Annotated in this window: 104 protein-coding genes, 2 tRNA genes and 1 pseudogene (1 of these 107 running past the window's edge); 41 read left to right on the top strand and 66 right to left on the bottom strand. The window is 64.9% G+C overall.

Translation table 11 applies throughout. The features are described from left to right. Positions 1–1,268: the 5' portion of a DUF1266 domain-containing protein gene (locus BLP96_RS00520; protein WP_089682013.1), read on the bottom strand. 1,192 nt of this gene lie to the left of the window's left edge; the window shows 1,268 of its 2,460 coding nt (coding positions 1–1,268); it begins with the start codon at positions 1,266–1,268; its stop codon lies beyond the left edge, outside the window. 194 nt (positions 1,269–1,462) lie between these two features. On the opposite strand from BLP96_RS00520, the gene BLP96_RS00515 reads away from it, so the two are divergent. Then, positions 1,463–2,908 (top strand): NAD-dependent succinate-semialdehyde dehydrogenase, encoded by a 1,446-nt coding sequence (locus tag BLP96_RS00515; RefSeq protein ID WP_089682010.1) that lies wholly within the window; start codon positions 1,463–1,465, stop codon positions 2,906–2,908. A 31-nt stretch (positions 2,909–2,939) separates the two neighbouring features. Further along, positions 2,940–4,238, top strand: a complete 1,299-nt coding sequence (gene gabT, locus BLP96_RS00510; protein WP_089682008.1) for a 4-aminobutyrate--2-oxoglutarate transaminase — start codon at positions 2,940–2,942, stop codon at positions 4,236–4,238. Between the two features lie 85 nt (positions 4,239–4,323). Here gabT and BLP96_RS00505 read toward each other — a convergent pair whose 3' ends face one another. Together BLP96_RS00505 and BLP96_RS00500 are read right to left on the bottom strand one after the other, a co-directional pair. Next, on the bottom strand, positions 4,324–4,566 hold the full coding sequence (locus tag BLP96_RS00505) for a GlsB/YeaQ/YmgE family stress response membrane protein (protein ID WP_089682006.1): 243 nt from the start codon (positions 4,564–4,566) through the stop codon (positions 4,324–4,326). An 84-nt stretch (positions 4,567–4,650) separates the two neighbouring features. Then, positions 4,651–5,205, bottom strand: a complete 555-nt coding sequence (locus tag BLP96_RS00500) for a DUF924 family protein (RefSeq protein WP_089682004.1) — start codon at positions 5,203–5,205, stop codon at positions 4,651–4,653. A gap of 95 nt (positions 5,206–5,300) precedes the next feature. Here BLP96_RS00500 and BLP96_RS00495 point away from each other — a divergent pair, with 95 nt between their 5' ends. The 6 genes from BLP96_RS00495 (at position 5,301) to BLP96_RS00470 (ending at position 10,801) form a co-directional block, all read left to right on the top strand. Beyond that, positions 5,301–5,489: a hypothetical protein gene (locus BLP96_RS00495; RefSeq protein WP_089682002.1), complete on the top strand. Its 189-nt coding sequence runs from the start codon at positions 5,301–5,303 to the stop codon at positions 5,487–5,489. 120 nt (positions 5,490–5,609) lie between these two features. Continuing rightward, the gene (locus BLP96_RS00490) at positions 5,610–6,674 is read left to right on the top strand and encodes a GlxA family transcriptional regulator (protein WP_089682000.1); all 1,065 of its coding nucleotides are present in this window, start codon (positions 5,610–5,612) and stop codon (positions 6,672–6,674) included. Beyond that, positions 6,629–7,807, top strand: a complete 1,179-nt coding sequence (locus BLP96_RS00485; RefSeq protein ID WP_089681998.1) for an MFS transporter — start codon at positions 6,629–6,631, stop codon at positions 7,805–7,807. The genes BLP96_RS00490 and BLP96_RS00485 overlap by 46 nt, the downstream gene beginning before the upstream one ends. Positions 7,808–7,833: 26 nt before the next feature. Then, on the top strand, positions 7,834–9,222 hold the full coding sequence (locus tag BLP96_RS00480; protein ID WP_089681996.1) for a YcjX family GTP-binding protein: 1,389 nt from the start codon (positions 7,834–7,836) through the stop codon (positions 9,220–9,222). Continuing rightward, positions 9,219–10,280: a TIGR01620 family protein gene (locus tag BLP96_RS00475; RefSeq protein ID WP_089681993.1), complete on the top strand. Its 1,062-nt coding sequence runs from the start codon at positions 9,219–9,221 to the stop codon at positions 10,278–10,280. Before BLP96_RS00480 ends, BLP96_RS00475 begins: the two co-directional genes overlap by 4 nt. Positions 10,281–10,360: 80 nt before the next feature. Further along, complete coding sequence (locus tag BLP96_RS00470) at positions 10,361–10,801, top strand: universal stress protein (protein ID WP_089681991.1); 441 nt, start codon at positions 10,361–10,363, stop codon at positions 10,799–10,801. A gap of 22 nt (positions 10,802–10,823) precedes the next feature. Here BLP96_RS00470 and BLP96_RS00465 read toward each other — a convergent pair whose 3' ends face one another. The 7 genes from BLP96_RS00465 to BLP96_RS00435 form a co-directional block, all read right to left on the bottom strand. After that, positions 10,824–11,945 (bottom strand): ABC transporter ATP-binding protein, encoded by a 1,122-nt coding sequence (locus tag BLP96_RS00465; protein WP_089681989.1) that lies wholly within the window; start codon positions 11,943–11,945, stop codon positions 10,824–10,826. A 27-nt stretch (positions 11,946–11,972) separates the two neighbouring features. Next, positions 11,973–12,851 (bottom strand): carbohydrate ABC transporter permease, encoded by an 879-nt coding sequence (locus BLP96_RS00460; protein WP_089681987.1) that lies wholly within the window; start codon positions 12,849–12,851, stop codon positions 11,973–11,975. Beyond that, entirely contained in the window at positions 12,844–13,758 is a 915-nt protein-coding gene (locus BLP96_RS00455; protein ID WP_089681985.1) for a carbohydrate ABC transporter permease, read from the bottom strand. The genes BLP96_RS00460 and BLP96_RS00455 overlap by 8 nt, the downstream gene beginning before the upstream one ends. A gap of 97 nt (positions 13,759–13,855) precedes the next feature. Next, positions 13,856–15,115, bottom strand: a complete 1,260-nt coding sequence (locus BLP96_RS00450; RefSeq protein WP_089681983.1) for an ABC transporter substrate-binding protein — start codon at positions 15,113–15,115, stop codon at positions 13,856–13,858. Positions 15,116–15,227: 112 nt separating this feature from the next. Then, positions 15,228–16,712, bottom strand: coding sequence for an ATP-binding protein (locus tag BLP96_RS00445; protein WP_089681981.1), 1,485 nt, complete (start codon positions 16,710–16,712; stop codon positions 15,228–15,230). Further along, a complete protein-coding gene (locus BLP96_RS00440) occupies positions 16,712–17,434 on the bottom strand; it encodes a response regulator (protein WP_089682552.1) in 723 nt (240 codons plus the stop codon). The genes BLP96_RS00445 and BLP96_RS00440 overlap by 1 nt, the downstream gene beginning before the upstream one ends. A 130-nt stretch (positions 17,435–17,564) precedes the next feature. Next, the gene (locus BLP96_RS00435; RefSeq protein ID WP_089681978.1) at positions 17,565–18,362 is read right to left on the bottom strand and encodes a Cof-type HAD-IIB family hydrolase; all 798 of its coding nucleotides are present in this window, start codon (positions 18,360–18,362) and stop codon (positions 17,565–17,567) included. Between the two features lie 185 nt (positions 18,363–18,547). On the opposite strand from BLP96_RS00435, the gene BLP96_RS00430 reads away from it, so the two are divergent. The 4 genes from BLP96_RS00430 to BLP96_RS00415 all read left to right on the top strand — a co-directional run bounded on the left by BLP96_RS00430 (position 18,548) and on the right by BLP96_RS00415 (position 25,281). Then, positions 18,548–20,488 (top strand): exoribonuclease II, encoded by a 1,941-nt coding sequence (locus tag BLP96_RS00430; RefSeq protein WP_089681976.1) that lies wholly within the window; start codon positions 18,548–18,550, stop codon positions 20,486–20,488. Positions 20,489–20,618: 130 nt separating this feature from the next. Next, positions 20,619–21,740, top strand: a complete 1,122-nt coding sequence (locus BLP96_RS00425; RefSeq protein WP_089681974.1) for an N-acetylglucosaminyl phosphatidylglycerol synthase — start codon at positions 20,619–20,621, stop codon at positions 21,738–21,740. Positions 21,741–21,757: 17 nt separating this feature from the next. After that, complete coding sequence (locus tag BLP96_RS00420; protein WP_089681973.1) at positions 21,758–22,756, top strand: glucosaminyl phosphatidylglycerol flippase; 999 nt, start codon at positions 21,758–21,760, stop codon at positions 22,754–22,756. A gap of 335 nt (positions 22,757–23,091) precedes the next feature. Further along, positions 23,092–25,281 carry an EAL domain-containing protein gene (locus tag BLP96_RS00415; protein ID WP_176761415.1) on the top strand — a complete coding sequence of 730 codons (2,190 nt, stop codon included), beginning with the start codon at positions 23,092–23,094 and terminating at the stop codon, positions 25,279–25,281. A 106-nt stretch (positions 25,282–25,387) separates the two neighbouring features. Here BLP96_RS00415 and sucD read toward each other — a convergent pair whose 3' ends face one another. From sucD to sdhC, 9 genes are all read right to left on the bottom strand, one after another. Further along, entirely contained in the window at positions 25,388–26,260 is an 873-nt protein-coding gene (gene sucD, locus BLP96_RS00410) for a succinate--CoA ligase subunit alpha (RefSeq protein WP_089681969.1), read from the bottom strand. Continuing rightward, entirely contained in the window at positions 26,260–27,426 is a 1,167-nt protein-coding gene (gene sucC / locus BLP96_RS00405) for an ADP-forming succinate--CoA ligase subunit beta (protein ID WP_089681967.1), read from the bottom strand. The genes sucD and sucC overlap by 1 nt, the downstream gene beginning before the upstream one ends. A gap of 138 nt (positions 27,427–27,564) precedes the next feature. Beyond that, positions 27,565–29,004 carry a dihydrolipoyl dehydrogenase gene (lpdA, locus tag BLP96_RS00400; RefSeq protein WP_089681965.1) on the bottom strand — a complete coding sequence of 480 codons (1,440 nt, stop codon included), beginning with the start codon at positions 29,002–29,004 and terminating at the stop codon, positions 27,565–27,567. A gap of 49 nt (positions 29,005–29,053) precedes the next feature. Further along, positions 29,054–30,628, bottom strand: a complete 1,575-nt coding sequence (odhB, locus tag BLP96_RS00395) for a 2-oxoglutarate dehydrogenase complex dihydrolipoyllysine-residue succinyltransferase (protein WP_089681963.1) — start codon at positions 30,626–30,628, stop codon at positions 29,054–29,056. Between the two features lie 42 nt (positions 30,629–30,670). Next, positions 30,671–33,502, bottom strand: a complete 2,832-nt coding sequence (locus BLP96_RS00390) for a 2-oxoglutarate dehydrogenase E1 component (protein ID WP_089681961.1) — start codon at positions 33,500–33,502, stop codon at positions 30,671–30,673. Between the two features lie 254 nt (positions 33,503–33,756). Then, positions 33,757–34,467, bottom strand: coding sequence for a succinate dehydrogenase iron-sulfur subunit (locus BLP96_RS00385; protein ID WP_089681959.1), 711 nt, complete (start codon positions 34,465–34,467; stop codon positions 33,757–33,759). Positions 34,468–34,478: 11 nt separating this feature from the next. Next, positions 34,479–36,251 (bottom strand): succinate dehydrogenase flavoprotein subunit, encoded by a 1,773-nt coding sequence (gene sdhA / locus BLP96_RS00380; protein WP_089681957.1) that lies wholly within the window; start codon positions 36,249–36,251, stop codon positions 34,479–34,481. A 3-nt stretch (positions 36,252–36,254) separates the two neighbouring features. Next, the gene (sdhD, locus tag BLP96_RS00375; RefSeq protein WP_089681956.1) at positions 36,255–36,602 is read right to left on the bottom strand and encodes a succinate dehydrogenase, hydrophobic membrane anchor protein; all 348 of its coding nucleotides are present in this window, start codon (positions 36,600–36,602) and stop codon (positions 36,255–36,257) included. Next, positions 36,596–36,973: a succinate dehydrogenase, cytochrome b556 subunit gene (sdhC, locus tag BLP96_RS00370; protein ID WP_218118559.1), complete on the bottom strand. Its 378-nt coding sequence runs from the start codon at positions 36,971–36,973 to the stop codon at positions 36,596–36,598. The genes sdhD and sdhC overlap by 7 nt, the downstream gene beginning before the upstream one ends. A 490-nt stretch (positions 36,974–37,463) precedes the next feature. On the opposite strand from sdhC, the gene gltA reads away from it, so the two are divergent. Continuing rightward, complete coding sequence (gene gltA / locus BLP96_RS00365; RefSeq protein WP_089681952.1) at positions 37,464–38,747, top strand: citrate synthase; 1,284 nt, start codon at positions 37,464–37,466, stop codon at positions 38,745–38,747. A 108-nt stretch (positions 38,748–38,855) separates the two neighbouring features. Beyond that, on the top strand, positions 38,856–39,746 hold the full coding sequence (locus BLP96_RS00360) for an NAD(P)-dependent oxidoreductase (protein ID WP_176761414.1): 891 nt from the start codon (positions 38,856–38,858) through the stop codon (positions 39,744–39,746). A 484-nt stretch (positions 39,747–40,230) separates the two neighbouring features. Here BLP96_RS00360 and BLP96_RS00355 read toward each other — a convergent pair. From BLP96_RS00355 to gltX, 3 genes are all read right to left on the bottom strand, one after another. Further along, positions 40,231–40,306, bottom strand: a tRNA-Glu gene (locus BLP96_RS00355). A gap of 18 nt (positions 40,307–40,324) precedes the next feature. Then, positions 40,325–40,400, bottom strand: a tRNA-Ala gene (locus BLP96_RS00350). Between the two features lie 248 nt (positions 40,401–40,648). Continuing rightward, positions 40,649–42,127, bottom strand: a complete 1,479-nt coding sequence (gene gltX / locus BLP96_RS00345; protein ID WP_089681950.1) for a glutamate--tRNA ligase — start codon at positions 42,125–42,127, stop codon at positions 40,649–40,651. 324 nt (positions 42,128–42,451) lie between these two features. On the opposite strand from gltX, the gene BLP96_RS20285 reads away from it, so the two are divergent. After that, complete coding sequence (locus BLP96_RS20285) at positions 42,452–43,048, top strand: helix-turn-helix domain-containing protein (protein ID WP_245682109.1); 597 nt, start codon at positions 42,452–42,454, stop codon at positions 43,046–43,048. A 7-nt stretch (positions 43,049–43,055) separates the two neighbouring features. On the opposite strand, the gene BLP96_RS00335 is transcribed toward BLP96_RS20285, so the two are convergent. Next, on the bottom strand, positions 43,056–43,640 hold the full coding sequence (locus BLP96_RS00335; RefSeq protein ID WP_245682108.1) for a hypothetical protein: 585 nt from the start codon (positions 43,638–43,640) through the stop codon (positions 43,056–43,058). Between the two features lie 36 nt (positions 43,641–43,676). Here BLP96_RS00335 and BLP96_RS20520 point away from each other — a divergent pair. From BLP96_RS20520 to BLP96_RS20550, 3 genes and pseudogenes are all read left to right on the top strand, one after another. After that, positions 43,677–43,943, top strand: a pseudogene (locus tag BLP96_RS20520) (hypothetical protein); the annotation flags it as partial. A gap of 374 nt (positions 43,944–44,317) precedes the next feature. After that, positions 44,318–44,542: a hypothetical protein gene (locus tag BLP96_RS00330; RefSeq protein WP_089681946.1), complete on the top strand. Its 225-nt coding sequence runs from the start codon at positions 44,318–44,320 to the stop codon at positions 44,540–44,542. After that, entirely contained in the window at positions 44,543–44,683 is a 141-nt protein-coding gene (locus BLP96_RS20550) for a DUF4113 domain-containing protein (RefSeq protein WP_089681943.1), read from the top strand. A gap of 21 nt (positions 44,684–44,704) precedes the next feature. Here BLP96_RS20550 and BLP96_RS20035 read toward each other — a convergent pair whose 3' ends face one another. From BLP96_RS20035 to BLP96_RS00300, 6 genes are all read right to left on the bottom strand, one after another. Next, complete coding sequence (locus BLP96_RS20035; RefSeq protein ID WP_176761413.1) at positions 44,705–44,875, bottom strand: hypothetical protein; 171 nt, start codon at positions 44,873–44,875, stop codon at positions 44,705–44,707. A 193-nt stretch (positions 44,876–45,068) separates the two neighbouring features. Then, complete coding sequence (locus BLP96_RS00320) at positions 45,069–46,550, bottom strand: hypothetical protein (RefSeq protein WP_089681941.1); 1,482 nt, start codon at positions 46,548–46,550, stop codon at positions 45,069–45,071. 5 nt (positions 46,551–46,555) lie between these two features. Next, positions 46,556–47,626: a nucleoid-associated protein gene (locus tag BLP96_RS00315; RefSeq protein ID WP_089681939.1), complete on the bottom strand. Its 1,071-nt coding sequence runs from the start codon at positions 47,624–47,626 to the stop codon at positions 46,556–46,558. Between the two features lie 125 nt (positions 47,627–47,751). Beyond that, positions 47,752–48,018: a DUF6953 family protein gene (locus tag BLP96_RS20545; protein WP_089681937.1), complete on the bottom strand. Its 267-nt coding sequence runs from the start codon at positions 48,016–48,018 to the stop codon at positions 47,752–47,754. Further along, the gene (locus BLP96_RS00305) at positions 48,015–48,197 is read right to left on the bottom strand and encodes a YodC family protein (protein ID WP_089681935.1); all 183 of its coding nucleotides are present in this window, start codon (positions 48,195–48,197) and stop codon (positions 48,015–48,017) included. The genes BLP96_RS20545 and BLP96_RS00305 overlap by 4 nt, the downstream gene beginning before the upstream one ends. After that, on the bottom strand, positions 48,194–49,054 hold the full coding sequence (locus BLP96_RS00300; RefSeq protein ID WP_143005053.1) for a S24 family peptidase: 861 nt from the start codon (positions 49,052–49,054) through the stop codon (positions 48,194–48,196). The genes BLP96_RS00305 and BLP96_RS00300 overlap by 4 nt, the downstream gene beginning before the upstream one ends. A 274-nt stretch (positions 49,055–49,328) precedes the next feature. Here BLP96_RS00300 and dusA point away from each other — a divergent pair, with 274 nt between their 5' ends. Continuing rightward, the gene (gene dusA / locus BLP96_RS00295) at positions 49,329–50,336 is read left to right on the top strand and encodes a tRNA dihydrouridine(20/20a) synthase DusA (RefSeq protein ID WP_089681931.1); all 1,008 of its coding nucleotides are present in this window, start codon (positions 49,329–49,331) and stop codon (positions 50,334–50,336) included. Positions 50,337–50,352: 16 nt separating this feature from the next. On the opposite strand, the gene BLP96_RS00290 is transcribed toward dusA, so the two are convergent. Beyond that, a complete protein-coding gene (locus BLP96_RS00290) occupies positions 50,353–51,555 on the bottom strand; it encodes an aminotransferase-like domain-containing protein (RefSeq protein ID WP_089681929.1) in 1,203 nt (400 codons plus the stop codon). An 84-nt stretch (positions 51,556–51,639) separates the two neighbouring features. Continuing rightward, a complete protein-coding gene (locus tag BLP96_RS00285) occupies positions 51,640–52,671 on the bottom strand; it encodes a succinylglutamate desuccinylase/aspartoacylase family protein (RefSeq protein WP_089681927.1) in 1,032 nt (343 codons plus the stop codon). 164 nt (positions 52,672–52,835) lie between these two features. On the opposite strand from BLP96_RS00285, the gene BLP96_RS00280 reads away from it, so the two are divergent. Beyond that, entirely contained in the window at positions 52,836–53,477 is a 642-nt protein-coding gene (locus BLP96_RS00280; protein ID WP_089681925.1) for a TetR family transcriptional regulator, read from the top strand. A gap of 33 nt (positions 53,478–53,510) precedes the next feature. Here BLP96_RS00280 and BLP96_RS00275 read toward each other — a convergent pair whose 3' ends face one another. From BLP96_RS00275 to BLP96_RS00260, 4 genes are all read right to left on the bottom strand, one after another. Continuing rightward, positions 53,511–54,164 (bottom strand): hypothetical protein, encoded by a 654-nt coding sequence (locus BLP96_RS00275; RefSeq protein ID WP_089681923.1) that lies wholly within the window; start codon positions 54,162–54,164, stop codon positions 53,511–53,513. 128 nt (positions 54,165–54,292) lie between these two features. Further along, positions 54,293–57,472 carry an efflux RND transporter permease subunit gene (locus BLP96_RS00270; protein ID WP_089681921.1) on the bottom strand — a complete coding sequence of 1,060 codons (3,180 nt, stop codon included), beginning with the start codon at positions 57,470–57,472 and terminating at the stop codon, positions 54,293–54,295. Then, positions 57,469–58,749 (bottom strand): efflux RND transporter periplasmic adaptor subunit, encoded by a 1,281-nt coding sequence (locus tag BLP96_RS00265; RefSeq protein ID WP_089681919.1) that lies wholly within the window; start codon positions 58,747–58,749, stop codon positions 57,469–57,471. Before BLP96_RS00265 ends, BLP96_RS00270 begins: the two co-directional genes overlap by 4 nt. A gap of 109 nt (positions 58,750–58,858) precedes the next feature. After that, a complete protein-coding gene (locus BLP96_RS00260; RefSeq protein ID WP_089681917.1) occupies positions 58,859–60,337 on the bottom strand; it encodes a TolC family outer membrane protein in 1,479 nt (492 codons plus the stop codon). Positions 60,338–60,498: 161 nt separating this feature from the next. Between BLP96_RS00260 and BLP96_RS00255 the strand changes: the two genes are divergently transcribed. From BLP96_RS00255 to BLP96_RS00220, 8 genes are all read left to right on the top strand, one after another. Further along, complete coding sequence (locus tag BLP96_RS00255; protein WP_089681915.1) at positions 60,499–61,422, top strand: alpha/beta fold hydrolase; 924 nt, start codon at positions 60,499–60,501, stop codon at positions 61,420–61,422. Positions 61,423–61,661: 239 nt separating this feature from the next. Continuing rightward, positions 61,662–62,798, top strand: coding sequence for an MlaE family ABC transporter permease (locus tag BLP96_RS00250; RefSeq protein ID WP_089681913.1), 1,137 nt, complete (start codon positions 61,662–61,664; stop codon positions 62,796–62,798). A 17-nt stretch (positions 62,799–62,815) separates the two neighbouring features. Then, positions 62,816–63,601, top strand: coding sequence for an ABC transporter ATP-binding protein (locus BLP96_RS00245; RefSeq protein WP_089681911.1), 786 nt, complete (start codon positions 62,816–62,818; stop codon positions 63,599–63,601). A 2-nt stretch (positions 63,602–63,603) separates the two neighbouring features. Further along, positions 63,604–64,542, top strand: coding sequence for an MlaD family protein (locus tag BLP96_RS00240; protein ID WP_089681909.1), 939 nt, complete (start codon positions 63,604–63,606; stop codon positions 64,540–64,542). Beyond that, the gene (locus BLP96_RS00235; RefSeq protein ID WP_089681907.1) at positions 64,539–65,162 is read left to right on the top strand and encodes an ABC-type transport auxiliary lipoprotein family protein; all 624 of its coding nucleotides are present in this window, start codon (positions 64,539–64,541) and stop codon (positions 65,160–65,162) included. The genes BLP96_RS00240 and BLP96_RS00235 overlap by 4 nt, the downstream gene beginning before the upstream one ends. A 74-nt stretch (positions 65,163–65,236) precedes the next feature. Continuing rightward, entirely contained in the window at positions 65,237–66,313 is a 1,077-nt protein-coding gene (locus BLP96_RS00230; protein ID WP_089681905.1) for an HlyD family secretion protein, read from the top strand. Continuing rightward, positions 66,310–69,075 carry a ribosome-associated ATPase/putative transporter RbbA gene (rbbA, locus tag BLP96_RS00225; RefSeq protein WP_089681903.1) on the top strand — a complete coding sequence of 922 codons (2,766 nt, stop codon included), beginning with the start codon at positions 66,310–66,312 and terminating at the stop codon, positions 69,073–69,075. The genes BLP96_RS00230 and rbbA overlap by 4 nt, the downstream gene beginning before the upstream one ends. A 1-nt stretch (position 69,076) precedes the next feature. Further along, positions 69,077–70,201, top strand: coding sequence for an ABC transporter permease (locus BLP96_RS00220; RefSeq protein WP_089681901.1), 1,125 nt, complete (start codon positions 69,077–69,079; stop codon positions 70,199–70,201). An 81-nt stretch (positions 70,202–70,282) separates the two neighbouring features. Here the strand turns inward: BLP96_RS00220 and BLP96_RS00215 are convergent, their stop codons facing one another. The 3 genes from BLP96_RS00215 to BLP96_RS00205 form a co-directional block, all read right to left on the bottom strand. After that, complete coding sequence (locus BLP96_RS00215) at positions 70,283–71,251, bottom strand: lipid A deacylase LpxR family protein (RefSeq protein WP_245682107.1); 969 nt, start codon at positions 71,249–71,251, stop codon at positions 70,283–70,285. A 134-nt stretch (positions 71,252–71,385) separates the two neighbouring features. Continuing rightward, positions 71,386–72,225, bottom strand: coding sequence for a fructosamine kinase family protein (locus BLP96_RS00210; protein WP_089681897.1), 840 nt, complete (start codon positions 72,223–72,225; stop codon positions 71,386–71,388). Between the two features lie 105 nt (positions 72,226–72,330). Next, on the bottom strand, positions 72,331–72,834 hold the full coding sequence (locus BLP96_RS00205; protein ID WP_089681895.1) for a fasciclin domain-containing protein: 504 nt from the start codon (positions 72,832–72,834) through the stop codon (positions 72,331–72,333). 182 nt (positions 72,835–73,016) lie between these two features. Between BLP96_RS00205 and BLP96_RS00200 the strand changes: the two genes are divergently transcribed. Beyond that, positions 73,017–73,331, top strand: a complete 315-nt coding sequence (locus tag BLP96_RS00200; protein WP_089681893.1) for a YqfO family protein — start codon at positions 73,017–73,019, stop codon at positions 73,329–73,331. Between the two features lie 23 nt (positions 73,332–73,354). On the opposite strand, the gene BLP96_RS00195 is transcribed toward BLP96_RS00200, so the two are convergent. After that, on the bottom strand, positions 73,355–73,912 hold the full coding sequence (locus tag BLP96_RS00195; RefSeq protein ID WP_089681891.1) for an NUDIX hydrolase: 558 nt from the start codon (positions 73,910–73,912) through the stop codon (positions 73,355–73,357). 103 nt (positions 73,913–74,015) lie between these two features. Here BLP96_RS00195 and BLP96_RS00190 point away from each other — a divergent pair, with 103 nt between their 5' ends. Genes BLP96_RS00190 through BLP96_RS00180 form a run of 3 tightly spaced genes read left to right on the top strand, consistent with a single transcriptional unit; the run spans position 74,016 to position 76,913 of the window. Continuing rightward, the gene (locus tag BLP96_RS00190; protein WP_089681889.1) at positions 74,016–74,663 is read left to right on the top strand and encodes a CoA pyrophosphatase; all 648 of its coding nucleotides are present in this window, start codon (positions 74,016–74,018) and stop codon (positions 74,661–74,663) included. After that, positions 74,663–76,237, top strand: coding sequence for a PAS domain S-box protein (locus BLP96_RS00185; protein ID WP_089681887.1), 1,575 nt, complete (start codon positions 74,663–74,665; stop codon positions 76,235–76,237). The genes BLP96_RS00190 and BLP96_RS00185 overlap by 1 nt, the downstream gene beginning before the upstream one ends. A 28-nt stretch (positions 76,238–76,265) precedes the next feature. Next, positions 76,266–76,913, top strand: coding sequence for a response regulator transcription factor (locus BLP96_RS00180; RefSeq protein ID WP_089681885.1), 648 nt, complete (start codon positions 76,266–76,268; stop codon positions 76,911–76,913). A 20-nt stretch (positions 76,914–76,933) separates the two neighbouring features. Here the strand turns inward: BLP96_RS00180 and BLP96_RS00175 are convergent, their stop codons facing one another. Then, the gene (locus tag BLP96_RS00175) at positions 76,934–77,986 is read right to left on the bottom strand and encodes a L,D-transpeptidase family protein (RefSeq protein WP_089682548.1); all 1,053 of its coding nucleotides are present in this window, start codon (positions 77,984–77,986) and stop codon (positions 76,934–76,936) included. A 358-nt stretch (positions 77,987–78,344) separates the two neighbouring features. Between BLP96_RS00175 and BLP96_RS00170 the strand changes: the two genes are divergently transcribed. The 4 genes from BLP96_RS00170 to BLP96_RS00160 all read left to right on the top strand — a co-directional run bounded on the left by BLP96_RS00170 (position 78,345) and on the right by BLP96_RS00160 (position 80,317). Then, a complete protein-coding gene (locus BLP96_RS00170; RefSeq protein WP_089681884.1) occupies positions 78,345–79,037 on the top strand; it encodes a Spy/CpxP family protein refolding chaperone in 693 nt (230 codons plus the stop codon). Between the two features lie 282 nt (positions 79,038–79,319). Continuing rightward, positions 79,320–79,673, top strand: a complete 354-nt coding sequence (locus BLP96_RS00165) for a hypothetical protein (protein ID WP_089681883.1) — start codon at positions 79,320–79,322, stop codon at positions 79,671–79,673. 63 nt (positions 79,674–79,736) lie between these two features. Continuing rightward, positions 79,737–79,874, top strand: coding sequence for a hypothetical protein (locus BLP96_RS20030; protein WP_176761412.1), 138 nt, complete (start codon positions 79,737–79,739; stop codon positions 79,872–79,874). Next, a complete protein-coding gene (locus BLP96_RS00160; RefSeq protein ID WP_089681881.1) occupies positions 79,871–80,317 on the top strand; it encodes a DUF411 domain-containing protein in 447 nt (148 codons plus the stop codon). The genes BLP96_RS20030 and BLP96_RS00160 overlap by 4 nt, the downstream gene beginning before the upstream one ends. Before the next feature lie 48 nt (positions 80,318–80,365). Here BLP96_RS00160 and BLP96_RS00155 read toward each other — a convergent pair whose 3' ends face one another. The 11 genes from BLP96_RS00155 to BLP96_RS00105 form a co-directional block, all read right to left on the bottom strand. Then, positions 80,366–81,838, bottom strand: a complete 1,473-nt coding sequence (locus BLP96_RS00155; protein WP_089681879.1) for an esterase/lipase family protein — start codon at positions 81,836–81,838, stop codon at positions 80,366–80,368. Between the two features lie 166 nt (positions 81,839–82,004). After that, entirely contained in the window at positions 82,005–82,712 is a 708-nt protein-coding gene (locus BLP96_RS00150) for a response regulator (protein WP_089681877.1), read from the bottom strand. Continuing rightward, positions 82,702–84,720 (bottom strand): DUF4118 domain-containing protein, encoded by a 2,019-nt coding sequence (locus tag BLP96_RS20275; protein ID WP_089681875.1) that lies wholly within the window; start codon positions 84,718–84,720, stop codon positions 82,702–82,704. Before BLP96_RS20275 ends, BLP96_RS00150 begins: the two co-directional genes overlap by 11 nt. A 31-nt stretch (positions 84,721–84,751) precedes the next feature. Further along, a complete protein-coding gene (trkI, locus tag BLP96_RS00140) occupies positions 84,752–86,230 on the bottom strand; it encodes a Trk system potassium transporter TrkI (protein WP_089682546.1) in 1,479 nt (492 codons plus the stop codon). Between the two features lie 110 nt (positions 86,231–86,340). Further along, positions 86,341–87,399: a calcium/sodium antiporter gene (locus BLP96_RS00135; RefSeq protein WP_218118558.1), complete on the bottom strand. Its 1,059-nt coding sequence runs from the start codon at positions 87,397–87,399 to the stop codon at positions 86,341–86,343. 134 nt (positions 87,400–87,533) lie between these two features. Then, positions 87,534–89,339: a PHA/PHB synthase family protein gene (locus BLP96_RS00130; RefSeq protein ID WP_089681871.1), complete on the bottom strand. Its 1,806-nt coding sequence runs from the start codon at positions 89,337–89,339 to the stop codon at positions 87,534–87,536. 88 nt (positions 89,340–89,427) lie between these two features. Further along, positions 89,428–90,393, bottom strand: a complete 966-nt coding sequence (locus BLP96_RS00125) for a bile acid:sodium symporter (protein ID WP_089681869.1) — start codon at positions 90,391–90,393, stop codon at positions 89,428–89,430. 3 nt (positions 90,394–90,396) lie between these two features. Beyond that, positions 90,397–91,239: an MOSC domain-containing protein gene (locus BLP96_RS00120; RefSeq protein ID WP_089681867.1), complete on the bottom strand. Its 843-nt coding sequence runs from the start codon at positions 91,237–91,239 to the stop codon at positions 90,397–90,399. Between the two features lie 42 nt (positions 91,240–91,281). Next, positions 91,282–91,977, bottom strand: coding sequence for an aspartate/glutamate racemase family protein (locus BLP96_RS00115; RefSeq protein ID WP_089681865.1), 696 nt, complete (start codon positions 91,975–91,977; stop codon positions 91,282–91,284). A 55-nt stretch (positions 91,978–92,032) separates the two neighbouring features. Then, positions 92,033–92,371 (bottom strand): hypothetical protein, encoded by a 339-nt coding sequence (locus tag BLP96_RS00110; RefSeq protein WP_089681863.1) that lies wholly within the window; start codon positions 92,369–92,371, stop codon positions 92,033–92,035. Between the two features lie 52 nt (positions 92,372–92,423). Then, positions 92,424–93,167 (bottom strand): aspartate racemase/maleate isomerase family protein, encoded by a 744-nt coding sequence (locus tag BLP96_RS00105; protein ID WP_089681861.1) that lies wholly within the window; start codon positions 93,165–93,167, stop codon positions 92,424–92,426. 181 nt (positions 93,168–93,348) lie between these two features. On the opposite strand from BLP96_RS00105, the gene BLP96_RS00100 reads away from it, so the two are divergent. Continuing rightward, entirely contained in the window at positions 93,349–94,329 is a 981-nt protein-coding gene (locus tag BLP96_RS00100; protein WP_089681859.1) for a cytochrome c oxidase assembly protein, read from the top strand. 109 nt (positions 94,330–94,438) lie between these two features. Beyond that, on the top strand, positions 94,439–95,017 hold the full coding sequence (locus BLP96_RS00095; protein WP_089681857.1) for an SCO family protein: 579 nt from the start codon (positions 94,439–94,441) through the stop codon (positions 95,015–95,017). 89 nt (positions 95,018–95,106) lie between these two features. Here the strand turns inward: BLP96_RS00095 and BLP96_RS00090 are convergent, their stop codons facing one another. After that, a complete protein-coding gene (locus BLP96_RS00090; protein ID WP_089681855.1) occupies positions 95,107–96,186 on the bottom strand; it encodes an NAD(P)-dependent alcohol dehydrogenase in 1,080 nt (359 codons plus the stop codon). 188 nt (positions 96,187–96,374) lie between these two features. Between BLP96_RS00090 and BLP96_RS00085 the strand changes: the two genes are divergently transcribed. After that, a complete protein-coding gene (locus tag BLP96_RS00085) occupies positions 96,375–97,265 on the top strand; it encodes a DMT family transporter (RefSeq protein WP_089681852.1) in 891 nt (296 codons plus the stop codon). Between the two features lie 151 nt (positions 97,266–97,416). Here the strand turns inward: BLP96_RS00085 and BLP96_RS00080 are convergent, their stop codons facing one another. The 11 genes from BLP96_RS00080 to prmB form a co-directional block, all read right to left on the bottom strand. Beyond that, positions 97,417–98,448 carry a LacI family DNA-binding transcriptional regulator gene (locus tag BLP96_RS00080; protein ID WP_089681850.1) on the bottom strand — a complete coding sequence of 344 codons (1,032 nt, stop codon included), beginning with the start codon at positions 98,446–98,448 and terminating at the stop codon, positions 97,417–97,419. Positions 98,449–98,461: 13 nt separating this feature from the next. Beyond that, the gene (gene rbsB, locus BLP96_RS00075) at positions 98,462–99,349 is read right to left on the bottom strand and encodes a ribose ABC transporter substrate-binding protein RbsB (protein WP_089681847.1); all 888 of its coding nucleotides are present in this window, start codon (positions 99,347–99,349) and stop codon (positions 98,462–98,464) included. A 49-nt stretch (positions 99,350–99,398) separates the two neighbouring features. Then, positions 99,399–100,364: a ribose ABC transporter permease gene (rbsC, locus tag BLP96_RS00070; protein WP_089681845.1), complete on the bottom strand. Its 966-nt coding sequence runs from the start codon at positions 100,362–100,364 to the stop codon at positions 99,399–99,401. A 3-nt stretch (positions 100,365–100,367) separates the two neighbouring features. Continuing rightward, positions 100,368–101,903 (bottom strand): sugar ABC transporter ATP-binding protein, encoded by a 1,536-nt coding sequence (locus BLP96_RS00065; RefSeq protein WP_245682105.1) that lies wholly within the window; start codon positions 101,901–101,903, stop codon positions 100,368–100,370. Beyond that, positions 101,900–102,319, bottom strand: coding sequence for a D-ribose pyranase (gene rbsD, locus BLP96_RS00060; protein WP_089681843.1), 420 nt, complete (start codon positions 102,317–102,319; stop codon positions 101,900–101,902). The genes BLP96_RS00065 and rbsD overlap by 4 nt, the downstream gene beginning before the upstream one ends. A gap of 144 nt (positions 102,320–102,463) precedes the next feature. Then, a complete protein-coding gene (locus tag BLP96_RS00055; protein ID WP_089681841.1) occupies positions 102,464–103,237 on the bottom strand; it encodes an enoyl-CoA hydratase-related protein in 774 nt (257 codons plus the stop codon). Positions 103,238–103,463: 226 nt separating this feature from the next. Continuing rightward, entirely contained in the window at positions 103,464–105,305 is a 1,842-nt protein-coding gene (phaC, locus tag BLP96_RS00050) for a class I poly(R)-hydroxyalkanoic acid synthase (protein ID WP_089681840.1), read from the bottom strand. 135 nt (positions 105,306–105,440) lie between these two features. Beyond that, positions 105,441–105,893, bottom strand: coding sequence for a phasin family protein (locus BLP96_RS00045; protein ID WP_089681838.1), 453 nt, complete (start codon positions 105,891–105,893; stop codon positions 105,441–105,443). A gap of 122 nt (positions 105,894–106,015) precedes the next feature. Beyond that, positions 106,016–106,417, bottom strand: a complete 402-nt coding sequence (locus BLP96_RS00040; RefSeq protein ID WP_089681836.1) for a DUF6489 family protein — start codon at positions 106,415–106,417, stop codon at positions 106,016–106,018. Between the two features lie 55 nt (positions 106,418–106,472). After that, the gene (gene aroC, locus BLP96_RS00035; RefSeq protein WP_089681834.1) at positions 106,473–107,558 is read right to left on the bottom strand and encodes a chorismate synthase; all 1,086 of its coding nucleotides are present in this window, start codon (positions 107,556–107,558) and stop codon (positions 106,473–106,475) included. Positions 107,559–107,588: 30 nt separating this feature from the next. Next, positions 107,589–108,542, bottom strand: a complete 954-nt coding sequence (gene prmB, locus BLP96_RS00030) for a 50S ribosomal protein L3 N(5)-glutamine methyltransferase (protein ID WP_089681832.1) — start codon at positions 108,540–108,542, stop codon at positions 107,589–107,591. 116 nt (positions 108,543–108,658) lie between these two features. Here prmB and BLP96_RS00025 point away from each other — a divergent pair, with 116 nt between their 5' ends. Then, positions 108,659–109,234 carry a Smr/MutS family protein gene (locus tag BLP96_RS00025; RefSeq protein ID WP_089681829.1) on the top strand — a complete coding sequence of 192 codons (576 nt, stop codon included), beginning with the start codon at positions 108,659–108,661 and terminating at the stop codon, positions 109,232–109,234. Between the two features lie 10 nt (positions 109,235–109,244). On the opposite strand, the gene BLP96_RS00020 is transcribed toward BLP96_RS00025, so the two are convergent. Genes BLP96_RS00020 through BLP96_RS00010 form a run of 3 tightly spaced genes read right to left on the bottom strand, consistent with a single transcriptional unit; the run spans position 109,245 to position 112,013 of the window. Beyond that, positions 109,245–110,309 (bottom strand): patatin-like phospholipase family protein, encoded by a 1,065-nt coding sequence (locus tag BLP96_RS00020; RefSeq protein WP_089681827.1) that lies wholly within the window; start codon positions 110,307–110,309, stop codon positions 109,245–109,247. Positions 110,310–110,332: 23 nt separating this feature from the next. Next, positions 110,333–111,202, bottom strand: coding sequence for an alpha/beta fold hydrolase (locus BLP96_RS00015; protein WP_089681824.1), 870 nt, complete (start codon positions 111,200–111,202; stop codon positions 110,333–110,335). Continuing rightward, positions 111,189–112,013 (bottom strand): alpha/beta hydrolase, encoded by an 825-nt coding sequence (locus BLP96_RS00010; RefSeq protein ID WP_089681823.1) that lies wholly within the window; start codon positions 112,011–112,013, stop codon positions 111,189–111,191. Before BLP96_RS00010 ends, BLP96_RS00015 begins: the two co-directional genes overlap by 14 nt. Before the next feature lie 238 nt (positions 112,014–112,251). Between BLP96_RS00010 and BLP96_RS00005 the strand changes: the two genes are divergently transcribed. Next, on the top strand, positions 112,252–113,199 hold the full coding sequence (locus BLP96_RS00005; RefSeq protein ID WP_089681821.1) for an AEC family transporter: 948 nt from the start codon (positions 112,252–112,254) through the stop codon (positions 113,197–113,199). Positions 113,200–113,384: the final 185 nt, after the last annotated feature.

Genomic DNA, 113,384 nt, shown 5'->3' with positions numbered 1-113,384 from the left:
AGGTCCAGGGTGTCACGAAGGTACTGCAATGCGTCATTGCGGCGTTCCGCGGCAACGGGAGCCGGCGGCCCCTGACGGGTAGCGAGCTCCGGTTCGCGTACGGAGGCCAGCGCCAGCACCCAGTGGCGCGGCGAACGACGCCATTCGGCCATGGCATGGCGGGCGGCCTCCCGCTCGGCGGGCTCGCCCAGTTCCTGCAACGCCGTGCGCCAGGGGCTGACCGGCGACTGCAACAGCTGATGCCAATCGCGCTCGAGCGTCTTCAAGCGATTGCGCCCCTCGAACAGGCTGCGACCGCGCTGATAGGCCCGCGCCAGTGCCGACCAGTCGCTGTAGCGATGCTGTACCAGCTCGAGGGCATGATTGGCAAAGTTGGTGGCCTCCGCCGCCTCGAGCCAGCCCAGGCAGGCGCCTGCCCACGCCAGATCGACCAGGCGCAGCCAGTCCCAGGCGGCCCACTCCAGCGGCTCGCCCTGTTCCAGGAAAGCCAGCATGACGCGGCCGTAGGCGGCATCCGGGGCAGGCAGCGCTTCGCGCCAAGCTCGGCGTGCGGCGGCATCGACCTGCAGGAGTCGAGTGGCATCGAGATCCCAGGCCTGGCGATGCCCCTGTCCGGCCAACCACAACAGGCAGCGGATCAAGTCGTCGCGTCCCTCGATCTGCCAGCCCTCGGCGAGCCAGGCGGCGGCTTCAGGCCAGTCCTGCCGCCCGGCAGGCAGCGCCACCACCGGCGCGTAGGCAGCACGCAGACGCCAGGCACGCTCTCCGGGAGCGTCGGGCCACAGCGACTGGCCATGGCGCTCGCGGGCCACCCAGTCGGCCACCAATCCCCAGGTGACGCCAGCCCCCTCGTGCTCGAGCTTGGACAGAGCCTCGCAGGCCTCCCAGAAACCGTCATCCCCACGCACCCAGCCCTCGGCGCTGCGTGCATGCAGCAACGCCTCCAGCCAGGCATCCAGGTCGGCATGGCGCGCCGTGATCTCATCGGCGAGGCGCAGTGCCCAGGCCCGCGCGCGCTCGACCGGAAGCCAGCCCGAGGCCCCGGCCAACGCCGTGACCTCCAAGGCTGCGAGCAGTCGTGCCGGATCGACGCGGGCGCCGTCGAAAGCCTCGAGCAGGCACCATCCGAGCTCACCGCGATCGTGGATGCCCAACGCATTCAACCGCGCCGTCGCCATGGGCGGCTCGACGTCCAGCGGATCGGGAGCAAAGGCCCAGTCACACAGCACCAGCTGCTGGGCCCACCAGGCGTTCAGGGGATCGACCAAGGCTCACCTCGACGTACCAAGCCACGGGAGCGAGCGTCACCGCTCGCGAAAATGGCGCCTAGTGTAACGGAAAGCGCGCCTCGCGCCGATGATCCAAGCATGGAAAAGCGACGGATAAAGCCCGGGAGCGTCTTGGCGATGCGTTCAAAATAATGCACACTCAAGCAGCAAGATAATCAACACATGGAGTCGCCATGACCCGCCCTTCCCTGCCGATCATCGACGCGGCCTACATTGCCGGCCAGTGGCGGCGTACCGAACGCCGCTTCACCGTGACCGACCCGGCCACGGGTGACACCCTCGCCGAAGTGCCGGACCTCACTGCCGACGATGCCCGCGAAGCCGTGGCCGCGGCCGAGTCCGCCTGGCCGGCCTGGCGCCGCCGAACCGCCAAGCAGCGTGCCGGCCTGCTGCGCGCCTGGTTCGATGCCATCATGACGCATCAGGAGCCGCTGGCCCGACTGATGACCCGCGAGCAAGGCAAGCCGCTGGCCGAATCCCGCGGCGAAGTCGCCTATGGCGCCTCCTTCGTGGAGTTCTACGCCGAGGAGGCCAAGCGCATGGCCGGCGAGACCCTGCCTGGCCATGGCGCCGACAAGCGCATTCTGGTGTTTCGCGAGCCCATCGGCGTGGTAGCGGCCATCACCCCGTGGAACTTCCCGCTGGCGATGATCACTCGCAAGTGCGCACCGGCGCTGGCCGCCGGCTGTCCGGTGGTGATCAAGCCCGCCGAAGCCACCCCGCTCACCGCCCTGGCCCTGGCCAAGCTCGCCGAGGACGTGGGCTTTCCCGCCGGGGTGATCAACGTCATCACCGCCGAGAATCCGGCAGCCGTGGGCGAAGTACTGACCACCGACCCTCGAGTGCGCAAGATCTCCTTCACCGGCTCGACCGCAGTGGGCAAGCGGCTGCTCGCCCAGTGCGCCGGCACGGTCAAGAAGGCCTCTATGGAACTGGGCGGCAACGCCCCCTTCATCGTCTTCGACGACGCCGATCTGGATGATGCCGTGGAAGGGGCCGTGGCCTCGAAGTACCGCAACTCCGGCCAGACCTGCGTGTGCACCAATCGCCTGCTGGTGCAGGCCGGCGTGTACGACGCCTTCGTGGAGAAACTGGCCGCCCGCGTCGCCGAGCTCAAGGTGGGCAACGGCCTCGACGAGGGAGTGGCCCAGGGGCCACTGATCAATGCGGCCGCGGTGGACAAGGTGCGTGAGCACATCGCCGATGCGCTGGAGAAAGGGGGGCGCCTGGTGTGCGGCGGCGAGTCGCACGACCTGGGGGGCACCTTCTTCCAGCCCACGGTGATCGCCGACGTCACGCCGGCGATGCGCGTGGCCCGCGAGGAGACCTTCGGCCCCTTGGCGCCAGTCTTTCGTTTCGACGACGACGCCGAGGCCATCGCCCTGGCCAACGCCACCGAGTTCGGCCTCGCTGCCTACTTTTATGCCCGTGACTACCGGCGTATCTGGCATGTCATGGAAGGGCTCGAATATGGCATGGTGGCCGTCAACGAAGGCATTTTGTCTACCGAGCTGGCGCCCTTCGGCGGCGTCAAGGAATCCGGACTGGGGCGCGAGGGCTCGCATCACGGCCTGGACGAGTTCACTGAACTAAAATACGTCTGTGTCGGCGGCCTTTGATCGCCATCCCTACGAACCCGAAGGAGATAGCATGAACAACGCACAGCTCAACGAACTCAAGCAGCGCTACGTCGCCAGCGGGGCGGCGAGCCCCGCCACTCAGTTTGCCGACCGCGCCGAGAACGCCCTGATCTGGGATGCCGACGGCAACCGCATCATCGACTTCGCCGGCGGCATCGGCGTGCTCAACATCGGCCACCGCCACCCCAAGGTGGTCGAGGCGGTGAAAGCGCAGCTCGACCGGGTGATGCACACCTGTCAGACGGTGATGCCCTACGAAGGCTATGTGCGCGTGGCCGAAAAGCTCAGCCAGATCACCCCGGTACGCGGACACGCCAAGGTCATGCTGGCCAACTCCGGCGCCGAGGCGCTGGAAAACGCCGTGAAGGTCGCGCGCGCCGCCACCGGCAAGAACAACGTCATCTGCTTCGATGGCGGCTACCATGGCCGCACCTTCATGACCATGGCCATGAACGGCAAGGTCGCTCCTTACGCCACCGACTTCGGCAGCATGCCCGGCAACGTCTTCCGCGCCCCCTTCCCGGTGCCCTACCACGGTGTCAGCGAAGACGAAGCCCTGCGCGGCCTGAAGATGGCGCTCAAGACCGACGCCAACCCGCGCGACACCGCCGCCATCGTGCTCGAGCCGGTGCTCGGCGAAGGCGGCTTCTACCCGGCGCCGACGAGCTTTCTCGAGGCCATCCGCGAGATCTGCGACGAACACGGCATGCTGATGATCGTCGACGAGGTGCAGTCCGGCTTCGGCCGTACCGGCAAGATGTTCGCCATCGAACACAGCGGCGTGGAGCCCGACATCATCACCATGGCCAAGAGCATGGCCGACGGCATGCCGATCTCCGCGGTGGTCGGCACCGACAAGCACATGGACGCCTCCGGCGGTAACTCGCTCGGCGGCACCTACACGGGCAGCCCGGTATCCTGTGCCGCAGTGCTGGCGGTGCTCGAGGTGTTCGAACAGGAGAACATTCTGGAGAAGAGCCGGACGCTCGGCGACAAGCTGGCCCAGCGTTTCCGCCAGTGGGAGACGCAGTTCGCCTGCGTCGACAACGCACGCAACATGGGGGCCATGGCCGCCTTCGAACTGGTCTCCGACAAGAAGGCTCCGGCTCCGGATGCCGACCTCGCCGCCGCACTGTGCAAGAAGGCCCGCGAGAAGGGGTTGATCCTGCTCTCCTGCGGCCTCTACGGCAACACCATCCGCTTCCTGATGCCCGTCACCATCGAGGATGAGGTGCTTGCCGAAGGACTCGACATCGTCGAGGCCTCGCTCAAGGAACTGGTGGGCAGTCAGGCAACCGCCACCGCCTGAACGACACCGTTCGCGATGGCTCGAAAACGAACCGCCCGGCTCATTGGAGCCGGGCGGTTCGCGCTTTTGCATCAGCGTAGGGCCCTCAGCCCTGTCGCACCTTGGCGATCACCCACAGCAGCACCACCGAGCCCACGGTGGCCGTCACCAGCGAGCCGACGAACCCGCCGGCCTGAAGGCCCAGCAAACTGAACAGAAAGCCGCCGACCAGCGCTCCCACCACGCCGACCCCGATGTTGCCGAGGATGCCGAAACCGCCACCGCGCATGATGTGACCGGCGATCCATCCGGCCAGTCCACCGATGATCAACCACGCAATCACTCCCATGATCCGCTCTCCTCCTGCTGCTGGAAAAATGGCTCGCGACCGCAGCCTGCGATCCCGCCATGGACAACGCCCCGTGGCGCACGTTCAGAACGACGACCCCGGCTGCTCGAGGAAGGTCCGCTCCTCAGGAGTGGACTCGCGCCCGAGAACGGCGTTGCGATGCGGATAGCGACCGAACCGTACCAGGATGTCGCGATGCCGACGCTCGAAGCGCAGGTTTTCCTCGAGCCCCGGCTGATCGAACAGGCGCAACGCCTCGTCGTGGATCGCCAGTGACTCGCTATGCATGTAGGGCATGTAGAGGAAAGCCCGCTGCATCGTCTCGAGCTCCCGGTCCAGCTCGTGTGCCACCGCCTCCTGAGCCAGCACCAGGGCGGTGGGATCGGCCGCAAAGGCCAGCGGCGTGTCACGGTGGACATTGCGCGAAAACTGGTCGAGCACGATCACCTCGGCCAGGCGCCCCTGTACCGAGCGACGCCACTGCCATAGCTCGCCTCGTGTCGCGGCCTGCAGCAGGGTGCCGAAGCGTTGCGCGATCTCGGCATCCAGCGCCGGATCCTTGCGGAACCACTGGGCAGGAACGAGTTCACGGAACCAGAAATCGAGCACCTCATCGGTGCCCGGCAGATCGGTAGGCATGGGTGGATTCCTCTTCCCTGTGACGGTCGGCGGCCTCGGCTCATGCTGCTATCATGGGCCTCTCTCGCGTTCGTCTTCAACCCAGGTGCGTTGCGATGCCACTCGTTCCACTGCTGGAAATGCTCACCATCCCTTTCAACCTGCTCGGGCTGGTGGTGTGCCTGGTCGGCCTGACCATGGCCCGCCGCCGCGAGCGGCGCTGGCCGTGGTATGGCATGGCCGGCGCCGGCTTCCTGATCGCCGCCACGCCCACCCTTCTCGCGCAGCTGCTGCTTCTGGAGTGACGTCCGCAAGCGCTCCGCTTCTCATCGCCGCCATGTCCTTATCGGTGGGAAACGGGTCATTGCGGACATGACCGGCAACGCCGACACTCTTCGGAAAGCCACCACCGTGAGAGTGTCTCCATGTCGCGCACCATCGCCATGCTGGCCTATCCCGGCTGTCAGCTGCTGGACGTCAGCGGCCCCTGGCAGGTCTTCGCCACCGCCAACGAGCTGAGCGGGCGCACGCTCTACGGCTTGCACCTGGCCGCGGCACAGCCAGGCAGCGTGACCACCAACGGCGGCCTGCCCTTGCAGGCCGACATCGGCTGGCAGCATCTGGACGACCTGGCGCCCCTGGATACGTTGCTGATCGCCGGCGGCAGCGGACACGCGGCACAGTGCCGTGACCCGGCCCTGCTCGAGGTGCTGCGTCACCAGGCCGAGCGGGTGCAACGCCTGGGCGCCATCTGCACCGGAGCCTTCCTGCTCGCCGCCGCCGGCTTGCTGGACGGCCGCCGGGCGACCACCCACTGGCGCCACTGCGCTCGACTCGCCCGGGAGCACCCCGAGGTCGAGGTGCTGGACGACGCGCTCTACCTGGAATCCGGCGGCGTGCATACCAGCGCCGGGGTCACGGCCGGCATCGACCTGGCCCTGTCGCTGCTCGAAGCCGATCAGGGCAGCGAACTGGCCGGGCGAGTGGCACGCGAACTGGTGATGTTCCTGCACCGGCCCGGCGGCCAGTCTCAGTTCAGCGAGCTCCTCGCCCAGCAGCAGAGGGCCAGCGGCCCCTTGCGCCGGTTGCTGGATCGGCTGCATGCCGACCCCGGCAAGCCCTACCGCCTGGAAGAGATGGCGAACTCCATCGCCGTCTCGCCCCGCCACCTGTCGCGTCTGTTCCGCCGCCAGTTGAACACCACCCCCACCGGCTACCTGACCCGCCTGCGCCTGGAACAAGCCAGGGTGGCCCTGATCGAGAGTCCTCAGCCGCTTTCCCTGGAGCGCCTGGCACGGCACTGGCAACTCGGCGGCGCCGAACAGCTGCGCCGCCTCTTCCTGCGCCACTACGGCATACCGCCCTCGCTGTATCGCCAGCGTTTCGGCCATCATCCCGACAACCGTGGCACCCCCTCACTCACCCCGGACGTCAAGGAGGCCCCATGCCCGTCAGCGTCACCCTGCTCTCCCTCTGCCAGGCGCTGCTGATCAGCGGCAACATCCTGCTGATCGCCGTCTCGCCGCTGATCGGCGCGAGACTCGCCCCCGACCCGGTCTGGTCGACCGCTCCGGTGGCCACCCAATGGCTGGGGCTGATGTGCGCGACCATACCCGCCTCGCTGATCATGGCCAGGCTGGGCCGCAAGCGCGGTTTCCTGCTCGGCAACCTGATGGGGCTCGGTGGGGTTATGCTCGCCGCCCAGGCGCTGGTCGGCGAGCACTTCGGGCTGTTCATGTTCGGCACCTGGCTGATCGGCATTGGCATCGGCTTCGGCCAGCTCTACCGCTTTGCCGCCGTGGAGGCCGCACCCCTGGCATTGCGAGATCGTGCCATCGGTCTGGTAATGGGCGGCGGCGTGCTGGCCGCCTTCTTCGGCCCCTGGCTGGCCCGCATCAGCCGTGAGCTCGCCGATACCCCCTTTCTCGGCAGTTTCATGGGCCTCGGCGCACTCTATCTGACCGCCCTGGTGATCCTGCTGCTGACCCGCCTGCCGCCCCCCGAGGCCACCCACGGCGAGGGTCGGCCCCGTCCGCTCGGCGACATCGTGCGTCAACCGGTGTTCCTCGTCGCCGTGGTCTCGGCGCTGGTCGGCTATGGCGTCATGAACCTGGCGATGACCGCCACGCCCCTGGCCATGGCCGGCGCGGGTTTCCACTTCGACCACGTCGCCACCACCATTCAGTGGCACGTACTGGCGATGTTCCTGCCCTCCTTCGTGACCGGTCATCTCACCGCCCGCTTCGGCAGCCACCGGATGATCGTCACCGGTTGCCTGCTGCTGGCAGCATGCGGCGTGGTGGCGCAGGTCGATGGAGGCGTAGCCGGCTTTCACACCGCCCTGATCCTGCTCGGACTGGGCTGGAATTTCACTTTCCTGCCGGCCACCGGACTGCTCACCGAGGCCTATCGCCCTGCCGAAAAAGCCCGCACCCAGGCGGCCAACGAATTCCTGGTCTTCTCCACCGTGGCCGTCACCGCCCTGCTCGCCGGTCCGCTGGTCGACCGGCTCGGCTGGACGCTGCTCAATGCCTTGCTGATCCCGTTGGCGCTGCTGCCCATCGCTCTGGTGTTCTGGCGACGGCTTGCCACACGCAGTCAACGCCCGCACATTAGCGGCTGACAGTACTGCGAAGGAAACCGTTGCCAATGCGCCAGCCCCTGGCTCGCGAACTCCACGATCTGCTCGAACGCGGGCGCGACCGTCAGCTGCGCCTGGCGGTCACCGGTCTGTCCCGCTCCGGCAAGACCGCCTTTCTCACCTCGCTGGTCAACCAGCTGCGCCACGCCGGGCTCGAAGCGCGCCTCGACCTGCTGCCGGCGGCTCGCGAAGGGCGGTTGCTCGGCGCCCGTCGCGTCAGCCAACCGGACCTCAGCGTGCCGCGATTTCCCTACGACGGGGCGATGGCGGCCCTAACCACCGATCCACCTCACTGGCCCGAACCCACTCGCGGCATCAGCGAGCTGCGCCTGTCGATCCGCTACCGGCCGGCACAACGAGGCTGGTGGCACGGTGACAGCGCCCAACTGGCTCTGGATCTGTTCGACTATCCCGGCGAATGGCTGCTCGACCTGCCGCTGCTGGCCACCGACTACCTCGCCTGGAGCCGTGCGGTAATGGACAGTGCCGGGCCCGAGCGACAAGCGCTGATGGCGGAATGGCAAGCCGCTGCGGCGAAGCTCGACCCGGCGGCGGAGGCCAACGAAGCGGAGCTTGCCGAGATTGCCGAGCACTATGCCAAGGCCCTGCGCGCCGCCCGGGAGGCTGGCTTCGCCGACCTGCAGCCGGGCCGATTCCTGTTGCCCGGCGATCTCGAAGGCGCCCCCGTGCTGCAGTTCTTTCCCTTGCCCGGCCTCGCCGACGACCGCGAACGCCTCGATGCTCTGCCCCCGGACAGCGTTTACGCCACGCTCGCGGCACGCTTTCGACACTATCAGCAACGGATCGTCAAGCCCTTCTACCGTGACCACTTCCGCCGCTTCGATCGCCAGATCGTGCTGGTCGACGTGCTCGGCGCCCTCAACGCCGGCCCCGAGCGCTTCGAAGATCTCGCCCAGGCGCTCGCCACGCTGATGCAAAGCTTCGATTACGGCAAGCGCAGCCTGCTCTCGCGCCTCTTCGCTCCGCGCATCGACCGGCTGGCCATTGCTGCCACCAAGGCCGACCACGTCACGCCGGAGCAGCATCCGCGCCTCACTGCCCTGCTCGAAGCGCTGCTAGCCGAACCGCTCAAGGATCTGCGCTACGCCGACGTTCCCGTCAAGGCCCTGTCGCTGGCCTCGATCCGTGCCACCGAGGTGCGCGAGGTCACCCAAGCAGGCGTACGGTCGCCGGCCCTGCGCGGCACCACCCTGGATGGCGAAAGGGTGCTGATGTTTCCCGGCGAGGTGCCGAACCGGCTTCCCGATGAGGCCTTCTGGGCCCGTCAGGGTTTCGCCTTCACCGCCTTTCGACCACCGCAAACGTCCGGCGCCGCCCTGCCACACATCCGCCTCGACGCCGCCCTCGACTGGCTGCTCGGAGACAAGTTGCAATGAGCCATCCCAACCCCGGCGACGACGATCCGCAGCCCGGACGCCGCTTCACTCTGGAAGACGAGCCTCCCGCCCCAGGGGAGCGCATTGCGCCACGCCGGGACTTCGCCCCCGACCTGCCCTCGCAGCCCACCGCCGAGACACCCACGCGTGCCGAGCACGATCTGGAAAGCGGCCTGATGCGCCCCCGCAAGCGTCGCTGGGGCCTGCTGGGACTCCTGGCCGGGGGCTTGGCACTGGGCAGCGCCGAACTCGCCGTGACGCTGCCCGCCACGCTCACCGGCGGCGACTGGCTCGCCGTGGGCTGGATGCTGCTGGGACTGGCCACCATCGCCCTGGGCGCCGCCGCCCTGGGACGCGAACTATGGCGCCTGCGCCGCCTGCGCCGCCACGACCGCCTGCGCAGCGAGCTGGCCGAGCTGCACGAAGTGGGTGCCGACCGCGCCATGCTCCAGGCACGCCGCCTCAAGCAGCAGATGGGGCTCGACGACGATCACCCTCACTGGGTCGGCTTTCGCGATGCCGTCCAGCCGCATCATGGCGGCAACGAGCTGCGTGAACTGCTGGCCCATCATCTGCTCGCCCCTCGTGACCGGGAGGCACGCCGACTGATCTCGAAGATGAGCGGCGAAACCGCCGTCATGGTGGCCGTGAGCCCGCTGACACTGGTGGACATGGCGCTGGTGGCCTGGCGCAGCCTGGCGATGGTCGATCGGATCTGCCGGCTCTATGGCCTCGAGCTCGGCTATGCCAGCCGCCTGCGCCTGCTGCGGGGCGTGCTGTACAGCATGGCTTTCGCCGGCGCCTCCGAAATGGCCAGCGAGGCCGGCATGGAGATGCTCTCGCTGGATCTGGCCGGTCGCCTTTCCACGCGCGCCGGCCAGGGGCTGGGAATCGGCCTGCTCAGCGCGCGGCTAGGGCTGCGCACCCAGCGGCTGACCCGCCCCCTCGCTTTCACCGACGCCGAGGTACCTCGGGTCGGCGACCTGCGCCGCGAGTTGTGGCAGCAGCTGCGCCGGCTGGAGGCGAAGGAGCGCAAGACGGACTCGACCGACCCTTGACCCCGATCATGACAGTCCGGCAGTCAACGACTAGTCTCGAAGGGAGAGACGATCATTCAACCACCGGACAGGATGCTGCCATGTTCAAGACCCTACTGGTTCCCGTCGACGGCTCTCAGCACTCCAAGAAGGCGCTGGACGTGGCTTGCCAGCTCGCCCGCGAGAACGATGCCACCCTGCACATCCTGCATATCCCCGAAGAACTCGCCCACGAGACCACGCTGGTGTGGGGCATCGGCGCCGTCGCCCTGGAAGCTTCCCGGGAAGATCGCGAGCGGGCCGGCCGCCAGGTCGTCGACCGCGCGGCCGAAGACGCCCGCCAGCAGGGAGCGGCTCGGGTGGAAACCATCATCGGCCAGGGCGACCCGGCACGCACCATCGTCAGCGAAGCGCGCAAGAGCGGCGCGGACGCCATCGTCATGGGCAGCCGCGGGCTCAGCGACCTGCGCGGCCTGGTGGTCGGCAGCGTCTCGCACAAGGTCAGCCACACAGCCAACTGCACGGTCATCACGGTGCGCTGAACGACGACTCTGAAGGTGAAAGTCAGGCCAGGCGCTGCTCCGTCTCGCGGTCGAACAGCACCGCGCGCGCCATGTCGATGCGCAGCGCCAGCCGCTCTCCCGCCTTCACTCGGCACTTGGGCCCCACTCGGGCCGTGGCGTCTCCTTCCCCCAGCGCCAGTTGAAGCAGGATGTCCGCCCCGGTGGGCTCCACTACGGTGATCTGCGGCGTCAGCAGCACGCCTTCGGCATCGTCGCCGAGCCGAGCGTCGTCTTCGGCGAAGTGCTCCGGCCGCAACCCGAGGATCACTGGCCGCCCGGCCTGCTCGGCCATGGCCGGCGTCTCGCGTTCCTGCGGCCAGGGCAGATACAGGCTCTCTTCTCCCGGCGTCTCCACTCGCAACCGGTAGTGTCCCGCCTCCCCTTCCAGAGTGGCCATGATGAAATTCATCGACGGCGAACCCATGAAGCCGGCAACGAACAGATCCACCGGATCGTTGTAGACCTCGTCGGGCGAGCCGAGCTGGAGGATACGACCGTCGCGCATCACCGCGATGCTATCGGCCAGCGTCATCGCCTCGATCTGGTCGTGGGTGACATAGACGATGGTCGTACCCAGGCGCTGGTGCAGCTTCTTGATCTCGGTACGCATCTCCACGCGCAGCTTGGCGTCGAGGTTGGAGAGCGGCTCGTCGAACAGGTAGACCTTGGGCTCGCGGGCGAGCGCCCGCCCCATGGCGACGCGCTGCCGCTGGCCGCCGGAGAGCTGGGCAGGCTTGCGTTCGAGCAGGTGCGAGATCTGCAGCAGGTCGGCCACCCGTTCCACCGCTGCCTCGCGCTCGGCCTTGGGCACCTTGCGCATCTCCAGGCCGAAACTGATGTTCTGGCGTACCGTCATGCTCGGATAAAGCGCGTAGGACTGGAACACCATGGCGATATCGCGCTCCGCCGGGGTCTGCCAGGTAACGTTCTCGCCGGCAATGTGGATCTCGCCGGAGGTCACCGGCTCCAGCCCGGCAATGGCATTCATCAGCGTCGACTTGCCGCAGCCCGAGGGCCCCACCAGGATCAAGAATTCCCCGGAGTCGATCGCCAGGCTCACGTCCTTGAGTACCTGCTCGCTGCCGAAATCCTTGCAGACGTCGTTGATTTCAAGCGCTGCCATGTCGAAAACCTCTTGTCGTTCGGTTGTTCAGCCTTTGACCGAGCCGGCCGTGAGACCTCTAACGAAATACTTTCCCGCCAGTACGTAGACGACCAGCGTGGGCAGCGCAGCGATCATCGCCGCCGCCATGTCGACGTTGTACTCCTTGGCGCCGGTCGAAGTGTTGACCAGATTGTTGAGGGCGACCGTCACCGGCTGGGTGTCGTGGCCCGAAAAGGCGACCCCGAACAGGAAGTCGTTCCATATCTGGGTGAACTGCCAGATCACCGACACCACGATGATCGGCGCCGAGACGGGCAGCAGGATGCGCCAGAAGATTCGGAAGAAACCGGCGCCGTCGAGCTTGGCCGCCGACACCAGCTCGGTGGGCACCGCCACGTAGAAGTTGCGGAAGAACAGCGTGGTGAAGGCGACACCGAAGATCACGTGGACCAGTATCAGGCCGGCACGCGAGCTCGACAGCCCCAGCCACCCCAGCGTCTGCGCCATGGGCAGCAGCACCACCTGGAAGGGAATGAAGCAGCCGAACAGCATCAGCGCGAAGAGTAGCTCCGATCCCTTGAAGCGCCACTTGGTCAGGGCGTAGCCGTTGAGCGCACCGATGAGCGTGGAGATCAGTACTGCCGGCACCACGATGGCGATGGAGTTGAAGAAATAGACGCCCACCCCTTCGCAGCGCATGCCGGTGCAGGCCTCCCCCCACGCCTTGGTCCAGGGTGCCAGCGTCGGCTCCTGCGGCAGCGCGAGCAGGGTACCCGGCGTGATCTCGGCCAGCGGCTTGACCGATGTGATCAGCATGACCGCCAGCGGCAGCAGATAGAACAGCGCAGCCAACAGCAGCGCGGCATAGAGCGTGACACGAGCGGCACGGGCACCGAGCGTGCGGCGGCGGATCACGTTATCCATGACGGCGGCTCCTCAGCTCGGAGTAGAGATAGGGGATCAGAATGGCCAGTACGCCGCCGAGCATCAGCATGGCACTGGCCGAGCCCAGCCCGACCTGCGCCCGAGTGAAGGCGTGGGTATACATGAAAGTGGCAGGCAGATCCGTCGCGTAGCCGGGCCCACCACCGGTCAGCGCCACCACCAGGTCGAAGCTCTTGATGGCGATGTGCGAGAGAATCATCACCGCGCTGAACACCACGGGTCGCAGGCAGGGAATCACCACTCGCCAATAGACGCGCGGCAGACTCGCGCCATCGAGCTGGGCCGCCTTGAGAATGCTGTCGTCGATGCCACGCAGACCGGCGAGGAACAGCGCCATGACGAAGCCGGACGCCTGCCACACCGCGGCGATCACCAGGGTGTAGACGGCCATGTCGGGATCGACGAGCCAGTCGAAGCGGAACTCCTCGAAGCCCCAGCCGCGCACCATCGCCTGGATGCCGAGCCCGGGATTGAGCAGCCACTTCCACACCACGCCGGTGACGATGAACGACAGCGCCATGGGGTAGAGATAGACGGTGCGCAGCGCGCCCTCCTGGCGGATGCGTTGATCGAGCAGAATGGCCAGCAGCAGCCCCAGTACCAGGCAGATGGCCACGAACAGACCACCGAACACCACCAGGTTGGAGGAAGCCACCCACCAGCGATCGTTGGTCATCAGGCGGGCATACTGGGCGAAACCGACGAACTCGTAGCTGGGCAGCATGCGCGAGTTGGTCAGCGAGAGGATAAAGGTCCACAACATGAAGCCGTAGACGAAGAACAGCGAGATGGCGACCGACGGTGCCAACACCAGCTTGGGCAGCCAGGCGTGAAGCGTGCCGGCACGACTGCGACGGGCACCGGGGCCGTCTGCCGGACGCGCCATGGAAGGTGACGGGGACATAGCGAAAGACCTCGAACGTGAGCGGCGAACCAGCGGGGGCGGGCCTGACAACCAGGCCCGCCCCTCCTGCAATGGCGCCTTACAGCGCAGCCTGAGCGGCGTTCACCATGCGCTCGGCGGCCTCTTCTGCAGCCATGTCACGCGAGTTGAAGTAGTTGGTCACCACGTCGAAGATGGCGCCCTGGACATCGGCGCGCACGGCCATGCCGTGGGCCATGCTGGGCACCAGACCGCCCGCATCGGCGGTGTGCTGGAAGTCCTCGAGCGACTGCCGGGCACACTGGTCGAACTCGCTCATGTCGAGATCGGGGCGAGCGGGGATCGAGCCCTTGGCCAGATTGAAGGCCTCCTGGAAGGTCGGTTCCAGCGCCAGTCGCGCCAAGGCTTGCTGGGCCTCGCGCTCTTCACCTTCGACGCGGAACATGGCCAGGCTGTCGATGTTGAAGGTGAAGGCATCCTGAGTGCCCGGAGCGGCGGCGCACAGGTAGTCCTCACCGGCAGTGAGTCCAGCGGCGGTGAATTCGCCCTTGGCCCAGTCACCCATCAGCTGCATGCCGGCATCGCCCTCGATCACCATGGAGGTGGCGATGTTCCAGTCGCGGCCCGACATGTCGTCATCCATCAGCTCGCGCAGGCGCTTGAAGGTCTCGAGCGCTTCGACCATCGTCTCGCCGCCCAGCGCTTCCTCGTCGAGATCGACCAGCGCCTGTTGGTAGAACTCGGTGCCACCGGTGGCCAGCAGCACGCTTTCGAAGACGGTGGCGTCCTGCCAGGCCTGGCCGCCATGGGCCAGGGGGATGTAGCCCGCCTCGCGAATCGCCTCACCGGCCTCGAACAACTCGTCGAGCGTGGTCGGCATCTCGACGCCAGCCTCATCGAGCACCTCGGGGTTGGCCCACAGCCAGTTGACGCGGTGCACGTTGACCGGCACCGCCACGTAGCTGCCGTCATAGCGCATGACGTCGGCGACCGTAGGGGGCAGCAGCTCGTCCCAGCCCTCGGCCTCGGCCACCTCGTCGAGCTCGCCGAGCAAGCCGAGCTCGCCCCACTCCTGAATTTCGGGGCCCTTGATCTGTGCCGCCGAAGGCGGATTGCCGGACATGGCGCGGGACTTGAGTACGGTCATGGCGGTCTCGCCGCCACCACCGGCGACGGCGAAGTCTTCCCAGCCGTAACCTTCGGCTTCCATCAACTCCTTGAGCACGTTGGCGGCACGCGCCTCGCCTCCCGAAGTCCACCAGTGCAGCACCTCCACTTCAGCGGCCTGAACGGAGGAAAACGTGACAGCGGCCGCCAGCGACGTGGTCAGGGCCAGGGTAGTCTTGTCGAACGAAACCATCGGCATGCTCCTGCTGTTGTTATTGAATCCGGTAGCCACCGGAGTACCCATCACGCTAACCGAGAGTCGCCGTCCTGCGGGTTACCAACTCCTACAAAGCATTGCGAGGGTATTACAGCGCTGAAACATGCGATGGCCGCGGCAGGTCGATGGTCACCTCGAGGCCTTCGCCGGGCCGGTTGGCGAGCACGATTTCGCCGCCCATGGCACGGGCGATATGACGGGCGATGCCGAGCCCCAGGCCGCTGCCGCCGGTATGACGACTGCGCGAGGGTTCGAGTCGCACGAACGGCGAAAACACCCGTTCGAGCTGGGCCTCGGGAATGCCCGGTCCGTGATCGCGAATGGCGATCGTCAACCGCTCGAGGGCATCGTCGAGCGTCACCTCGGCACGGCGACCGTAGAACACGGCATTCTCCAGCAGGTTCGCCAGGCAGCGCTTGAACGCCAACGGCTTGACGGGCAGCGGTGCGGCATGCCCGGTGATCGTCACCTCTCCCTTCTGAAGCGCGAGTTCTTCGGCCAGCTCGTCCAGTACCGCTCGCGGGTCGACCTCTTCAACCGGCTCGTGCAGGTCGAACCCCTTGACCGAGGCCAGCGCTCCCTTGACCAGCAGGTCGAGCTCGTCGAGCGACGCACAGAATCGCTCCCGCTGCCGAGGGTCGTCGAGCATCTCGGCGCGCAGGCGCAGGCGCGTGATGGGCGTCTTCAAGTCGTGCGAGATGGCCGAGAAGAGGCGCTCGCGCTCTTCTACCTGGTCGCGTATGCGCTCCTGCATGCGGTTGAAGGCCGCCGCGGTGGCCGCGACCTCACGCGGCCCCGTCTCGCGCAGCGGAGGGGCATCGAGATCGTCGCCGAGCTGCCGTGCCGCCCTGGCCAGCCGCCCCAGTGGCCGAGAGACGCTGCGTATGCCGAGCAGCGACAGGCCGATCACGGTGAGCAGTACCATGAAGGCCGCCAGCAGTCGCTCGCCCGAGATCCAGCGGTTGTCGGCGAGCAGCTCGGGCACCGGCAATAGCGTCGCCACGTAGAGCCAGGTATCGGGAGCGAGCTCCATCTGCACCACCAGGATCGGCGGCGAGAGCGGCTCCATCAGCAGGCTGTGCTGGCCCCAGCGCGGTGGCAGGTCGTGCAGCAGCACCTCGTTGTTGTACACGCGCAGCGTCTCGGGGCGCGAGAACTCCACCAGGACGTCGTCGATATTGAGCTCGTCGGTCAGAATCTCGCGGAAGTTGTCGACCACCAGCCGCTTCTCGGGACCGTCACCCATGTCCTCGACCGGAATGCGACGTTCGTTGACGCTGACGAAGAAACGCGTGCCGCCCATGTTGCGCAGCTGGTCGAGCACGATATGGCGATATTCGAAGGGCAGCGAGCGGAAGAAATGCATGGTCGAGGCCACGCTGTAGGCCACGTTGCGTGACAACTCGTCGAGTTGCTCCAACTGGCTCGAGCGTACCTGGGAGGACCAGATGGCATAGCTGGCGAGCTGGGCGGTGAGCACGCCGACGAGCATGATCAACACGAAGCGGCCGCGCAGGGTGCGCGGCAGATGTCGCGCCACGCCACGGCGCCACCTCAGCCAACGCGTTTTCATCACGTCACCGCATCGACCCGGGCGGTGAAGACATAGCCCGCCCCACGCACGGTGCGAATCAACTGATGATGCTGGGACTCCTCCCCCAGACGCTGGCGAAGCCGACAGACGTGCACGTCGATGGAGCGATCCAGCGGGGGCGCCGAGCGGCCGCGGGTCAATTCGTAGAGGGCCTCGCGCGTGAGCACCTGCTCGGGATGCTCGAGAAAGACCTGGAGCAGTTGGAAATCGGCGCCTGAGAGCGGCAGACGCGCCCCCTCGGCATCGATCAGCTCGCGGGTCATGCGGTCGAGGCGCCAGTCTCCGAACGCCACCAGACGGGCTTCGGCCGGCGTCTCGCCGGGAGCACTACGGGTGCGGCGCAGCACCGCCTTGATCCGGGCCAGCAGCTCGCGAGGATTGAAGGGCTTGCCCAGATAGTCGTCGGCCCCCAGTTCCAGCCCGAGGATGCGGTCGGTATCGTCGGCGCTGGCGGTGAGCATGATGATCGGCACCTCGCTGTCGCGGCGCACTTTGCGGCAAATGGTGAAACCGTCATCGCCCGGCAGCATGATGTCGACGATCAGCAGGTCGGGGGACTCGGTGGCGAGCAGCCGGTGCAGCGCTTCGGCATCCTCGGCGACCAGGGCGCGATAGCCATGGCGGCCGAGATAGTCGGCCAGCAGCTCGCGTATCTCGGGATCGTCATCGACGACGATCAGGGTAGCGGGAGTCGTTGTCATCATCGCCCTGGCGCTACGCAAGATGCCGGCACCGCGCGTAGCGCGTTATCGCTGCGGGAAACCGATGATGAGCCCGCACCGGGACAGCGGCAAGTCGTTTGCGACCAAGGTGGTAGCGACTCCGCCGATTTCACACGCCAAAACGCTCGCGCAACCTGGCCGCCACCGCCTGTTCGGCGTGGTGGCCGATGCGCGTTGCCCCGGGCACGCGGACCGTCAGGTCGGGATGGGCATTGGCCATCACATGCGCCTCGCCGGCGAGATGCAGCATCTCGGTATCGTTGAGATTGTCGCCGAAGGCCAGGCAGCGCTCGCGATCGATCCCCAGCCGTGCGAGCAGCGATGTCAGGGCCGTGCCCTTGTTGGCGCCGCCGGCCATCACCTCAAGGGAATTGGCCATGGAATAGGTGACGTGCAGTGCGCTGCCGTGGCGCTCGCGAATTCGCGCTTCCAGTTCCGCTACCCGCGATGACTCGCCGATATAGAGCACCTTGCCCACGCCCTCTCCATCGAGCTCGTGGGGGGCCGCGACCCGATAGCCGAAGCCGGTGTGCGCATGCAGCGCCAGCAGCTCCGGGGCCTCGGCGTCGATCAGCCAGTCATCGTCGCGGTAGAGATTGAGACGTACCGTGGCGTGTCGCTCGAGGGCGATCAGCTGCCGGGCGATGGCGGGGTCGAGATGGCGCGCGGCCAGCAGCCGATCGTCGGGAGCGTGCAGATACGCTCCGTTGGTGCTGATCAGATGCACCGGCACGCCAAGGCGGTCACGGAAGGCGAGCATGTCGCGGAAGTGGCGCCCGGAGGCAAAAGCAAGATGATGGCCCTGGGCCGCCAGGGCGCGCAGGGTGGCGATGGTGCCGGGTGTCAGGTCGTGGCCGGCATCGAGCAGGGTTCCGTCGAGGTCGGAAACGATCAGGTGAGGGGTCATGGCGCTCTCCGTTGGCTTGGCTCCAAGCTTAACCGATTCAGCCGGGGCAATCCCGCCCCTCGTCGGAGATCACGTCCCGGAAAGCCGACAACTCCTTGATTCACCGTGCGACACGGCAAGGCGTTTGGCCCCGCGGCGGGGAATCCGTATAGTGGCCTCCTTACTCCCGCCAGACGTTCGTGATCATGCTGCAGAACAACGCCCTGCTTGCCCAGCTCAAGCAACAGATCCGCTCCACCACCCCTCGTGTCGAGGGCGTGATCAAGGCCACCGAAAAGGGCTTCGGCTTCCTCGAAACCGACGACGGCAACGCCTATTTCGTGCCGCCCCCCGCCATGAAGCAGGTGCTGCACGGCGATCGCGTCGAGGCGGTGCTTCATGAGGAAGGCGACAAGAAAAGCGTCGAGCCCGACACGCTGATCGAGCAGGGGCTCGATCGCTTCATCGCCCGGGTGCAGAAGCGCGAAGGTCGCCTGGCCGTGGTGCCCGATCACCCCTCCATCAGGAATTCGCTCAAGGCGCGCATCAAGCGCAGCCTCGACGAAGCCGCCATCGGCGATGCCGACTGGGTGGTGGCGCGGCTGGTACGCCACCCGCTCAAGGCCGACGACCGCGGTTTCTTCACCCAGATCGACGAGCTGGTGGCCAAGGCCGACGACCCGGCCGTGCCGTGGCGCGTGACCCTGGCCCGCCACGCCCTGGAGCAGGAGTGTCCGGATCCCGGCAGCGACTGGCCGTTGCGCGACGAGGGACTCGAGCGCGAGGATCTCACCGCCGAACCCTTCTTCACCATCGACAGCGAGAAGACCCGAGACATGGACGACGCCCTGCGCATCGTCGCTCGGGAGGCTGGCGGCTGGGATCTCACGGTGGCCATCGCCGATCCCACCGCCTACGTCGAGGAGGGCCATGCGGCGGATCTCGAGGCGCGTACCCGCGCCTTCACCGTCTACCTGCCGGGTCAGAACGTCACCATGCTGCCCGAGCCACTGGCCGACGACCTGTGTTCGCTGTGGGAAGACAAGGAACGTCCCGTGCTGGCCTGCACGCTCACCGTTCACGCCGATGGCAGCCTGGGCGACTATCGATTCTTCGCCGCCACGGCGAAATCCCACGCCAAGTTGGCCTATGACCGGGTCTCCGACTGGCTCGAGGGCCAGGGCGACTGGGCACCGGCCGAGACGATCGGCAACCAGCTCCAGGCCCTGCGTGACCTCACCGAAGCACGGGCCGCATGGCGGGCCGAGCACGCCCTGGTGTTCAAGGATCGTCCCGACTACGTTTTCGACCTGGACGAGGCCGGCAACGTACTCGACATCCGCACCGAAGAGCGGCGCATCGCCAACCGCATGATCGAAGAGTCGATGATCGCCGCCAACGCCTGTTGCGCCGACCTGCTGGCGGAACACGTGGGCCATGGCATCTTCAACGTGCACCGCGCCTTCGAGGCCGACAAGGCCGAGGCGGCCCAGGAGTTCCTGGCCAGCCAGGCGATCGAAGTGGAACGCGAGGCGCTCACCGAGCTGCCCCGCTACAAGGAGCTCAAGCGCGAACTGGAAGGACGCGACGACGCCTGGCTGGACGCCCGCCTGCGGCGTTTTCAGGGGTTCACCAGCATGTCGGCCAAGCCCGGCCCCCACTTCGGCCTGGGGCTTCCCGCCTACGCCACCTGGACCTCACCGATTCGCAAGTACGGCGACATGGTCAACCATCGCCTGATCAAGCGCGTCCTCAAGGGCGAGCAGGCGCCTGCCGAGGCGAGCCTCGCGCTCACCGAGCAGCTCACCGAGCGTCGCAAGCTCAACCGCATGGCCGAGCGCGACGTCAAGGACTGGCTCTATGTGCGCTACTTGACCCCCGCCGCCAAGGCCCAGGATATCTTCGACGCCGAGGTCATCCAGATCAATCGCGGCGGGATGCGCGTGCGCCTCGTCGCCAACGGTGCCACCGCCTTCGTTCCCGCCCCGACGCTGCACAGCGATCGCGACAAGGTCGCCATCGACGACAAGGAAGGACGCATCCAGGTGGAGAGCGAGGAGCGCTTCAAGCTGGGCGACCGCATCCGCGTGGCGCTGGTCGAGGCTCGAGAGGAAACCCGCTCCCTGGTGGCCCGCCCCGCCGACTGAGCTTCCGGCAACGGCCAAGCAGCACTGGTGGACGGCGACCTCGAAGGTCGCCGTCTCTCGTTGCGGCTGTCGCACAACTGTCGTATTGACGCCCTAGGCTGGCAGGAGATACCAGTGCCAGGAGGGCTTCTTGCATATCGTCGACGTCACCATGCTCCACGCGCCCGCAAGCGGCGGTGTACGCACCTACCTCGATGCCAAGCATCGCGTGCTGGCCACCCGGCCGGGCCTGCGCACCAGCCTGCTGGTCCCCGGCGCCGAGCGCAGCTCGCTCGGCGGGGTGCATACCCTCCCCGCCCCGCGGATTCCACTGGGCCAAGGCTACCGATTCCCGCTGCGTCGCCGCCCCTGGCGCGATGCTTTGATGACGATGGCACCCGACCTGATCGAGGCCGGTGACCCCTATGTCACCGCCTGGGCCGTCGCGGAAGCCGGCCAGGCTCTGGGGGTGCCCACGGTGGGGTTCTTCCATTCGGACCTGCCCAGACTGATGGGAGATCGCTTCGGCACCGGTGTCCGCCGGCGCCTGCAGCGCTACGTGGCCGACCTCTATGGGCGGTTCGACAGCGTACTGGCACCTTGTACCGCCATGGCCGAACGACTGGCCGACTGGGGCATCGAACCGATACGCGTACAGCCGCTGGGCGTCGACCTGGAGCTTTTCCACCCGCGACATCATGATCCGGGCCTGCGCCTCGAGCTCGGACTACGCGACCACCAACGGTTGCTGGTCTTCGCCGGTCGTTGTTCCCCGGAAAAACACGTCGACGTGCTGTTGGCGACGATGGCGCGCCTGGGTCCGGCGTATCACCTGCTGCTGATGGGTCCCGGCATGCCGACCCGGGTACCCGCGAACGTCAGCGTCGTGCCCCGCTACTGTCCACCCACGAGCGTAGCCCGCGCTCTAGCCAGCGCCGATGCCATGCTGCATGCCGGCACCCGCGAAACCTTTGGCCTGGTAGCCCAGGAAGCCATGGCCTGCGGCGTTCCGGTCGTAGCGGCCCGTTCGGGCGCCCTGAAGGAATACGTTCCGCTGGGCGCCGGAGTGCTCTGCCGCCCCCGCGACCCCGATGACATGGCCCGGGCCGTTCATGAACTCTTCCTCAATGACCCTGTCGCCATGGGTCGCCATGCCCGGCGCCACGTGGAGCGCCACTTCCGCTGGGAGCATGTCATCGACGACCTGAGTCGGCACTATGCCGCCTTGGTCGGGGACGTCCCCCCCGCCGTCGCACGGGCCGACAAGGGGTGACTGGAGCGAGAATGGCAATGACATGGCGATGGCGTCACCTCGGCCTGCTGCTCCTGGCCTTGCTGGCGCCTCTGCTGGTGTCCTGGTGGCTGGGAGGCCACGAGGCTCTTGCCACGATCGGTGCCTTCCCTGGGCCGCTGTTAGCCCTGATGGGGATCATCACCGTGCTGTGCTGGAATCTCAATGCCGCCCGCTGGCGTCTGCTGCTATCGGGCCGCGCTGGGCACCTGGGGCAAGATGGCGCCCTGGCCATCGAGATGGCCGTCAAGTTCGCCCTCTGCGCCACGCCGGGAGGCAGCGGCGGCGCCGCCACCTTCCTGCTGCTGCTCGCCCGGCGCGGCTTTCCTCCAGCGCGTGCCACGGCCATCTATCTCGTCGACCAATCCTGCGACCTGCTGTTCTTTGCGGTGATGCTCTCTCTGCTGGTCGCGGCCACCCTGACCGGCGCCGTCGACTGGCCACATCGCACGCTGATCGGTGCTGCCTCATTGGGGCTCGGCCTGGTGCTGCTCGGGCTGGGGCTGATCCTGGCCTGGCTGCCCTGGCTGCTGCGACGGCGTCCCTGGCTGGCCTGGCCCGGCCCCAGGCGACGGCGCCGCTTCGCCCGCCAGTTGCTGAGCGGTCGCCGAACCCTGATCGCGACCCTGCGCCTGCCACCATCGGTACTCGCATCGATCTTCGGCCTGTGCGGTCTCCACTGGCTACTGCGCTACAGCCTGCTCTATCTGGCCGTGCTCGGCATCATCGGCCAGGGCGGGACGCTGGCCGACTGGGCCTGGACCTTCCTGGTGCAGATGCTGGCCATGGCAGCCAGCCAGTTCAGCGTGCTTCCCGGCGGTGCCGGTGCCGCCGAAATCAGCGTCGGCGCTCTACTGCTGCCGCTGATGGAGCCCGGTCAGGTCGCCGCCGCCGTCGTGATCTGGCGCCTCGTCAGCTACCACCTCTACCTTCTCGCGGGCGCCCCTGTCTTTCTCATCCAGGTCGCCCGCTGGCTGGGTCGACCGGTGGCCTCCTGAACGACCGCCACCCAAGAGCCACCAGGCACCCCATCGCATTGCCGGATCGACCCGCCATGGCACCACCCAAGTACATTGAGGCACGTCGGTCATCATCCGCTAGACTGAGAACTGCCAGCCGACTGGGCGATGCGTCATGGAGAGCGTGCTGGCCGTTCGGCGAAACGCTTTCACCGCCCGGCAGCGTATCGTTCAGGATGAGAGCCCTCATCGAGATGCCCTCGTCCCGTCAGGGAGCGTAGTCGACGATGGGAAAGCGTCACCACCGACAGCGGCCGCATCGGGCAGCAGGAAGGACTTCTCTCTCGCGATTCGCCGCATGGCAGCAAGGCGCTTTGGCCTTTACCACCTGGTGGCTGGCGGCGCTGGCCGTCAGCGCTTTGCTCCCGGCCATGTCCGCCAACATGCCGATTTCACCGCTGTGGTTGGCCAACTCGCTGGCTTACGGAACGATACTGGCCATTGGCCTGAAGCCGGTACCCTATTTCGCCGCGGCGGCCCTGAGCTGGAACCTGGCACGTGGCGATGCGCCTCTGGACATCGTGGTGGGCACTGGCACCTTCCTGCTGCTGATGCTCTTCGTGGCTGGGTTTTCCCGGTGGCTGGAGAGACACGTCGAGCGCGATCAGGCGCGGCGCCTGCTGCGTGTGCCGATCATCGCCATCCTCAGCGCGAGTCTCTTCACCCTGCTGGGAGTCTGGCAGTTCGCCAGCGGCCTGCCTGCGCCGGAACTGGCGATCGGGCTGTGGCTCTCCGAGGCGACTTCCGTGCTGCTCTTCACGCCGCTGGCCCGGCAATGGCTGCTTCATGGAATTCGCTCCTGGGTGCCTCCCAGCGGTGAGTCACGCTCCCTGCGACCGTTGTTGGCCTGGTGCCTGCTGGCCATCGTCGTGCTGGTGGCGATAGCGGAAATCCCGGCACTACCCCGAGCGTTCTCCGACTGGCTGCTTTATCTGGGCCTGGTGCTGCCGATACTGGCCGTCTATCTGCTGCCGGTGGGTCTTCCTCGGCTGGTGGTTCCGTTGTTCGTACTGGCCTGGACGACGGTGCATCTCGAGCTGTTCACCGATGCCAAGGGCGTGTTGGACGAAACGGCCATGCTGCAGGGCCAGATGGTGCTGTTCACCGCGGCGCTGATCGGTTTTCTCTCCATCGAAGCCGTGCACTCCTACCATCGGGCCAATCGGCGTCTGGAGCAGGCGAGCCGGCGCGATGGCCTTACCGGCCTCTACAATGATCTGGGCATGACCGAGCGCTTGGCTCACAAGGCGACCGATGAACGCTATGCACTCATCGGCATCCAGGTGCCGGATATCGACGACCTGGCGACCCTCACGGGGCTGGATGAGGTTCACGCCCTGGAACGCGACATTGCCGATACCCTGCGGGCCACGGTGCCGGTACGACAGGGACTGGGAGCACGTCTCCAGCCGGGGCTCTTTGCGCTGCTGGTGCCCCATGGCGAGGCACGTGCGGAGCTCATCGAAGCGTTGCGCCAGGCCTTCCAGCGTTCGGAGCGCGGCGGAAGCCTTGCCAATGCCCGCCTGGGATTGCGCATGGCGCTGGTGGAACGAGTCGAGAACGCTGATGCGCGCCATTTGACGTCGATCCTGCTGATGGCCTGCACGCGGGCAGGCCAACAGGAAAACGAGCGCTTCTATCGCCATCATGGTGCTCCGGACCACCTGATCGAGGCGCATCGCGAGACGCTGCGCTGGGCCGGTCGCCTACGCGATGCCTTGGCGGGGGATACCCGCAATGGGGGATTCGAGCTGTTCGTCCAGCCCATTCTGGATCGCCAACAACCCAAGTTGGCACGTGCCGAGGTACTCTTGCGCTGGCGGCAACCGAACGGTGAGCTGCTGGGTGCCGGGGCCTTCCTGCCCGTCGCCGAGAACTTCGGACTGATGCCGCGCGTGGACGCCTGGGTCGTGTCCAATGCCCTGGCCGAGGTCAGCACGCATCCGGGTGGCGAACGCTTGACCGAGCTGGCCATCAACCTTTCCGGCGACTCCTTGGCCAGCGCAGGGCTGGTCAGTGCGTTGAGTCAGTACTTGACGCAGTACGGCTGGCCGGCAGAACGCCTGTGCCTGGAGATCACCGAGTCCATGGTGATTCACGACGTTCAGGTCGCTCGCGAGAACGTTCGGGCGCTGCACGCTCTGGGCGCTCGCCTGGCCATCGACGACTTCGGCACCGGTCAAGCCAGTTTCGCCTATCTCCAGGACTATCCCGTCCAGGAACTGAAGATCGACGGCCGCTTCATCCAGCACATCGCCACGCCGGGCTTCGATCGTGAAGTGGTCCGGGCGACCTGCGCCATTGCCGAATACCTGGGAGCGAGAGTGGTCGCCGAGTTCGTCGAAACGCCGGTGCAAGTCGAGGCGTTGTACCAGCTCGGCGTTCACTGTCTGCAGGGTTTCGGCATCGCCCACCCCATACCGCTGATGGCCTATCTGGAAGGAGTCCAGGCTGGTCTCACCATGGTGGAAAGCGCAGCGACCCGCTTACAGAGAGCGGAGTAACGCATGCGACATGCGAGAGAGTGCGGCGGCCTTCGTTCAGCGATGCCGTCAATCGAAAAGGGCACCCGAAGGTGCCCTTTGAGGGTAACGCCAACCAAGTCGGCGTTTACCAGCCGGTCACTTGCTTCAGAGCGTCGCCGATCTCGGCCAGCGAGCGCACGGTCTTGACGCCCGCGGCTTCCAGGGCAGCGAACTTCTCGTCCGCGGTGCCCTTGCCGCCGGCAATGATGGCGCCGGCGTGGCCCATGCGCTTGCCAGGAGGCGCGGTGACGCCGGCGATGTAGGAAACCACCGGCTTGGAGACGTTCTCCTTGATGAAGGCCGCGGCTTCCTCCTCGGCGGTACCGCCGATTTCACCGATCATCACGATCGCCTCTGTCGCCGGGTCCTTCTCGAACTCGGCGAGGATGTCGATGAAGGTGGAGCCCGGGATGGGGTCGCCGCCGATGCCCACGCAGGTGGACTGGCCGAAGCCGTGATCGGTGGTCTGCTTGACCGCTTCATAGGTCAGGGTGCCGGAACGCGACACGATGCCCACCTTGCCCGCCTGGTGGATATGACCCGGCATGATGCCGATCTTGCACTCGTCAGGGGTGATCACGCCGGGGCAGTTGGGGCCGATCAGGCGCACGCCCAGCTCGTCGCACTTCACCTTGACGTCGAGCATGTCCAGGGTGGGGATGCCCTCGGTGATGCACACGATCAGCTTGATGCCGGCGTTGGCGGCCTCGAGGATGGAATCCTTGCAGAACGGTGCCGGCACGTAGATGACGCTGGCCTCGGCGCCGGTCTTGGCGACGGCTTCCTTAACGGTGTTGAACACCGGCAGGCCCAGGTGCTCCTGGCCCCCCTTGCCCGGGGTCACGCCGCCGACCATCTGGGTACCGTAGGCGAGAGCCTGTTCGGAGTGGAAGGTCCCCTGCCCGCCGGTGAAGCCCTGGCAGATGACCTTGGTGTTCTTGTCGATCAGGATGCTCATTACTTGCCCTCCGCTGCCTTGACGACCTGCTGAGCCGCATCGGTGAGGCTCTTGGCAGCGATGATGTTCAGTCCGCTGGAGGCCAGTTTCTCGGCACCCAGCTCGGCGTTGTTACCCTCAAGACGCACCACCACCGGCACGTTGACGCCGACCTGTTCGACGGCCCCGATGATGCCCTCGGCGATCATGTCGCAGCGCACGATGCCGCCGAAGATGTTGACCAGCACCGCCTTGACGGAGTCGTCGGAGAGGATCAGCTTGAAGGCTTCCGCCACGCGCTCCTTGGTGGCACCGCCGCCGACGTCCAGGAAGTTGGCCGGCTGCCCGCCATTGAGCTTGATGATGTCCATGGTGCCCATGGCCAGCCCGGCGCCGTTGACCATGCAGCCGATGTTGCCTTCCAAGGCCACGTAGTTGAGTTCCCACTCGGCCGCCTCGGCCTCGCGCGAATCCTCCTGGGAGGGGTCGCGCAGCGCTTGCAGGTCGGGGTGGCGATACAGGGCGTTGCCGTCCAGATTGACCTTGGCGTCGAGGCAGTGCAGGTTGCCCTCGTCGGTGATCACCAGCGGGTTGATCTCGAGCAGCGCCAGATCCTTCTCGTGGAACAGGCGCGAAAGGCCCAGGAAGATCTTGGTGAACTGCTTGACCTGCTCGCCCTTGAGGCCGAGGGCAAAAGCCAGCTCACGCGCCTGGTAGGGCTGGGCGCCCACCAGCGGGTCGATCTCGGCCTTGAGGATCTTCTCGGGAGTTTCCTCGGCGACCTTCTCGATCTCCACGCCGCCCTCGGTGGAGGCCATGAACACCACGCGGCGGGTGCCACGATCGACCACGGCACCGAGATAGAGCTCGGAGGCGATGTCGGTGCAGTTCTCGACCAGGATCTTGGCGACCGGCTGACCGTTCTCGTCGGTCTGGAAGGTCACCAGGTTCTTGCCCAGCCACTGCTCGGCGAAGGCCTTGGCCTCTTCGGGGCTCTTGATCAGCTTGACGCCGCCCGCCTTGCCGCGACCGCCGGCGTGGACCTGGGCCTTGACGACCCACATGTCGCCGCCGATCTTCTTGCACGCTTCCGCGGCTTCCTCGGGGGTGTCCACGGCGAAGCCCTTGGACACCGGCAGACCGTAATCGGCAAACAGCTGCTTGCTCTGATACTCGTGAAGGTTCATCGATTCATGCCATTGGTTGCATGTGACTCGAACGGCGGCCCAGCCGACACCGATGGGGCGCGGCATCCAGACCACCACCGACCGCTTCCGATACTTGGCCGGAAGCGATGCGCCACCCGCAGGTGGCGCTTGTTGTGCTTACTTGCGCTTCTTGCGATTGGCCATGTGGATGGCATGACCGTCCACCGCCAGCGCCGCTTCGTGGATGGCTTCCGAGGTGCTGGGATGCGCATAGCAGGTCAGCGCCAGATCCTCGGCGCTGGAGCCGAACTCCAGCGCTATCACGCCCTGGGCGATCAGCTCGCCGGCGTGCTGGCTGACGATGTGCATACCGAGGATGCGATCGGTCTCGGCATCGGCCACGATCTTGGCCAGGCCTTCCGGCGCATTGTTGGCCAGCGCCCGGCCGTTGGCGGCGAACGGGAAGGAGCCGGTCTTGACCTCGATGCCCTTGGCCTTGGCGTCCTGTTCGGTCAACCCGACCCAGGCCACTTCCGGCGACGTGTAGATCACGCTGGGCACCGCGTCGTAGTTCATCTCCGCCTTGTGGCCGGCAATGATGTCGGCCACCATCACGCCCTCCTCGGAGGCCTTGTGAGCCAGCATCAGGCCACGCACGCAGTCGCCGATGGCATAGATGCCCGGCACGCTGGTACGGCACTGGTCGTCGACATGAATGAAACCGCGCTCGTCCAGTTCCACGCCCACGCCCTCGGCGACCACGCCCTTGGTGTAGGGGCGGCGGCCGACACAAACGATCAACTTGTCGAAGGTCTGCTCCTGCTCGCCGCTGCCGTCGCTGTACTTGACCACGACTTCCTTGCCCTTGACCTCGGCGCCGGTGACCCGAGCACCGAGCTTGATGTCCAGGCCCTGTTTCTTGAGCAGCTTCTGAGTCTCCTTGGCCACGTCCTTGTCGACCATGGGCAGGAAGGTGTCCAGCGCTTCGAGCATGGTGACCTGGCTGCCCAGGCGCTTCCACACGCTGCCCAGTTCCAGGCCGATGACACCGGCGCCGATCACGCCCAGGCGCTCGGGCACCTCGGTGAACTCCAGGGCGCCGGTGGAGTCGACGATCAGATCCTCGGTCAGCGGAGCCGGCGGGATCTCCACCGGCACGGAGCCGGCGGCAATGACGATGTTGTCGGCTTCGTAGGTGGCCTTGTCGCCGTCGTGGCCGGTCACCTCGACCTGCTTGTTGCCGACCACCTTGCCGGTGCCTTCCAGGGCGGTGACGCCATTGGCCTTGAACAGGGCGCTGATGCCGCCGACGTTCTTGGCGATCACCTTCTCCTTGAACTCGAGCATCTTGGCGACGTTGGGCTTGAGCTCACCCACCTCGATACCGATCTCGTCGTAGTGGTCGCGCGTCTCGACGAACTTGTGAGACGTCTCCAGCAGCGCCTTGGAAGGAATGCAGCCCACGTTGAGGCAGGTGCCGCCGTGGACGGTCTTGCCCTCCTTGTTGACCCACTTCTCGACGCAGGCGGTCTTCAGCCCCAGTTGAGCGGCACGGATGGCGGCCACGTAGCCCCCGGGGCCCGCGCCAATGACGATCACATCGTATTTATCGGCCATGTGGTTTTCCTATTGATCGGTTCGCGTTGTGACGATGACGTCGGCAGACTCAGACATCCAGCAGCAGACGCGCCGGATCCTCGAGCAGCTCCTTGATGGTGACCAGGAACTGCACTGCGTCCTTGCCGTCGATCATGCGGTGGTCGTAGGAGAGCGCCAGGTACATCATCGGGCGGATCTCGACCTTGCCGTTGACCGCCATGGGGCGCTCCTGAATCTTGTGCATGCCCAGGATGGCAGTCTGCGGCGGATTGAGGATCGGGGTCGACATCAGCGAGCCGAAGATGCCGCCGTTGGTGATGGTGAAGGTGCCACCCTGCATCTCGTCGATGCCGAGCTTTCCGTCGCGGGCCCGCTTGCCGAAATCGACGATGCTCTTCTCGACATCGGCGATCTTCATGCTGTCGGTATCGCGCAGCACCGGTACCACCAGGCCACGATCGGTGGACACGGCCACGCCGATGTCCTGGTAGCCGTGATAGACGATGTCGGTGCCGTCGATGGAGGCGTTGACGTCGGGGAACCGCTTGAGTGCCTCGGAGGCCGCCTTGACGAAGAAGCCCATGAAGCCGAGCTTGGTGTCGTGGGCCTTGAGGAAGGTCTCCTTGTACTGGGCGCGCAGGTCCATTACCGCGCCCATGTCCACCTCGTTGTAGGTGGTGAGCATGGCCGCGGTCTGCTGCGCCTGGACCAGTCGCTTGGCGATGGTCTGGCGCAGGCGGCTCATCGGCACGCGCTTCTCGGGGCGCTCGCCTTCGACCACCGGCGCCGCAGCCGCGGCCTGCTCCAGAGTGCCGGCGGTCTTGGGCTGCTGGGCGACCTTCTTGGCGCTGCCATCCTTCACGGCCTTCTGGACGTCTTCCTTGAGGATGCGTCCCCCCTTGCCGGTGCCCTCGATCTTGTTGACGTCGAGGTCGTGCTCGGCCACCAGCTTGCGCGCCGCCGGCGCCAGGATCTTGTCGCCGGCCGACTCTTCCTCGGCCTCGGCGCTGTCGTCAGCGGTCGCAGCCGACGCCTCGGAGCCGCTGCCCGCACTCTCCCCGCCGGCGCCTTCGGCGAACAGTGCCAACACCGCCTCGGACTCGACCTGACTGCCCTCCTCGGCCTTGATCTCGGTGAGCGCGCCATCGGCCGGCGCCACCACCTCGAGCACCACCTTGTCGGTCTCGATCTCGGCCAGCACGTCATCGCGCTTGACCGCCTCGCCGACCTGCTTGTTCCAACTGGCCACGGTGCCTTCCTGGATCGACTCGGGGAAGCTCGGTGCCTTTACCTCGTGCTGCTTGCCAGCGGCTGCCGGGGCGTCGGCCTTCTTCTCAGCCTTGGCCTCGGCTGGCTCTTCCGCCTTGGCCTCGGATTTCTCGTCATCCTTGCCCCCGCCGGACTTGCCTTCACCGATCTTGCCCAGCACCTGCTCGGAGGCAACGGTCTCGCCCTCTTCGACCGTCACCTCACTGAGGGTGCCGGCCTCGGGCGCCACCACCTCGAGCACCACCTTGTCGGTCTCGATCTCGACGATCAGTTCGTCGCGCTCGACGCTGTCCCCGGGTTTCTTGTGCCAGGCCGCCACGGTGCCTTCGGCGACGGATTCCGGAAAGGTGGGCGCTTTGATATCGGTAGCCATGTCGTTTCCCTTGTGTAATCTCTCTCGTCCCGGTGAAAGGCGTCAAATGGTGAAGGCGTCTTCCACCAGCTGTCGCTGCTGTTCGATGTGCACGGACATGTAGCCGCAGGCCGGAGCCGCGGAGGCGGGACGGCCGGCGAACTTGAGCTCGCCACCCAGACCCTCCTTGAGCATGTCGACCACGGCGCGCATGTGGTGCTGGCTGGGATACCAGGCCCCCTGGTTGAGTGGCTCTTCCTGGCACCACACCACGGTCTCGATGTTGACGTAGGCCTTGAGCGCCTCGAAGAGCTCCTCCTTGGGAAAGGGGTAGAGCTGCTCGACACGCAATATCGCGGTATCGTCGCGCTCGTTGTCCTCGCGCCAGGCGGCCAGTTCGTAATAGACCTTGCCGGCACACAACACCACGCGCTTGACCTTTTCGGCGGCCAGGTTGCCCTGGTCGGACAGTACCGGCTGGAAACTCCCGTTGGCCAGGTCGTCGAGGCTCGAGACCGCCTCCTTGTGGCGCAACAGACTCTTGGGCGACATCACCACCAGTGGCTTGCGCAGCGGGCGGATGACCTGACGGCGCAGCAAGTGGAAGATCTGTGCCGGCGTGGTGGGCACGCAGACCTGCATGTTGTGCTCGGCACACAGCTGCAGGAAGCGCTCCAGGCGCGCCGAAGAATGCTCCGGCCCCTGCCCTTCGTAGCCGTGGGGCAGCAGCATGGTCAGTCCGCACAGGCGCTCCCACTTGGTCTCGCCGGAGGAGATGAACTGATCGACCACCACCTGGGCGCCGTTGAAGAAGTCGCCGAACTGCGCTTCCCAGATCACCAGGTCGTTGGGAGCCGTCGTGGCATAGCCGTACTCGAAACCCAATACCGCCTCCTCGGAGAGGAAGGAGTCATGGATGGTGAAGCGTGGCTGCCCGTCGCTCATGTGCTGCAGCGGCACGTAGGTGGTGCCGTCCTTCTGGTTGTGCACCACGGCATGGCGGTGGGAGAAGGTGCCGCGCCCCACGTCCTGACCGGTGATGCGCACCGGGTGCCCCTCGTCGAGCAGGGTGGCGTAGGCCAGGGTCTCGGCGAACCCCCAGTTGAGGGCCAAACCGCCAGCCTGCATCTTGCGACGATCCTCGTAGATCTTGGCGACCTGACGCTGCACATCGACCCCGTCGGGAATTTCGCACATGCGTGCCGCCAGACGCTGCAGGCGCTTCATCTCGACGGTGGTATCGGCGTGCGCGGTCCATTCATGACCGATATAGGGCGTCCAGTCGACGAACAGCGAGGTATTGGGCTCCTGCACCAGGGCGTTGGCCACGTGATTGCCGGCCATGAGGTCTTCACGGTAGGTCTCGACCATCGCCTTGGCCTGGTCCTCATCGAGCACGCCCTGCTCGACCAGCCGCTGCGCATAGAGGCTGCGTGACGAGGGATGCTGCTTGATCTTGCGGTACATCATCGGCTGGGTGCCGGACGGTTCGTCGGCCTCGTTGTGGCCGCGGCGGCGGTAGCAGACCAGGTCGATGACCACGTCCTTGTGGAACTGCTGGCGGTAGTCCAGCGCCACCTGCGTGGCGTGCAGCACCGCATCCGGATCATCGCCATTCACATGGAAGATCGGCGCCTGCACCATCTTGGCGATGTCGGTGCAGTACTCGGTGGAGCGCGTATCCTGCGGGTGCGAGGTGGTGAAGCCGACCTGGTTGTTGATGACGATGTGCACCGTGCCGCCGGTCTTGTAGGCGCGGGTCTGGGACATCTGGAAGGTTTCCATGACCACGCCCTGACCGGCAAAGGCGGCATCGCCGTGCACGTTGATCGGTAGCACCTTGTCGCCGGCGAGATCGTCGCGCCGGTCCTGACGGGCGCGCACCGAACCTTCGACCACCGGAGCGACGATTTCCAGGTGCGAGGGATTGAAGGCCAGCGCCAGGTGGACTTCGCCGCCCGGCGTCATGACGTTGGAACTGAAGCCCTGGTGATACTTCACGTCGCCCGAGCCACGCTCGATGACCTTCTTGCCATCGAACTCGTCGATCAGCTCGGAAGGGTTCTTGCCGAGGATGTTGACCAGCAGGTTGAGACGGCCGCGGTGGGCCATGCCGATGACCACTTCCTTGGTGCCGTAACCGCCAGCGCGCTGGATCAGCTCGTCCATCATGGGGATGAACGCCTCACCGCCCTCGAGGCCGAAGCGCTTGGTCCCCGGATACTTGGAAGCCAGGTAGTTCTCCAGACCCTCGGCGGCGGTCAGCCGCTCCAGCAGGTGCTTGCGAACCTCGTCACTGTACTTGGGCGCACTGCGCACCGACTCGAAACGCTGCTGCAGCCAGCGCTTCTCTTCGGTATCGACGATGTGCATGATCTCGCAGCCGATGGAGCGACAGTAGGTCTGCTCCAGGGCATCGACGATCTCGCGCAGCGAGGCCTTGTCCATGCCCAGGAAGAACGAGCCGGTCTGGAATTCGGTATCCAGGTCGTCCTTGGTGAGCTGATGAAAGGAGAGGTCGAGATCGGGAATGGGGGTCTGGCTGCGCAGGCCGAGGGGATCGATGTTGGCCTTCTGGTGACCCCGGAATCGATAGGCGTTGATCAGCTGCAGCACCTTGACCTGCTTGCGGTTCTCACCGCTTTCAGCGGCCGGTGCCGCGGTCGTGCGGCGCGCACGAGCCAGCTGATGGAACTGATCGCGGATGGGGCTCAGCGGAACATCCTGAGAAGCGCTGCCATCGGGATTGGGCAGCTGATCGAAGTAGGTTCGCCACTCGTCGGGGACGGAACCGGGGTCGGCGAGGTATTGCTCGTAGAGCGCCTCCACATAGTGAACGTTGCTGCCGCTCACATGGGAGCTGCTCCACATCAACTCCATTATGCCTTGTTGCATCTCTCGGTCACCCTGCACTGATGGGGTGTAGTCGGCGCCGTCACGGCCCAGCCGCGGCGGCCTGGGTAATGCCCTGCCGGAGGGGCGTCTTCATCGCCGGCGTCTCGGGCCATGGGGGCCGAAACCGTGAATGTTGCATGGTCAAGAGCCGGTACCCAGGGCACCGGCTCTCGTCTTGCTGCTCACAGGCCAGCCGCGACAGGTTGTCGCGGCTGGAAAACCGACTGCCATGATAGCAAGCCGGGCGCCACGATTTAAGTGGCATCGGCGAGCAGCATCTCGCGGATCTTGCCGATCGCGCGGGTTGGATTGAGCCCCTTGGGGCATACCGCCACGCAGTTCATGATGCCGCGGCAGCGGAACACGCTGAACGGATCCTCGAGATCCGACAAGCGCTCGCGAGTCGCCGTGTCGCGGGAATCGGCCAGGAAGCGATAGGCCTGCAACAGACCCGCCGGGCCGACGAACTTGTCCGGATTCCACCAGAAGGACGGACAGGCGGTCGAACAGCAGGCGCACAGGATGCACTCGTAGAGGCCGTCGAGCTTGTCGCGCTCCTTGGGGGACTGCAGGCGTTCGATGGCCGGGGCCGGCTCGTCGTTCTGCAGGTAAGGCTGAATGCGCTCGTACTGCTTGTAGAACAGCGCCATGTCGACGACGAGATCACGCACCACCGGCAGCCCCGGCAGCGGGCGCAGGGTGAGCTTGCCGTCCTTGACCACCTCGGAGAGCGACGTGATGCAGGCCAGCCCGTTCTTGCCGTTCATGTTCATGCCGTCGGAGCCGCACACGCCTTCGCGGCAACTGCGACGGTAGGCCAGGGTGGTATCCTCGGCCTTGAGCATTTCCAGGACGTTGAGGACCATGAGGTCGCGGCCCTGGGTGTCCACCTGATACTCCTGCATGTACGGCGCGGAGTCGGTTTCCGGGTTGTAGCGGTAGATGAATACCTGAAGCATGGACATCGTGACTCCCCTCAGTAGGTACGGACTTTCGGCTCGAAGGTATCGACGGTCTTCGGCTTGAAGTTCACGTCGCGCTTGCCGACTTTCTTCTGGGCCGGGAAGTACATGGAATGCTTCAGCCAGTTGACGTCATCACGATCCGGATAGTCGTAGCGAGAGTGCGCACCACGGCTCTCCTTGCGCTCCAGCGCCGCAATGGCAGTAGCCTCGGCCACCTCCATCAGGTTGTCGAGCTCCAGCGCCTCGACTCGCGCCGTATTGAAGGCGCCCGACTTGTCGGCCAGGTGAGCATTCGCGATACGCTCGCGCAGGTCGGCCAGTTGCTTGACCCCTTCCTGCATGTTGTCCTCCTGACGGAAGACGCCGAAGCTGGTCTGCATGATGCCCTGCAGCTCGGCCTTGAGGTCGGCCACGGACTCGCCGCCGCTCGACTCGTTCCAGCGGGTGATGCGCTGCATCGCCGAATCCACGTCCGACTCGGAAGCGTCGAGGTAATCGACGCCCTCGTTGAGGGCGTTCTCGATGAACATGCCCGCAGCGCGGCCGAATACCACCAGGTCGAGCAGCGAGTTGCCGCCCAGGCGGTTGGCGCCGTGCACCGACACGCAGGCCGCCTCACCGCAGGCGAACAGGCCGTTGATGACCTTGTCCTTGCCCTTGGTGTCCTGCATGATCGCCTGGCCATGCACGTTGGTGGGCACCCCGCCCATCATGTAGTGGCAGGTCGGCACCACCGGAATCGGCGCCTCGGTCGGATCGACATGGGCAAAGATCTTGGACAGCTCGCTGATGCCCGGCAGGCGCTTGCCGAGCACTTCCTCGCCCAGATGATCGAGCTTGAGGAAGACGTGGTCGCCGTTTTCGCCGCAGCCACGGCCTTCGAGGATCTCCATGACCATGGAGCGCGCCACCACGTCGCGACCGGCAAGGTCCTTGGCGTTGGGCGCATAGCGCTCCATGAAACGCTCGCCATCCTTGTTGACCAGATAGCCACCCTCGCCGCGGCAGCCCTCGGTCACCAGCACGCCGGCACCATAGATGCCAGTGGGGTGGAACTGCCACATCTCCATGTCCTGCATCGGGAAGCCGGCGCGCAGCGCCATGCCGATGCCGTCACCGGTATTGATCAGGGCATTGGTGGTGGAAGCGTAGATGCGCCCCGCCCCACCGGTGGCGAGCACCGTGGCCTTGGACTTGACGTGCACCACTTCGCCGGTCTCGATGCACATGGCGATGCAGCCCACCACGTCGCCGTTGGCGTTCTTCACCAGGTCGACGGCGAACCACTCGTTGAGGAAGGTGGTGTTGTTCTTCAGGTTGTTCTGGTAGAGCGTATGCAACAAGGCGTGGCCGGTACGGTCTGCCGCCGCGCAGGTACGCGCCGCCTGGCCACCCTTGCCGAAGTCCTTGGACTGGCCGCCGAAGGGGCGCTGGTAAATGCGACCGTTATCGAAACGCGAGAACGGCAGCCCCATGTGCTCGAGCTCGAACACCGCCTTGGGACCTTCGGAACACATGTATTCCGCCGCATCCTGGTCGGTGATGTAGTCGCCGCCCTTGACGGTGTCGTACATGTGCCAGCGCCAGTCGTCGTTGGGGTCGGCGGAGGCGATGGCACAGGTGATGCCGCCCTGAGCGGAGACGGTATGGGAGCGGGTCGGGAAGACCTTGGAGAGCACGGCGGTCTTCTTGCCGGACTTGGCCAGCTCCAGCGCGGCTCGCAGGCCGGAGCCCCCGCCACCGATGATGATGGCGTCGAATGTCAGACTACGCATATTGGACATCTATCAGGCCCCCCACAGCACTTGAATACCCCAGACCAGGAACACGAAAATGGCCAGGATGATGACGATCTGGGCGACGACGCGCACGCCGGTCGACTTGAGATAATCCGTGGTCACGGTCCACAGCCCCACCCAGGCGTGCGCCGCGATGGAGATCAACGCCAGCAGCGTGAAGATACGCATCCAGGTCTGGGCGAAGAGCCCGCTCCAGGTGGCGTAGTCGAGCCCCGGATTGAAGAGCAGATAGAGAACGATGAACAGCGTGTAGAGGGCCAGCACCAGCGCCGAGACGCGCTGAATGAGCCAGTCGGAAAGGCCGCTGCGACCCAGGTTGGTGATGTTGGTTACCATACCCAGACTCCTGCCAGAATGATGAGAACGGCACTCACCACCACGGTGATCTGCGCCTTCTTGACGCCCCCCTCGAGGGTCACGCCGATGTCGGCATCCATCAGCAGGTGCTTGATACCGGCCACGAAATGAAAGGCCAGTGCCGACAGCAATCCCCAAGCGATCAGCTTGGCCAGGACGTTGTTGGCCAGGGCGTCGCTCACGGCGGCGAAGCCGGCGGGCGAGGACAGCGACTTGTCGAAGGCCCAGAAGGCGAAGATGAGACCAATGAAGAGGATGACGCCAGTGATGCGATGGGCGATCGACGTCAAGGCGGGAAGTGGGAAGTGTATCGTGGTGAGGTCTAGGTTGACGGGTCGTTTGCTATTCACGGCTCTATACACACTCTCTTGGCTCGCTTCGGTTGCGGCCTCCGGCTGGCTGGCCGGGGTGAAGCAAGCGGTGGTTTGAGGTAGGGGGCTCGCCGTTGCCGTGACGGGCATGACAACGAGTACCTGCCAGTCGCGCGGTGTGGATTATAGGGACATGAACCCCCAGTGACAAATGAACGACCGATGAACTCGACCATGGTTCAAGCCCATAACCAGGCCGCTCCTCCTGCCGACGGAAGACGTCGAAACCCGGGATGACGCGGCTTCGACGGCGATGGTGCACAGCACCATTTGTTGTACATGAAACTATACCTGGAGCCACGACATGTACAGCTGTGCGGCCACGATGGGCTAATTGACAATCCCGGGAACGCTTCTATAGTGGGCGAACCTTTTTCGCGGGCCAAGCTGTTGACGACCCGAGCAGTTGGAAACACCGTTTGCGAAATAACGAGTTAACGATTTCATTCGATGACGAGAGGAGGCCAGCATGGCTGACAGGAAAGCGACACTGACGGTAGACGGCCTGGACAAGACGATCGAGCTGCCGGTCTACTCAGGCACCCTGGGGCCTGACGTGGTCGATGTGCGCGGCCTCGGCGCCGAAGGCCTGTTCACCTACGACCCCGGCTTCATGGCAACCTCCTCTTGCCAGTCCGCCATCACCTACATCGACGGCGGCCAGGGCGTGCTGCTGCATCGCGGCTACCCCATCGATCAGCTGGCCAAGCAGTCGAATTTCGTCGAGCTCTGCTACCTGCTGCTGTTCGGCGAGCTGCCCGACGACGCTCAATATGCCGATTTCGAGTCGCGGATCACCAACCACACCATGGTCCACGACCAGATCAACAACTTCTTCAAGGGCTTCCGTCGCGACGCCCACCCGATGTCGATTCTATGCGGCGTGATCGGCGGGCTGGCCGCCTTCTATCACGACCACCTGGACATCAACGTCGAGCAAGACCGCATCATCAGCGCCATCCGCCTGATCGCCAAGATGCCGACCATCGCGGCGATGTCCTACAAGTACAACATCGGCCAGCCGTTCAACTATCCGCGCAACGACCTGAGCTATGCAGAGAACTTCCTCTACATGATGTTCAGCAACCCCTGCGAGGAATACAAGATCAACCCGGTCTACGCCAAGGCCATGGACCGCATCTTCATGCTCCATGCGGATCACGAGCAGAACGCCTCCACCTCCACGGTGCGCCTGGCGGGATCCACCGGCGCCAATCCGTTCGCCTGCATCAGCGCCGGCATCGCCGCGCTATGGGGCCCGGCCCACGGCGGCGCCAACGAGGCGGTACTCAAGATGCTCGACGAGATCGGCGACGACTCGGAGGAGAACATTCAGCGCTTCGTCGACCGCGCCAAGGACAAGGATGACCCCTTCAAGCTGATGGGCTTCGGCCACCGCGTCTACCGCAACTTCGACCCGCGCGCCAAGGTGATGAAGGAGACCTGCGACGAGGTGCTGGCCGAACTCGGCATCGACGACCCTCAGCTCAAGATCGCCAAGCGCCTGGAGCAGATCGCTCTGGAAGACGACTACTTCATCGAGCGCAAGCTCTATCCCAACGTCGATTTCTATTCCGGCATCATTCTCAAGGCCATGGGCATCCCCACCAACATGTTCACGGTCATCTTCGCCGTGTCGCGCACCATCGGCTGGATCTCCCATTGGCACGAGATGCTCAGCGACAGTTACAAGATCGGTCGCCCGCGTCAGCTCTATACGGGACACGACCAGCGCGACTATCCTGCCAGGTAAGCCGGCAGGCAGGCGGCCGAACCGCCACGCACGCAGAAAGCCGCCTCCGGGCGGCTTTCTGCGTTCGACTTCATGACATCGCATCGACAACAACCAAGGAACCTCACGATGAACCAAGAGATATCCACCGTTGCCTTCATCGGCCTGGGCGTGATGGGCTACCCAATGGCCGGTCACCTGGCCAGAGCCGGCCTTGCCGTACGTGTCTACAACCGCACCGCCGCCAAGGCCGAGGCTTGGGTGGGCGAGTACGGTGGCAGCCACCACGCCACGCCGCGTGACGCCGCCGCAGGCGCCGAGCTCGTGCTGGTGTGCGTGGGCAACGATGACGACGTTCGCCAGGTCACCACCGGCGAAAACGGCGCTCTCTCCGGCATGAGTTCGGGCAGCCTGCTGGTGGATCACACCACGGCTTCTGCCGACCTGGCCGAAGAGCTCGATGCCGCCTGTCGCGAACGAGACATCGGTTTCATCGACGCCCCGGTCTCCGGCGGCCAGCAGGGTGCCGAGAACGGCGCGCTCACCATCATGTGCGGCGGCAGCGAAGCCGACTTCGCCCGCGCCGAGCCCGTACTCTCTCGCTACGGACGGGCCGTCACCTTGATGGGGGCCGTCGGCAGCGGACAGTTGACCAAGATGGTCAACCAGATCTGCATCGCCGGCCTGGTTCAGGGACTTGCCGAGGGATTGCATTTTGCCGAACAGGCGGGCCTCGACCAGCAGCGTGTCGTTGACGTGATTTCACAGGGCGCCGCCGGCTCCTGGCAGATGCAGAACCGCCACAAAACCATGATCGCCGACGAATACGAACATGGCTTTGCAGTGAACTGGATGCGCAAGGATCTAGGCATCTGCCTCGAACAGGCACGGCGCCTCCAGGCACGCCTGCCGGTCACTGCCCTGGTGGACCAGTTCTATGGCGACGTCCAGATCATGGGCGGCGGTCGCTGGGACACCTCTTCGCTGCTGAGGCGGCTGCGTGCGCTGGGCACTCGCTGAGCCGCACTTCCGGGCGTTGCCACGGCGGTGACGCCCGCTCCCTCCCAGGTACCAGAAAACTCATCTTGCACGCTTGACAAACCACCGACCGACACCATCAGAACCCTCCTCATCCACGGGTCTCGGCGTTTTCCACACATTCTGTGGATAAGCCTGTTCACAACCACTCGAAAAGGTCGCAGAATCGCCATGGGTAGCGGGCTGCCCTTAAATTGATTACTTTTTAATCAAGGGTAACGCATTGAATAAAAAGGGTTTTTCTCAAAACCCCCGCAAAACGGCAAGTTACGCCCAGCCTGTCGCCAACGGCATTGCGAAGAGCGACAACGTGGACAAGTCAAGCCCCAAACACCATAGGTGCAGCGCTTCAATGCCATTTTCACGCAAGGGAAGTGACGGCTCGGCAATACCGGCGAGCAGCCAATGAAAAGACGCCATCAGGCATCCTGAGAGCGCAGGCGAGGAGCCAGCGTCGTCATCGAAGTGGCGTCCCATAGGGGGTTCGAACCCCTGTTACCGCCGTGAAAGGGCGGTGTCCTAGACCACTAGACGAATGGGACGCATCGATCGCAAGAGGATGGTGGAGCCTAGCGGGATCGAACCGCTGACCTCGACACTGCCAGTGTCGCGCTCTCCCAGCTGAGCTAAGGCCCCGAACTCGCGAAGACGGAGCGTAGGTTACTGATTCGCCCCGCCTTCGTCAAGTCGAAAATCGGCTTCGGGCTTCGAGCTGCGGGCTGCGGGCTGCGGGCTGCGGGCTGCGGGCTGCGGGCTGCGGGCTGCGGGCTGCGGGCTGCGGGCTGCGGGCTGCGGGCTGCGGGCTGCGGGCTGCGGGCTGCGGCAGCCTAATGCACCGACGCTGCCATCTTGCAACTTCCTGCTCGTAGCCCACGGCCCACGGCTTACAGCTCCCGGAATTCCTTCTCGAAGCGTTTGGCCTGCTTCTTGGAGACGCCACCGAGGACCTCGATGGCATGGCGCAGACGCGCCCGCGTCATGTCGGAACCGATAATCGCCATGGCGTCCATCACCGAGGTGCTCGAAGACGAGCCGGTAATGGCAATGAACACCGGCGCCAGGAAGGCTTTCATCTTGAGATCGAAATGCGCCGAGAGCGCCTTGACCTCGCCGAGCAGCGCCTCCTTGTTCCACGCCGGGACGCTTTCGAAACGCCACACCAGGAACTGCAGCAGCTTGACCAGATCCTCGCGCCCCAGTTTGACGCCGTCGAAATCGCGCTCCTCGATGGCCGGCAGGCCGGAGAAGAAATGCCCGGCAAGCGGTGCCACCTCGGAGAGCGTCTCCACCCGCGTACGCACCTGTGGCAGGATCTGCGATACGTACTCTTCGTTGAATGCCCAGGCCATCAGCGCCTTGAGGAAGGCGGCATCGTCGAGGTCTTCGCGAATGTACAGGCCGTTGAGCCAGGTGAGCTTGTCGAGGTCGAACACCGGCCCGCCCAGCGACACCCGCTGGATGTCGAAGTGTGCCATCATCTCGTCGAGACTGAACTTCTCGCGTTCATCGGGCATCGACCAGCCCATGCGCCCCAGATAGTTGGTCACGGCCTGCGGCAGATAGCCCATGCGCCGATAGTAGTTGATCGAAGTCGGATTCTTGCGCTTGGAGAGCTTCGACTTGTCGGGGTTGCGCAGCAACGGCATGTGGCACAGCGCTGGCATCTCCCAGCCGAAGTACTCGTAGAGAAGCTGGTGCTTGGGCGCCGAGTTGATCCACTCTTCGCCGCGCAGCACATGGGTGATGCCCATCAGATGATCGTCGACCACGTTGGCCAGATGATAAGTGGGCATGCCATCGGACTTGAGCAGTACCTGGGCGTCCACCTGGGCCCAGTCGACCTCGATGGGGCCGCGCAGCATGTCGTCGATGACGCAGGTCCCGCTGGCCGGCACCTTCATGCGCACCACGTGGGGCCAGCCCTCGCGCTCGCGTCGCGCCTGCTCCTCATCGGGCAGGGCGAGGTCGGATGGTTTCAAGGCCAGGTGCATGCCTGCCGCCTTGCGCGCCTCGCGTAGCTCGTCCAGTTCCTCTGCGGTTCGATAGCAGCGAAAGGCGTGCCCCGCGTCGATCAGTTGACGTGCATATTCAGCGTAGATATCGCCGCGCTCGCTCTGACGATAGGGGCCGTGGGGACCGCCCACATCCGGACCCTCATCCCACTCCAGGCCGAGCCAGCGCAGCGAGTCCAGAATCATCCGTTCGGATTCAGCGGTGGAGCGCACTCGATCGGTATCCTCGATGCGCAGAATGAACTGGCCACCGTGCTGGCGAGCGAAGCAGAGGTTGAACAGGGCGATATAGGCGGTCCCGACGTGGGGGTCGCCGGTGGGAGACGGCGCGATGCGAGTGCGTACGGTCATGTCGTCCTTGGTCCAATCGGTGGAGTGAGACCCTGAAACCAGGGAGGTAGGCGCATTATACGCACCTGACCGGCAAGCGGCAGCCGCTATGGGGAATCATCCTCGGTAACAGGAGTCCATGATGGGCGATGAAAGACTTGCTACATGCCTCCGTGAGTCGACGCTTCCCAATCGCTAACGCACCTCGCCGGAAGCGATGGCGAAGCACCCGGGTAACGCTCGTGAAAAAAGGTTGTCTCAACGTTGAGGCGTCAAATTTGCACAACACAGCGCGATCACCGACGATCATTTTTCCCTATTACCACTTGCTGGCAGGAAGATGAGATGGAAGCATTGGGCCCACGTATCAAGCAGTTACGGCAGCATGCCAACCTCAACAAGGCCGCATTAGCGCGCAAGGTCGGGGTTTCCGATGTAACGATCTCCTACTGGGAGTCAGGTGCCATCAAACAGATCGGGCATGAGCGGCTGGTGGCACTGGCAGAGGCCTTGCAATGCCCTCTCAGCCAACTGCTGGAAGGCGACGACACTAGCCGCGCCACCCCGCTCTACCTGCATGGCAAGCCCCCCGCTCCCTGGCTCGCCCCCTCGGCCAACCGAATCACACTGCCCGCGGAGCTGGTTGCCGGTGACGAATGGCAAGACGACTGCTACCTCATAACCCCTGCCCCCGGCGAACGCTTCGATTTCCTGGCCCCCGGGGACCTCGCCGCCATCAGCCCGGCCGATGCCTTCGACCGGGCCGGACGCTACCTCATCGAAGATGACAGAAAGCTGACCATCGCCTACCTGGAACGCAACAGCCAGGGCGAGCTGCAGCGCCACGGCGAGGCTGCCGACGAGACCGGGTCCTCATCCATGGACGGTACGCAGCGAGTCGTGGGAAAAGTGCTGGCTCGCTGGCGACGCGAACGGCTCTGAACCCGCTTCATTCGACTTCCAGCACTTCGACTTGATCCGTGGCACGACGCGGCTCACTGCCAATCAGGTAGCGCTTCGAATAGCTGATGACTTGCCCCAGCCCATGGCGTGAAGTCACCACTAACGGGCCGCTGAGATGCTCGCCTTCTTCGCCGATCCTGGCGCGGACTTCTTCGGGCTGTGCATCGGCCTCTGTGAGGGTGACGCGGAGGATATAGCCACCATCGGGCAAGCCACTCCCGGGTCCAAAAGGTCCGGCCACGAAGCGCCCTTTCTCGACGGCGGTGCGCGAGCGCCAGCGCACGCCACTCAACTCGCGCTCGATCATGACCTGCAGCCGAGACCCCTCGGGCAGGTTGCTCTCGCCTTCCACCATCAACCTTCGATCGCCACGCAACGTGGTCGTGACCTCGATGCGAGCCGGTTCGGTAAAGGGCTCTACCGTCGGTTGTTCATCGTCCGACGTGCTCTCCGATCGACCGGTATCGGCCTCAGGTTGGGCCACGCCACCCACGCGCTCCCCCTCGGTTGCCGAACCGTCCTCTCCGCCGCCACAGCCTGCCAGCCATAGCAGCAGCGTGACGATGCTCACCAACGCCCTTGCCTTCATGCCGACCCTCCGGCCTCAATGGTAAACGTCAAGGCTAACACCCTGCTCCACCACAGACACCCAACACACTCGAACCGTGCACGACCGACGCAGCGCCGAGAAGCTCCGCGCCCAGGGCAGCGTTACCCGCGCCGTGTATGTCTTCCTCGAGACCAACCGCCACCGGCCGGATCTCCCCAGTACTGCCCCAGCGCCATCGTCGAGCTGCCCGAGCCCACCGACGACAGCCGGCCGATCCTCGCCGCCGCCAGCCAGGCACTGCATGCCATCTACCGCCCCCACTACCGGTTCATGAGAGCCGGCGTCATGCTCATCGACCTGCTAGACGCCAACCGCGCACAGCTCTTGCTGCTGAATACCGCCGAGCAGCAGGCTCAACGCGACCAAGGCCACCGTTGATGGCAGCCCTGGACGAGATCGACCAGAAGATGGGGCGCGGCACCGTCACCCTCGGCCAGCCCAGCAACCATGCCGCCTGGCACCTGGCACCTGGCACTGCACACACCGGACGCCGCGCGACACCACGCGGTGGAGCGAAATCCCCAGCACCAATACCTATTGGCCGGTATCGGCGTATCCGCACAGGGAATGTAAGGCATCGCCTACATCTGAGGGAGCACTCCCCTTCTAGGCTTTCCCGACTGGCAGGAGGCCTAGCGATGAAAGACATCGAGCTGATCCCGGATCCAATCGATGGTTGGATAATGATGTGCCCGTGTGGCGCCACAGAAATCCGCACGCGGAAATGCACTCGATGGGAGACGTTCGAGCTACACGCGCTGGAGCTCAACCGCTATCGCATCACCTGCAAGACCTGCGGCAACGCCACCGAGAAACGGTCGCTGGACAGTAAAATCGGCGTGACCAGCGCCACGCCGTCCTGATTGGGCCGGTTCAGCAAGCACGCCGCCTGGCACCTGCGCTGCGCGCACCGCACCCCCAGATACACCACGCGGTGGAAAGAGATCCCTGCAGTTGAGGCCGGCCAGAAACAACAATGCCCCGGTAAGGACCGAGGCGCATAGAAGGCGAGAAGGAAGGAAGAATCAGCCGCCTGCAAAGCAGATGATGGCAAAAACCAAAGCCGCCACCGTGATGATGGTGACAACATTCCACTTGATGATGCTCGCTTCGGTCTTGGCAAGCGCCCCCTTAGTGGCCATCGTCTCGCGGATGACGTGCACCTCTTGTTCCAAGTGCGTCAAGCGCTGTTCCATATCGGTGGCTCCCCGCCAATATTGCGGTTTGGCATACGATAAACCTCTTCCCTGCTAGCTATTCTAGCCCTCTTCATTCATGAATGCCGACACATCGATATTGCGGATAAGCAAAAAGGGAACACCATGCAGCACAGAACGATCGATACCTAGCCTAAGTGTCGCAAGCAGCATAACCTCACGACCGATTCCATCAGGATTTCGGCACTGCCACAGTCGAGGAATCTACGCCAAGCAATGAAGAGATGAGGCCAGGCAAATTCCAGGTCGCCCAGGCCAGTAACCCATAGGCAACAGCTGCAATGAACAATGCCACATAGAACGTCTCTCGACGCTTTCTGATGGGCTCAAGGAATCGGTTCTGTTTATCGTCCTGCGAAGAGTAATGCTGTAGTACATCGAGCCATGTCTCACTCTCCTTGCTAGCGAGGGTAACATCGCGCAGGTGCGCAATCGCCTGAAAGGTGAAAGACAACACCAGGAAACCCGCCAACACCTTGACCAGTAGGGCCAGCTCATTGCTTTCCAATAGCGCCTTAAAGTTCTGACGATCGAACCTCGCAATGAACGAGAAAGCGATGAACACCAGCATACCGAGCGCGTCGCGGGTGAGTGTATTGACGAGATCCCGGACCTTGGCCGCGTATAGATCAGCCTGAGCCTTCATGTCCTTCATCAGCTCGCGGACTTCCTTGTGATAGGCATCCTTACGATCGAGAATCACGAAAGCGTAGCTGTCACGCGCTTGGTGTAACGCAGCTTCGATATGGTCTTCCATTCCTGACAATAGCGACTGATCGCGTTCGATATCGATCGAAAGCCGGTCCATCAGCAACCCAAGCCGCGTCTCAGGCCGCTCCTTATACACCCAGGAAACCGCCTCAATTAACCGTTGCAGCGTATCGGAGTCCAATTCCTGGTTGGCGTCGAATAGTGGCAAAGAAATCCGCTTGGTGCCCTGCAGCGTGGCTTCGTAGGAACCATCGACACACCGCAGTTCCTGGACGAGGCAGGCGGACAATACTCCCGCGCTCAATGTAACCAAGGGCGCCACCTCAGGACTGCCGAGATTTCCCCAGGTTAGAGCATAGATATTGGGGCAAACCCGCAGCGCTTTGGTTGCATTGGTATGTATCAACCCATGGACCTGAGCGGATTCTGGCAGGGCTACATCATCATTTTGCGGAGGTAAACCCTCAGCCGGCAGCACCCATAGCAACGGGCCACCTACGCCTTGTGAAAGCCCATTGACCCGAATCGTTGTCGGGTTGGCCAAATCGGGAATATTGCCAGTAGGATGCAGGAAAGGGTCCCAGGCTTTGAGCCATTGATGGAAACCATCCACGCTGAAAAACACCAACGTGGTTTCGTCCTCCCTCGCCTGTAAAAGTTTAGCAATGGGCGTCTTTCCCAGAACTAGACGCCAAGGGCTATCATCGAAACATTCACCCGAAAGGTCATCGGCATCGATCCTCTCGTTGGTATCAGCCGCCCATATCGTTGGCGGTGATATTTCCAACTGATCGACAAGCGCTAAGGTATGAGATAGCTTCGCTCGAACCGACTCGTTCAGCGAACCACCTTCCATAATCAAGCGAAAGCTCTCTTCAATCGCCTGCGAAGCATGCGAGTGTAGCTTCTCAATGGCCTGCAGCAGATCCACAACAGTGGCCATGGCAACTAGCCTTTCGGTATCAGCTGATGAGTTTCAATAGTAACTCGTGACCTTCCGCCATCCAAATGCTCAATCAGCATACCTACTTGCTCAGGAGTGCCTTCATAGGTGATCGTGACGCCTTCGGAGGTTTCATAAATTTGCTTGCGCTGCGCCTTGGGAAGGGAATCGGGGCGCGACCGGAAGGTTTGTCCCGCTATTCCAGCCTCGGCCAGGGAGTCGCGAAGAGACCGCACATGCTCGGCCTTCTTTTCAGGGTTCTCATTCCGCACCACTGTGTCCAAGAACGCATCCGTATCGAAGGTATCATGGTCATTGAGGTAGTTGAGAGCTCGCCCTCGATACGTGTTCACGTCTTCACCAGGAGGTAGCTGATCTTGGGGTATTTCCTTTGCCCATTTCCGTACCGCTTGATAAGCCGACCTCGTCAGCGCCGAATCTTGCTGACGCTCGATCACCCCAAGGAAAGCTTGATAATAGTCGCCCAACACCGGTTTCTTTACCCGGTCGAAGGCCAGCACATTCCAAGCAAACCGATTGGAAACATCGATCAAGGCGCTCTTCTGTATTGCTCGCTTGTTTTCGTTCAGAGCATTCGGAACCTGATCGACAATCGCGACACGCCGGCCGTCAATATCCTCATATCTGTAGATGAAGGACTCCTGCTGATCCATCTTCACCAGAAATACAAGTTGCTGCCAGTCATGCGCGCTGGCTAAATATTGCACCACAGAGATGATGAAAATGCCTGCCGACATATTTCCGCGGTGTAGGCGCGCGAACTCCTGCGTCATATTGTAGGAAAGCTCTACGAACCCTGCTCGATCATTAACCAATCGTTGACTTTGTTCTTGAATATTCGGAACGTCGGGGTTGAATATGTATTGAGTACCTTCAGCGATATCCCGTAGGCGGTCGAGAAAGAACGATCTCTGCCTGTCCTGCAACTGTACTTCATCGAGCTTTATGACCCTCCCCGGAGCCTCGGGATCGATGATGTGAAAGATAAAGTCGACGACCTCCAGGGTATCGCGCTGCCCCTGCCTAAGAACGCCTTCCAATGGTTGCCCTGCCATGTGTACTCCCCTTATTTATTGTTACCTGCGACGCTTCATCATCGCACCTCGTCAATTGCGAGGTTTCGCTACATGCTCTGGCTACCTCCGCCGCACTCCCTAAGAAGTCGACGAAGGAAATATGTCTACCCTCGTGCCTCCCTACCGGGTTCATCTTCAGCCACACGAAAACGCCAGTATCGATCTGGCTTGACCCATACAACGTCGGTTTCGGTCAGGCGACGAAAAGCCGTTAGCACTCGCGTACCGACGGCCAGGTTTCCATCCGCATTTTCCCGGAGCAAATCCTCAGCGCCATGCTTTACCAAGTAGTCAACCACGTCGTCCTGGTACAAGCAGCCTTCCCGGTCTATTTCAGAAAGCATCCAAGCCGCCGCATCACCTGGCTTCATGATTTATCTTTCTCAACTTTTTCGAGAGAGTCCTCAGGAAAACTACCCTGCTCTAACTTCTTCCCTGCAAACCACTGACACGAATATTTATCTAACCTACCTAAATAACTATTCACGGTCATTTCCGGGCCGCCAGATTTCAGCTTAACGACATCACCAACAACAAACTTTTCACTCATTTCCTGCTCCATACCAAATGCCTAACAGTCATTAGACTGCGCTCCGAAACCCTTCCAGTCCGTATTTCACACCTCCCCAGGATCTCCACGACCTTAATATCCTCCGGCTTGATCAGTTCCGGCTGGTAGTGCTCGTTATCGCTGATCAGCAGCCAGGCGCCGCCGGCCACCCGCTGCACGCGCTTGATACGTCGCTCGCCGTGCACGAGAAGCAAAAACACCCCTTCCGGCTTCGGCTCGCGGCTGCTGCGGTCCAACAGTACCCTGTCGCCGTCGGCCAGCGTGCCGTCCATTGAATCGCCACGCACCTTGATACCCCTCCTAGGCCGGGTCCAGCCCCTGGGCGGCCAGTTGGCCGATCTCGATGCGCTCGAGGAGCGCGTCGCCGCCGAGGCGGCGGCCCGGCTAGCCGGCGCCCTGCTGCGCGACCGGCGGAGATCGAGGATTCGCTCTGCGAGCTGCGCGCTCACCTCGACGAGCACTTCGTGCAGCGCAAGCTGATCCGGCTCTACGGGCGCTGATTCGGGCGGCCGCCACCGCCCGGAACTGTCTATCACTTCATTAAGGAAGCCTAACCGATGAGCACCGCCGACACCATCGCTCCGCCTACGACCAAACGCGCACTCCACCGCTGCCGTTGCCCGGTGATGACCCACGTCACCGAACACGAGCGCCGCACGCTGCTGGCCAGCGCCATGCTCGCGTGCGACGTCGGTCATGTAAGGCATTCGCGTGGTCGAGCCGAACCACGATGACGCGCGATCCCGATACCCCGCCGGAAGGCGCTCCTCGACGATGGCGGTGGTGATCGCATCCGACAGGAACATGATGTCGTGCTGAATCGTGGAGGTTTTCACGCTACGGCCGGAGGTGTGAAGCTTCCGGCCCGGGCACGCGCCTTGGTGCTGAATGTCCTGCTCTGTGCCGGGTGACCTTTCTTGCGTACAATGGCGCGCCACCGGGTCCCACGCTTCTGAAATATCGCCATGGTGCACCAGCCTCCTACCTAAATCGTCCACAGCCCGAAAAGCGGTGCGTGCGAAAATGGTACAGCGAGGTCGGTGACAAGCGGTGTAACTCGGGATTCGACAGTATGAACACACAGTGTGGCAATCAAGCCAAGCGGTTGATATGACTCGACAAGACTCGCTATCAGAGGCCCGCCGGTTCAGTGTTGCGCCGATGATGGATTGGACGACCCGCGATTACCGCGCCTTCGCCCGGACCCTGACGCGGCGCGCGCTGCTCTACACCGAGATGGTGACGACCGGAGCCATCCTGCACGGCAGCCCGCGCGAGCGCTTCCTCGGCTATGACGAGGTCGAGCATCCGCTGGCACTGCAGTTGGGTGGCAGCGACCCGGGCGAGTTGGCCGAATGCGCCGCGATTGCCGAAGCATGGGGATACGATGAGGTGAACCTCAACGTTGGCTGCCCCAGCGACCGGGTGCAGAACAACCTGATCGGCGCCTGTCTGATGGGCCACCCCGAGAAGGTTGCCGCGGCAGTGCACGCCATGCGCGAGGTGGTGAGCATTCCGGTGACGGTGAAATGCCGCATCGGGATCGACGATCAGGACGAGGACGCCGACCTGGAACGCTTCATTGGCCTGGTGGCGGATGCCGGCTGCGAGACGTTCATCGTGCATGCGCGCAAGGCGTGGCTGCAGGGGCTCTCGCCCAAGGAGAACCGTGACATCCCGCCGCTCAACTATCCGCGGGTCCATCGTCTCAAGGCCAGCCGGCCGGAGCTGCATATCGGCATCAACGGCGGTCTCAAGACCCTCGACGCCTGCCGCGAGCAGCTCGCCCAGGTCGACAGCGTGATGGTGGGGCGCGAGGCGTACCAGAACCCCTGGCTACTGGCGAGCGTCGACAGCGCCTTCTACGACGAACCGGGCCCGGCCGAGAGTCGCCACGCCGCCGCCCGGGCACTGCGCCCCTATATCGCCCAGCGCCTCGACGAAGGCGCGAAGCTCAACCACCTCACCCGCCACCTGCTGGGGCTCTTCCAGGGCCAGCCCGGCGGACGGCGCTTCCGCCGCCACCTCTCCGAGCACGCCCACCGCGATGGCGCGGGGCTGGCCGTCTTCGACGACGCCCTGGGCCTGGTCGCCGAGCGAGCGGCAGAGCCCGCCTGACGCCGTCGCCGAGGCCTCAGAGCACCGGACGGTGCGCCGCGACGCCTTCCAGGTGCGTGGCGATGAGCCGCCCGAGGCGCGCGACGCCCTCCTCGATCCGCGCCGGGGCGACGGTGACGAACGAGAGGCGCAGCGTATTGGCACGGGGCGCCGTGGCATAGAACGGCGCGCCGGGCACGAAGGCCACCCGCTCGCGGATCGCCTCGCCCAGCAGCGTGGTGCTGTCCAGCGCTTCGGGCAGCGTCACCCGGATGAACATCCCCCCTTCGGGCCGGTTCCAGTGCACGCCGCGCGGCATGTGGCGTTCCAATGCGGCGAGCATGGCCCCGCAGCGCTCGGCATAGAGCGCGCGAATGCCCGGAATGTGCTCTTTGAGAAACCCCTGGCTGACGATCTCGTGGACCACCTGCTGGGTGAAGCTGGGTGTATGCAGGTCGGCGGCCTGCTTGACCTGCACCAGCTTGGCGATCAGGGGCTCGTCGGCGATGACGTAGCCCAGCCTCAGCCCCGGTGCCAGCACCTTGGAGAAGGACCCCAGGTGGATCACCTGCTGCGGCGCCAGCGAACGCAGGCTGGCCAGCCGTTCGCCCTGATAGTCGAGATCGCCGTAGGGGTCGTCCTCGATGATCGGCAGGCCCTGCTCGCGGGCGAGCTTTGCCAGCGCCTCGCGACGCGCGAGCGGCAGCCGACGACCGGTCGGATTCTGGAAGTTGGGCAGCGCGTACAGGAAGCGCGCGCCCTCGATGACCTCGGGGGTCAGCGCCTCGGGCAGCAGCCCCTGCTCATCGCTGGCCACCGACACGTAGTCTGGCTCGAACAGCGAGAAGGCCTGCAGCGCGCCGAGGTAGGTCGGCGTTTCCACCAGCACGCGACTGCCGGGGTCGATCAAGGCCTTGGCGATGAGGTCCAGTGCCTGCTGGGAGCCGGTGGTCAACAACACCTGGGAGGGGCGCACCTCGCTGCCGTCAGCGGAGTGCTGCGCCGCGATCCATTCGCGCAACGGGCCCAGGCCTTCGCTCGGCCCGTACTGCAGCGCGCTCTCCGCCCGCTCCGCCAGCACCTTGCGGGTCGCCGCCCGCATCGCCTCCACCGGAAACGTGGCCGCCGACGGCAGGCCACCGGCGAACGAGATCACGTCCGGCTGTTCGGTCACTTTCAGGATTTCACGGATGGCGGAACTGGTCAGCGCCTGGGCGCGCCGGGAAAACGGCCACTGCATGGGAGCTCTCTCGTCTGGTGGATCGAACGTCTCATCATAGAACGCCTGGCCACTGCATGCAGGGCTGCGTGCCTTCCCGCGCCGTCAATAGAGCGGATCGGGCGGCGGCTCCAGGCTGGAGTGGAAGTCCTCGACGGCACTCTCCGCCTCTTCGATGGCATCGAAACGTGCAATGTGAAACAGCGCCTCACCCTCGTTGGCCAGCGGCAACCGACCCATACCGATCACGATGCCATCGGCCATGGCAGTGACGGCTGCTTCGGCATTGCCGAACGGGTCGGCCACCTTGCCCAGTACGTCCCCCTTGGCCACCCGCGCGCCCAGACGCACACGCGGGCGCAGAATGCCATCGATGGGCGCCCTCGCCCAACTCGAACCGTTGGCAATCTCTGCCGCCGGCGGCGGGCGACGGCGATGCTCACCGGCCAGCATGCCCAGGCGGCGCATCACCCTCAACACACCGCGCACCCCCGGTGTGATCGCCCACTCGTCGAAACGCAGCGCCTCGCCAGCCTCATAGGTGAGCACCGGAATGCCGCGATTCTGGGCATAGTGGCGCAGGCTGCCCTCGCGCAGCTCGGCATTGAGAACCACCGGCGCGCCGAAGGCATTGGCCATGCGCTCGGTTTCGCCCCCGGGGATGAGTTGAGCACGGATCTGCGGCAAGTTGGTGCGATGGATCGCCCCGGTGTGCAGGTCGATGATGTGAGTGGCATGATCGACGATGGCCTCGCGGAACAGCGCTGCGACTCGCCCCCCCAGCGAGCCCGACTCACTCCCGGGAAAGCAACGGTTCAGGTCGCGCCGATCGGGCAGGTAGCGGCTATGCTGAACGAAGCCGAAGACATTGACGATGGGCACCGCCACCAGGGTGCCACGCAGCCCCTGGAGCTGTTTCGAGCGCAGCAGTCGGCGAACGATCTCCACTCCATTGATCTCGTCGCCATGGATGCCACCGCACACCAGCAGCACCGGCCCGCCCTGCCGTCCGTGCACCACCTCCACGGGAATGTGCAGCGGCGCATGGGTGTAAAGACGCGCCACCGGCACGTCGATCTGGGTACGGCTGCCAGGCTCCACCCGGACACCGGCTAGCTCGAAAGGGACACGCGGCATGATCACGGCCTGTTGACGAACAGTGTTTTCCCTTTATACCGCGATGCCCGCCAAATGACGAGCCGCCAGACACCGTGGGCAAGAAAGATACAAGGATGAATGTAAATGGTGGCGCGCTCAGGTAGAATGGCAGTCATCACCTGTCAGTAGGAGCGCGCCAACCCATGGCCCGACGCACCAAGGCGGAAGCCGCCGCAACCCGTGAAACACTGCTCGATGCCGCCGAGGTGGTCTTCTATGAACGGGGCGTGGCACGTGCTTCGCTGGAACAGATCGCCCAACAGGCCGGCATGACCCGTGGCGCCGTCTACTGGCACTTCCGCAACAAGGCGGAACTCTTTCGCGCGATGCTGGCACGGGTGCGCATGCCGTTCCAGGAGCTGGTCGAAGAGATCGGCGACCCGGGCCTGTCCGAACGCCCGCTGGAGGCGATACGGCTTGCCTGCTTGAAGGGCTTCGAGCGCCTGGAGCAGCCACGCTATCGGCGCGTACACGCCATCCTGATCCATCGCTGCGAGTTCTTCAGCGACATCGATCCCATCGCCATGCAGCACGAAATGGCCGACGAGTGCCTGGGCGCCCTCAACGACTACTTCCAGGCCGCCGACGCCCGTGGCCAGTTGCGTGACGACGTTTCCCCATCCTTGGCCGCTGATCTACTGCAATCCTGCCTCGGCGGTCTCTTCCATGATTGGCTGCGCACCCCGGAGGCCTTTTCACTGCAGACACGCGGCATCGCCCAGGTCGAGACCCTTCTACACCTGCTGTCAGCCCCAGGTCTCTACACGCCACCGACCCGGCGATGAGAACGGCCGCTGCCTCCCATCGTCACGCTGCGCTCAACGTCGCTTGAGATGCAGCCGGGAAAGGCGCGTCCGTGCATCCAGGTAGTCATGCTCCGCCACGCTACGAAAGGCGTCCTCGTCGGCCACGTACTTGACCAGCACCCGGCGCTCGCCGGCATGCGGCATGCTCTCCGGCTTGCCATGCAGGCGTACGCTGCACTCGGGGTCATCAACCAGCGTGGCCGTGGTCCAGCCCTGAGCATCCGGCTCGGCCTGCACCGCCACGCACTCGCCGAGCAGGCTGCGACGATGGCCCGCCGCATGGCGGTGGAACCAGCGATGCAAGGCATGGCATAGAGCGGCGGCCGGCGGTGACATCAGGGCCAATGTCGCCCACAGCACCACCAAACCCAGCGGGATCCGGAATAGCCCCCAGTCGAACGAACGCAGCACGAGGAGTTCCACCGCAAACGTGAGCGCCCCCGCCAGAGCCAACAGCACGCTAAGAGCAACGCTCGCCGGCACCCCGGCGAACCCCAGCGCCACCAGAGTACTGGCCAGATGATCGCCCTTGAGGCTGTCGTGCTCGAAAAGTTCCAGTGGCGCCAGGCGCAGCAGCACTAGCAGCCAGTAAACGGCTACCAGTATCAACAGCGCACTGAACACCACGGTGGGGAAACTCAGCGCTATCTGACGAACGCCTTCCATGCGATCCTCCTGTTTCATCCGAGCGTCCCAAGCCGTCTTGCCTTGAGCCTAGTAGCCAGACGACCAAAACGCCGAGCTTGCGGTATCTGGCGGGGGCCAGCTCTCCGTACCGGCCGCCGCCAGCACCGTTACCTCACCTCGCTCTCCAGCCTGCGTGGCGTGTCAGCCTCGCCTTTCAGCTTGCGCCGCATCCAGTCAGCGATAGCTGCAATCATGGCGTAGAAGCTCGGCACGAAGAAGCTGCCCAGCACCGCCACCGTGGCCATGCCCACCGCCACGGTAGTACCGATATGGTGGCTGCTGACGTCACTCGCCCCAGTGGCCAGCGCCAGCGGCAGCGTGCCGAAGATGAACGCCAGAGAGGTCATCACGATGGGCCGGAAACGCAGCTCGGCGGCGGTAATGGCTGCCTCGCGGATCGTCTGGCCCCGCTCCTTGCGCTGCAGTTCGGCAAACTCGACGATCAGGATGGCATTCTTGGCCGCCAGACCGACCACCACCAACATGCCGATTTCCACGTAGACGCTGGTATCGAGCCCGCGCAGGACGATGCCACCGATACCGCCCAGGAAGGCGAAGGGCGTGGCGGTCAGCACCGCCAATGGTAGCGACCAGCTCTCGTACTGGGCAGCGAGGATCAGGAACACCATCAGCAGGCCGAACACGATGGCGAGGGTGGCGGTGTTGCCCAGTTGACTCTCCTGGTAGGCGGTACCGGTCCAGCCCATGCCCCAGCCATCGCCCAGGGTCTCGGCGACGATGGTTTCCATGGCGTCGATGGCCTGACCGGAGCTGTAGCCCGGCGCCGGGCCGCCCTGGAACTGGGCGCCAAGATAGACGCCGAAGCGTGATACCACTGCCGGCTTGGCCTGACGTTCCAGGGTGACGAACTCCGAGAGCGGAATCCGCTCGCCATCGCCGCCGCGCACGTAAACGTTGTTGATATCGTCCGGCGTCCGGCGGAATTCATCCTCGTTCTGCAGATAGACCTGGAAGTTGCGGTTCTGGTAGCTGAAGTAGTTGACGAAGCCATTGCCGAAAGTGTTCGACAGGGTGGCGTTGAGGTCTTCCAGCGCCACGCCGTAGCTGAGTGCCTTCTGCTGATCGATTTCGGCACGATACCCCGGCACGTTGACATTGAAGGTGGTGAACACCTGCTGCAGTGCCGGATGCTGGTTGGCGGCTTGCATCACCTGTACCGACGCCTCGAAGAGCTCCTGCGACGAGGCCCCCTCGAAGGACTGCAGATAGCCGGTGAAGCCACCCGTGGTAGAAAGGCCCATGATCGGCGGCACGTTGAAGGCCATCGCCGAACCACCAGGAACCTGGGCCCCCAGCTGCATGATCCGCCCCACCAATTGCTCGGCCGTCAACTCGCGCTCGTCCCACGGATCCATGTTGATGAACATCACGCCACGCGCCGTGTTGACCGCACTCGAAAGGATGTCGTAGCCGGCCACCGCCGAGCTGTAGCGGACTCCGGGGATTTCCTCGATACGCTCGCTGAGCTTGGCCATGTAGGTCTCGGTGCGATGCAGCGAGGCGGAGTCGGGGAGTTGCACGCTGGCCAGCACGATGCCCTGGTCGGTTTCCGGCACCAGGGACGAAGGCGTGATCTGGTAGAGCCACCAGGAACCCCCGATCACCAGGCCGGTGAGCAGCAACGCCAACCCCCAGAAGCGCACGAGCACCTTGACGACCCACAGGTAAGCCGCGGTGATGCCCGCGAACAGGCGATCGAACAAGCGTAGCGGCGTATACACGGCGCGCATCAGCCTGGACTGTCCCATGGCCGGCTTGTGCTTGATGAAGATCGCCGTCAGCGCCGGGGTGAAGGTCAGTGCCATCAGCGCCGAGAAAGCCACCGAAATCGCCACGGTCAAGGCGAACTGCTGGTAGATCTGGCCGGTGAAACCGCCGAGGAAAGCCACCGGGATGAACACCGCGGCCATGATCAGCGAGGTGGCGATGACTGGCCCCCCCACCTCCTTCATGGCTCGAATCGTCGCCTGGGTGACCGTGATATCCTCGTCCTCACTGAGCACCCGTTCGACGTTTTCCACCACCAGGATGGCATCGTCCACCACGATGCCGATGGACAGCACCAGAGCGAACAGGGTCAGCAGATTGATCGAGAAATCGAAGGCATAGAAACCGGAGAAGGTGGCCAGCACCGATACCGGCACCACCGACATGGCGATCACCGTGAAGCGCCAGTTCTGCAGGAAGATGAACAGGATGACGCCGACGATCAGGAAGGCCTCGACGAACACATGGGTCACCGTCTCCACCGAGGCATCGATGAACAGCGTGGTATCGTAGGGCACCACGTACTCCAGCCCCGGCGGGAAACGCCCCTCGAGATCCTGCATCGTCTCCTTGACGGCCGACGCCGTCTCCAGGGCGTTGGCCCCCGGCTGCTGGTTGATGATGATCGGCGTCATGGTGGCGCCGTTGAGCTTGGCATCGACCCCGTAGAAGGACGCGCCGAGTTCGATGCGCGCCACGTCCTCCAGACGCAGCGACGAGCCATCCGGGTTGGTGCGCAGGAAGATGTCGCGGAATTCGTCGACGTCGTTGAGACGTCCGCCCGCGGTGATGGTGTAGCTGAACGCCCGCGGATCGCTCTGCGGAGTGGCCGCCAGGCTGCCCGCCGGTACCTCGGTGTTCTGGGAACGAATGGCACTCGCCACTTCAGTGGGCGTCAGGTCGTACTGGGCCAGCTTGTCCGGGTCCATCCAAACGCGCATGGCGAACTCGCCGCCACCCAGTACTTCCGCGTTGCCTACCCCCGGAACTTGGCGCAGTTCGTCGAGGATATTGAGGGCGGCATAGTTCTGCATGAAAACGTTGTCATAATCGCCCTCCGGCGAGATCAACGCCACCAGCATCAGGATCGAACTCGACTGCAACTCCACCGTCACGCCCTGGGACTGGACCGCCTCAGGCAGCTGCGAGAGCGCCCCCTGCACCCGGTTGTTGACGTTGATGGTGTTGATGTCGCCGTCGGTCCCGATGTTGAAGGCGACATCCAGGCTCATCGATCCGTTGTCACCGCTGGTCGAGGTCATGTAGAGCATGTCCTCGACGCCGTTGATCGCCTCGGCCAGGGGCGCGGCGACGGTCTGGGCGACCGTTTCGGCATCGGCGCCGGGGAACTGCGCCTGCACCGACACCGTAGGCGGCACCACGTTGGGGTACTGCTCGATGGGCAGCACCCGCATGCTCATCACCCCCATCACCGTGAGGATGATCGCCAGCACCGTGGCGAAGACCGGACGCTTGATGAAGAAATTGGAGAAATTCATGAAGCGTCGTCCTCACCGCCCTCATCGGCCTGCGCCGATGCGCCGGCATCGCCTCCTTCCTGGATCGCTTCAGCGGCCTGCTTCTCTTCCTCGGCTTCGGCGTTCTCGACCGCCTCGACGATCTCGCCGGCATCGCCGTCGAAGGGCTGCGGATCGATGGGCGTGCCAGGCTCGATGCCCGACGGGTCGCCGACGATCACACGCTCGCCGGCCTCGATGCCACCGCGAATGATCTGCCAGGGGCCGGCCACCTCGCCCAGGTCCACCGGGCGGGCACGGGCCACGTCATCGTCATCCAGCACGAACAGCTGTGGGCCCATCAGCCCCTGGCCCACGGCGATCTCGGGTACCGCCAGCACGTCAAAGCGCTTGAGCCCCTCCAGGCTCACGCGCACGAACTGGCCAGGCAGCACCTGGCCGTCGGAATTGGGGAAGCTGGCACTGGCCTGGACGGTGCTGGTCGCTTCGTCGACCCGTGACCCCAGAAAGTCCAGCCGTCCCTCGAGGACGTCTCCCTCTCCGCCATCGACGCCGGGAACCTGCAGTCGCGCAGTGATCGCGTCCACCGACGACTCACCGATCTGGCGACGCAGCTCGAAGGCATCGCGCTGAGGCAATTGAAAGCGCACTTCCAGGGGATCCAACGGTGTGATGGTGGCCAGCTCGGTCCCCGAGTTCACCAGGTTGCCCACGTTGATCTGCGATAGACCGATCATCCCCGATACCGGCGCCGTGACTTCGGCATAGCGCAGATCGATGCGCGCACTTTCCAATGCCGCTTCGGCCTGGGCCACCGAGGCGCTGGCCACTCCCAGCTCGGCGCGCGCCTGATCGACCTGCTGGCGGCTCACCGAATTCTGGCTCAGCAGTCGCTCGAAGCGCTCGGCATCACGCTGGGCGCGGGCCAGCTCGGCACGCGCGCTCTGCAAATCGGCCTCGCGCTGGTTGACTACCGCCTGATAGAGGTCCGGCTCGATGGTATAGAGCGTCTGGCCCTCCTCTACCAGTTGGCCGGGCTCGAAATGGCGCTCTTCCAGCGTGCCACTCACTCGCGCCACCAGCGTGACCTCATCGTCACTGCGCAACAGCGAGGGATAGGATTTCTCCAGTGAGATGTCCCGAGGGCTCAGTTCCGCAACCTCTACCGGCTGCGGCGGCCGCTCCTGGCCGCCCTGCTGGGCCTGCTGGGGCGCTTCTTCCTGGCCACAGGCGGCCAGGAGCAAGCCAGCGGCGAGCCCCCACAGGGCCATCCGTCCATTACGGAACAGGGTTTTCATGATTCTGTCGTTCCCGTTGTAGGCGTCAAGGTGGGCGAATCTTACATTCATCCATGTATGGATGTAAACGTTAGGCACCTAACCGCTCATGCTCAGCGTCCGTCGTATCTCACTGCGGCGTGGGTGGTTCGCCGATATCGAGGGCAGCGTCATGGGCAGCGTCTTCTTCGGGCAGGGTGAAGGAGACACTGTCGCCGCCCAGCCAGTCGTTGACCTCCTGCAACGCCGCCTCGTCGAGTAGCCCGGCCTGCTGGCGCAGGGTGAGCCGGTTGATCACGTAGTCGTAGCGTGCACTGGCATGGTCGGCGATGGCATTGTAGAGATTCTGTTCGGCGTTGAGCACGTCGACGATGTTGCGCGTGCCCACCTCGTAACCGGCGCGGGTGGCGTCCAGCGCGCTCTGATTGGAAACGATCGCCTGGGCGCGGGCCTCCACCGTGGAGACGTCGTTGCTCACCTGGGTATAGCGCGAACGCACCTGCTGGATGGTGTCACGGCGCTGCGCCTCGAAGTCGTACTGGCTCGACTCCAGCAAATAGGTATTCTGACGGACGCTGGCGCTGGTACGCCCTCCGGTGTAGAGCGGCACGTCCAGGCGCACCCCCACCTGGCTGTCGGAGTCGTGGCCGGAGAGGCCGTCACTGTCGCTGTCGGCATACTGGTAGTTGGCGAAGGCATCGAGAGTCGGCAGCCGGCCGGCACGAGCGATGTCCACGCTGCTCCGCGATACCTCGACCCCCGCCAGACTGGCCAGCACCAGAGGGCTGTTCTCGATGGCCAGTTCCACCCAGGCATCTCGCTCGTTGGGCGTCGGCGGCGCAATGGGCATCTCATCGCCGAGCGCCTCGATGCTGGAGTAGCGTTCCCCGGTGAGACGCTCCAGCGCCTCGAAGTTGACCTGCAAGTTGCTCTCGGCAGAAATGCGCTCGGCGCGGGCCTGGTCGAAGGCGGCCTTGGCCTCCTCCACTTCGGTGACGGCGATCAAGCCCACCTCGAACTGCTCGCGGGCCTGTTCGAGCTGCCGACCGATGGCTCGCTCCTGGGCACGCCGAGCCTCGAGAATCTCGTGAGCGCGCAATATCTCGAAATAAGCCGTGGCCACGTCGATCAGCACCTGTTGCTCGGTGGCCGCCAGCTGATAGAGCTGCTGGTCTATTTCACGCTCGGCCCGTTCCACCTCGCGGCTGTCGATCGCATTGTAAAGCGCCTGGGTCGCCTCGAGCCCCAAGCTGACGCTGTTGTAGGCATCGTCCTGGGTGCCACCTCCCTGCCCGGGCATGGCAGCAGCGCCTCCCTCGGCACTCTGACTCTCGTACTGACGGTTATGGGCGACGCTGCCGGTAGCGCCCAACTGCGGCAGCAGGTCGGCACGCGCCACATCACGTCCTGCCTCGACACTACCCTGCTGCGCACGGGTCGAAGCGAGTTCGGCATTATCGTCCAGCGCATCGCGAGCAATGGTCAGCAGATCGGCCGCCTGGGCCGGCAGGGCCATGACCGAAGCGACCAGTGCAGGCAACAAACTGCGATGGGCCAATCGATGCCCGAATTGACGAAAGCGGTGAGGAGCGCGGCAGGGTGATGGCATTCTTCTTTCCTCGGACGATGGCGATGTGAATTTACATACATTGTCGCATGTTCCGGCGTTGAATCTACCCCGGCAGGCGGCAATAAATATGAAAGCGCACTTTACGCTAGCGGCGCTTCGTCTATGCTGCAATGCAGTATGGCGACACCCCAGGAGATTTCATGGACGCTCTGGAACTGATCCGTGTGCGCGGGCTGGAAGTTGCCGTGCGCGTCTGGCATCCCCGGGCGACGCGCAGCGTGATCGCCTGGCATGGCTTGGCGCGCCACGGGGGAGACTTCGCCGACTTCGCCCGCCAGCTCGGTCCGGGCTGGCGTGTACTCGCCCCGGACACACCGGGACGCGGCCTGTCGAGCTGGTCACTCTACCCCGCTCACGAGTACCTTTACGCCCACTACATGAAGGTAGCAGTCGCCGTCCTCGACCACTTCGGCCTGGAATCGGTGCCCTGGGTCGGCACGTCCATGGGCGGGTTGCTCGGCATGCTGCTCGCCGCCGAGCCCGAGACCGCCCCTCGCATCGAACGGCTGGTGCTCAACGACGTGGGTCCCGAACTCGATCCCGACGGCCTGACCCAGCTGGCGCTCTATTTCGGCATGCCTCACCGTTTCTGCACTCTGGGTCAGTTGGAGACGGAGTTGCGGCGCCACTACGCCGGCTTCGGCATCGAAGGCGACGAGGCTTGGCATCGCCTCGCCCTGAACAGCGCACGGCGCCTGCCCGATGGCAGTTGGACCTACCACTTCGATCCACGCATCGGCGAGCAATTCATCCACGACACGCCGCGCGACACCTGGGCCGACTGGGCGGCGATCCGCTGCCCGCTGATGGTGATACGCGGCGCCGATTCGCCCTTGCTGCGCGCCGATAGCGTGACCCGCATGGCCGAGGTGCAGCCGAGCCTGGTCGCCCTGGAGGTGCCCGGTTGTGGCCATGCTCCCATGCTCGACCGCCCCGCCCAGGTAAAGCCGGTGGCACGTTTTCTCACCCGCGGACGCTGGCGCTTCCACCTCGTCAAGCCGCATCCCGAGATGCCCCTATGGCAACGTAGCTGGCGCTGGCTGCATCAGCTGATGCGGCGCTGAACGACGCTGCGCGGCCTACTGGTGATATCACCCGCAACGAAGCATCTCTCCCCGGTTCGCTAGTTCATACAATACATGACATACATAAATGAATGTATGGTACCGTATCCTCATCTCGCATAATGACGTTCATCCAGGGAAAGGTGGCCGGCCCCTTCGACGGGAGCGCCAGACGTCGGCACCCTATCAGAGCGGAGATGCCCGCGGATCGGCCAACGCAATCAGCGGAAGGTACAACCATGACGGAACGGCCTGCGCACCCCTCAGCCGGTACGCTATTGCAAGAGGGCGGGACACTCTCTCCTCGCGGTGACTGGACCCTGTCGCACTATGCCGCCCTGCGCCGCGAACTCGGCCGCTGCCCCCGACACGCCTGGGCTGCGGCGATCGATCTCACCGGGCTCGGTGCCCTGGACACCGCCGGCGCCGCCTTGTTGGCAGAACTCGTCGGAGCCCAACGACTGGCCGAGATCGACCGCTGGGCCCCCGACCTACCGGCGACACGCCGAGCCCTGCTGCGCACCCTGGGCGAGGCCATGGCACACCGCGAGTCCTCAGCGCTGCGCCCCAGCCGGCCACTGATAGACACCCTGGCCCGGACCGGTCAGCTCGTCGAGGGCTTCTGGCAGCAGCAGCGCCTGCTGCTCGGGTTCATGGGACAAGTGCTCGCCACCCTGGCCGCCACCGCCTGGCGACCCAACCGCTGGCGCCTCACCGCAATGGTAGCCCAACTGCACCAGACGGGCCTCAATGCCCTACCCATCGTTGCGCTGCTGACCTTCCTGGTGGGCGCCGTGGTGGCCTTCCTTGGCGCCACGGTGCTACGCGACTTCGGCGCCACCATCTACACGGTCAACCTGGTCGCCTTCGCCTTCCTGCGCGAGTTCGGCGTGTTGCTCGCCGCGATTCTGCTCGCCGGTCGCACCGCCAGCGCCTTCACGGCCCAGCTCGGTGCCATGAAGGCCAACGAGGAACTCGATGCCATTCGCACTCTCGGCATCGACCCCGTCGAGGTGCTGGTGCTGCCGAGGGTACTGGCAATGATGCTGACCCTGCCGATCCTCTCCTTCGTGGGCATGCTGAGCGGCATCCTCGGCGGGGCCCTGGTCTGCCTGCTGGCCCTGGACATCTCGCTCATCCAGTTCCTGGCCATTCTGCAGCGCGACATCCCTCTCAACCACTTCCTGGTGGGCCTCGCCAAGGCACCGCTGTTCGCCTTCCTGGTCGCGGTGATCGGCTGCCTGGAGGGCTTCAAGGTCAGCGGCAGCGCCCAGTCCGTTGGCGAGCACACGACCTCGAGCGTGGTGCAGTCGATCTTCGTGGTGATCCTGCTGGATGCGGTGGCGGCCCTCTTCTTCATGGAGATGGGCTGGTGAGCGCGGCACGGACGTCGATGAACCAGGAGCCCCTGATCCGGGTGCGCGGGCTGACCAACCGCTTCGGCCAGCATAGCGTCCACGAGGATCTCGACCTCGACCTCTATCCGAGGGAAATCCTCGGCGTGGTCGGCGGTTCGGGCACCGGCAAGTCGGTCCTGCTACGCAGCATCGTCGGCCTGCTTCAACCCAGCGCCGGGCGCATCGAGGTGTTCGGCGAGGATCTACAGCGTCTCTCCACCCAGGACCGCTCGCGGGTGGAGCGCCGCTTCGGAGTGCTATTCCAGCGCGGCGCACTGTTCACCTCGCTGACCCTGCAGGAGAACGTTGCCCTGCCGCTGATCGAGCACATCGGGCTCACCCGCGCCGACGCCGAGGCCCTGGCCCGGGTCAAGCTGGCCCTGGCCGGTCTCCCCGGGGAGTCCGCAACCCAGTATCCCGCCGAGCTCTCCGGCGGCATGATCAAGCGGGCCGCATTGGCGCGCGCCCTGGCGCTGGACCCGGAAGTGCTGTTCCTGGACGAGCCGACGGCAGGCCTGGATCCGATCGCCGCGGCGGCCTTCGACCGCCTGATCCTGACCCTGCGCGACGCGCTCGGCCTGAGCGTCTTCCTGGTCACCCACGACCTGGACACCCTCTATGCCGCCTGCGACCGGGTGGCCGTGCTGTCACGCGGCCGGGTGCTGGTGGCCGACCGCATCGATGTCGTCGAGGACACCGACGATGCCTGGATCCATGACTATTTCCACGGCCCGCGAGGCCGTGCCGCCCACCTGGCGGCCTACCCCGCGGAGGAGAGCTGACGATGGAACCCCGCGCCCACCATGTGCTGATCGGGCTGTTCACGGTAATCACCCTGGGCAGCGCGCTGCTGTTCGCCCTGTGGCTGGGCAAGTCCAGCGTCGACCGCGACTATGCCTGGTACGAGATCGGCTTCAACCGGGCCGTCAGCGGACTGTCCGAGGGCAATGCGGTGCAGTACAGCGGCATCGAGGTCGGAAACGTGGTCGAGCTGCGCCTCGACTCCCAGGATCCGCGCCAGGTACGCGCCCTGATCCGAGTCTACGGCGACGTTCCGGTCAAGCAGGACACCCGCGCCAGCCTGGCGCTGGCCAACATTACCGGCAGCATGAACATCCAACTGCTCGGCGGCACGCCCGGGAGCCCCCGTCTGGTGGGCGACCGCGACGATCCTCCGCTGATTCAGGCCGAGCCCTCGCCGCTGAGCTCGCTGCTCGCCAACAGTGAGGAGCTGTTTGCCCAGGTGGACCGGTTGCTGACCAATGCCAACCGGCTGCTCTCCGAGGAGAACGCCGAGAGCCTGACGCGCACCCTGGACAATCTGGAGGTCGTCTCACGAACTTTGGTCGACCAGCGGGATGCCTTCGGCGAGGCCATGGTGAGCTTCGAACGAGCCGGCGATCAGGTCGAGGCGTCCCTGCAGAGCTTCAGCCGCCTGGGCGAAAGTGCCAACGAGCTGCTGGACGACGAGGGGCGCGACTCCTTGCAGAGCGCTCGGCGTGCGATGCAGTCGCTGGAGTCCACCACCGCCCGGCTGGATCGCCTGACGGCACGCCACGAGGACTCCCTGGCGCGGGGCCTGCAAGGCGTGGGCGAGCTCGACCCGGCCATGCGCGAACTGCACGCGACACTGCGTACCCTGAACCGTCTGGTGCGACGCCTGGAAGAGAATCCCGCCGATGCCCTGCTGGGACGCGATGCGATACAGGAGTTCACCCCATGACCCTGCCCCCGATGCCACGGCTCGCGATGGCACTGTCTTTGCTGATGATCGCCGGGCTCCCCGCGGGCTGCAGCCTGCTCCCCGAGCGCGAACCGGTGCGCCTGTTCACGCTGTCCGAGCCGTCGCAGTCGGCGTCTGCCGACGCCACCCGCGACCTCACCCTGCGGGTCGACACGCCGAGCGCCGGGGCACCGCTGGACGGTCCGCGTCTGCTGGTCATGCCCTCCCCCGGGGAGTTCCAGGCCCATGCCGGGGCCCGCTGGCGGGACGATGCCCCGAGGCTAGTGCGCGACTACCTGATCGAGGCCTTCCGCCTCGATGGCCGCCTGACCGCCGTGGTGGACGACACCAGCCGGGCGCGCAGCGACGCCACCCTGGCGAGCCACCTCGGGGCCTTCCATAGCCGCTACCGCGAAGGCACTCCTGAGGTGATAGCGCGCCTCGAGGTCCAGTTACTCGACGAGTCCAGCCGCGAGGTACTCGCCAGTCGCCGCATCGAAGTGGTGGTCGCAAACAAGGATGACAGCCTCGAAGCCGTGGTCCAGGCCTTCGACCGCGCCGCCGATCAGCTCGCTAGCGAGTTGGTCGACTGGACCCTGGCCAACCTCGTCGAGCCATGACGGCCCCCATCGACGCGGAGTCTCGATACGTAACGTTAGCCGCTTAATCAACCGCCAACCGTGGATGCAACAACATGAAGACAAGCAGTAAAAGCAAGTCGATCAAGGGACTGGCGGCGATTGCCGTTATTGGCATCGCGGCCTGGCTGGTCTGGCGGGAACTGCAGCCGGAAGGCCCGGGCGAGGGCATCGCCAGCGGCAACGGGCGAATCGAAGCCACCGAGATCGACATCGCCACCCGGGTCGCCGGTCGGCTCGACGAGGTACTGGTCGAGGAAGGCGAGTTCGTCGAGGCCGGCCAAACGGTGGCCCGCATGGATACCGCCACCCTGGCGGCCGAGCTGGCCCAGGCCATAGCACAGACCCGCCGAGCCGAGAACGCCCTGGAGACGGCTCGAGCCATGGTCGCCATGCGCCAGAGCGAGCTGGAAACCGCAAGAGCCGTGGTCAACCAGCGCCAGGCAGAGCTGAACGCCTCGCGCAAGCGCTACGAGCGCTCGGCCAATCTGGTGGAGCGCAACGCCATCTCTCGCCAGCAGTTCGACGATGCCTTGGCCGACTACCAGAGCCATCAAGCCGCCCTGGCCTCGGCCAATGCCCAGGTGCTCTCCGCCCAGGCTGCCATCCGCGCTACCGAATCCCAGGTCATCGAGGCCGAATCGGAGGTGGAGGCCTACCAGGCTGCCATCCAGCGCATCGAGGCCGATCTGGACGACAGCGAACTCAAGACCGACCGCCTGGCCCGCGTGCAGTTCCGTGTAGCCGAACCGGGCGAGGTACTCGGTGCCGGGGGCAAGGTACTCAACCTGATCGACCTCACCAAGGTCTACATGACCTTCTTCCTGCCCACCAGCGAGGCAGGCCGGGTTGCCATGGGCGACGAGGTGCGTCTGGTGCTGGATGCCGCCCCGGACAATGTGATTCCCGCCCGGGTCAGCTTCGTGGCCAGCGTCGCCCAGTTCACCCCCAAGACCGTGGAAACCGAAAGCGAACGAGAGAAGCTAATGTTCCGCGTTCGCGCCCAGATCGATCCGGTTCTGCTGCTCGAGCATATCGATCAAGTCAAGACGGGCCTGCCCGGCATGGCCTACCTGAAGCTCGAGGATGACGCCCCCTGGCCCGACCACCTCGAGGTCAATGTCGCTCCATGAGTCAGGAAATGCCGCCCGTCGCCCGGGTCAGCGCGCTCACCTTACGCTACGGCCGCACCACCGCCCTGGACGCGTTGGACCTGGCCCTGCCGGCCGGATTCATGGTCGGGCTGATTGGCCCGGATGGCGTCGGCAAATCCAGCCTGCTATCGCTGCTCGCCGGCGCCCGCACAATCCAAGAGGGTACGGTCACAGTGTTAGGCGGCGACATGAGCACCAAACGCCATCGTAACGAGGTCGGCCCGCGCATCGCTTACATGCCACAAGGGTTAGGCAAAAACCTCTATCCAACGCTTTCCGTCGAGGAAAATCTGCAGTTCTTCGCTCGGCTATTCGGCCACGCAGCCGGTGAACGTCGGCGACGCATCGACGACCTGACCCACAGTACCGGGCTACACACCTTCCTCGATCGCCCCGCCGGCAAGCTTTCCGGGGGCATGAAGCAGAAGCTCGGACTATGCTGTGCTTTGATTCACGATCCCGACCTATTGATTCTCGACGAACCCACCACCGGCGTCGACCCACTGGCCCGAGCCCAGTTCTGGGATCTGATCGCCCGCATCCGCAGCGATCGACCGCAGATGAGCGTGATCGTCGCCACCGCCTACATGGACGAAGCCCAGCGTTTCGACTGGCTGGTGGCCATGGACGCCGGCAAGGTACTCGCAACCGGAACCCCGCAGGAACTACTGACACGCACACGCAGCGACTCATTGGAAACCGCCTTCATCGAACTGCTGCCGGAAGCGAAAAAGCGCGGCTACGAGCCGGTGACTATCCCGCCGCTGGCGCAGGATGACAATGAAGTCGCCATCGAGGCCAAAGACCTCACCATGCGTTTCGGTGACTTCATCGCCGTCGACCATGTTAGCTTCCGCATCCGGCGTGGCGAGATATTCGGCTTTCTCGGCTCCAACGGCTGCGGCAAGACGACCACCATGAAGATGCTCACAGGACTGCTGTCCGCCAGCGAAGGCCAGGCCTGGCTGTTCGGCCAGGAGGTAAATCCCCGCGACATCGACACCCGACGCCGGGTTGGCTACATGTCCCAGGCATTTTCACTATACGGCGAGCTGACCGTACATCAGAACCTGGTACTGCATGCGCGTCTGTTCCAGATTGCCAAGAGTGCCATCCCGGCAAGGGTCGCCGAGATGGTCGAACGCTTCGGCCTCGAGGAGGTTCTCGATACCCTGCCGGAGAGTCTTCCTCTCGGCATGCGTCAACGGCTTTCTCTGGCAGTGGCAATGGTTCACGAACCCGAACTGCTGGTTCTGGACGAGCCGACCTCGGGGGTCGATCCCATCGCCCGCGATGCCTTCTGGCGCCTGCTGGTCGAGCTGTCGCGCCGCGACCGGGTGACGATCTTCATTTCCACTCACTTCATGAACGAAGCCGAGCGCTGCGACCGCATGTCGATGATGCACGCCGGCCGGGTACTCGACAGCGACACGCCGGCCGCGCTGGTCGAAAAACGTGGCGCCCAGTCTCTCGAAAACGCCTTCATCGACTACTTGATCGAGGCCGGCGCCGACCGAGGGAGTGCCGGGAAAACCGCCTCGCAAGAAACCGGCAACACTCCGGAATCGTCATGCGTCGCCGCCGTTGCGCACGACGCCGTACCGCCTTACCGACGCTTCAGCCTCCAACGGATGCTCAGCTACACCTGGCGCGAAAGCCTGGAACTGCGCCGCGATCCGGTGCGTGCGACCCTGGCACTGGTTGGCTCGCTAATCCTGATGTTCGTGATGGGTTTTGGCATCAGCATGGATGTCGAGGATCTCAACTATGCCATCCTCGACCGGGACCAGACGTCGCTAAGTCAGAGCTACGCGCTGAACCTGTCAGGCTCCCCCCATTACTTTACGGAGCGTCCGCCTCTTTCCGGCTATGCCGAGCTGGATCGGCGCATGCGCAGCGGAGAACTGGCTCTGGCGATCGAGATACCCCCCGGGTTCGGCCGTGACGTGATGCGTGGTCACGATGTCGAGATCGGCGCATGGATCGACGGCGCCATGCCCCAGCGCGCCGAAACCGTACGGGGCTACGTGCAGGGTATCCACCAGCAGTGGCTGCTGGAGCGAGCAAGGCAATCCGGAGCCGAGACGGGTACCGGGGCCGCCAATATCGAGAACCGCTACCGTTACAATCCGGACATTCAGAGCCTGCCGGCAATGGTTCCTGCCGTGATTCCACTCCTGTTGCTGATGCTGCCGGCCATGCTCACGGCGCTCTCGGTGGTGCGTGAAAAGGAGATGGGGTCGATCATCAATCTCTACGTCACGCCGGTCACTCGTGCCGAGTTCCTGATCGGCAAGCAAATTCCCTACATCGGCTTGGCAATGGTCAACTTTCTCTTGATGGTCGGACTGGCGATCACGCTGTTCGGCGTGCCGATCACCGGCAGCTTCGCCACCTTGGCGCTGTCAGCACTGGTATTTTCCATCATCGCCACCGGCATGGGCCTGCTGGCCTCCACCGTCACCCGCAGCCAGATCGCCGCCATGTTCTTCGCCATGATCGGCACGCTGATTCCCGCCATACAGTTTTCGGGACTGACCGACCCGGTTTCGTCACTGGAAGGCACCGGACGCTTCATCGGCAGCATCTATCCGGCAAGCCATATGTTCACCATCAGTCGCGGCGTATTCAGCAAGTCCCTAGGGCTAGGTGACCTTATCGGTTCGTTCCTGCCGATGCTACTGGCGGTACCGGTGATCATGGGCATGGCGATCACCCTACTGAAAAAGCAGGAGAGCTGAGATGCGCAGGATTGCAAACATTTACCGCCTGGGCATCAAAGAGTTCTGGAGTCTATTGCGTGACCCCATAATGCTGGTGTTGATCGTCTATGTGTTCACTGCGTCGGTCTACACTTCCGCTACGGCAATGCCCGAGACGCTGAACAACGCGCCTATCGCTATCGTCGACGAAGACGACTCACCGCTTTCCACGCGTATCGTATCGGCCTTCTACCCACCCCAGTTCGTGCACCCGCAAATCATCACCTTCCGGGAAATGGATGCGGGTCTGGATGCCGGAGACTACACCTTCGTACTGGTTATTCCCGCCAACTTTCAGCGCGACGTGCTGGCCGGAAGCGGCCCCGACATTCAGCTCAATATCGACGCCACCCGTATGAGCCAGGCCTTCTCGGGCAACAGCTATATCCAGCAAATCGTCATGGGTGAGGTCAACGAGTTCGTCCAGCGCTACCGCAAGAGCGCCGAGCCACCGATCAACCTGGCCCTGCGCGCTCGTTTCAATCCCGGCCTGCAGCAGTCCTGGTTCGGCTCACTGATGTCCATCATCGACAACGTCACGATGCTGTCGATCATTCTGACTGGGGCGGCACTGATCCGCGAGCGCGAGCACGGCACCATAGAGCATTTGCTGGTGATGCCGGTGACCCCTGCCGAAATCATGCTGGCCAAAGTGTGGTCGATGGGGGTTGTGGTGTTGCTAGCAGTAACGTTATCGCTGACTTTCATTGTACGCGGCCTGCTTCAAGTGCCGGTGGAGGGATCAATTGCACTTTTTCTGGCTGGCGCGGCCCTGCACCTGTTCGCCACCACCTCGATGGGCATCTTCCTGGCGACGCTGGCCCGCAGCATGCCTCAGTTCGGCATGTTGATGATCCTGTTCCTGTTACCCCTGCAGATGCTCTCCGGGAGCGCCACGCCGCGCGAGAGCATGCCCGAACTCGTCCAGAACGTGATGCTGCTAGCCCCGACCACCCACTTCGTCGAACTGAGCCAGGCCATTCTGTTCCGCGGCGCCAGCATCGACGTGGTGTGGATACAGTTCCTGGTATTGCTGGCGATCGGCAGCGTGCTTTTCACCATCTCCCTGACACGCTTTCGCAAGACCATCAGCCAGATGGCCTGAAGATGACGGCGCGCCTCCACTTCAGAGAGCCTCTCGTCTCGACTGTTGGCCATGTCCGCCATTGGAGACCGTCTACGCGTTTCAAAACCAGCGCGACAGCGTGAGTGAACCGAAGGTGTCGTGCGAATCCTGCGTGACGAACTCGTCGGTGCGCCAGGCATAAGAACAGGAAAGCTGCCATCGGTCCCAGGTCAAGGCCAGGCCGGCAAGGGCATCGCCAACCCATTCTTCGCGTTCCACCGAGTGGCTGTCCTGAAAGGTATTGCCGTCGAGCAGAAGATTACGGGCCATGTAGCGGCCTTCGAGCGATGCAAAGGCATACCAGCTGAAGCCCTGGTCGGGGCGGAATGACGCCCACCCCCCTCGAGCGGGAGCGATGGCGGGAATTCCCAGGCTGCGCTCGAGGTTCTCGCCGAAACGCAGCCCCACTCCGGCCGACGCATACGTGTACAGGTTCCCCAGAGAAAAACCGATTCCGGGGCCATACTCCACCTGATAACCGTCAAGGCTGAACCTGCCGATCCAAGCATGCTCGTAAGCCAGGTTGACGACCGGCTCATTGTCGAGTTGGTGATCCCAGCCTAGCGGTTCGTTGGCCGCGACCACCTCGTGAAACTCACGCTGGATCACCTCGGCACCGGATGCCGGCCCTACGATGCCCACGTCCATGTCGAGACTTCTGACTTCGTGCCAGCCACGGTGCGGAATCCGATCGAACAGCGACACTCCCCCGAGGAGAAGGCCCGCATAGGGACGGTCATCCTCTATCAGCCATGGAGCGCGGATATCATCCGGCGTATACATCTGATGGGCGAACCGGTACGCCCCACCATCCACTTCGACGCCTCGCCAACCGGGCAACCGCTCGGCCAGCCCCCGCAGCCAATGATCGCTGCCCGGTTCGAACGCCCAGATGAGTTCGACTCCATTGGAATAGTGGCCGTCATCGCCATTGTTGGAATAGCTGTCGTTCTCGGACTTGAACGTCAAGAGCCCAGACCCGGCAGCCGACACCGGCACCGATGCCACCAACAATACCGACCACCACAACGCCCTCCTGGCTTGCATGCGATATCCCTGCCTGACACTCGTAACAAACAAATATGAATGTATGAATCTAGAACCTAGCAACCCCTCCCGCATCGGTCAATGCCGTATTCGTCGCCGCGCGATTTTTCAGAGAATCAGCTTGTCCCGGCCTCCAGGCGGCTCACGGCCCTCTCCACCGCACCGCGGTAACCGCCGCCGAACAGCAGCAAGTGGTTGAGCAGTGGATAGAGCTGGAACAGCGCTTCGCGTCGCGGCCAGTCGGCCGGGACTTCGCCATTCCAGTAGGCTTCGAAGAAGGCCTCGCCCGGTGAGCCGAACAGCGTCAACATGGCCAGATCCACCTCCGGGTAGTGGCGGTACACCGCCGGATCGATGATCGCCGGCCCCTGCGGTGTGAACAGCACGTTGCCCGACCACAAGTCTCCATGCACCAGGCTCGCCGGAGCATCCGGCAACCAACCCTCGAGGCCATGGGCGATGGCTTCGAGGCGATCGCGCAGCCGGGTGTCCAGCAGGCCATGCCCATGGCACGCCTCGACCAGCGGCAGCAAGCGTCGTTCGCGCTGGAAGACACGACCATCGAGCAACGGGGCATTGGGCTGAGGCGTGAGCCCGCAGGCGTTGTCACGCGGCCAGCCGTGCGCTTCGCCGGTCACCGAGTGCAGGCGGCGCAACCCCTCGCCAAACGCCGTGGAATCACGGCGGGACACCGTCTCCAGTGCCTCCATCACGAGAAAGCCGTTGCCCTCGGCCAATACCGCAGGCACCACCAGGCCGCTCTTCGCCGCGTGCAGGGCCCGCAAGCCATCGGCTTCGCCGGCCAGGCGCTCTGGATCGTCCTGCTTGATGACGACCGGGCCGCGCTGAGTCGTCATGCGATGAACCGAGGCCATGTCGCCCCCGCTGAGAGGCTCGAGACGACCTTCTGGGATCAGGCCGGCCATAGCCAGCTGCTCGGCGAGTCTTGCATCCATGGCCGCAACTCCCCATGACGACGATTCGTTCGCAGAGGGTCGCGCCTGACAGGTTAGCTGTCAAAAAAAAGCCGCCCCGGAGGGCGGCCAACAGGGGGACAGGAATCACTCGGGGAGGAGGACCGAGTCGATCACGTGAATCACGCCGTTGCTCGCCTCGATATCGGCATCGACCACTGTTGCATCGTTGATCATCACGCTGCCATTCATGGTCGTGATGCGGAGATCCTGGCCTTGCACCGTCGTGGCGCTGTCCGCTTCCATGGCATCGGCGGCCATGATGCGTCCCGGCACGACATGGTAGGTCAGGATGGCCTGCAGCTGATCCCGATTGTCGGTCATCAGCAGCTCGTCCAGTGTCCCTTCGGGCAGCGCGTCAAAGGCCGCATCGGTCGGTGCGAACACGGTGAAAGGGCCCTCGCCCTTGAGGGTGTCGACCAGACCGGCGGCTTCCACGGCGGCCACCAGGGTCTCGAACTGGCCCGCCGCCACGGCAGTATCGACGATGTCTTTCTGACCGTGATCGTCGGCAATCGCGGCGGATGTCAGCATCAACCCGGCCAAGCCGGTGTACAACCACTGTGGAACTACGGAGGTAAGGACACGCATGTGACACTCTCCTATGATGGCCTCTGGTTTCATGCCATTGGCCCTGTCGAGAACAGGCCGGCAATCTGCTCCGGCCTATACACAACATAGTATCCGTACAGCTTTTGGACAACTATTTTTTTCTCCCATCGGAGCCCTCGCGTCTTGGGGCCTCCGACCATTCACAGTCGAGGAGAACGCTCATGTACAAACTGGCTTTTTTCGTACCCACCGACGACGCCGAGACCGTCAAGGAGGCAGTGTTCGCCACCGGCGCCGGACGGATCGGCGACTATGAGGCGTGCTGCTTCCAGACGTCGGGCACCGGGCAGTTCCGCCCTCTGGCAGGAGCCAACCCGCATATTGGAAAAGTGGATGAGCTGGAGCGGGTCGAGGAGCTCAAGGTCGAGCTGGTGTGCGAAGATGCGCTGATTCGTCAGGCCGTGGCCGCCTTGAAGAAGGCTCACCCGTATGAAGAGCCGGCCTTCGACGTGTGGCGGCTGGAAACCTTCGGCTAGGCGGTTTCAGGTCCAGCACCGGTTCATGCCGAGCCGAAGTAGCGCTCGCGGTCCTCGGCAGTGATGTCGCTGATGTGCAGCGGGTAGGCCCCTTCTCGGCGGTCCTGGAAGAAGTGCCGGAGGGTACGCTCGATGGTGGGAAAGGCGAGTTCATCCCAGGGTATTTCGTGCTCTTCGAACAGCGCCACTTCCAGGCTTTCCGCGCCGGCATCGAAACTGCCCTCCAGGTCGGCGCGAAACATCATGTAGACCTGATCGATATGCGGTAGATTGATCAGGGTATAGAGACCGTGGATGCGCACCTCGGCGCAGGCTTCTTCCAGGGTCTCCCTGGCGGCCGCCTCGACGGTGGTTTCTGCGTTTTCCATGAACCCCGCCGGCAGCGTCCAGAACCCCAGTCGCGGCGCGATCGCACGCCGGCACAGCAGCACCCGCGAGCCGCTCACCGGCAGGGTGCCGGCAACGATGCGCGGATTCTGGTAGTGGATGGTACCGCAGGCATCGCACACATAGCGCGGCCGGTCATCGCCTTCCGGAATCGCAAAACGCACCGGTTGGGCACAGTGGCTGCAGTAGTTCATGGAACTCCCTGGAAGGCTGGTAACGGCTCGGGCACCGCCCGGATTCGGGCTTGACGCCGCGGAAGGCTGCCGGGTAGAAGGAATCAAACCCTGTGGAACCTCCATGTTAGAGAAACTTCGCGAACGCCTGCAAGCACATGCCCCGCGCCGGCTCGCGCTCGGCGGCGTCCCTCAGGCTGCGGTCCTGCTGCCGATCGTCGCCCACCCCGAGCCGACGCTGCTTTTCACCCGCCGTGCCGCGCATCTCGCCACTCACAGCGGCCAGGTGGCGTTTCCCGGCGGCAAGCGCGAACCTCACGACAGCGACCTGCTGGCCACGGCACTGCGCGAATCCGCTGAAGAAATCGATCTGCCGCCGGGGCGGGTCGAACTGATCGGCCGGCTCTCCGATGTGATGTCGCTGCACGGGATTCGCGTCACGCCGTACGTGGGCGTGATTCCGCCAGGCCTGCCGCTCACCCCTGACCCCGCCGAGCTGGATGCCATCTTCGAGGTACCGCTGACACTTTTCCTCGATGACCGACGCCACCATACCGACGTCATTCCGGTCAACGGCCGTCCCCACTACGTCCCCAGCTACCATACCGCCGGCGAGGTGATCTGGGGACTATCGGCAATGATGCTGGTGGAGCTGCTGGCCGAAGGGTTCGAGCGTCCGGTGAGCCTGTTCCAGGAGCCGGCGCACGGACGGCTCTGTTACTATCCCGAGCGCCCGTTATCCCATCCAAACCCGCTCGTGCTTACCTCGTGATGAGACACCGCGACTCGGAATGCGCGCCAAGCGTACGCATCGCCGAACTCGAAGCACGCATCGCCGAACTCGAGGCGGAGAAGGCGTCTCTCGAGGCAGAAAAGCGTCACTACCGGTGGCTGGCCGAGAGCACTACCGACCTGATCTCGTGCCACGCTCGGGACGGCACCTTCCTCTATGCTTCCCAGGCGGCTCGCGACCTGCTGGGCTATGCACCGGAGGAACTGATCGGGGCCTCCGCCTACGACCTGTTCCACCCATCGGACCTCGCTGACCTGCTCAACAAGTCGCCCCGCGTCTACTATCACGCCGGCTTCTACCAGTACACCTACCGCTTTCGTGCCAAGGACGGCCGCTACGTATGGTTCGAAACCACGAGCCGTACGCGCCGCGACCCGGACAGCGGCGAACTGCTCGACATCCTGTGCGTGTCCCGCGACGTCGGCCGTCGCATCCAGGCCGAAGCCAATCGCGAGCGCCTGGCCCAGGTGGTCGAATCGACCACCGACTACGTGCTCTTCGTCGACGGCGAGGAGCGTCTGTTCTACTCCAACGAAGCCGCTCGGCGCCTGCTGGGCCTGCCACGTGAAGCGCGGGAGTGTCGCCTGGATCATGCCTATACCCCCGAATCGCTCACCGTGCTGCGCGAGATCGTGATGCCGGCCGTGGCACGCTATGGCTCCTGGAGCGGCGAGCTGGCCATGTGCAGCCCCAACGGAGAGGTCCCCGTGCTGAGCGTGGTGCTCGCCCATCGCGGACGTGGTGCCACTGCCGATCACCTTTCGCTGCTCAACCGCGACATACGCCTGCGCCTGGCCACCGAGGCCCAGTCACGCCGTCATCAGGAGCAGATCGCCCATGCCAACCGCCTGGCCACTACCGGCGAGCTCGCCTCCAACATCGCTCACGAGCTCAATCAGCCACTGGGCACCATGGCCAACTATGCCAGCGGCGCGCTGATGCAGCTCGCCGCGGACCCACAGCGTCCCGCCAGCGACCTGGAAACGCCGCTCGCGCGAATCAACGATCAGGTGCAACGCCTCGCCGAACGCCTGCGCCACATTCGCACCTTCGTGCGCAAGGGCCAGACCCGACCGCGCCCCGTGCCCCTGCTCGAGGTCGTCGATGCCGCTTGCCGTCTTTGCGAGTGGCAATACCAGCAAAGCGGCATAACCCTGGAACACGCCCTGCCCGAGTCGCTACCGCGGGTGCTGGCAGACCCGGTTGCACTGGAGCAAGTGCTCATCAACCTGCTGATCAACGCCCTTGAGGCAAGTCGCGAGACGCCTGCTGCCGAACGGGTAACGATCCGTGCCCACCGCAGCGGCCCTCGTGAAGTGACCGTAACGGTCAGCGACCAGGGGCCTGGGGTTCCGCCAGAGCAGGCCGATCGTCTGTTCGTGGCGTTTCACACCACCCGCCGCGAGGGCCTGGGCATGGGGCTGGCCATCAGCCACTCGCTGATGGAGGCAATGGGGGGCAACCTGCGTCTGGAGAACGGTTCCGACGGAGCCACCTTTGCCGCTACACTGCAAGCGGAAGCTGCGCTGCTGCCTCGGCCGCGCCCCGACTGACCCTTGGCCCGACTGCCCGGAGCGCCGCGTGCCTCACACCACCGACACCTCCGCCTGCATCGCCGTCGTCGACGACGACGAGGCGCTGCGCGAATCTCTCGCCTGGTTGCTCGACTCGGTGGGGTTGGCCACCTGTGCCTACGAGGACGGTGACGCCTTCCTCGCCGTCCCCGCGGACCGTCACGCCGCAGTGCTGCTCGACGTACGCATGCCCGGCCTCTCCGGGCTGCAGGTACAGCAGCATCTCAACGAGCGCGGCGACAGCGCGCCAGTGATCTTCATGACCGGCCATGGCGACGTGCCCATGGCCGTGGCGGCACTCAAGGCCGGTGCCTTCGACTTCATCGAGAAGCCCTTCAACCACCAGCAGCTCATCGACACCCTGCAGCAGGCGCTCACCGAATCTCACCGTACACGCCAGGCACGCAGCCGCCTCGAAACGCTACACGACCGCTACTGTGCCTTACGCCCCAAGGAGCAGCAGATCCTGGTGCACGTCGCCGAGGGCATGACCAGCCGCGAGGCTGCCGAACAGCTTGGCGTCAGCGCCAAGACCGTGGAGATCTACCGCCTGCGCGCCATGAAAGCGCTGGGCGCCGCCAACCTGGCCGAACTGGTGCGCCTCTGCGTGGCTCTGGGCCTGGTGGAGGCGCTGCCCGACCGCACTGGCGAGTGAGCGACTCCGCTGACTTCGCCTCAGGTTTTCAAGGCATCGAAAAAGCCCCGTTTGAGCCCCAGGTACTCGTAAAGGCCACCCGGCTCTTGCGGCTGGGGCTCGGGCTCTGGCTCGGGTTCCGGTGCGGGACGAATGGCAACGACCTGGCCATCCGGCGCATCCACGACGCTGCGCAGTTGCTCGTAATCGAGCGCTGCCATGGCCTCACCCCCGGCTGACTGACCGAGCAGCGTCAGTGCCTCCAGCAGCAATGCCATGCCCTCGTCCTGCTCTGCCAACGGCTCGTACGCCTGCACGTAAGGCGTACCCTCGTACCAGCCGGCCTTGATCGGTTGATCGATGATGTTCACCTGAGTGCCCACCGGAATCTGCTCGAACATCGATTCGATGTCCTCGGGGAACATGCGGATGCAGCCGCGGCTGGCGCGCATTCCGATGCCATCCGGCCGGTTGGTGCCATGAATCAGGTAGCCGTCGAAACCCAGCAGTATGGCGTGATCGCCGAGCGGGTTATCGGGCCCCGGCGGCACCACTCGGGGGGCTTCCTCGCCGCGCGCCTCGGCCTCCTCGCGCACCGACTCGGGAGGATACCAGGCCGGATTCTCGATGCGCATGGTGGTCTCGGTCTTGCCCAGCGGCGTGTCGAAACCTTCACGGCCGATACCGATGGGATAGGTCTCGACGCGCGGTATCTCGTCCTCTTCGACCTCGGGATAGTAATAGAGCCGGAGTTCGGCCACGTTGATGACGATGCCCTCGCGCGGCACCGGCGGCAGTAGACGCTGAGCCGGAATCACCACCTCGGTGCCCTCGCCCGGCATCCACACGCTCACCTCGGGGTTGGCACGGCGGATCTCTTCGTAGCCGACGTTGTGGCGGCGCGCGATATCGAGCAGCGTCTCGTCGGCCCGCGCTTCGACGGTGTAATCCTCGCCGATCAGGTCGCCCTCTTCGGGCAACGGATAGTGGCCCCTGGGCCAATCGTCGTCAGCATGGACCGACACGGCCCCGATCAGCAGGACGGTCGCCACGCTCAGAAGAAACCACAGTCGAGAAGCAGAGAACGCATGCATGTTGGCCATGGACCCGGTTAGCGGCAGAAAGGTCGAACAGTGTTCCATGTCGGTTGCGGGCCTGCAATACGGACCCGCTCAGCATTGGGCTTTTACCCTCTCCTCCTGGCCTTGCAACCGGGCTTGGGCCATGGCGCTGAGAGTGCCACGAATCGCGTGAACCCGTGTCCTGCACAGAGATCGTCTACGCAATGAGCGAGTGATGTAGGTCAAGAGGCATCGCTGACATCTGCACTACGCTGAGAGCGTACGCCCGTTGAACAGGAGCCCCTGGCATGCCATCGCGGCGCACGCCTGAACGATCTCAACACCGACATGGGCCCACGGGCTCGCTCGGTAGCACGCATGGAGAATGACCATGATTCTGCGCAAACACACTCTCGCACTCGGGCTCGCCCTGGCAATGACGGCCAGCGGTACCGGCGTCGCCCTCGCCCAGGGCATGCCGGACACACAAGCCGGGCAGGGAAGCGGCATGATGGGTAACCAGGACGGATACGGCCAAGGCAGGGGCCCCGGCATGATGGGCGGCCAGGGCGGATACGGCCCGGGCATGGGGCCCGGCATGATGATGGGCGGCCAGGGCGGATACGGCCCGGGCATGGGGCCCGGCATGATGATGGGCGGTCCGGGTGGATACGGCCCGGGCATGGGCCCCGGCATGATGATGGGCGGTCCGGGTGGATACGGCCCGGGCATGGGCCCCGGCATGATGGGGGGCGGCATGATGCCCTGCCCCATGATGGGCGGTTCACGCATGGGCATGATGCAGCAGATGCTCGAACCTGAGCAGCAGGGCAAGATGCGTGAGCTGATGCAGGCGCACCGTCAGGAACAGCTCGAACGCATGGGCGAAATGATGAATTTGCGTGACGATCTCATGACGCTGATGCAAGAGGCTCGGCCCAATCCTGAAGAGATTCAAGCGCTGCACGGCCAGATGGCCGATCTGCATGGCGAAATGCTGGCCGATCGGGTCCGCCACCATAATGCCCTGAACGACCTGCTCACCGACGAGCAGCGCGAACGGCTGCAGCGGACCACGCCCTGAGACATACGACCGTTGACGGTCATGGGCCCCATCCTCGAGCGTCGCAGGAGGGCCGCCACTTGGAGCACTGGCCCAATGACCGTCTCTTCCAGACACCCGCCGCCCAATGCTCCAGGGCGGGGCTGCGTAAGCGGAACGCATTGGGGTGGCAAGGAGGGCAAGGGCGCAAGCCATCTCGAGGGGACCATCGCCACCACGACGACTAACCGTTCTTGCGCCAGGTCAATGATCCGGCACGCCGTATCGGTTTCAATGTGAAGCATCGAAGACGAGGTAGCACGCATGACGCAGCTCGCCACATCATCACCGAGCAGAAGCGCAGGGGGCCGCCTGCTAGCGCTGCTCGTCGCGTTGCTGCTGGCGATGGCCAGCCTCCCCGGTCATGCGGGCATGGACCTCGAGAATGGCCATGGCGACTGCCTCACGCCCCATGTGCAGATGCCCGACGGTGCGGCCACCGATCCCGCCATGGATGCATCCGATCCTCCCACCGACGCTGTCGGATGTTCCGCCTGCTCCGCGCTTGCCCGTGGCATGCAGTTGGCCCTCGCCGACCCCGCCTCCCCGGCCATCGCCCCGGCGGTGGCCTTCGTCGCACGCAGCCCCCAGCCCCCGCGGCGCCCTCCCAAAGCCTGAACGAACGCCCGTCCACCGACAGCGTTACCCAATGTAGACCCGCGTTCTTCAGGAGGCATACCCATGCCGATCGACTGCCCCATGACTGGCAGCATGCTGGGCACCGTCATGCCCATCGCCGCACTCTTGCTGATCACCCTCGGCGTCGCCGCCCTGAGCAAGTACCTCTTCTTCACCCCGCGTAACGGAGCCACCTCATGAACCGTTCCATGACTTCCCTGCTGCTTTCCGGCGCTCTCGTACTGGGCGCCACCGCCACGGCCCACGCCGCCCCGGTGCCGGACGAAGCCACCCTCTACAAGAATCCGCAATGCGGCTGCTGTGACGGCTACGCGGAACATCTGGAGGCCAAAGGCATCAAGGTGACCGTCATCGACGACGTCGACATGGGCGAGATCAAGCAGGAAGCCGGCCTGCCTTACGGGCTCGGCTCGTGCCATACCGTCGAGATCGGTCGCTACACGGTCGAGGGCCACGTGCCCTTCGAGGCCATCGAAGCCCTGTTCGACCAGCAACTGCGCATCGACGGCATCGGCCTGGCCGGCATGCCCATCGGTACTCCGGGCATGCCCGGGCCCAAGAAGGAGGACTGGGATGTCTACCAGTTCACCGACCAGGAGCCGATGCCCTTCATGACACTGTAAGCTCACGCGCGCCGGCACACGCCGGCGCGCCTCTCTCCAACCGCGCCGTCACTGCCAGTCGGCGATATCCAGGTAGAGCCGCGCCTGGAACCCCTTACGGCTGCGCAGCGGTACATAGCCCTTACCCTCGTCATCCATACTGACCGCCTTGCCGCGGCCCTCTCCCCACTCCTCGTCGCCCAGCACGTAGCGCAGGCGCCAGCCTTGGCTGCTGGCCGTGGCCAGGATCACCAACTGCTCGCGAAACAGGTTCTCGTCCGGCACTCGGCGACTGACGAACCAGCGCCCACCGACCTTGAACTCGGTGCTGCGCACGGCGATGTCGGCCACGAACAGCATGGTGCGCCCCTGCTTGACGGTGATCTTGCTGCTGTCGAGATAGAGCGAGAACAACACCGGATGCCGGGCCCGTTCGAGCCCAAGCCGTTGGGGATGAAAGAGTTCGTCGTAGCGACGAAAGATCGCCGAGCCATGGGCCGAGCGACGATCCGAGAGCGACACCGGAGGAAAGCGACGCGGCGTTACCGTGCATTCGAAGTGGTAACCGCCCTCGATCGTTTCTCCGTCCTCCCGCGCCGACTGCACCGAAGGCGGCAGCGGCAGTTGCTCCACCACCAGGCGTCCCGCCACCCGGGCATCGCCGAACAGGAAACGCACCAGGTTCTGGTAGCCCGCTTCGGAGTTGACCATGCCGAAGCGGCCGCTGTGGCTCAGATAGGCATGCACCCGCGGCGCTCCTGCCACCCAGGCATTGTCGATGGTCACCAGGCCATCGCTCATGGGTCCCACGGCCAGACGTGCCGCGCCATAATCCTGGTGATTGGTGCCCACCAGGCAGAAGAATCGCTCGGGGGGAAAGCGCCCATCGAGATGGTTGACTCGCCCCTCCCGAGGGACGAGGTCGAGGTAGCGCGCCATGGTCTCGCGGTTGAAGTTGTCGATATCCCACACGTCGAGAAAGCGCGGCACGTTGAAGCCGGCCACTTCGATGCCGTCGTGGGGCGTGCCGTAGGTGAACACCTTGTCGACGCAGGCCCTCGCCTCGGCATCGCCGACGGCCTCGTTCTGCAGCAGACAGCGGCAGATCAACCCACCCATGGAGTGGGCCACCAGATAGACCCGAAACGCCGCTCGCGCCGCGGAGTCGTTGCCGCATACCCGATCGCGCAGCCACAGAATCTGTGCCGAGAGATCGTCGGCCGCCTCGATGATCGAGGGGCGTCGCCCGCGTCCCGCGGCATCCTCGTAGTAGCGATGGATCAGCAGGCTCCGGCTCGGCAACTCGCCCTCATGAACGGCCCCATCCTGATAGATGTCGCGGTAGCCGTAATCCTTCATCAACCGAACCACCGGCGACTCGAACAGGAAGGTGTGCAACTCGCCCCCCGGCCCCTGTCGCACCCGGGACGAGCCGCGATTGAACCCCATGTAGGGGGTATGAATGGTGTCTTCGATCTCGCTGTCGCGCATGGCGAAGCCACGCACGTAGAGGATCGGATGGAAACGCGCTTCTCGTGACATGGCTGCCCTCCTGGCCGGCGTCTCGCATGTCCTGCGCAGGCCACGTCACCCCCCTATCCAGGAGGCGAGACGCACCGGCACCATCCTCAGCATAGACAATGGAGCGGTCGGGTCAGAAACCAGGATCCAGCGAATCAGCCCACGCCGCGAGCGACCGGAGTCCCGCTCAGGACATCGGCTCCACCAACAACCGATAGCCAATGCCGGCTTCGGTGTGCAGCAGGTAGGGTTTTTGCGGGTCATCGCCCAGCTTGTGGCGCAGCTTGCTGATCACGATGCGCAGGTAGTGGGTATCCTCGGCGTGAACGGGCCCCCAAACCTCGCGCAACAGTTGGGTCTGCGTCACCACCCTGCCGGCATGGCGACAGAGCCGCGCGAGCACCGCGTACTCCTTGGGTGTGAGATGTACGGGAATCGCGTCCTTGAACACTTCCCTGGTGGCAAGGTCGATGACGACTTCGCCCCTGACGAAGCGCGAACTCGCTCCCGCCAGCGAGGCATGAAGCGGATGGCGCAGCAGCGCACGAATGCGTGCCAGCAATTCGCGAATGCCGAAGGGCTTGGTGACATAATCGTTCGCGCCGCGATCCAGGGCACGCACCTTCTCGCTCTCCTGACCGCGCACCGAAACGACGATGACCGGCACGGAACTCTCGGCTCGTAACGCATCGAGCACCTCTTGCCCGTCCATGTCGGGCAGTCCCAGATCGAGCAGCACCAGATCCGGCAAGCTTTCGCGCACCTGGGCCAGGCCCTCTCGGCCGGTCGATGCCTCGAGCACCAGGAAGCCCTGCGACGTCAGGCTGATGCGCAGGAAGCGGCGGATTTGCGGCTCGTCGTCGACGACCAGTACCCGGCGCGGCTCAGTCGTCATGACCCGCTGCCTCCGGCGCCAGGTTCTCCGGCAGCGGCAGGCGCATCACGATCCGCGTGCCCGTGCCGCCATTAGCGGCCTCGGCACGAATGCTGCCGCCATGGGCGCCGAGCATGCCACGGCAAATGGCCAGCCCCAGCCCACTGCCGTAGCGACGACGGTCGCCTTCGCCACCGGTATGGAACATGTCGAACACGGCCTCGCGCTGCTCAACGGGAATGCCCGGCCCCTGATCGCTGACCTCGATCACCAATTCATGGGCATCGGGGTCGTGGTGCCCACGCAAGGTCACTCGTCCACCTGCCGGCGAAAAGCGCGCTGCGTTGTCGATCACGTTGACCAGTGCCTGTTCGATCAGCGCCGGATGAACGTGCAGCAACGGCAGGTCATCGGGCCAGTCACGCACGACGTCCAGACCTTCCAGCTCCGAGCCCAGACGCTTTAGGGCGCCGGCCACCAGATCGTCGAGGGCGATCCAGTCACGCTCGATCTTGAGCCCTCCCTGCCCCAGGCGCGTCATGTCGAGCAGGTTCTGGATATAGCGGTTGAGCCGTTCGCTCTCGGCCAGGATGCCGTCGAGCAGCTGGCGCCGGTCGTCTTCGCTGAGCTGCGGGGCCAGCTCACGCAGCGAGCTGGCGGCGCCGATGATCGAAGCCAGTGGCGTGCGCAGATCGTGGGACACCGACGACAGCAAGGCTGCGCGCAGCCGCTCGTTCTCTTCCGAGACCCGCGCCTCGCCGAGATCGGCCACCAGACGGGTGCGCTCCAGTGCCATGACCAGCTGGCGGACCAGCGTATCGATCAGCGCCTCTTCGTCGGGACCGAGGCCATCGTCACGCACCGCCAGCTCCAGCCCGACAACCCCCAATACCCGCGATTGCTCGACGAGCGGCAGGAAGCGCCAGCGCAACGTAGGCTGTTCTTCGGTCCCGAAGCCACATGGCCGGCGATGCTGCCAGCACCAACGCGCCGCTGCATCGGACGCTCCATCGAGGGCGATGTCGGCGGGAATGCCGGCACGCACCGCCAAGTCGCCATCCTCCGTGTGAGAATCGAGAAACACCACCGGCACGGCCAGCCACTGCTCCAGAGTGGCCAAACCAATGTCGCGCACTTGCTCGCGATCGGTCGCTGCCGACAGGGCCCGCGAATAGCTCAACAGGCGGTGGGTCTGTTCGCGGCTGGCGCGCAGGGCCAGCAAGCGCTGCCGTCCTCGGCCGGCAAGCTGGCCTACCACCACCGCGACCAGCAGGAAGAAAGCGACCGTCAGCAGCTGCTCGCGTTGTCCGATGGCCAGCGAGAAGCGGGGCTCGGTAAAGAAGAGGTTGAACGCCAGAAACCCCAGCACGGCGCTGAACATGGCGGCACGGGTTCCCGTCAGGACGGCACTGACCAGCACCGCTGCCAGGAACACCAGGGACAGATTGGCCAGCTCCAGCCAGGCATCGAGCCCCCCGGCCACTACCAGAGCCCCCAGAGTACTCAGCAACGCAATGCCCGGCTCACGCCAGCGCAGCGGGGGGCGTACCCGCCGCGGTCGAAACCGCGGTCGTGGACCGGCCTCGGCCACCACTACCAGATCGAAAGCTCCGCCCTTGTGCAACAGGCGATCGACCAGCGGGCGACGCCAGAAACGCCACCCCGAGGGCCGCGGACGCGCCACCACCAGCGTGGTGGCCTGCTGGGCCCACGCATAGTCGAGCAGCTCACTGGCTCGTCCCTGCCCCTGGATCAGCCGCGTCTCGCCGCCAAGGCGTGCGGCCAGGGCAAATGCCTGCTCCAGACGCAAGCGGCGGCGAGGCGTGGCTTGGCCGTTGTCCACATGCACTGCCCGCCAGCGCATGCCGTCGCGTTGCGCCATCCGGTGGGCGGCCCGCACCAGCGCCAAGTCTTCCTCGCCACCGCTCAAGGCAACCAGCAGTTGTACGCGGGATGACCGCGGCGGAGGCGCCTCCGCAGCCAGTGGCTCCGTTTCGGCAGACTGTCGTGAATCATCGCTATCGCGCATCGTCCCTCTCGTTCGTCCATCCGGCACCGGCCTAACGCCGCCAGAACGTGGGTGTCAGCAATACCAGCACGGTGAGAATTTCCAGTCGTCCCATCAACATGCCCAAGCACAGCAACCACTTGGCAGCCTCTGGCAGACTCGCGAAGTTGCCTGCCGGGCCAATGGTTTCGCCCAGCCCCGGGCCGACATTGGCCACCGCCGTGGCCGCACCCGACAGCGCCGTCACCAAGTCGAGTCCCTGCAGAGCGAGTCCCAGCGCCAACCCGGCGATGGTCAGGAAAAAGAAGAACGAGAACGCCACTACCCCACGGGTGACGTCGTCGGTGAGCGGTTGACCGTTGTAGCGCGAAGCGAAGATCCCCTGAGAGTGACTCAAGAAACGCAGTTGGTTGCGCAACAGGATAGCGGCAATCTGAAAGCGGAAGATCTTCATGCCACCGCTGGTAGAGCCGCTGCAGCCACCGACGAACGTCAGATAGAAGAACGCTGCGTAGGCCAACGGCCCCCAAAGACTGTAGTCCTGCGAGGCATAGCCGGTGGTAGTGACGACCGAAACCACGTTGAAGGCGACATGCGTCAGCGCATCGAAAGGCGCCACGCCCTGCCAGCTGCGCCAGGCACTGAGCAGCAGGATCACCAGCCCCAGCAGCAACAGCAACCCCTGAACCTGCTGGTCTCGCCACAGTGCCAGGCGGGCACCGCGCAGGGTACGTATGTAGAGCACGAACGGCAGGGCTCCGGCAAGCATGAACAGGGTGGCCAGCCACAGCAGGTGCGGCTGGTCGGCGTAGGCGCCGAAGGAGGCATCGAAGTTGGCGAAGCCGCCCGTCGCCAAGGAGGTCATGGCATGCACCACGGCATCCAGCGGCGTCATTCCTCCCAGCCAGTAAGCCACCCCGGCCAGCGACGTGAAGCCAACGTATATCGACAGGGTCGCCTTGGCGATCCCGCCGGTGCGCGGCATCACCTTGTCCGACCAGTCCGACGATTCGGTGTGGAACAGCCGCATGCCGCCCACCTTCAGAAATGGCAGGATGGCAATGCCCATCACGATGATGCCGATGCCTCCCAGCCACTGCATGATCCCGCGCCACAGCTTGAGGCCGTCGGAAAGGCCCTCGATCCCCACCAGCACCGTCGAGCCCGTGGTGGTGATCGCCGATACCGACTCGAAGACGGCGTTGGTAAAGGAGAGATGTGGCGCCCCGAACACCAGGGGCAGGCTGGCAAAACCACTGATGGTCACCCAGCTCAGCGTGGTCAGCACGAACATCTGCCACGGCTTGAGTTCGACGGCCACCTTGACGGTGGCCAGCCAGGCCAGCGCCACGGCCAGCAGTACCACCAGCATCGAAAGCAAGAAGGCTCGGGCGTCCGGATCCTTCTCGATGAGCAGCACCACCAGCGGCACCGCCATGAACAGCGCCAGCACCAGCCACAGCACGGCGAGCACTTTGAGCACTGGTGCCCAGCGGTGGATGCGTTCGCCACCTTGCCAACGCGGCCGTATCGTCACTGGCCCACCTCCCGGTACTAGGGATGTCGATGAATCGGGCTACCCTGGATGAATGCCGGGGCACGCCAATGGAAGCATCCATCGGCCTAAAAAATCCGTAAAAATCAGGAACGCAGTGCGCGGCGCTTCTCCTGAACCGTGAGCACCGCCAGCGTCAGCAGGGTAATCGGCAACACGAAATACAGCATGGCCGAGCTGAACCCCGTCAACGCATCGTGCTGCGTGGCGGCAAGAATCAGATAGAGGCTGTAAGCGATGTAGTAGCCGAGCAGCACGCCTCCCTCCCAGCGGCTGATCGTACCGGCGGTGAAACCGATAGGCAGGCAGGCCAGTGCCACGGCCATCATCACCGGGATATCGAAGTCGACCATCGCTGGGGCCACGGCGATGCCGGATGGAGCCAACAGCCCGGCCAGGCCGAGCACGCCGAGCACATTGAAGATGTTGCTGCCCACCACGTTGCCCACGGCGATGTCACGCTCGCCGCGCATGGCCGCGACGACCGAGGTTGCCACCTCGGGCAGCGAGGTGCCGGCGGCGATGATGGTCAGCCCGATCACCTGTTCGCTGACACCCAGGTAGACGGCAAAGGCAACGGCACCTTCCACGAACCAGTTGGCTCCCACCACCAGCAGAGCCAGTCCCCCCACCGCCATCCCCAACTGGAGCGGCCAGGGGGAGGCAGCACCGGCCGGCACCTCGGGCGCAGTACCGGCCATTGCACGGCGGTTCTGAAAGAAGAGCCACACCACATAGACGGCCAGCCCCATCGCCAGCAGCAGTCCGTCCAAGCGGCCGATGGCACCGTCCAGTGCCAACAGCCATACCAATACCGAGAGGGCGATCATCAAGGGAATGTCGAAGCGCACCAGTTGCTGAGCCACAGCCAGCGGCACGATCAGCGCCGAGATACCCAGGATGAACAACACATTGAAGATGTTGCTGCCCACTACGTTGCCCACGGCAATGTCGGCCCGATCGGCGAAGGCCGCCTCGAGGCTCACCGCCAGCTCCGGCGAACTGGTGCCGAAAGCGACGACCGTGAGCCCGACGATCAATGGCGAGATCCCCAGTCGCCCGGCGAGGTTCGAGGCACCGCGCACCAGCCCCTCCGCCCCGACGATCAGCAACAGCAATCCTGCGATGAAAGCGGCAACGACCATGCTATCCATTCCTTCCTTTCATGTGACGACCCGACCCTGGGCCGCGGCACTGCGTCAGCATCGGGCGCCGCCGGCGCAGTGTCCAACGAAGAATAGCTATCGGGGGAGGCCAAAACCACCGCCCAGGCCCGGTCTCAGGGCTGTCGCACGTAGCGGCCAGGAGCCTCGTCGAGCGGAGGGTGACGCTGGCTGCCCAGGCCCGGGGGCGCCAGCGTGCCGCTGGAGTGCGCCACCAGCCACTGTTGCCAAGCCGGCCACCAGGAGCCCTGTTGCTCCGGTGTGGTCTCCTGCCAGCTCAGCGGATCCACGTAGGGCTCTCCATGGCGCTGGGTACGCATCTGGAAGCGCCGTCGCGGGTGCCCCGGCTCGCTGACGATGCCGGCATTGTGGCCGCCGTTGGTGAGCAGGAAGGTCACCTCGTCGGTATCGGTCAGCAGATGGATCTTGTAGACCGACTGCCAAGGTGCCACGTGGTCTTCGGTGGTGGCCACGGCCAGGATCGGCACGCGAACGTTCTGGATCGCCACCGGGCGATGGCTCACCTGGTAGCGGCCGCTGGCGAGGTCGTTGTCGAGGAAGAGGCGGCGCAGGTACTCGGAATGCATGCGATAGGGCATGCGCGTGATGTCGGCGTTCCAGGCCATGAGTTCGTTCATGGGCTGGCGCTCGCCGAGCAGGTAGTCGTGCACCAGTCGCGACCAGATCAGGTCGTTGGAACGCAGGATCTGAAAGGCGCCGGCCATCTGGTAGCCGTCCAGATAGCCCTGGTCCCACATCATGTTCTCCAGGTAGGCGACCTCGCTCTCGCCGATGAACAGCATCAGCTCGCCGGCCTCGGTGAAATCCACCTGGGTGGCCAGGGTGGTGAGCGAAGCCAGTCGCTCGTCGCCGTCGCGGGCCATGCCGGCCGCCGCAATGCTGAGCAGCGTGCCACCCAGGCAGTAGCCCACGCCGTGCACTCGCGGCTGACCCGTGATCTCCGTGACCGCGTCCAGCGCCGCCATGGGACCCAGGCGCCGGTAGTCCTCCATGCTCAGGTCGCGCTCATCGGAACCCGGGTTGCGCCACGAGATCATGAACACCGTATGGCCCTGGGCGACCAGGTACTCCACCAGCGACTTGCCCAGCGCCAGATCGAGCACGTAGTACTTCATGATCCAGGCGGGCACGATCAACATCGGCTCGGCATGGACCCGCTCGGTCGTGGGCGCATACTGGATCAACTCGATCAGCCGGTTGCGATAGACGACCTTGCCCGGAGTCACTGCCAGGTTCTCGCCGACCCGGAAGCGTTCGACTCCCACCGGCGGTTTGCCCGACACCGCCCGCTCCCAATCCACGACGAAATTCTGCCAGCCGTCCACCAGGTTCCTGCCGCCGGTGCGCAGCGTGGCCGCGACGACCTCAGGGTTGAGCCAGGGCACGTTGGAGGGCGAGCAGCGATCGAGCAGTTGGCGGGTCACGAAGTTGACCACCCGTTCGCGCTGGGGAGGCAGTCCCTCCACCTCGGTGGTGGCGTTGTGCCACCACTGCTGGGTCAGTAGAAAGGACTGGTGGATGACGTTGTAGGGCCACTGTTGCCAGGCCTCACCGGCAAAACGTCGATCGTGGGCCATGGGGTCGATGCACGGTGGAGCCGCGGGATCGCGCGCCAGCCGTTGGGCGTACTGGCTCAGGCGCAGCGACTTGCGCAGGGCCTTCTCTCCCAGCTCCACCTGCTTGCCCGGCGACAGCGCCAGATGCGCCAGCCACTCGAAGTAGACGCTGGCCAGCCCGGCTGGCGAAATGCCCGCCGTCAGCCGGGCCAGATTGGCCTTGAAGGCACGATCCAGCGCGTGGGAGGGATAGAAGCCCGGGCTGGGGCGCGCCTCCTCGCTGGGGAAGGGCGCACAGGGGGTGGGCGGAACGGCGTCGCTGGCAAGACGGTCATGTTCGGTCATGATGCGGTGCTCCCATTGCGGATGCTGCCGGCCAGCGCGAAGCCGACGGCAGTCGACTATTGGTCAGCCTAGTCGATATTGCAGCGCATCATGTTGACGTCGATCCGGGAAACAGCCAGCGCGGCACTACGTGCAGGAAAACCAGCATGCCGACGAGTTCCACCAGCGACTGGAAGACCACCACTACCACGGCAATGTCGAAGCCGGCCGGCAGCGCCAGGGCCAGCGGCAGTACCACGAAGGAATTGCGCGATCCGAAGCTGAAGGCCAGCACCCGCCCTTGGGCCACCGGCAGATCGAAGGCGCGGCTCATCAGCCAGGCCAGGCCCGCCGCTAGTGCCAGAAACGCCGCATAGAGCGGCAGCAGGCGCAACAGGATGCCGGGCGCCGTCGACAGCGTCTCGAGCTGTCCCGCGGCCACCGCGCAAAGCACCAGGGCCAGCAGCGGTACCGGCAACCAGCCCAGCGCCTCGACGCACCGCTGGCGAGACACAACGTCCTTCGCCCAGCGTTCGGTGGCGAAGGCCAACAGCAGCGGCACCACGATCAAGCCGCCGAAGGCCAGCAGCAGTTCCCGCTGGGCCACTCCCGCCAGGGTGGCTTGCCCCAGGAATAGCCACAGGTAGAGCGGTAGCAGAGCGAGCTGCAGCAACAGGCTCAGCGGCGTGAAGGCGATGGCCGTGGAAGTGTCGCCGCCGCCCAGGTGAGTGAAGGAGAGAAACCAATCGGTGCAGGGCAGCAGCAGTACCAGCATCACCCCGAGACGCAGCCCCGGCTCATCGGGCAACCACTGCACCAGGCCCCAGACGATGAGCGGAATTGCCGCGAAGTTGCCCAGTACGGCTGGCGCAAGAAAGCGAGCGTTCGCCAACCCATAGCGCAGCCGAATCAGCGGCACCTGAGTGAAAGTGGCATAGAGCAGCACACCCAGCAGCGGCCAGATGAGAGCCCCCAGGAGATCGGCCGTCGCCGGTGAGCGAGCGCCCACCACCAGGCCGACAACGATGGCGACGAGATAGACGACGACCTGGTAGCGCTCGAACGCCTCGCGCATGGCTCAATCGGATGCGGTGAGAGACTCGCCAACGCGCAAGGTCTCTCCTGCGCCTGCCAGCAGCGTGGCATTCTGGCCGAAGTACCCGCCCGGCTTGCCGAAGTGAGCGCTCATTTCCACCAGGGTGCGCAAGGGCTCGCCGGGCACGCGGATCTCACCGCTGAGCTGGTCGACGGTGGTGATCTTGCAGCGCTGACACGCCTTGCGCAGCCCCAGGCGAAAGCGCCCACCGGCTCCATGCAGCGCATCCCAGCCGTTCTCGGCGAACGCCTCGGCCTCGGCGACCACGACATTGGGACGAAAGCGGCTCATGGGTACCGGGTCGAGCCCCTTCTGCGCCAGGGTGGCGTTGACGGCTGCCAACGAGGCGTCGTTGGTGATCAGGAACGGGAAGCCGTCGGCGAAGGCAGTATGCGCCCCCTCCCCGCGCTGATAGCGGGCGTCCACGGCACGCTGTTCCTCCAGGGGGAAGCGCACCAGGCGCAGACCGCTGCCCTTGACGCCGCCCAGCACGTCGGTGAGCCAGCGTGCCGCCTCGGCGCCCTCATCCAGCGCCCGGCAGCGATCCTCCCAGACATAGGCCGTCAACGATGGCTGGTCGTCGCGCGCCAGCTCGATGCGCAGCGTCGCTGCATCGGTGTGGTGCAACTCCAGACGCTCGGCCGTCAAATGAACGCTCACTTGCGCCATGGCGGGAAGTTGGCGCTGGGTCACGAAGCGCCCGACGTCGTCCACTATCATCCAGTGACGGTCGAAGGCCAGGCCGCGCACGCCGAGTTCGGCCTGCTCCAGGGCAATGCCGCGCAGCGACTTGACCGGATAGATGTTGAGTTCGGAGATGCGCATGGTGGACTCCCTGTCACTGACATCGTGGCGGAAGACGGGTCTTCACGCTTCCAGGGCGCACTCGACGGCCCGGGCCGCATGCAGCGCTGCGGTATCATAGAGCGGCACTGCAGTGTCGTCCTGCTGCACCAGCAAGGCGATCTCGGTACAGCCGAGGATCACCGCCTCGGCCCCGCGCTCGTGCAGCCCGTCGATGACGCCCAGATACTCTGCCTGCGATGCCGGCTCGATGCGGCCCTGACAGAGCTCCTCGTAGATGACGCGATGCACCGTCTCGCGCTGGGACTCGTCCGGCACCAGCACCTCGATGCCGAAGCGCTCGACCAATCGCTCCCTGTAGAACGGCTGCTCCATGGTGAAACGCGTGCCCAGCAGCCCCACGCGGCGCAAGCCATCTGCGGCCAGACGCTGGGCGGTGGCATCGGCGATGTGCAGCAACGGGATGTCGATGGCCGCTTCGATCTGCGGCGCCACCTTGTGCATGGTGTTGGTGGCGATCACCAGGAAATCCGCCCCAGCTCGCTCGACCTGCTGCGCGGCACGGCTCAGCATCGCCCCGGTTTCTTCCCAGCGCCCCTGATGCTGCAGTGTCTCGATTTCGGCGAAATCGACGCTGACCATGGCGATCTTCGCCGAATGCAGCCCGCCCAGTGCCGCTTTCACGCCCTCGTTGAGGGCACGATAGTAGCTCTGCGTGGACTCCCAGCTCATGCCACCGAGTAGTCCGATGGTTTTCATGATGTGTTTCCCGGACGAAAGCCAATCGTGTTGAAGGCGATGAAGGCTGCGGCACTTACAGCCGCTGAATGTCGACAAGATAACCGATGATGGGATAGCCCGCCCGCTTGGCAGCCTTTTCGGCTTCCAACTGGGCCTCGAGTTTGGAGATGCTGGTCGAGCGATGCTCGAAGACGGTATCCACGTCGAGCTGGCGCTTGCGAACCGCCAGCTTGACCCGGTGGCCGGTCTTCATCGTCTCGGCGGATTCCGCCGGCTCGGCAGTGCTCTTGGCCGGACGACCGGGCGCTGCCGCACCGCGGCCCGGCTGACGTGGCTTGCGCTTGTCGGGCTTGAGAAACGCATCGATCTCGCGCTGCATGTTCTCTTCGAATTCGTTCAATTCCGATGCCATCTGCACTCCAATGGTTGCTACTGATAATGGCGAGTGTACCAGACAGACACACTCAGACCGCCTTTTCCAGAGTACTGAGGTAACACGCCGGACGCACGGACCACTTCAGCAGGTTCAATCCCGCCCACAACGTCACCTGGTTGGCGGTCAGCACGACCCGGCCCGTCTCACGATTCATTGCCTCGACCAGCGTCAATGAATCGATTGCCGTATCCGGCACCAGCAACGGGCGCTGCGTGCCGGGATGCGCATCACAAAAAGCGCGCACTTCGGCCATGATGTCCATGCGATGAGAATCCGCAGCGTAGCGGCAATCCAGTGCCTTGGTGCGCTCGACCGTCACGCCGCTCTCGGCCAGAAAGTTCGCCAGGGCCTGGGTAACGGCGGGCGGATAGGCTCCGAGCAGATCGACGGAACGCACTTCCAGTGCCCCCAGCGCATCGCGAAACGCCAAGGCAGTGCTGGTTACCGGCACCCCGAGGCGGCGCTCCAGCTCCCGCGACTGGGCCAGCGCCCACTCCAGCCCGCCGATGAAGCTGGCGCTGGTGCAGGCCCACACTACGGCCCCGCAACCGGCTCGCTCGACCAGCCGCTGTCCCACCGGCGCCAGCCGCTCGGGTGCCCCTAGGGCCGTCAGCGCGCCATGCTCATGGTGGCCATCGCTTGCCACTCTGCCCACGACGATGGCGGGCAGATCGCCGGCCTGAACGGCGGCACTGCATTCGAGAGCGTGCCATTCGTAATCGGCCGGTCCGTCATCGGGCAACAGGATGCCAAGACGCTGCTGGCTAGACATGAAAAGCTCCTACGGATGAAAAGGACGTTACCCATCACCGACCGTCGGACTCGAAGCCCGCGAGCAGCCCAACCTCTGCTCGACCCTGCTTGACGGTGGGCCGGGTGAGATACTGTGGACTCGAAAGATGGCGTGGCCCTAACTTGCTCCACAACATCCATCGGTTCAACTCCTGAGAGGAATGGCTACGCGCCATGGCGCGCGGGTATCGGATGATCTAGGCACCGCAGCATCGTCGGAAGCGCTTTGCCACCTGGCGCGCCATTTTTTAGAATCATCGCAGGCATGCCGATTCCCAGGGGGGGCTATCCACTTCGACATTGCTCTTGGCTATCTGCTGCCATGGGAATTCTCACCGACCTGGTCCTTGGCCTGTCTGCTCGCCATTGCACTCTATCTGCGAGGCCTGCGGCGCCGCCGGCTTGGCAACGTGTCGACAGGAACGGGCCGAACGGTAGCCTATCTGCTGGGCGTCGTGGCGATCTATGCCGTCACCCAAACGCATTACGACTATCTCTCCCAGTACATGTTCTTTGCCCATCGCGCCCAGCATCTGGTACTGCATCACGCCGCCCCTTTCCTGATCGCCCTGGCCGCCCCACTGCCAGTGCTTGCCGACGGCTTGCCGGCACACATCCGACACATGCCGGGCAAGGAATCTGCAATCGCCTTGTCACGCCCCGTCTATCGGTTGCTTCAGCACCCTTTCGTCGCCCCGGTGCTGTTCGTTGGGCTGATCTATTTCTGGCTGGTGCCCGAGATCCACTTCGACGCCATGCTCAGTGCGGACCTCTACCAGGTGATGAACTGGAGCATGGCGCTGGATGGTCTGCTCTTCTGGTGGCTGGTCTTCGATCGTCGCACACCGCAACGGGGTGGCCTGGGCTATGGCAAGAGGATCGTCCTCCTGCTGGCGGTCATTCCGCCGCAGATCCTCTTGGGTGCCTATATCACATTTAGCCAGGACGTGATCTTCGATGTCTACGAGGTTTGCGGCCGCGCCTGGCCACTGGCCGCTCTGGACGATCAGCGCATCGGCGGCCTGGTGACCTGGATTCCGGCCTCGATGATGAGTGTCATTGGAATCTTGATCGTTCTCGGTTTTCTTTTCCGTCAGGCCCGTCATGAGGATGCCGCGCATGCCTCTCACGTCACCCGCTAGTTCGCATCGCCATCGGCGACGGAGTCGAGGCGACCCGGCCCCTTGCCCGCAGGCAGCCATCGAGCGCCGCCTTGCGCGCCGCTCCCCCCGAGACAGCAGGAGAATCAGGATGCACCGATGGATCGTGACGGCAGTCGCCTCGCTCTGGCTGGCAGGCTGTGGTGAGCCGGCCTGGCAGACCAAGGACATCTCCGGTCTGATGCCTCCTCTGGAATTCGAACTGGTCGACGAGAACGGGCACGACGTGGAGGCCGACCAATACCTCGGCAAGAGCACCCTGCTGTTCTTCGGCTTCACCCACTGCCCTGACGTCTGCCCGGCCACCCTCGGCCGCCTCGAAGCCGCCATCGGTCGCCTGGATGAGTCGGCGCGCGACGACATCCAGGTGCTGTTCGTCTCGGTAGACCCACGCCGCGATGACCCCGAGACGCTACGCGCCTACACCGAATCCTTTGGCGCCAGGTTCATCGGCCTCACGGGGAATCGGGCGGCACTCGATGCACTGACGCGTCGGTATCGCGTCACCTACGGGTATGGCGAAGCCGACGACGACGGCAACTACGCAGTGTCGCACTCCAGCGCCGTATTCGGCTTCGATGAACGCGGGGAGGCCCGCGTGCTGATACGCGACAGCGACCCGATGGAAGCGGTCGTGGCTGACCTCGAAAGACTGGCCGACGGGGCCTAGATACCCCCTGTCGCTGGCCGCTGATCGACCGATGCGCAACGCCAACGCAACGGGCGACGGGCGCCGCCCGCTGCGTTGTCCGCTTGGCGTCACGACACCTCGAGCGCGACCTTGAGCACGCCGTCGCGCTGGTGGGAGAAGAGGTCGTAGGCCTCGACGATCCGATCCAGCGGGTAGCGATGGGTGACCATGGGGCCGAGGTCGAGGCGACCGCTATCGATGATCTGCATCAGCCGGCGCATGCGTTCCTTGCCGCCGGGGCACAGCGAAGTGACGATGCGGTTGTCGCCCAGACCGGCGCTGAAGGCATCCAGCGGGATGGTCAGGTTCTCCGAGTAGACGCCGAGGCTAGACAGGGTGCCGCCGGGCTTGAGCACCCGCAGGGCGTTCTCGAAGGTGCTCTGCAGGCCCAACGCCTCGATGGAGGCATCGACGCCGCGCCCGCCGGTGATCTTGAGGATCTCGGAGACCACGTCCACCTGGCGGAAGTCGATCACGATGTCGGCCCCCATCTTGCGGGCCATTTCCAGGCGCTCGTCGACGCCATCCACGGCGATGATCAGGCCTGCCCCGCGCAGCCGGGCACCGGCAGTGGCGCACAGGCCGATGGGGCCCTGGGCGAAGACGGCCACCGTATCGCCGATCTTGATGTTGGCCGATTCGGCGCCGGCGAAACCGGTGGACATGATGTCCGGGCACATCAGCACCTGCTCGTCAGTGAGGGCATCGGGGACCGGCGAGAGATTGGCCTGGGCATCCGGCACGCGCAGGTATTCGGCCTGGGCCCCGTCGATGGTGTTGCCGAAGCGCCAGCCGCCCATGGGCTTGTAGCCGTGGCCATGGTGGCCGCCGTCCTGAGCGCTGCAGCCGTCCTGGCAGGCGTAGGAGGTGAAGCTCGGGCAGATCGCCCCGGCGATCACCCGCTGCCCTTCGGCGTAGCCCTGCACGTTGGCGCCGAGCTTCTCGATGACGCCCACTGGCTCGTGGCCGACGGTGAGTCCCCTTTCCACCGGGTATTCGCCCTTGAGGATGTGCACGTCGGTACCGCAGATGGTGGTGGTGGTCACGCGGATCAGCGCATCGTTGGGGCCGATGTCGGGCAGCGGCTTGTCGTCGATCTCGATGCGCCCGGGCTCGACGAAGATGGCGGCCTTCATCATGGTGGGCATGGGAGAACTCCTGATGGACGATGGAGAAATGCCTCTAAGCTATAGCACAGAGTCGAACCACCCTGCGCTTGATCTCGATCAAGCGTCTCTCACTCTCCGCCCACCGTGCCTTACCACGAGCCTCTTCCTATTCCAAGGCGGGAGTCTTACCCTTTGCTTCCTCCCCCTGATGACGACAAGGACACTGGATGTCTCCGGCCGATACCCTACGCCTGCTGCTGCTGTCCTCGCTGTGGGGACTCTCGTTCATCTTCATGCGCGTGGCCGTGCCCGAGTTCGGGCCCGTGTCGCTGATCCTGGTACGCATGGGGGTGGGGGCGCTGCTGCTGGTGCCGCTGCTGCTCGGCGTGCGCTACTTCCAGCTGGCATGGGAGAACAAGGGTCGCCTGTTCGTGCTGGGGCTGATCAACCACGTGCTGCCCTTCTCGTTGTTGGCATTGGCCACCACGCGGCTGGAAGCGGGGTTCACGTCGTTGATCAACGCCACCACGCCGATCTTCACCGCCCTGCTCGGCGCGCTGTTCTTCGCCACGCCGATCCTGCGCCAGCAGTATCTGGGCCTGGCCCTGGCGCTGTTCGGCGTCTACGTGCTCTCGGCGGACCGGCTCGACTTCGCTCTGGGCGGCGATGGCTGGTTCATCCTCGCCGTGCTGGGCGCCACCTTCTGCTATGGCATTGCCGGTAACTACTCCAAGACCCATCTCTCTCACCTCCCGGTGCGGGTGCTGGCCGCCGGCAGCACCGCCATGTCGGCGCTGATCCTGCTGGTGCCGGGGCTGATGCTGTGGCCCGCCGAACCGATCAGCGGCCTGGCCTGGGTCAACGGGCTGGCATTGGCGGTGCTCAGCACCACCGCGGCCTTCCTGCTCTACTTCGGCCTGATCGCCAGTGCCGGCGCCACGGCAACCTCCACCGTCACCTTCCTGGTACCGGTGAGCGCGCTGGCATGGGGCTTCGTGCTGCTCGGCGAGCGCCTCAGCCTGCAGGTGCTCGCCGGCATGGCGATCACCCTGGTGGGCACCGCCATCGCCACGCGGATGATTCGGCTGCGCCGGGTTCAGCGCGAGCCGACGCCTTAGCCAGGGCTCTCAGGAGGCGTGCAGCGCGCGCGCTCCACGACGCTGCGTGAGGAGGCGCCGCCCTTGAACGCAGGGAAGAGGGCGACGTGCAGCTACCGCTCGGTCATCGACATGGCGTCGCTGAAGGGCGAAAGCGCGGCCTGAATGGGCGTTACCTGCTGGGATGCTTCGGCTCGGCAAGGCGGTCGCGACGGACGGATTCGCGCACCACCAGCCGCGGTGCCAGCTGCAACGTCCGCTGGAGCGGGCGCCGATGCTCGAGACGCTCGATCAGTTGGGTGACCGCCATGTCACCCAGCTCGTAGACCGGCTGGTGAACGGTGGTCAGCGCCGGGGTGAAGTAACGTCCCAGTTCGATGTCATCGTAGCCCACCACCGAGAGATCATCGGGCAGGGAAAGGCCATGCTCGCGTGCCGCGCGCATGGCACCGATGGCGACCAGATCGTTGAAGGCGAACAGCGCCTGGGGGCATGAGCGCGTCTGCAACAGCGCCTGCATGGCCCGATAGCCACCGTCGGCGAGAAGGTTGGTGGCCACGACCTTCGAGCCGGGCAGCACGATGCCCGCCTCGCCGAGCGCTTCGCGGGCACCGGCCAGGCGCTCGCGGGAACGCGGGTGCGAAGCCGGCCCGGTGAGCAGGGCAATGTCGCGCAGCCCTCGCGAAAGCAGGTGCTCGATGGCCAGGCGCGCGCCAAGCCGCGAGTCGTCGTTGACCACGGCAATGTCGTGAGCACCGGCCGGATCGGCATCCATCAACACGGTGGGCAGTGGCTGACGCGCCAATGCCGCCAGAAAGTCGGCGCCGCTGTGTGCAGTCATCACGATCAGACCATCGACGCGCTTGTCGCGCAGGGTCTGCAGATAGGTCAACTGCTTGGCGTCGGCATCATCGGTGTTGCACAGCACCAGACTGTAGCCATTGGCGAAACAGCGGTCCTCGACGCCACGAATGATCTCGGCAAAGAAAGGATTGTTGGCGGCCGTCACGATCATGCCAAGGGTATGGCTGCGATTCGACTTCAGCGCCCGAGCGATGCTGTCGGGTCGATAGCCGAGCTCGGCAATGGCGCGTTGCACCCGCGCCAGGGTGGCGGGTGCAACGCGGCGGGTGCCATTGACCACGTGCGACACCGTAGTGACGGAAACGCCAGCGTCTCGCGCCACATCCTTGAGGCGAACCATGGACAGAGTCCGCTCACTCCTGGGTGATCAGCTGCAACGGCACGGGAATGCTGGACTCGACACTTTCGCCATTGAACAGACGGTCGGCGGTGGCCACGCCCAGCTCGCCGATGCGGGCCGGCTGCTGGGCAATGGTCGCGGCCATCTTGCCGTCCTTCACCGCCTCGATGCCATCGTCGGTGCCATCGAAGCCAACCAGCACCACCTCATCCAGGCCGCCGGCCTGGAGAGCACGCTGGGCTCCCAGAGCCATCTCGTCGTTCTGGGCGAATACCGCATCGATGCCGTCATGCGCCTGGAGCAGGTTCTCCATGACATCGAGGCCTTCGCTACGGTTGAAGTTGGCCGGCTGGGTGGCGACCAGCTCGATACCGGTCTCGCCTTCGATCCCCGCCATGAATCCCTCGCCACGATCGCGCGTGGCCGAGGCACCGGGCACGCCCTCCAGCTGTACCACCTGCCCTTCTCCACCGAGTCGTTCGATGATGAACTCGGCGGCCAGTTCGCCACCCGCAACGTTGTCGGAGGCGATGTGGGAGACGATGGTACCGCTGTTGGCGCTGCGATCCAGGGTGATCACCGGTACGTCGCGAGCATTGGCGGTTCGCACCCCCGAACCGATGGCATCGGAATCGGTGGGGTTGACCAGCAGCAAGTCGATGTCCCGCGACAAGGCATCTTCGATGTTGGAGAGCTCGCGGGCGGGATCGTTGCCCGAGTCGAGCACGATCAACTCATGTCCAAGTTCCTCCGCCTTCTTCTCGGCCCCTTCCTGAAGGGTCACGAAGAAAGGGTTGTTCAGCGTGGAAATCACCAGGGCGATGCGCTCGGCCATCGCGCTCTGAGTGGTGCCGACTCCCAGTCCGGCAGCTACCGCAGTGGCAAGAATCAGCTTTTTCATGGCAAGTCTCCTGAGGTCTTGTCGTTATGCACCCTGGCTCGTGGCGAGCTCAGGACGAGGGCCGCGAGCGGCTATCGATCAGCACCGCCAGCAGGATGACCGCCCCCTTGGCGATCATTTGGAAATAGGATGACACCCCCATGATGTTCAAGGCGTTATTGAGCACGCCGATCACCAGGGCGCCAACGAGGGTGCCGAAGATGCGCCCACGACCGCCCATCAGGCTGGTCCCGCCGATGACCACCGCGGCAATGGCATCCAGCTCGTAGGTCATGCCGGCATTGGGTTGAGCCGAGCCCAGGCGCGCCGTCAGCACGACGCCGGCCAGGGCCGCACAGGCGCCGGCAATGGCGTAGACGCTGACCTTGATACGATTGACGTCGATACCCGACAGCCGTGCCACCTGCTCATTGCCACCGACGGCGTAGACATGGCGCCCGAAACGGGTGTGATGCAAAACGCCCCAGCACAGCACGAACACGAAGAACATCAAGTAAATGGGAATGGGGATGCCCAGCCAGTAGCCACCACCCAGCTGCCAGAAGGCGTCGGCCACCTCGCCGCCGCCGATCGAGATCGGCCGCCCATCCGTATAGACCAGAGCGAAACCGCGCACCACGGTCATGGCTACCAGAGTGACGACGAAGGCCTGGATCCGCCCGTAGGCCACGAAGAGTCCGGATATCACGCCGAGAAGTGCCCCGGAGGCAATGGTGCCGGGAACGCTGAGCCAGGGGGCCAACCCGGAAGCCGTCATCGAAGCGGCGAAAGCGCCGGTCAGCGCCAGCACCGCCCCCACCGAGAGATCGATGCCGGCCGTCAGGATCACGAAGGTCACGCCCATGGCGATGATGGCGTTGATGCTCGTCTGACGCAGTACATTGAGCAAGTTATCCGGCGTGAGAAAACTGTCGCTCATGGCGGCGCTGACGGCGACCAGCACGATGAGAGCCAGAAACGCCTTGTTGTCGATCAACAGCCGCGTGAAAGAAGCGTTCGAAGTGAGCGCATTCATGGTTCAGTTCTCCATCGGTGCGGCGGCGGCCGCAGCGGTCATGATCTTTTCCTGGGTCGCATCGTCACGCAGAAACTCTCCGCTGACCCGTCCGTTGGCCAGCACGATGATGCGATCGGACAGCCCCATGAGCTCCGGCATTTCGGAAGAGATCAGCAATACGCACTTGCCCTGGCGTTTCAGTCGGTTGATGAGCAGGTAGATCTCGCGTTTGGCTCCCACATCGACACCCCGGGTAGGCTCGTCGAGAATGACCACCTCGGGTTCGCTCATCAGTGCCTTGGCCAGCGAAACCTTCTGCTGGTTACCGCCCGACAAGGTCTGGGCGCGCTGACGCGGGTCGTTGAGCTTGATGCGAAAGGCCTCGATATAGTGGTCGACGGCCGCTCTCTCTCGGGCATGCCGGACGATGCCCAGCGGCCCGCAAAAAGCCGGTAGCGCGGTCAACGACATGTTGTCGGCCACCGAGTGGTCGAGCACCAGCCCCGACTGCTTGCGATCCTCGGGCACATATGCCACGCCGGCCCGCAGCCCTTGCCCGGGCGAGACGAAGCGCACGCGACGGCCATGAATCCAGACCTCACCGGACTTCCGCGGCACGTCGCCACACAAGGCGCGACACATTTCGGTTCGCCCGGCTCCCATCAGGCCGCCGAACCCCAGCACTTCGCCGGCACGCGCCGAGAACGAAACGCCCCGTACGCCCGGAGCCACCATATCCTTCACCTCGAGCACCGTCTCACCCAGTCGAGGCGGTTCGTAGGGATAGCGATCGGCCAGTTCGCGTCCGACCATGCGCTGAATCAGTTGATCCTCGCTGGAACTCGCCGTGGGGCCCTGGTGAACCAGACGGCCATCGCGCAGGACGGCGACGTCATCGCACATGCGGAAGATCTCGACCAGCCGATGGGTGATCAGCACCAGCGACTTGCCGGCCCCTCTCAGGGTACGCACCACCCGCTCGAGAACGGCGGTCTCGACGTCGGTCAATGCATCGGTGGGTTCGTCCATGACGATGATCTCGGCATCCAGCGACAGCGCTCGGGCAATCTCGACCATTTGCTGCTGCCCGATGCTCAGCCGCGCCACCGGGATCCGCGGATCGATCGACTGCTCCAGGGACTCGAGAAGCTCGGCAGCCTGGCCGAACAGCCGCTTCCAGTCGATGCGCCCCCACCGCTGCGGCTCGCGACCCAGAAAGATGTTCTCGCCCGCGGAAAGAGTCGGCACCAGGTTGAGTTCCTGATGGATGATGGCGATGCCGGCATCCATCGCCTGACGCGGAGTGGCGAAGCGAACGCCGCGACCGCGCAGCGTCAAGGTCCCGGCATCGGCCTGGTGAACCCCGCTGAGCACTTTCATCAGGGTCGACTTGCCGGCGCCGTTCTCCCCGGCCAGACCCAGCACCCTGCCGGGAAAGAGGGAGAAATCGACGTTTTCCAGCACCGAAACCCCGCCGAAGGACTTGCCGATGCCCTGCAGCGTCATGAGCGGTTCGGCGGCGTCGGGTCGGGCAGTGTCATGCGTGGCCAGGCTCAAAACGCGACTCCGCTGTGCAGGGCAATGTTGGCGTAAGGGGAACACTCCCCGGTGCGGATCACGGCACGCGCCGAAGGCAGCAGGCGCTTGAACGCGTCGTGGGAAACGAAATCGCGTGCCAGCGACCTGCCATCGCGCTGTTCGAGTGCCTCCAGGCGCCGTTCTACCTGGTCATGCAGCCCTGAATTCGCCTCGCGAATCTCCTGGGCCAGGGTCGCCCCTTCCACGCACAACTCGTCGGCCAGGACATCGAAGACCTCGAGGAATCCCGGCAGACCGGGACGCAGTGCCAGATCGACCCTGGGCACGCCCGGGGGGATCGGCAATCCGGCATCGGCAATCACCAGGATATCGGTATGGCCAAGCTCGGCAATGAGCCTGGAAAGGGGCGCGTTGAGCAGGCCTCGGCGTTTCATGGAGCGACACGATCTCGAGCTGTGGGACTCCTCCCAGCGTAGGACGCAAACGTTTGCGCACGCGATTAGCCATAAGTCTACTTGTGCAACGAATACGGCCGTGGCAATGACGCCACGGCCGCACTCGACGACTCGCCGTTGGGTTCAGAAGTGGGGCTTGCGCTTCTCGACGAAGGCGCTCATGCCTTCGCTCTGCTCGTCGCCAGCGAAGCAGAAGGCGAACAGCGCCGTCTCCAGCGCCAGGGCGCTGTCGAGGTCCTGATCCATGCCGTCGTGGATGGCCTGCTTGGCGGCACGCACCGCCTGCGGACCGTTGCCACCCAACTGCTGGGCGAGCTCATCGGCGTAGGTCTCGAGTTCGGCCTGGGGCATCACGCGATTGACCAGACCGATGCGCAGGGCTTCCTGGGCGTCGATCTTGCGGCCGGTGGTGCACAGATCGAGCGCCATGGCGGGGCCGACACGGCGCGGCAAGCGCTGGGTGCCACCGAAGCCGGGGATGACGCCCAGCAGCACCTCCGGCTGGCCGAACACGGCATTGTCGCTGGCTACTGCCCAGTCGCAGGCCAATGCCAGTTCGCAGCCGCCGCCAAGACAAAACCCGTTAACCAGGGCGACCACCGGCACCGGAAGCGTCTCGAGCCGCTTGATGGTACGCAACGCCTGGCTGGCGAAGGCACGCGCCTCCTCGGGGGTCTTCTCACGCATCTCGGCGATGTCGGCACCGGCCACGAACGACTTGTCGCCCGCACCGGTTATCAGCACGGCGCGCAGGTCGTCGCGGGCTTCCAGTTCGGTGAGCACGCCTTCGAGTTCGGTGAGCACGGCGCTGTTGAGGGCATTCAGCGCCTTGGGACGGGTAATGGTCAAACGCACGACGCCGGCGTCGTCGACCACTTCGATCGATCTTTCGCTCATGGATCGCTCCTGCAGTCATTGTCGATGGGAGTACCGCTAAACCCTAGCGAACGCTTGGTTGGGCGGCAATCCTTTCTTTCGTCGGAAGACGGCAGGCCAGCTCCACGGGCGGCCGGGCGCGCGAGCGCTGGGCACGAGGTAGGGAGCTTGACCGGTGCCCATGACGACGTGAGCCCCGCCATGGCGGGGCTCTTGCAGTTGGACGGAGGGCCGCGTGCGAAGCGATTCAGCCTTTCGTCGTATCCGCGACCTCTCCCAGCACCTCGGGGATGGTCGTCTTGACATAGCGGCCCGGCGCCTCCTCCAGCAACGGCAGTTCGCCGTCGCCCGGCTGGCGAGCCGGTACCATTTTCTGCGGGTCAGCGTAGCCATTGTCGGTCATCCACGCCTGCCAGTGCGGCCACCACGAGCCCTCGTGATACTCGGCACCGGCCAGCCACGCCTCGTGGTCGTCGGGCAGCTCGTCGTTGGTCCAGTAGCCGTACTTGTCCTTGTGGGGAGGGTTGACGATGCCGGCGATGTGGCCGGAACCGCCCAGCACGAAGGTGGCCGGCCCCTTGGGCAGCAAGGCGCCGTAATAGGTGCTGTTCCACTTGGCGATGTGATCCTCGCGGGTGGAAACGAAGTAGCTGGGCGTGGAGATCTTGCGCAGGTCGATCTTGACCCCATCGAGCTCGATGCCCCCCGGCTCTACCAGGCGATTCTCCAGGTACATGTGTCGCAGATACCAGCCATGAGTGCCGGCCGGCAGGTTCGTACCGTCGGTGTTCCAGTAGAGCAGGTCGAAGGCAGCGGGTGTCTCGCCCTTGAGGTAGTTGCTCACGTAGAAGGACCAGAAGAGGTCGTTCTCACGCAGCAGGTTGAAGGTGTAAGCCATGGAGCGGCCATCCAGGTAGCCGTCCTGCTCCATCTTGGCTTCGATGCCCTCGAGCACCGGTTCACTGAGCAGCACGCCGAGCTCGCCGGGGTCGCGGAAGTCCTGCAGGGTGGCCATGTAGGTCACCGACTTGACCTTGCGCCCGCGCCGCGTGCTGGTGAGATAGGCCAGGGTGGTGGCCGCCAGCGTACCGCCGATGCAGTAGCTGAGCAGGTTGATCGACTTCTCGCCGGTGGCCTGCTCGATGGCTCCCATGGCCTCGATGGGCCCCATCTGCATGTAGTCGGCCCAGGTCAGGTCGCGCTGCTCGGGGCCGGGATTGCGCCAGGAGATCAGGAAGACGGTGTGCCCCTGGTCGACCAGCCACTTGACGAAGGAGTTGTCTTCGCGCAGGTCGAGGATGTAGTACTTGTTGATCCACGGCGGAACGACCAGCAACGGCGTCTTGAATACCGTCTCGGTGCTCGGCGCGTACTGGATCAACTGGATCAGCTCGTTCTCGTAGATCACGTGCCCCGGCGTGACGGCAATGTTCTTGCCGACCTCGAAGGCGCTGCGGTCGGTCATGGTGACGTTGAGACCGTCGGCAGAATTGGCCAGGTCCTTGCGCAGCCGCTCGAGCCCATCCACCAGATTCTGCCCGCGGGTCTCCAGCGTGCGCCGCATCACCTCGGGGTTGGTAGTGATGAAATTGGTCGGCGCCATGGCATTGACCATCTGGCGAGAATAGAAGGCCAGGTTGCGCTTCTGCTGTTCGGGCAGGCCGTCGAGATCGTCGACGAGTTCGTCCACGGCATGGGCGAACAGCAGGTACTGCTGCATGATCGCCTGGTAATAGGGATCGCTATGCCAGGCCTCGTCCTTGAAGCGGCGGTCGCCCTTGGCCGGCGTCACGAGAGGCTCGACCGACTCGCCGGCCAGTGCGCGCCACCCTTGCTGCCAAAGCTGGAACTGATCCTGTACGAGCCGTGCCTGGGTCTCCCAGAGCAGTTGGGGATTGCGCATCAGCGACTCGGTCGCCGCCTGAAAGGCATCGCGAATGTCGGCCTGGATGGAATCGGCGGCCGCATCCGGAGCGTTCTTCTCGAGCAGATCCTGCATCAAGGCCTGATACTGCTCACCGATTTCGCGCAACTGCGTGTTCCACTCTTCCAACTCGGCCTGTGACGGACCTTCCAACCCTGGCTGCATAGCCCCTCCTGCGCTTCACTGACGATTTCACGACATCGTGGTTTCGATACCAGACTCCCCTGCCCTCTCAGTCGGTTGTGGTCCGACTGGGAGGACAGGGGGAAGCCACGCGCACTGCGCATGGACCGTGCAGACTCAGCTCTTGCCGGAAGACTGGCTGCGAGACGACTGGCTGGTCGCCTTGGCCGGGCCTTGCGACTTGGGCTGTGCGGCACTCTTGACGTTCTCGCCAGCTTGGCGCGCCTGTTCGGTCATCTGCTGACCGGTTTCGGTGAACAGCTGTTCCAGTTCGCTCTTGAAGGCCATGCTCATTTCGCTGAGCGCCTTGGCGTCTTCCATCATCTGCTGGGAGAGCTCGTTCATCATTTCGGCCTGCTTGGCGCCGAACTCGCGCAGATCCTCCGCGTCCTGAATTTCGGTAGCCGTCCGCATGCGCTCGGTGCCCATCTGGCTGTAGCGCTTCATGGCTTCCAGCTGATACTCGGTCATCTTTTCCATGTTGCCGAGCATCAGGGAGTTGAGCCGGCGCATGGGCTCGAAGAACTGGCGGCTCTGCTGGTTGAAGCTGTCGATCATCTTGTCCTGCATGGGGATACCCTCCTGAGAAGCGGGAACGCAAGGCGCGCAGCTTCGGCACCATCGCCATGCTGCACTGCACAAAGCGTAGTTCTCCTTGCCATGCCTTGCAAGCGGTACTTCGCCTCAGCCCCTCATTTGCCGCGCCGCGAGCGAGACGAAGCACTGGCGGAGGACGCAGTGCCGCTCTTGCTCTCGGTGCCGGTGCGGCTCCCCGCACTCTCTTTGGCGGCAGCGTCGTCTTCGTTGCCGCGACTGGCCTGGCTGCCGGCCTTGCGTAGCATGTCGAGCATCATCTGCTGATAGGTGCCGAAGCTCGCCAACCCTTGTGAGAGCCCTTGAGAGAGGCCCTGCGGCATGCCCGGCTGCTGCAGGAAAGGCTGCATCAGACTCATGGGATCGTAGCCTTCCACGCCGGACTCCATCTGCTTCTGGATCCGGTCAAGCAGCTCCTGCTGGAAGGCTTCGACGTCCGGCAGGCCCAGAGCACGACGGAATTCCTCGGGGGTCAGGTCGAACTCGACGTTGATCTTCATGACGAACCTCGCCTTGAGTGTGACTTCAGTGTAGCAGCCATGAACCGCCCATCGCTCAGCGCAGCACCGGCGTTCCCACCTGGACGCCGGCATTCTGCGCCCGGTGGCGAAGCAGGTGATCCATCAGCGTGAGCGCCATCATCGCCTCGGCGATGGGCGTGGCGCGGATGCCGACGCAGGGGTCGTGGCGCCCCTTGGTCACGATCTCGACGGGATTGCCGTGCACGTCAATGGAGCGCCCCGGCACGGTGATGCTGGAGGTGGGCTTGAGCGCCAGGTGAGCGATCAACGGCTGGCCCGAGGAAATGCCACCGAGCACGCCGCCGGCATGATTGGAGAGAAAGCCTTGCGGGGTCATCTCGTCGCGGTGCTCGCTGCCGCGCTGCGCCACCGCCGCGAAGCCGGCGCCGATCTCCACGCCCTTGACGGCATTGATGCTCATCAAACCGTGGGCCAGTTCGGCGTCGAGGCGGTCGAATACCGGTTCGCCGAGCCCCGGCGGCAGCCCCTCGGCCACCACGGTGATCCTGGCCCCCACCGAGTCCTGGTCGCGGCGCAGCCGATCCATGAAGGCTTCGAGTGCCGGCACTTTCTCCGGATCGGGACAGAAGAAGGGGTTGTCGTCCACCGCCTCCCACGTCTTGAAGTCGATGGCGATGGGGCCGAGCTGGCTCATGTAGCCGCGCACCGTGATCCCCTGCGTGGCCAGGTACTGCTTGGCGATGGCCCCCGCGGCCACGCGCATGGCGGTCTCGCGGGCGCTGGAGCGACCGCCGCCGCGGTAGTCGCGAATTCCGTACTTGTGATGATAGCTGTAGTCGGCATGCGCCGGCCGGAAGCGATCCTTGATCTCGGAGTAATCCTTGGATCGCTGATCGGTGTTCTCGATGAGCAGGCCGATGGAGGTGCCGGTGGTCACGCCCTCGAAGACACCGGAGAGAATGCGCACCCGGTCGGGCTCGCGGCGCTGGGTCGTGTGGCGCGAAGTGCCGGGTCGACGGCGGTCCAGATCCTGCTGCAGGTCCATCTCGGAGAGCGGCAGCCCCGGCGGGCAGCCGTCGACGATGGCACCCAGCGCCGGCCCGTGACTCTCGCCGAAGGTGGTGACGGTGAACAGCTTGCCGAAGGTATTGCCGGACATTGGGCGGTCCTCGCAGGTGGAATCGGGAAATCAGGCCAGGGCGTCCGCATGCGCTTCGAGCTGCACGGCGTTGAGCGCAAAGACGCCGTGACCGCCGCGCTCGAAGTCGAGCCACAGGAAAGGCACCTCGGGAAAGGCGGCCTCGAGGTGGCGATCGGAGTTGCCGACCTCGACGATCAGCACGCCGTCGTCGGTCAGGTAGTCACGCGCCTCGCGCAGGATGCGCCGCACGATATCCAGCCCATCGGGACCCGCGCCCAGCGCCAGAGCCGGCTCATGACGGAACTCGGCAGGCATGGTAGCGAGGTCGCGGGCATCCACGTAGGGCGGATTGGCGACGATCAGATCGAAGCGTTGCCCGCCCAGGCCGTCGAAGACGTCGGAGAGCACCGCTCGCACCCGGGCACCGAGGTCGTGGCGAGCGATGTTCTGCTTGGCCACCGCCAGCGCCTCGGCGCTGATGTCGGCCAGGTCGACCTCGCAGGTGGGCAGGTGCAGCGCCGTGGCGATGCCGATGCAACCGGAGCCGGTGCACAGGTCGAGAACCCGGCCCGGCGGCGCGTCGCCGAACCAGGCTTCGAAACCATCCTCGATCAGCTCGGCGATGGGCGAGCGAGGGATCAGCACCCGCTCGTCGACGTAGAAGGGCACGCCGGCGAAAAAGGCCTCCCCCAGCAGATAGGGCAGCGGCCGGCGGCTCGAGATCCGCTCGCGCACCAGAGTCACGATGCGCGCGCGCTCCATGGGCAGAAGGCGGGCATCGAGCACGGCGGGGTCGACGTTCCACGGCAGGTGCAGCGCCCCCAGCGTCAGCGCCACGGCTTCGTCCCAGGGCGAGTCGGTGCCATGACCATGGAACAGACCGGCCCGATGAAACTCGCTGGCCGCCCAGCGCAGGTAGTCGCGCAAGGTGACGAGACCTTCACCGATCTCGGCATCGGTGAGTTGCAGCGTGGAAGCGTTGGGGGCAGCGGAGTCAGCCACGAAAGTACCTGTGGTCGGTTGGGATGGCCTGTGATTGTACCCGGGCTGGCAGACGGTTCACAGCCGCTGCCAGGCCGCTATACTGGGCAGCCCGCCAACCATCACGCGAGCCTTGCATGAGCCGTCGCCGACCGCCCCCGAACGATGACGACGTCAGCGCCTTTCGCCAGGCGCTGCGCGATGCCGGCGTGCGGCCCATCGACAGCAACCGCGCCGACCCCGGTCGCCCGCGCCGCGAGGACCCAGCGGCCGCTGCCCGGCGTGCCGCGGCCGAATCGGCCGCAGACGATGCCCTTCCCAGCCGTACCAGCGACGGCCGCGTGGAAGCGGTACGCCCCTCGGAGCCACTCGACTTCGCCCTGCCCGACCTGCCCTGGCGTACTCGCAGCCAGCTCAAGCGCGGTCGCATCGGCTGGGAAGCTGGACTCGACCTGCACGGCTATACCCTGGACGAAGCCCGCGATGAACTGGAGAGTTTCCTGCGCGATGCCGCGGCACGCCGCCAGCGCTGCGTGCTAGTGGTCCACGGCAAGGCCTGGGGTGCCGCGGCGGACTATCCGGTGATCAAGAGTCACGTCAACGCCTGGCTGCGCGAGTGGCCCGGCGTGCTCGCCTTCTGTTCCGCCCGCGACGCCGATGGCGGCACAGGCGCCGTCTACGTGCTGTTGCGCCGCCGCGGCCAGCAGGCCTGAGCGTCGGTCGTCACGACTCTCTCTGACGCTCATCGTCAGGCACCGGCTCGACCACCACTCCGGAGCTGCCCCAGCCAGGGTGAGTCCTACCCTCGAAGCGATCCAACGCCTCCTGCGCCAGATGCTCACCGAGCCGGATCAGTTCGCGCGCACGGTGGAATTCGTAGGCGCCGCATACCGTCTTGGGCACCTCGATCAACACGTCGGGCGGATAGCCGGCGATCTTGTACTTGGCCAGCGACGCCTGAGTGATATCGAAGGAAGCGAGGATCATGTCCAGACGCCCCCAGGCACGGGTACCGCGCGTCTGGCCGTCGCCCTCCTCCTCGCCGCTGCCGGCGCTGCCCAGGCCGTCGATCAGCCGTCGGGTGGCGTCGCGCACGTCGTCCATCCAGCCGGTGAGCTGCAGATTGCCCGCAGCCTCCATGGCCTGCGTATCGCGCTTCGCCGACGCTGAGTCCTGTTCCTGGGGCAGCAGTTCCTCGAGACTGATCGGCCGCGGGCTGTGCGCCGTGACGTTGACGGCGAGCACGAAGTCGGCTTGGGCCGCGACCGTGGGCGTGATCGGCAGCGGGTTGAGCAGCCCGCCGTCGACCAGCACCTGCTCACCCCGATGCACCGGAGTGATCACGCCGGGCACGGCGATGGAAGCGCGAATCGCCTCCAGCAGCGAGCCGCTCTGGAACCACACCTCTCGCTGGCGTGTCAGGTCCGTGGCGACGGTGGTCACCGGCAGGCTCAGCTCCTCGATGCGGGTGGTGCCGATCAGCGATTCGAGCTTGCTCATCACCTTGCTGGCGCGCATTGCGCCCATGGGGCTCCAGGTCACGTCGACCAGCCTTAGCACGTCGAAGTAATCGAGTTTGGTGACCCAGTCTCGATAGGCAGTAAGCTGTCCCGCCGCATAGACGCCGCCCACCAGGGCGCCCATGGAACAGCCCGAAATCGCCACGATCTCGTAGCCCCGCGACTCGAGCGCTTCGATCACGCCGATGTGCGCATAGCCACGTGCTCCGCCGCTGCCCAGCACCAGGGCCACTCGCTTGCCCGCTCCGGGTTGAGGTTGTTCTGGCATCGCTTCCTCCCGACCGCGCTACGTCATTGCCTGTCACGGGCCATTATCCACTCGGCGAGGCGCTCGGCCACCATGGGCGCTGACGACGGCTCGAGATGCAAGTGGTGGCCACCCGGCAACACTCCACGTACCAGCCCACCCACGGCGGCCCGCGCAGCCTTGGCAGCCGAACGCTCGCCGAGGATGCCATTCTCGCCCTCGATCAACAGCGTCGGGCAGCGAATCGCTCCGAGCACCGCCATAACCTGCTCCGGCGTCAGCCGCAGCGGCGAAGGCCACAGCAGACGGCCATCGGTACGCAGCCGCAGGTGCCCGTCCGGGAGCCGCTCGAGGTTGCGTCGCACCAACGGCTCGGCGGTTTCGGCATCGATGGGCGTCACGCCGCCGGCCACGCGTGCCGCCACGGCCATCCTTTCATCAGGATAGCGCGGCGGCGGCGATACTGATCGCCGTGCCGCCGACAGCCCCTTGCGCAGCTGTACCGGAACCTCCACTGCCGGCGTGGTCAGCGCACCCAGTCCGTCGATCAGCAACAGGCGCGTCACCCGCTCGGGCAACGCCGCCGCAGTGAGACAAGCCACACCGGCCCCCATCGAGTGGGCCAGCAGGGTCAGCCGTTCGAGCCCCAGCTCGTCCGCGGCATCCAGGACATCGTGACAATAGTCCCACAGCGCATAGTCGCCGTTGCGATGCGCCGACTCGCCGTGCCCGGCGAAGTCGATGGCCACCACCCTTATGCCGAGTCGCTCGACCAGCAACGGGGCGAGTCGCGAGAAGCTCGCCGCATTGTCGAGCCAGCCGTGCAGCGCCAACCAGGTGGGCGCCTCCCGCTCGCCCCAGGCCAACGCCGCCAGCCGTCCACCGGCCAGGCGCAGGGAGTCAGGCTCGCACATCGTGTCCCTCCTGCAGCTCGGCGAGCATCGTCAGCAGTGCCTCGCGGGTCTCGTGGGGATGCTCCATGGGGAACATGTGTCCCCCCGGCACCTGCGACAGCGCGATGCCGTGGCGCATCAGGCGACGGCGCCGCTTGGGCGTGATCAGGTCAGACTCGCGGCCGGCCAGAATGCCGAACGGCACCTGCAAACGCTGCGGCAGCCGGGTCAAATGATCGGGCAGATGGCGAAAGATCGCCACTTCCACCGCCGGATCGAAGACCAGTTCCGCCTGGCCGTCGTCACGCAAGCGGGTTCCGCCCTGGACGTAGTCCTCCAGGGCCTCTTCGGTGAAGCGACGAAACAGGCCACGACGCCGCAAGTAGTAGGCCATGGCATCGTGGTCGGGCCACACCGCTCGTCGCCCGAGCGTCTTGCCCGCCGGCGTCACGCGGTCGACGAAACCGAAACGCTTGGCCACCTTCAGGCCCCAGGCATCTAGCCCCAGCATCAGCGGTGGGTCGAGCATCACCACGCAGCGAAAACGCTGCGGTGCACGCTCCGCCGCCATGGCCATCAACACCCCGCCCATGGAGTGGCCGACCCCGATGGCCGGCTCGTCGCCGGCGGGCAGGTGGTCGAGCAGTTCGTCGCGCAGCGCCAGCCAGTTGGACCCGACCGGATAGTCGGGATGGTGGCCAAGCCGGTCGACGGGATGGACATCGAAACGCTGGCGCAGCGGTTCGAGCAGGCTGCGGTAGCTCATGCCGGGAAAACCGTTGGCATGAGCAAAGATCAGCCGGGGACGCTCTACATCGTGGGAGGACGGCATGGCACGGGTTCCAGTGGTCGGAAAGCCTCTCGCCAGTGGCGATAGCAGGCTAACGGGTTTACCATCCCGACAGCAGTAACGCAAGCCATATCAAACGCTCGTTTACCGACCCAGCCAGCCGCCAGGAGCGCAACGTGACCGATCCCACCCCACGGCCCCGCGATACCCGTCTGCGCAACCGCCTGTTCTTCGCCACCGTGCTCGTCGCCATCCTCGTCGGTCTGTGGCTGGCGCGCTGATGGGCATGCTCGAGGTCTTCCAGTCGACGCTGGAGATCACCCTGCCCGTCTTCGCCATGGTGTTCGTCGGCTTCGCCCTCAAGCGGCTGAAGTGGATCGACCAGGCCTTCGTCAGCACGGCTTCGTATCTGGTCTTCAAGGGCACGCTGCCGATGCTGATCTTTCTCAGCATCATCGACGCCGACCTGGACGCCACGCTCAATCCGCACCTGCTGCTCTTCTTCGCCCTGGCCACCCTGGGCAGCTTCCTGCTTGCCTGGGGCTGGGCGATTCTGCGGGTACCGCGCATCGAGCGCGGGGTCTACGTACAGGGCGCCTTTCGCGGCAACTGCGGCATCGTCGGTCTGGCCCTGGCCGCCGGCATGTACGGCGACTACGGTCTCTCCACCGGCGGGCTGCTGCTAGGCGTGGTGATCGTCACCTACAACGCCTTCTCGGTCGTGGTCCTGGCCAGCTACCAGGACGATCGAAGCACCGATTGGCGCCACATCGCGGCGCACATCATGCGCAACCCGCTGATCCTCGCCGTCGTGGCGGCGGTACCGGTAGCCGCCATGGAGTGGCGCCTGCCCGGCTGGCTGATGACATCGGGAGAGTACTTCGCCTCCTTGACGTTGCCCCTGGCGCTGATCTGCATCGGCGCCACCCTGTCGCTGGGCGCCCTTCAGCGCTCGGGACGCATCGCTCTCGGCGCCAGCTTCATGAAGATGGTCAGCCTGCCGCTGCTGGCCACCACGGCCGCCTGGCTGACCGGCTTCTCGGGTCGCGAGCTGGGCGTGCTGTTCCTGTTCTTCGCCAGCCCCACCGCCGCCGCCAGCTTCGTGATGGTCAAGGCGATGGGCGGCAATGCCGCACTTACCGCCAATATCATCGCCATCACGACCCTGGCGTCGCTGTTCACGATCAGCACGGGCGTCTTCCTGCTCAGGCTGACCGGCCTTGCCTGACCTTCCACGAAAAAGGCGGCCCCAAGGCCGCCCGAAAGAGCTTCCATCACCTGGCCGTGAACAGCCAGGCAATTTGGTTAGTTTTCCCGTTTGCCATCCACCAGCCGACTCACGCCCAGCGGGTTGCCGTCCTTGAGCGCTTCGGGCAGCAGGTCGCCGGGCAGGTTCTGATAGCACACCGGGCG

The organism is Billgrantia gudaonensis (assembly GCF_900100195.1).
Classification (GTDB): Bacteria; Pseudomonadota; Gammaproteobacteria; order Pseudomonadales; family Halomonadaceae; genus Halomonas; species Halomonas gudaonensis.
This window is presented reverse-complemented; position numbering and strand designations above follow the sequence as displayed.

Excerpts from the sequence above, each read along its gene's own strand:
- BLP96_RS00515 (WP_089682010.1), top strand. The coding sequence starts at position 1,463 with ATGACCCGCCCTTCCCTGCCGATCATCGACGCGGCCTACATTGCCGGC.
- gabT (WP_089682008.1), top strand. The coding sequence starts at position 2,940 with ATGAACAACGCACAGCTCAACGAACTCAAGCAGCGCTACGTCGCCAGC.
- BLP96_RS00505 (WP_089682006.1), bottom strand. The coding sequence starts at position 4,566 with ATGGGAGTGATTGCGTGGTTGATCATCGGTGGACTGGCCGGATGGATC.
- BLP96_RS00500 (WP_089682004.1), bottom strand. The coding sequence starts at position 5,205 with ATGCCTACCGATCTGCCGGGCACCGATGAGGTGCTCGATTTCTGGTTC.
- BLP96_RS00495 (WP_089682002.1), top strand. The coding sequence starts at position 5,301 with ATGCCACTCGTTCCACTGCTGGAAATGCTCACCATCCCTTTCAACCTG.
- BLP96_RS00490 (WP_089682000.1), top strand. The coding sequence starts at position 5,610 with ATGTCGCGCACCATCGCCATGCTGGCCTATCCCGGCTGTCAGCTGCTG.
- BLP96_RS00485 (WP_089681998.1), top strand. The coding sequence starts at position 6,629 with ATGCCCGTCAGCGTCACCCTGCTCTCCCTCTGCCAGGCGCTGCTGATC.
- BLP96_RS00480 (WP_089681996.1), top strand. The coding sequence starts at position 7,834 with ATGCGCCAGCCCCTGGCTCGCGAACTCCACGATCTGCTCGAACGCGGG.
- BLP96_RS00475 (WP_089681993.1), top strand. The coding sequence starts at position 9,219 with ATGAGCCATCCCAACCCCGGCGACGACGATCCGCAGCCCGGACGCCGC.
- BLP96_RS00470 (WP_089681991.1), top strand. The coding sequence starts at position 10,361 with ATGTTCAAGACCCTACTGGTTCCCGTCGACGGCTCTCAGCACTCCAAG.
- BLP96_RS00465 (WP_089681989.1), bottom strand. The coding sequence starts at position 11,945 with ATGGCAGCGCTTGAAATCAACGACGTCTGCAAGGATTTCGGCAGCGAG.
- BLP96_RS00460 (WP_089681987.1), bottom strand. The coding sequence starts at position 12,851 with ATGGATAACGTGATCCGCCGCCGCACGCTCGGTGCCCGTGCCGCTCGT.
- BLP96_RS00455 (WP_089681985.1), bottom strand. The coding sequence starts at position 13,758 with ATGGCGCGTCCGGCAGACGGCCCCGGTGCCCGTCGCAGTCGTGCCGGC.
- BLP96_RS00450 (WP_089681983.1), bottom strand. The coding sequence starts at position 15,115 with ATGGTTTCGTTCGACAAGACTACCCTGGCCCTGACCACGTCGCTGGCG.
- BLP96_RS00445 (WP_089681981.1), bottom strand. The coding sequence starts at position 16,712 with ATGAAAACGCGTTGGCTGAGGTGGCGCCGTGGCGTGGCGCGACATCTG.
- BLP96_RS00440 (WP_089682552.1), bottom strand. The coding sequence starts at position 17,434 with ATGACAACGACTCCCGCTACCCTGATCGTCGTCGATGACGATCCCGAG.
- BLP96_RS00435 (WP_089681978.1), bottom strand. The coding sequence starts at position 18,362 with ATGACCCCTCACCTGATCGTTTCCGACCTCGACGGAACCCTGCTCGAT.
- BLP96_RS00430 (WP_089681976.1), top strand. The coding sequence starts at position 18,548 with ATGCTGCAGAACAACGCCCTGCTTGCCCAGCTCAAGCAACAGATCCGC.
- BLP96_RS00420 (WP_089681973.1), top strand. The coding sequence starts at position 21,758 with ATGACATGGCGATGGCGTCACCTCGGCCTGCTGCTCCTGGCCTTGCTG.
- sucD (WP_089681969.1), bottom strand. The coding sequence starts at position 26,260 with ATGAGCATCCTGATCGACAAGAACACCAAGGTCATCTGCCAGGGCTTC.
- sucC (WP_089681967.1), bottom strand. The coding sequence starts at position 27,426 with ATGAACCTTCACGAGTATCAGAGCAAGCAGCTGTTTGCCGATTACGGT.
- lpdA (WP_089681965.1), bottom strand. The coding sequence starts at position 29,004 with ATGGCCGATAAATACGATGTGATCGTCATTGGCGCGGGCCCCGGGGGC.
- odhB (WP_089681963.1), bottom strand. The coding sequence starts at position 30,628 with ATGGCTACCGATATCAAAGCGCCCACCTTTCCGGAATCCGTCGCCGAA.
- BLP96_RS00390 (WP_089681961.1), bottom strand. The coding sequence starts at position 33,502 with ATGCAACAAGGCATAATGGAGTTGATGTGGAGCAGCTCCCATGTGAGC.
- BLP96_RS00385 (WP_089681959.1), bottom strand. The coding sequence starts at position 34,467 with ATGTCCATGCTTCAGGTATTCATCTACCGCTACAACCCGGAAACCGAC.
- sdhA (WP_089681957.1), bottom strand. The coding sequence starts at position 36,251 with ATGTCCAATATGCGTAGTCTGACATTCGACGCCATCATCATCGGTGGC.
- sdhD (WP_089681956.1), bottom strand. The coding sequence starts at position 36,602 with ATGGTAACCAACATCACCAACCTGGGTCGCAGCGGCCTTTCCGACTGG.
- gltA (WP_089681952.1), top strand. The coding sequence starts at position 37,464 with ATGGCTGACAGGAAAGCGACACTGACGGTAGACGGCCTGGACAAGACG.
- BLP96_RS00360 (WP_176761414.1), top strand. The coding sequence starts at position 38,856 with ATGAACCAAGAGATATCCACCGTTGCCTTCATCGGCCTGGGCGTGATG.
- gltX (WP_089681950.1), bottom strand. The coding sequence starts at position 42,127 with ATGACCGTACGCACTCGCATCGCGCCGTCTCCCACCGGCGACCCCCAC.
- BLP96_RS20285 (WP_245682109.1), top strand. The coding sequence starts at position 42,452 with ATGGAAGCATTGGGCCCACGTATCAAGCAGTTACGGCAGCATGCCAAC.
- BLP96_RS00330 (WP_089681946.1), top strand. The coding sequence starts at position 44,318 with ATGAAAGACATCGAGCTGATCCCGGATCCAATCGATGGTTGGATAATG.
- BLP96_RS20035 (WP_176761413.1), bottom strand. The coding sequence starts at position 44,875 with ATGGAACAGCGCTTGACGCACTTGGAACAAGAGGTGCACGTCATCCGC.
- BLP96_RS00320 (WP_089681941.1), bottom strand. The coding sequence starts at position 46,550 with ATGGCCACTGTTGTGGATCTGCTGCAGGCCATTGAGAAGCTACACTCG.
- BLP96_RS00315 (WP_089681939.1), bottom strand. The coding sequence starts at position 47,626 with ATGGCAGGGCAACCATTGGAAGGCGTTCTTAGGCAGGGGCAGCGCGAT.
- BLP96_RS20545 (WP_089681937.1), bottom strand. The coding sequence starts at position 48,018 with ATGAAGCCAGGTGATGCGGCGGCTTGGATGCTTTCTGAAATAGACCGG.
- BLP96_RS00305 (WP_089681935.1), bottom strand. The coding sequence starts at position 48,197 with ATGAGTGAAAAGTTTGTTGTTGGTGATGTCGTTAAGCTGAAATCTGGC.
- dusA (WP_089681931.1), top strand. The coding sequence starts at position 49,329 with ATGACTCGACAAGACTCGCTATCAGAGGCCCGCCGGTTCAGTGTTGCG.
- BLP96_RS00290 (WP_089681929.1), bottom strand. The coding sequence starts at position 51,555 with ATGCAGTGGCCGTTTTCCCGGCGCGCCCAGGCGCTGACCAGTTCCGCC.
- BLP96_RS00285 (WP_089681927.1), bottom strand. The coding sequence starts at position 52,671 with ATGCCGCGTGTCCCTTTCGAGCTAGCCGGTGTCCGGGTGGAGCCTGGC.
- BLP96_RS00280 (WP_089681925.1), top strand. The coding sequence starts at position 52,836 with ATGGCCCGACGCACCAAGGCGGAAGCCGCCGCAACCCGTGAAACACTG.
- BLP96_RS00275 (WP_089681923.1), bottom strand. The coding sequence starts at position 54,164 with ATGGAAGGCGTTCGTCAGATAGCGCTGAGTTTCCCCACCGTGGTGTTC.
- BLP96_RS00270 (WP_089681921.1), bottom strand. The coding sequence starts at position 57,472 with ATGAATTTCTCCAATTTCTTCATCAAGCGTCCGGTCTTCGCCACGGTG.
- BLP96_RS00265 (WP_089681919.1), bottom strand. The coding sequence starts at position 58,749 with ATGAAAACCCTGTTCCGTAATGGACGGATGGCCCTGTGGGGGCTCGCC.
- BLP96_RS00260 (WP_089681917.1), bottom strand. The coding sequence starts at position 60,337 with ATGCCATCACCCTGCCGCGCTCCTCACCGCTTTCGTCAATTCGGGCAT.
- BLP96_RS00255 (WP_089681915.1), top strand. The coding sequence starts at position 60,499 with ATGGACGCTCTGGAACTGATCCGTGTGCGCGGGCTGGAAGTTGCCGTG.
- BLP96_RS00250 (WP_089681913.1), top strand. The coding sequence starts at position 61,662 with ATGACGGAACGGCCTGCGCACCCCTCAGCCGGTACGCTATTGCAAGAG.
- BLP96_RS00245 (WP_089681911.1), top strand. The coding sequence starts at position 62,816 with ATGAACCAGGAGCCCCTGATCCGGGTGCGCGGGCTGACCAACCGCTTC.
- BLP96_RS00240 (WP_089681909.1), top strand. The coding sequence starts at position 63,604 with ATGGAACCCCGCGCCCACCATGTGCTGATCGGGCTGTTCACGGTAATC.
- BLP96_RS00235 (WP_089681907.1), top strand. The coding sequence starts at position 64,539 with ATGACCCTGCCCCCGATGCCACGGCTCGCGATGGCACTGTCTTTGCTG.
- BLP96_RS00230 (WP_089681905.1), top strand. The coding sequence starts at position 65,237 with ATGAAGACAAGCAGTAAAAGCAAGTCGATCAAGGGACTGGCGGCGATT.
- rbbA (WP_089681903.1), top strand. The coding sequence starts at position 66,310 with ATGAGTCAGGAAATGCCGCCCGTCGCCCGGGTCAGCGCGCTCACCTTA.
- BLP96_RS00220 (WP_089681901.1), top strand. The coding sequence starts at position 69,077 with ATGCGCAGGATTGCAAACATTTACCGCCTGGGCATCAAAGAGTTCTGG.
- BLP96_RS00210 (WP_089681897.1), bottom strand. The coding sequence starts at position 72,225 with ATGGATGCAAGACTCGCCGAGCAGCTGGCTATGGCCGGCCTGATCCCA.
- BLP96_RS00205 (WP_089681895.1), bottom strand. The coding sequence starts at position 72,834 with ATGCGTGTCCTTACCTCCGTAGTTCCACAGTGGTTGTACACCGGCTTG.
- BLP96_RS00200 (WP_089681893.1), top strand. The coding sequence starts at position 73,017 with ATGTACAAACTGGCTTTTTTCGTACCCACCGACGACGCCGAGACCGTC.
- BLP96_RS00195 (WP_089681891.1), bottom strand. The coding sequence starts at position 73,912 with ATGAACTACTGCAGCCACTGTGCCCAACCGGTGCGTTTTGCGATTCCG.
- BLP96_RS00190 (WP_089681889.1), top strand. The coding sequence starts at position 74,016 with ATGTTAGAGAAACTTCGCGAACGCCTGCAAGCACATGCCCCGCGCCGG.
- BLP96_RS00185 (WP_089681887.1), top strand. The coding sequence starts at position 74,663 with ATGAGACACCGCGACTCGGAATGCGCGCCAAGCGTACGCATCGCCGAA.
- BLP96_RS00175 (WP_089682548.1), bottom strand. The coding sequence starts at position 77,986 with ATGCATGCGTTCTCTGCTTCTCGACTGTGGTTTCTTCTGAGCGTGGCG.
- BLP96_RS00170 (WP_089681884.1), top strand. The coding sequence starts at position 78,345 with ATGATTCTGCGCAAACACACTCTCGCACTCGGGCTCGCCCTGGCAATG.
- BLP96_RS00165 (WP_089681883.1), top strand. The coding sequence starts at position 79,320 with ATGACGCAGCTCGCCACATCATCACCGAGCAGAAGCGCAGGGGGCCGC.
- BLP96_RS20030 (WP_176761412.1), top strand. The coding sequence starts at position 79,737 with ATGCCGATCGACTGCCCCATGACTGGCAGCATGCTGGGCACCGTCATG.
- BLP96_RS00160 (WP_089681881.1), top strand. The coding sequence starts at position 79,871 with ATGAACCGTTCCATGACTTCCCTGCTGCTTTCCGGCGCTCTCGTACTG.
- BLP96_RS00155 (WP_089681879.1), bottom strand. The coding sequence starts at position 81,838 with ATGTCACGAGAAGCGCGTTTCCATCCGATCCTCTACGTGCGTGGCTTC.
- BLP96_RS00150 (WP_089681877.1), bottom strand. The coding sequence starts at position 82,712 with ATGACGACTGAGCCGCGCCGGGTACTGGTCGTCGACGACGAGCCGCAA.
- BLP96_RS20275 (WP_089681875.1), bottom strand. The coding sequence starts at position 84,720 with ATGCGCGATAGCGATGATTCACGACAGTCTGCCGAAACGGAGCCACTG.
- BLP96_RS00135 (WP_218118558.1), bottom strand. The coding sequence starts at position 87,399 with ATGGTCGTTGCCGCTTTCATCGCAGGATTGCTGTTGCTGATCGTCGGG.
- BLP96_RS00130 (WP_089681871.1), bottom strand. The coding sequence starts at position 89,339 with ATGACCGAACATGACCGTCTTGCCAGCGACGCCGTTCCGCCCACCCCC.
- BLP96_RS00125 (WP_089681869.1), bottom strand. The coding sequence starts at position 90,393 with ATGCGCGAGGCGTTCGAGCGCTACCAGGTCGTCGTCTATCTCGTCGCC.
- BLP96_RS00120 (WP_089681867.1), bottom strand. The coding sequence starts at position 91,239 with ATGCGCATCTCCGAACTCAACATCTATCCGGTCAAGTCGCTGCGCGGC.
- BLP96_RS00115 (WP_089681865.1), bottom strand. The coding sequence starts at position 91,977 with ATGAAAACCATCGGACTACTCGGTGGCATGAGCTGGGAGTCCACGCAG.
- BLP96_RS00110 (WP_089681863.1), bottom strand. The coding sequence starts at position 92,371 with ATGGCATCGGAATTGAACGAATTCGAAGAGAACATGCAGCGCGAGATC.
- BLP96_RS00105 (WP_089681861.1), bottom strand. The coding sequence starts at position 93,167 with ATGTCTAGCCAGCAGCGTCTTGGCATCCTGTTGCCCGATGACGGACCG.
- BLP96_RS00100 (WP_089681859.1), top strand. The coding sequence starts at position 93,349 with ATGGCTACGCGCCATGGCGCGCGGGTATCGGATGATCTAGGCACCGCA.
- BLP96_RS00095 (WP_089681857.1), top strand. The coding sequence starts at position 94,439 with ATGCACCGATGGATCGTGACGGCAGTCGCCTCGCTCTGGCTGGCAGGC.
- BLP96_RS00090 (WP_089681855.1), bottom strand. The coding sequence starts at position 96,186 with ATGCCCACCATGATGAAGGCCGCCATCTTCGTCGAGCCCGGGCGCATC.
- BLP96_RS00085 (WP_089681852.1), top strand. The coding sequence starts at position 96,375 with ATGTCTCCGGCCGATACCCTACGCCTGCTGCTGCTGTCCTCGCTGTGG.
- BLP96_RS00080 (WP_089681850.1), bottom strand. The coding sequence starts at position 98,448 with ATGGTTCGCCTCAAGGATGTGGCGCGAGACGCTGGCGTTTCCGTCACT.
- rbsB (WP_089681847.1), bottom strand. The coding sequence starts at position 99,349 with ATGAAAAAGCTGATTCTTGCCACTGCGGTAGCTGCCGGACTGGGAGTC.
- rbsC (WP_089681845.1), bottom strand. The coding sequence starts at position 100,364 with ATGAATGCGCTCACTTCGAACGCTTCTTTCACGCGGCTGTTGATCGAC.
- rbsD (WP_089681843.1), bottom strand. The coding sequence starts at position 102,319 with ATGAAACGCCGAGGCCTGCTCAACGCGCCCCTTTCCAGGCTCATTGCC.
- BLP96_RS00055 (WP_089681841.1), bottom strand. The coding sequence starts at position 103,237 with ATGAGCGAAAGATCGATCGAAGTGGTCGACGACGCCGGCGTCGTGCGT.
- phaC (WP_089681840.1), bottom strand. The coding sequence starts at position 105,305 with ATGCAGCCAGGGTTGGAAGGTCCGTCACAGGCCGAGTTGGAAGAGTGG.
- BLP96_RS00045 (WP_089681838.1), bottom strand. The coding sequence starts at position 105,893 with ATGCAGGACAAGATGATCGACAGCTTCAACCAGCAGAGCCGCCAGTTC.
- BLP96_RS00040 (WP_089681836.1), bottom strand. The coding sequence starts at position 106,417 with ATGAAGATCAACGTCGAGTTCGACCTGACCCCCGAGGAATTCCGTCGT.
- aroC (WP_089681834.1), bottom strand. The coding sequence starts at position 107,558 with ATGTCCGGCAATACCTTCGGCAAGCTGTTCACCGTCACCACCTTCGGC.
- BLP96_RS00025 (WP_089681829.1), top strand. The coding sequence starts at position 108,659 with ATGAGCCGTCGCCGACCGCCCCCGAACGATGACGACGTCAGCGCCTTT.
- BLP96_RS00020 (WP_089681827.1), bottom strand. The coding sequence starts at position 110,309 with ATGCCAGAACAACCTCAACCCGGAGCGGGCAAGCGAGTGGCCCTGGTG.
- BLP96_RS00015 (WP_089681824.1), bottom strand. The coding sequence starts at position 111,202 with ATGTGCGAGCCTGACTCCCTGCGCCTGGCCGGTGGACGGCTGGCGGCG.
- BLP96_RS00010 (WP_089681823.1), bottom strand. The coding sequence starts at position 112,013 with ATGCCGTCCTCCCACGATGTAGAGCGTCCCCGGCTGATCTTTGCTCAT.
- BLP96_RS00005 (WP_089681821.1), top strand. The coding sequence starts at position 112,252 with ATGGGCATGCTCGAGGTCTTCCAGTCGACGCTGGAGATCACCCTGCCC.